The organism is Francisella frigiditurris (genome assembly GCF_001880225.1).
Classification (GTDB): Bacteria; Pseudomonadota; Gammaproteobacteria; order Francisellales; family Francisellaceae; genus Francisella; species Francisella frigiditurris.
In genome coordinates this window covers 1,440,910-1,556,252 of the sequence record NZ_CP009654.1, presented here as the reverse complement: position 1 = coordinate 1,556,252, position 115,343 = coordinate 1,440,910, and the positions used below count along the sequence as shown (strand labels likewise).

Below are 115,343 nucleotides of genomic sequence, written 5' to 3'. Positions count from 1 at the left end.
GTAATATAAAGGCTGTAAAGAAAGCTTTTCCAGATAGTTATATTGTTCAGTATATTAACTTTTTACCATGTGAGTGGAATAATGATCATGGTTATATGGAGAAAATATTTAATATGGCTTTAGAAAGTAATATTGGGGTAGGAAACCCAGATACAGTGCCATATAGAAAGGGGCAGATGAAAAATAGTTATCCATTTTTTAATAAATATAAATCAAAGCTTGATATAGTAACTATAGCTGTTCAAGAACCTGATTATACTTATACAAATCCAAAGACAAATAGAAAGTTTACAGTTAAAGAATTATATAATTTTAATAAGGATTATATAGGAGCAAATATTATTTTTTGGAATATTAAAAAGCCTCAGTTTGATGAGGTCTTGGAAATATTTTAATAGTATATTTCCGAAAAAGGATCATAACTAGAATCTTCTTTCCACTCATACTCAATATCTATACTTTTTTGTTTAGCTACTTCATAACCTAGTAGATCTGATATAAACCCTAACGTCATATCTATACCAGCACTTACTCCAGAACTTGTGTAGATATTGCCATCTTTTACCCATCTAGCTTTTTGTACCCAAGAGACATTAGGCGCTAGAGATTTTGTCCAAGTAAAAGCTTTTTTGTTTGAAGTTGCTCTTTTACCATCTAGTAAACCAGTTTTGCAGAAGAGACTAGAGCCAGTACACACAGTTATTATATATTCAGCATTTTTTGCTAATTCTGTAAGTTTATTTATTAGCTTAACATCATTAACTAGCTCACGAGTACCCATACCACCCGGTACAAATAATATATAATCCTTTGAGTTGATTTCAGAGAGTTTCTTAGTAGCTATTGAGACATTTTGACTACTAAGAATATTTCCACCCTCAAGAGAGTAGTATTCAAGTTTGAAATGTTCTTTAAAGCTTCCCAATATTTCAACTGGTCCAAATACATCTAGAGTTTCAAAGTCGTTGAATAGGATAATTATTACATCTTTCATTTATTTAATTGCTGCAAATATAAACTTTTATGATTATAACATGACAGGCTAAACGAATATCATTTATAAAAATACCAAATAGTGTAAACTCACAGAGTATATTTCGTGGGGAGATTAGAGTTTGTAAGAGGAGACTCTATATATGATGTTAATAGCTATCAAGATAATACTGTCAGTGCTAATGGTATTGGGGCTTATCTATATTTCTGAAAAAAGCCCTAGACTGGGTGGCTTGTGTTCGGGTTTGCCCTTAAGCGTTGGTGTTTTTACATATTTCTATGCTAGAGAAAATGGCTTACAGTTTTTGATTGATTCTATGCCTTATGCACTTGCTGGTTTCACTAGTACTCTTATATTTACTATGGGATTTTATCTAGGCGGCAAGTTATTTATTAATCAACGATTTTTAAACACGATTAGCGCACTTGTTGTTGGATTTGTTGTTTATTTTATTAGTGGCTATGGGATTACATCATTACACCTTAATTTACTATCAGGCTTTATTATTTTCTTATTCTCAATGATAGTGAGTATCTTTTTCTTTAGACATGTGCCAGATAACAAACGCATTACTGGGAAGACTAAGTTAAAACCAACTAATAAGATTATGATTATCTCATTTAGAGTTACTCTTGTTTCCTCATTGGTTCTATTGATAACAGGGGTGTCGCGCTCTGTTGGTCATGAGTGGGCTGGAGTATTTTCATCCTTTCCAGTTATGCTTACATCTGTAACTACAGTTTTGATATTCAGTTACAAAGACCAGCTTTACCCAGGCGTACTTAAGCATTTTTCATATGGCGTATCTATTTTAATAATATATGATTTACTAATCTATTGGCTGTATCCAATTTTGGGCATTAATTTTGGAACAGTTATCGCTTATATTATCTGTTTTTTCTATCTAGCATTATTAAATAAGTTAAATCAGTAAGCTATATTTTCTAAACCTCTTTTATATAAACACTTAACGTATATAATTTACATAATTAAATATTTATATTAAAACTAATGATTTTCTTTAAGAATGTATCTTACCAAGTAGAGGTAAAAGAGCTTTTTGATGATGTAAGCTTCTCTATATTTCCAAATCAGAAGATAGGTTTGGTTGGTAAAAATGGTACTGGCAAAACTACTTTATTTAACTTAATACAACACAATATCTCAGCGGATAAAGGTGATATTGAGATTGCTAGGAATACTCGTATAGTTACAGTCAAGCAAGAAGTTGATGATTTTGATGCTAAGGTGATTGACTATGTTGTAAATGGTATAGAGTCTTTAAAGACTTTAAAACATAATATGGTAGAGGCTTTAGCAAGTGAGGATTTCGTTGAATACTCTAGATATCATGAGGAGTATGAGTCATTAGGCGGATATTCTATAGAGTCTCAAGCAGGTAAGCTTTTATCAGGATTAGGCTTTACAACTGCGCAACAAGATCAATCTGTAAAAGAGCTTTCTGGTGGGTGGCAGATAAGATTAAATCTTGCTCAAGCACTTTTGCAAGAGTCAGATATCCTATTGCTGGATGAACCTACAAACCACTTAGATTTAGATGCAGTCTTATGGTTAGAGCAATATCTACAAGAGTATAAAGGCTCTTTATTACTTATTTCACATGATAGGATTTTTCTTGATAATGTTGTTAAGCAAATCTTTCATATTGAGAGTAAAAATATAGATACATATACAGGTAATTACTCATCGTATGAGAAACAATCTTATGAGCAAAAAGTTCTTCAGCAAAAGCATTTTGAGAAACAGCAAAAACACATAGAGCACTTAGAGAGTTTTATTAATCGTTTTAAAGCAAAAGCAACTAAAGCAAAGCAAGCTCAAAGTCGTATTAAGATGCTTGATAAAATTCAGCGAATAGAATCTGTTAAAGCTGATTCAGAATTTAGTTTTGAGTTTAAGCAAACAAAAGAGCATTTAGGTGGGACATTAGTTAGTTTACAAAATACTGAGCTAGGTTATGGCAATAAAGTCATATTAGATAATGTTGGCTTAAATATTTATAATGATATGCGAATAGGGCTTTTAGGCCTAAATGGTGCTGGTAAGTCGACATTGATTAAGTCGTTGATTGGCGAGATATCTATCCTTTCAGGCAAAATAGAAAAGCATCCTAATCTTAAAATTGGTTATTTCTCGCAGCATTCATTAGATATGTTAGATATGCAAGCTAGTCCATTATTACATATGCAAAGATTAGATACTAAAGCTACTCAAGAAAAACTAAGAACATTTTTAGGCAGTTTTAATTTTACTGGTGACAAAGCATTAGCTAAAGTAGGAACTTTTTCAGGTGGAGAAAAAGCAAGGTTAGCTTTAGCGATGATAGTTTACCAAGAGCCTAATTTCTTATTACTAGATGAACCAACAAACCACTTAGATATTGGAGTCAGAGAGGCTTTGACAGTTGCTTTACAGAGTTTCCAAGGAGCAATAATACTTGTATCGCATGATAGATTTCTATTAGAGTCTACAGTTGATGAATATATGCTTGTTGGTGAGGGCAAAGTCAGACCATTTGATGGTGATATGAAAGATTATTATAAATATATTCTAGAAGTTAAGAAGTCTGAAAATGCACCTCAACAAAATAAGAATAATGTCGAGAAAAAAGAAAGTCGTAAACTCTCAGCGAATGAGAGAAGGCAACTAAAACCAATTCAGGATAGAGTTAAAAAACTAGAAAAGAATTTAGCTAGTCTACAAAAGAGAAATTCTGAGATGGAAATTTTGCTGCAAGATGAAGAGTTATATAATAATAAAGAAAAGCTTCAAAAAACTTTATTAGAGCATTCAGATCTAAAAGCAAGGATAGAAGAAGTTGAAGTTGAATGGTTTGCTGCTTTAGAAGAGCTTGAGCAGTTTCAAAAAAATGAATAGGTGATATTTATTTTTGTATACATACTACTAAATTAGCAAAGGTTATAATTACCATCCAATTTGATGATAATCTTTTTTAGATAGGAGATGGAAATATGAATAGAAGTAAATTTTTAGTTTTTATAATATTAGCAATTGTTGTTTCTGGTTGTAGTATACAGCCTAAATTCTATCCTAATGATGTTTATAAAAATACTAGCAAAGAGCAAAGAGATAAAGATATAGCAGAATGTAAAGAATTAGCAGATCAACAAGAAGTTAGTGGTGGTCAAATAGCTTTGGGAGTTGTCAGTAGTACTGCGGCTCTTGCAACAGCTCTTAAAGGAGGAAGTTTTGCTAGTGTATATGCCTGGGAAGATTTAGGGTCAGATGATTCGGATCAAAAGTTTATAGAAATTTGCTTAAAGAAAAAAGGCTATGAAGTAACTGGCTGGGAAATTTAAATTAATCACTACTTTTTATTTTGTCATATGCTTTGTCAAATATTGACAAAAAAATTGGCAATGATATAATTTTCATAACATTAAACTATTTTTATTGAAAATATTTACAAAAATAAAAGAGAGGAGAATGGATTATGTTATATTGGACACTTGTATTTTTAGTCGTAGCAATAGTAGCTGCACTTTTTGGTTTTTCTGGAATAGCAGGGCTTGCTGCAACTCTTGCAAAAATTGTTTTTATTATATTTATCGTGCTATTTGTTGGATCTTTAATTTTTTCTTTACTTGGAAAATTAAAAAAATAGATTATTTAAAATAAATCACATCTACTTATTTTCTACTAGAAATTACTATTAAATAAAAATAACTTTGTTAATATTTGATAATATTTTAAAGTTATTTTTTTCATTATGATCAAGTCAAAAGCAGCAGTAGCATGGGAAGCAAAAGCTCCATTATCAATAGAGATAGTGAATGTTTCATTACCTAAAGACAATGAAGTTCTTATCGAGATCAAAGCAACAGGTATTTGTCATACAGATGCTTACACTCTTTCTGGTAGAGATCCTGAGGGACTCTTTCCTTCTATATTAGGGCATGAAGGAGCAGGAGTAGTTGTTGAGGTTGGCAAGAATGTCACTAGTGTTAAACCTGGTGATCATGTAATAGCTTTATATACTCCAGAATGTAGAAATTGTGAGTATTGTCTAAATCCTAAAACTAACTTATGCCAAGCTATAAGAGAGACACAAGGTAAAGGTTTAATGCCTGATGGAACAAGTAGATTTTCAAGCTCTGATGGACGAGAAATTTTTCATTATATGGGTTGCTCAACTTTTTCAAACTATACAGTATTACCAGAGATAGCTGTAGCTAAGATAAGAAAAGATGCACCATTAGATAAGGTTTGCTATATAGGTTGTGGAGTTACCACAGGTGTTGGTGCCGTAGTCAAAACGGCAAATGTTGAAGCAGGTTCTAGCGTGGTGGTATTCGGTCTAGGTGGTATTGGTCTTAATGTAATCCAAGGAGCAAAACTGGTTGGAGCTGGACAAATAATCGGAGTTGATACAAATAATGCTAAGAAAAATTTAGCAGCCAAGTTTGGTATGACAGACTTTGTAAACCCTAATGAAATAGATGAAGACTTAGTTAGCCATCTAGTGAGACTGACTGGTGGAGGAGCTGACTATAGCTTTGAGTGTATAGGAAATGTAAAAGTAATGAGGCAAGCCCTTGAGTGTGTTCATAAAGGTTGGGGTGAAAGTGTCATAATCGGAGTGGCTGGAGCAGGAGAGGAAATAAGCACAAGACCATTTCAGCTAGTTACAGGTCGAACTTGGAAAGGCTCAGCCTTTGGTGGAATGAGAGGTCGTACAGATGTGCCAGAAATAGTTGATTGGTATATGGATGGCAGAATTAATATAGATAAATTAATTACATCAAACATTAAAATAGATGATATTAATAAAGGCTTTGAAGAAATGCATAACAATATTAGAACTATAGTAACCTTTTAAATTTTTCTTATTTATTCCTATTTAAAGCGCATAATTCTTTTATAAGAGAGCTTTCCACTATAGAATGGATTATATACCTTTACTGATATAGGGATTCTCTATGCAAAATTTATTAGTTTTAGGTGCTGGTAGAGTTGGGACTTTAGCAAGTTGTCTACTAGTTGAGTCAGGCAGTTATATCATTCATTTAGCAGATAGGGTTATTCCACATAGTAAGCCTAAATTAGATAAACATAAAGATAATTTAATATATATAGAATTAGATGCTAATAACAAACAAGAAATAACTGAATATATAAAAAATAATCAGATAGGCTCGATTGTCTCTTGTCTTCCATTTTTTTGTAATACGGAAATAGCAAAATTAGCTAAAGAAATTGAAGTTAATTATTTTGATTTAACAGAGGATGTTGAAACTACTAATATAATTAGAGAGTTATCACAAAAATCTAATGCAATCTTTGCTCCACAATGTGGATTAGCTCCAGGATTTATAAGTATAGTTACAAATCACCTTATGCAAGAATTTGATTCTGTAGATACTGTTCGAATGAGAGTGGGAGCTTTACCTTTAAACGTATCAAACACTTTACAGTATGGTTTAACCTGGTCAACTGAAGGCTTAGTTAATGAATATGCAAAACCATGTAATGGTGTTGTGGATGGACAAGAGAGAGTTCTAGCACCATTAGCAGATGTAGAAGAAATAAAAATTGATGGTCTAACTTATGAAGCTTTTAATACTTCTGGTGGTATTGGCTCAATGATAGAGACATATAAAGGTAAGGTGAAAAATATAAATTATAAAAGTATTAGACATCCTGGTCATTGCGAAAAGATGAAATTCTTAATGGAGGATATGAAATTAGGAAGTGATCTAAATCTAATGGTAAAAATAATGGAAAATGCGATACCAAGAATAAACCAAGATATAGTACTTATATATGTTTCCGTAGATGGTATTCGTAAAGGAGTAAGAGCTGAAAGGCACTACGCTCAAAAATTTCCATCAAGAAAAATGTACGAAAAACATTTCTCTGCTTTACAGATGACAACAGCAACAAGCTTGTGTGTAACAATTGATCTAGTATTAAATAACTACTTTCCAAAAGGTTTTGTAAATCAAGAATCTATTACTTTGAAAGATTTCTATAATAATCGTTTTGGTAAATATTATGAGAATGAGGGCTTACTTGTTCAAGCAGTTTAAATATTAAAAAATAACTAAGGTGATCTATTATGTATGAAATAGCTAAATTAGGAATGGGTTTGGAAAAACTTAAAAACCAATTTTCTGATTCTATAGAAACTTTTAATCCAGCAAATGGAAAACTATTAGCTAAAGTTAAAAACGAAAATTTAACTGACATGGAAGCTGCTATTAATAAAGCTAAAGAAGCTTTTCTAGAGTGGCGTAAATACCCAGCTCCAAAACGTGGTGAGTTAGTTCGCTTGATTGGTGAAGAGTTACGTAAAAATAAAGACTCGTTAGGCACTTTAGTTTCTCTAGAAATGGGAAAATCTAAGCAAGAAGGTGATGGCGAAGTACAGGAAATGATTGATATGGCAGATTTTGCTGTTGGTCAATCTCGTATGTTATATGGCTCAACTATGCACTCGGAACGTCCTGAACATAGGATGTATGATCAGTGGCACCCGTTAGGAATTGTTGGAGTTATTTCTGCTTTTAACTTTCCTGTTGCTGTTTGGTCATGGAATGCTTTTGTTGCTGCAATTTGCGGTAATACAGTTATTTGGAAACCTTCTGAGAAAACGCCTTTATGTGCTATTGCAGTTCAAAATATTTGTAAAAAAGTTATTAAAGAGCATGGCTATCCAGATGTGTTTTATACTGTGATCTCAAAAGAGATAGAAGTATCTAAAGCAATGGTAAACGATAGAAGAGTAAATCTTGTGTCATTTACAGGCTCTACTAAAGTTGGAAAACAAATAGCAGAACAAGTAGCTAGTCGTTTAGGTAAATGTATATTAGAACTTGGTGGTAATAATGCTGCTATCTTAGATGAAACTGCAAATCTAAAAATAGCTATACCAGGAGCGGTTTTTGGAGCGGTTGGAACAGCTGGGCAACGTTGTACTACTCTTCGTAGATTATTAGTCCATAAGTCGATTTATGAGACAGTAAAAGAAAAAATGGTAAATGCATATAAGCAAGTTAAAGTAGGAGATCCTCTTGATCAGAAAAATCTAATGGGACCATTAATTGATCAGGATTCCGTTAAAAACTTTGCTCGTACAGTTAATGAAGCACAAAAACAGGGTGGCAAACTTCTAGTTGGTGGAAAAGTATTAGATAAAGAGGGGTTCTTTGTCGAGCCAACAATTATTGAAGCAAATAATAGTATGGATATTGTTAAAGAAGAGAACTTCTGTCCAATTCTTTATATTATGCCTTTTGAAACTATAGAGAAAGCGATAGAGATTAACAACTCTGTTGATTATGGACTTTCTAGCTCTATCTTTACAGATAATTTACAAAATGCAGAGAGATTCCTTTCAGCAGCTGGGAGTGATTGTGGTATTGCTAATGTGAATATAGGAACTTCTGGAGCTGAAATAGGAGGAGCCTTTGGTGGAGAAAAAGATACTGGTGGTGGTAGAGAGGCTGGATCAGATGCTTGGAAAGCATATATGAGAAGGCAAACTAATACTATTAACTATGGTAAAGATTTGCCACTAGCTCAAGGAATTAAATTTAATCTGGAGGATTAATTATGAGTATTAAAGTTTTAGGTAAGCTTTGGGAACAATATGTTAAGACAAACCCTCATGTTAAACAGATTCATGATTTATTTGTAGAAGAAGGCGAGAAGCCAATTAATGATCATATTGCTTTAAGAACTTTAGATGATCCTAAGATAGATATAAATGTTTTAGCAAAGCCATTTATAGATAAAGGATATAAAGTTTGTGGCCACTATGATTTTGAGGTTAAAAAATTAAAAGCAATACATTTAGAACATGAAGATCATAATGAACCTAAAGTATTTATAAGTCAGCTATTAGTTAGTAAATTTAGTCCATTTCTACAAAAGACTATGAAAGCTTGTGTTGAGGCAATACCTAGCAGTTTAATAAAAGATCCTGAAGCATTGCTAACATCTGGCGCTAGTTGGAGTTATATAAGCTATAAAACTTATCAGAAGCTTTTAGAAGAATCTGAATATGCTGCTTGGTTTTATGTGTTTGGATTTAGAGCTAATCATTTCACTGTTTTTATAAATGACCTTAAACATTTTAATGAAGTTTCTGAGGTTAATGATTTCCTTAAATCTAATGGATTTGTATTAAACTCTTCAGGAGGAGAAATAAAAGGAACTCCTGCAGACTATTTAGAACAATCAAGTACTGTCTCAGGTGAGGCAGAGGTTAAATTTATAGAAGGAAAGAAAACTATACCTTGCTGTTATTATGAGTTTGCTAAACGTTACCCTGATGAAAATGGAAAGTTATATCAAGGTTTTGTAGCTAAATCAGCAGATAAAATTTTTGAAAGCACAGATGCTAAGAATAGATAGTATTTTATTAAAGTTGTTTTCTTGCTTGGGGATCACTATTATGTCCCATTGCGTAGGTTATATTAATAGTAGTGGCACTAAATGCTAATATTGCTGTTAATATTAATGCTATTTTTCTCATATCTTTTCTCCTTTTTGTTCTTACAAGTTTAATACTATATGTTCCTTATTTATGATTAAGGCTTTTTTATGGCAGAAAAGTATCAAATTTATATATATATGAAAAATTATGAATTAAATTTAATTATGATTATCAGAAATAATTTTAGATAGTTCTTTAAATAAGGTGCTATAAGTAGAGCTTTTTCTCATAACTAAGTAAATATTTCTATGAAAGTCAGAGTTTTTAATCTTTATATATTTTACTTTAGATGTTTTTGTTTGAGCTATTTTAGGTATAAATGTTATGCCTTCATCAACTGAAACCATTTGTCTAAGCGTTTCTAAACTACTTCCTCTAAAATTATTGTTATAAGATAGGCGATTTGTTGAACAAAATTCTAAAGCTTGATCACCCATGCAATGGCCCTCATCAAGAAGCATTAAATTTTGTTCTTGAATATCTGTTACAGATAGATCTTTGCCTTTAGACAAAAGGTTGTCAGTAGAAACAGCTAAACAAAAATTATCTTTAAAAAGTTTTTTGGTAACAAAATTTCTATTTTCTATATCATCTGCTAGTATTGCAAAGTCTAGTTTTCCATGTTCCAGCATATCTATTAGAGTATCAGTTTTTTCCTCAACTATAGACATACTAATGTTTGGTATTTTAGCTTTTATAGGTGGAAGTATGTTTGGCATAAGATAAGGGCCTAGTGTTGGAATTACTCCGATAGAAACATTTATTCTTCCATTCTCTAAATGTAAGCTTACTAAATCTTTTAAGTTTTTTACCTCTTCTAAGATTTTATAAGCCTGCTTAATAACTTCTTCACCAATTTTTGTGGGAATAATACTTTTGCTATTTCTTTCAAATATCTGTATATCTAGAGAATCTTCAAACTTTTTTATCTGCATACTAAGAGCAGGCTGACTCACAAAACACTTTTCTGATGCTGTAATAAAGCTTTGAGTTTCATAGACTGCTAAAATATATTCAAGTGTTCTTGTGTTCATATAATTTAAGTTTATGGGTTTTATAAATTTAATCTATTTTACAACAAGAACATAAAGAATATAATGGTTTATGTAACCATTGTAGTTATATAACTAAAAGGAGAAATAAAATGGAAAATAAAAAAGTACCTAACGTAACTTTTAAAACAAGAGTAAGAGATGAAAGTATTGGTGGATCTAACCCGTTTAAATGGCAAGATCTTACAACAAAAGAAATTTTTGATAACAAGAAAGTAATCGTTTTTTCATTACCTGGAGCGTTTACTCCAACTTGCTCAACTTATCAATTACCAGGTTTTGAAAATAATGCTGCACGTTTCAAAGAGCTTGGAATTGACGAAATCTATGTTTTATCTGTAAATGATACGTTTGTTATGAATAAATGGATTGAGCATCAAAAAATAAAAAATATTAAGCCAATTCCAGATGGTAATGGCGAATTTACAGATGCTTTAGGAATGTTGGTTGATAAAAGTAACATTGGCTTTGGTAAAAGATCTTGGAGATATGCAATGATCGTTAATAATGGTCAGATTGAGAAGTTCTTTGTTGAGCCAGGTAAAAGAGACAATGCTAATGATGATCCATATGGAGAAAGCTCACCAGAAAACATTCTAAAATATTTAGAAGCTAAATAAGAACTTAAGGAGTCAAAAATGTCTAAGAAAATAGTTCTTATTGGCGCAAGTGGCGTTATTGGCTCTGCTACATATAAAAAATTTATTGATGCTGGTTATGAAGTAATACCAGCCACATATAGCGGTGGCAATAATTCTCATGTTATTGATATTGAAGATGTAGATTCTATAAAAAAATTCTTTGAAAAGATTGGTCAATTTGATGCTTTAGTATCAACTACTGGTAAAGTTGCTTTCAAGCCTGTTGTTAATCTTTCACAAGAAGATTGGAATTTTAGCTTTAGAAATAAACTACTTGGTCAGATTAATTTAGTCCAAATCGGAGCAAACTATATTAAAGAAGGTGGGTCATTTACGTTAACTACTGGAATTTTAAATGTTGAACCAATTGCTTTAGGGACAGTAGCAGCTACTGTAAATGGAGCGATTGAAGCATTTGTTAAAGCAGCAAGCTTAGAGTATAAAAACTTTCGTATAAATGTTGTTAGCCCAACTGTTGTTAAAGAAGCCTTAGAATCTTATGGTCCTTTCTTTGTTGGTTATGAACCAGTAGAGGCAGAAAAAGTAGCCAATGCTTATTTAAAAGCCGTTGCTGGTGTAGCTAATGGAAGTGTTCTAAAGGTTGGATACTAATTAATAAAGAGGAATATATGGAAAAGATATTAACTACTGCAAATGGTGCTCCAATACCTGATGATAATACTAGTATTAGTGCAGGTAAGCATGGTTCACTTACATTTGATAACTTCAGATTATTTGAAAAGTTAGCACACTTTAATCGTGAGAGAATCCCTGAGCGGGTTGTTCATGCTAGAGGAACTGGCGCATATGGTACTTTTACTCTGGAAAGGGACTTATCAGATTTAACTATAGCTGATTTTTTAATAGGTAAAGGGAAGCAAACAGAAGTTTTCGTGCGCTTTTCTACTGTAGGTGGTGGTCAAGACTCTAGTGATTATGCTAGAGATCCTCGTGGTACAGCCATTAAGTTTTATACTAAACAAGGTAATTTTGACTTGGTAGGTAATAATACTCCTATATTCTTCTTAAGAGATCCTAGTAAGTTTCCTGATTTTATTCACTCTCAGAAAAAGAATCCTCAAACTAACTTGCCAGATCCTGCTGCAATGTATGAGTTTTGGTCAAAGAATCCTCAATCTTTACATCAAATGACTATTTTGATGTCAGATCGTGGGATTCCAAGAAGTTATAGACATATGCATATGTTTAGTTCACATACTCTTAGTTTGTATGATTCTGAAGGTAATCGTTTTTGGGTGAAATGGCACTTTAAAACTCAGCAAGGAATTGATAATTTCACAAATGAGGAAGCAGCAAAACAACCAAGCTTTGGCGCACAAAAAGATTTGTTTGATGCGATTAAAGATGGTAATTATCCTAAGTGGGATGTGAATCTACAAGTTATGACAGAGGAAGATGCTAAAAAATATTATGTTAATCCTTTTGATTTAACAAAAGTTTGGTCACATAAAGATTTTCCATTACAGAAAATAGGTGTTTTAGAGCTAAATCGTAATGTTAATAATTACTTTGCTGAAGTAGAACAAGCTACTTTTGCACCAAATAATTTAGTTCCAGGTGTTGGTATATCTCCTGATAAAATGTTGCAAGCAAGACTTTTAGCTTATCAAGATGCTCATAGATATAGAGTAGGAGTGAATGCTAGTCATTTACCTGTGAATGCTTCAAAATGCCCAATGCATAATTATCAGCGTGATGGAGCAATGGCAGGAACAGCTCTTAATGTTTCACAGAATGAAATCCCTAATTTCTATCCTAATGCTCATTCTGATAGCCCTATTGAGATACCAGAGTATAAAGAGCCTCCTTTAGAAATTTTAGGAGATATTGATTACTATGATGCTCAAGATGAAGATAACTATTCTCAAGTAGGAGATCTTTATAGATTGATGGATGAGTCTCAGAAGAATCAGTTAGCTAATAATATTGCTGAGGGATTAATTCATGCTACAGCAGAGGTTCAGGAACTAATGTTAGAGCAATTCAATAAAGCTGATAGAGATTATAAAGTTAGAGTTGAAAAAGCATTAAGTGATTTAGCTTAATTTTCTGATTATTTCTTATTCATCTTCCACAATAGATTACTAATATATGCTCTTCTATTTTCTTTACATGCAACCATAAGTAATTTTGTTATTTTTAAACTATAAGCATCAGAGAATAGGATGATAAGCATTTCTCTAATATAGTTAGTATTTAGAGTTATATAATTATCAGTACCAATACCTAGCTTTATCCCTTTCTTTTCCCACCAACTAAAAGGGTGGTCTTTATAGTCTGGAATTGCAGTTGTTAGCTTTAGGTTTGATGATGGAAGTCCAACTACGCCTATATTTTTGCTTATTATCCTATTTAGAACATCGTGTTGATATCTTTCTATTTCTATAGAAGTATGAAATTTTATTTTTGTAAATTCTAGAATTTCTTCTTCGTTTAGTTTTATTCCATTTATTATTTTATCTCTAATAGTTGAGTTATTTTCATTCCATGGTATTTCCTCTATCTCTCTAAACTCCATAGATTTTGGATCTAGTGGTTGTAATGATTGATTAAGCTTTAATACTTTTTGCAGTAATCGTTGAAAGTAATAATTTGGATTTATCCCAATTGATAAACCATGCTCTAGAGTATCTATATTCCAGATATTTAGGGCATTATCTACTGCTTGTACACCTTTTTTTAGAGTATGAAATGTTTCACCATGGTGAGAACGGATCTTAAAACCATAATACTGTAGCTTTCTAACACCTTGTTTAAGTGTCTCAAAATGAGCTTTTTTATAGATATTTTTTTCATCACCAACAGTATCAATATCTTTCATAACATTTTGTAGAAAAGAATATTTTTCTAATATCTCAATTAGATAATTTACTTGATATTCAAAACTTTCTTTTTTTGTTTTGAATTTAATGTTGTCAAAGAAGCTTGCTTCTTTTCTAAAAGATGGTGAAAGTACATAACTAAAATCAGGATGTTCTTTTCTGAAATTTTCAAATCCTTCATAAAGTCCTAAAACAACATCTTCTTCTGTTGCTAAGTCTTCATTGAGAATACTTTCTTTTTCATCACTAGTAGAGCGTGATAGCGTGAATTTTAGCCTAATACTACCAACGTTATACTTATGATAAAGTTCATTTGCCATGTGATAGGCTGCATCAATATGGTCTTGCTTTGTATTGAGAATAATCTTCGCTAGGTATAGTAGATCTAGATATCTTGAAAATTTTTCACCATCTTTTAATACAATTAGCTTTTCAATATCTTTTACAGAGTTTATAGGTAAAGCATTTTCTCCATAGATATTTTTAATTTTTTGACTATAAACATCACCACTTTTTCCTTCTAGTAATTTTTTGAGGCGAGGATAAATAAATTCAGCTGATAATGAGCCTGTCAAATGTATGTGCTCTTCATGATACTTAAGAGGAAAATTTTTAAAGAAGTCATAAAAAGCTGTTCCAACAGGATGGTGTAATAACTCTTCTATATCTAATTCATCATTATTAAAAAGCTTTAATTTCTTAATAAAATCCTTAATACATATAGACTCTTGATTATCTAAGTCTTCATAACAAAGTAGTTCTAGAGTATTAAATACTGAAAGCCCATTTGTTTCAGTAATAATTTTATTTAGTTTTTTATTTAGAGAGTTGTCTTTAGACATTTTAGATAGAAATTTCTTTCTTAGTCGTGTAATTATAAAGCTATTTGGGTGTATGATAAAGTAAAATAAATTGATTGCTTATAACAAAAGAGTAAAAAATGAAAATAAATATAAAAGATATAGAATTAGAGACTTTTAAGGTGGGAATTTCAAAAAAACTTTTAGCAAGGGATGACCAAAGAAATTTCCAAATAGATTTTATAAGATTAGAACCTAAAGTTAAGTTAAGTAAACATATGCATCCGGATGTCGAATGGGTTTATGTTATGAAAGGATCTATGTCTGATGAGAGAGGAGAGTTTGTATCTGGAGATTTTTTCATCAATCCAATAAATTCAATACACTCTGTAATATCAGGTCCAAATGGTTGTGATATTTTATGTTGCTGGTGTGGAGAAATTAAAGACTGTTAATACTATTTAGAACTTGTTTAAAAACTTCATCTATAGATAAGTTGCTAGTATCAACTAAAATAGCATCATCAGCTGGTTTTAAAGGAGCAACTTTTCTATTTTTATCTTGATAGTCTCTTTGCTCAATATCTTTTTTTATTTTATCAAAATCAGGCTTTTCACCTTTTGTAGTTAGCTCATCATATCTTCTCTGAGCTCTTACTTCTGAACTAGCATCTAAGAAGAATTTATATTTAGCCTCTGGGAAAACTACTGTACCCATATCTCTTCCATCTGCTACAAGACCTTGTTCAGTAGCAAAAGATAACATTTTATCATGTAGCATTTGACGAACTTTTGGGTAAGCAGATGTTTTAGAAGCAAGCATCCCAGTTTGTTCAGTACGAATATCTTTAGTTACATCCTTACCATTTAAAAGGACTATTATAAAATCATCCTCTACCTTAAATGAGATATCTAGAGAGTCTAACTTGTTGCATACATCTGTTTCGCTATCTAAATTTGCTCCAGCATTGTAGCAGTGTAAAGCAGCTATTCTATATATAGAGCCACTATCAAGTAGCTTGAAATTAAAGTGTTTAGCTAATTTTTTAGATAAAGTTCCTTTACCAACGCCACTAGGACCATCTACAGTTATTATTTTAGAGTTGAGCATTCTCAAACTCCTTCATGAATGCTACTAATGCTTGGACATCTGCTAAAGAAACAGCATTATAAAGACTTGCTCTACAACCACCAACATTACGATGACCTTTTAAACCATAAAAACCTCTTTCATCTGCTTCTTTTAAGAATTTCTTAGTTAGCTCTTCTGATTTTAGCTGAAATATTACATTCATATTAGAGCGATATTTTTCATCTATATTATTTACATAAATATTAGAGTTATCGATAGCATTATAAAGTAATTCAGCTTTTTCTTGATTAAATTCAGCGACTTTTTCTAAAGTGCCAAACTTCTCTAGTAAATAATTTAATATAAGCTCAAAAGTTACCCAAGATATAACAGAAGGAGTGTTATAAACAGAATCAGATTTTTTAGTTAAATCATAATCAAAGACTATAGGAATATTTTCTTTTTTCTGAATAAGAGAATCTTTAATAATTACAATTGTAACTCCAGGAATACCAGCATTCTTTTGAGCACCAGCATAAATCAAACCATAGTTAGAAATATTGACAGGCTTTGATAAAAAACTTGATGAAACATCACAAACTAAAGGAGTGTCACAAGATTTAGCAAGTTCTTTAACTTGATAGCCATCAACAGTTTCATTATCTGTATAGTAAATATAATCACAAGGTTCTTTAAGTGATATATTGTTTTGAGTAGTTGTTTCTACATTAATAAATTTTTTAGCTTCTTTAGCTGCTTTTTCAGACCAGATCCCTGTGCAAAGGTAAAGAGCTCTATTATGTTTACCAGCTAAATTCATTGGAATAGCTGAAAACTGAGCAGTTGCTCCTCCTTGCATAAGTAAAATAGAATAATCTGAAGGAATATTCAGAAGTTTTCTTAAGTTTGTTTGTATAGAAGCATGCACCTCATCAAATACCTTATCTCTATGAGAGATAGAAAGTAAGGAAACCCCTGTATTTTTATAATCGATTAACATTTGTTGTAATTCTTTTATAACAGAAGTAGGTAAAACAGCTGGTCCAGCACAAAAATTTATTTTCATGATTAATAAAGCCGAAAATTAATAAAAAGATAGTTTATATTTTAGCATAAATATAAGAGCTGATGAATTAGACATTATAGAATTTTAAAGCTAGTTATTGTCTTGTTAAATAAATTTTAAGCTTTAGATATATCTTCTGTATAATTTCTCCATAATTCTATGTCATTTTTGATTATGGTTAAGACTAATGTTAGAAAATTTTAAGTCTAAAGTTTTAAGCTTTTTAGATAAGAAACGAGTAATAGAAGATGAAGTATTATGCTATGCATATTCTACAGATGCGAGTTTATATAGAATGGTGCCTAAGCTAGTTTTAATTGTAAATACTGAAAAAGAAGTTCAAGAAGTAATAAAGCTAGCTTCTGAATATGATATTAAACTAACGTTTAGAGCAGCTGGAACGAGTCTTTCTGGACAGGCTGTAACTGATCAAGTTTTAGTGATGCTTGCTTCAAATAGTTGGTTAAATTATGAAATTTATGATGATGGTAAAAAAATAAAATTAGAGCCAAGTATTATAGGTGCAGAAGCTAATAAATATTTAAAAATATATACTAGGAAAATTGGCCCAGATCCAGGCTCAATTAATACTGCAAAAATAGGTGGTATTGTATCAAATAACTCTAGTGGAATGTGCTGTGGTACAGCTAAAAATACATATTCAACTATAGATTCAATGCAAATAGTTTTTGCAGATGGAAGTATATTAGATACAGCTAATCAGCTAAGTATTGATAAATTTAAAAATGATAAAAAAGAGTTTATAGACAGTTTAGTTAAAATCCGTAAAGAAATCATAAATGATGAGAATATTGTTAAATTTATAAAAAAGAAGTTTTCTATCAAAAATACTAGTGGCTACAGTCTAAATGCTTTTTTAGAATTTGAAGATCCGATAAAAATTATAGAGAGATTATTAATTGGTTCAGAAGGTACTTTAGGATTTGTTAGTTCTGTTACTTTAAATACGGTTCCAGATTATAAGTATAAAGCACTAAACTTAATATATGGAAAATTAGAAGATTTAGTTAACTTAACTGTAGAGATCGAGCCATATAATATTTCTTCTATAGAACTTTTAGACTATTTATCTTTAAAATCTGTAGCTGATCAAAAAGAGTTAGAGCCATATCTGATTGAATTAAAAGATGAAAGCTATGCGGCGATCATGATTGAGTTAGCTGAAGATAGCAAAGAAAGCTTAGAGTCTAAATTAGATATAGTTAATAGCTTTATTTCTAAAGCAAATATTATTTATCAGAGTGGATTTAAGCAAAATGCTAAAGAAATGCAGATTATATGGAAAGCTAGGAGTGGGGTTTTACCAACTATAGCAGGGCAAAGACCTTTAGGTTCTAGTGTATTGATAGAAGATATAGCTGTAGAAATAGAGAAACTGCCAATGCTTATAGCTGATGTCAAAGAAATGTTTAAAAAGTATTCTTATAATAATGCTGCTATTTTTGGGCATGTGCTAGCTGGAAATATTCATTTTGTTCTTACTCCAAGCTTTAACAATAAAGAAGAAATTCTAAATTATGATAATTTTATGCATGAGTTGACAGAACTTGTTGCAAAGAAATTCAATGGTTCATTAAAAGCAGAGCATGGTAGTGGAAGAAATATTTCTCCGTTTGCTATAGTAGAATGGGGTGAGAAATGTTGGGATATCATGTGGCAAATCAAAAGATTATTTGATCCTAAGAATATATTTAACCCAGATGTTAAACTTACTAAAGATAATACTCTCCATACTAAAAATCTGAAAGAATTTGATTCTGTCCATCCTGAAATAGATAAATGTATGGAATGTGGTTTTTGTGAACCAGTTTGCCCATCAAGAAATTTAAGTTTTACACCAAGACAAAGAAATTCAGTAGCACGTAAGATAAACTCCTTAACAGGGCATGAAAAAGACAAATGGCAAAAGACATATGATTATTATGGAGTTGAAACTTGTGCTACTACGAGTTTATGTAAGACCTCTTGTCCAGTTAGTATAGATACTGGGGCATTTATATTAACTCAAAAGCCTAAGCAAGATAAGCTAGTAAATCATGAGAAAGAAATAAAAGCAGCTAAGCAGAAAGTCCAATTCGGAAATTTAGCTGGTAGTGTATTAGGGAAGAGTAATTTATATAAATTAATTAGTTCACTGCACACACATTTTAAATCTATTCCAGTATATTTAGAAAATATGCCAGATGTGCAAAAAGCTAAGTTTGTATCATCAAGTAATGGCAGCAGTAAAAAAGTCTTATTATTACCATCATGTCCAAATAGAATTTTTGCTAGTAGTAGAAACTATGATAAATATCCAAGTCAGCTTGTGTTAGAAAAATTAGGTTATGAAGTCGAATATCCTAAAGATTTAAATAAACAATGCTGTGGGCAGATGTATCATTCTAAAGGTAATAGCCTACAGCAAGAAAAGTCTAAAAATTTATTGGAATCAATTATTTCGAATAATTATGAAGCAGTAATTATTGATAATAGCTCATGCTCTAGTTTTGCTAAGATCGAAGGAATAAACATAGTAGATATAAACAGCTTTATTTTGGAAAATCTATCAAAAGATAGTATTAATAAAAAATATAATAGAATAGCTTTACATATTGATTGCTCTACAAGAAAACAAAATCTAAATGAGGAATATTTACAAATTTTAGAGCTATGTTGTAATGATGGAATAATCTCTCCTGAGAGAATCTATTGTTGTGGTTTTGCTGGAGATAAAGGTTTTTCGACACCAGAGCTAAATTCTAGTAGTTTAGAAAGCTTAAAGCCACAAATAGAAGGGTGTGATGTAGGAGTTACATTCAATAGGAGTTGTCAGATAGGGTTAAGTAAACACTCTGGAATAGAATATATTTCTTTTATTGAGTTAGTGCTTGATTGTATATAGTTACTCTACTTTTAAGCCTTTTTCTAATGCTTCGATTGCATAATAATTATAATCTTGAGGATTCGTTACTTTTTTCTGTAACTTTCCACTAGCACCTATAGTTTCTAGACCTGTTGAGAATATTTGATCTATGTTATAAGTATTCTCATTACCCTCAGCAACGATGAGTTTTCCATTATATAAATATAGAATGTTTTTATAACTTATTGTATTACTATTAAGGTCTTTTATTGTTTGCCATTGCGTAGCTGTACTGTTGGGCTCTGGAGAGTAAGGAACTGTTACGCTATTTAAAATATGTCCCATCATATATTTATAATCTTGAGGATAGCTCATTTCAGGCACATTTTTTTCTAAATATGTAGCTCTTACAAATCTTGATGGTGGTGAATAGTCACCGGGAATGCCAACCATTGAAGCAATATTATCTCTTAACGATGAAGATTCAATTGTAAGCTTAAATCCTGGAATATTTCCGAACTTGGCTTTTTGCTCATCTTTATTATAGTTAATTAAACTATTATAATTTAACAAATTTTTAAGTTGTTCTGGTAGTGTAGGGTAATTTGTTAAAACATTTCCAGCCTCTTCACCTTTATAAACATTTATTTTTCCATTTATAAATTCAATAACAGCAGAGTTTCCAAACTTATCTCTTAAACTGAAATGTAAAGGAGCATCTTTTAATGCTATATCTGGAGCGACAGCTACTGAGCTTGAAATTATTTGATATTTAGAAATATTCTCTAGAGCTTCATTAACATCTTTAGATGTTGCAAGAGTATAGTTAACTAAATCATAGAAACTTAATACTGCTTTTTTATTGCTGGGATCATATTTAGGATACTCTGTGCCTGGAAGATAAAGAAAAGAAGCAGATAAACCTTGATCATTAGCACCATCAACTAATAAACCTGTGCTAAAAATTTCTCTTCCCATGAAAGGATATTTCACATCCCATTCGGCAACTTTTAAATCTGGGTAAGCTTTATCCATATATGAAGAAACCTGATGTACTCCTTTATTGTAACCAATAGTAAATATCCCAATATTAATTGGAAAATCCATTGTTCTTCCAACAACAGAAGCATTATCTTTATGAATAAAAACTTCAGTACAAGCTTCAGAAATATTAACTATTCCTAATGCTATACTAGATATTAGAGCTATTTTTTTAATCATTTTTATTTGAAAATAAAATACCATATATTAAAAATATAGCACACAATTGATAAAAGATAGAAAGGATGAACCTACAGAATTATAAAATATATTGACTTAGATCTTTATCTTTAACTAGTTTTCCAAGCTTATCATTTACATATTCTACTGTAATGTTTAGATTCTTATCTTCGATCTCTGGAGCATCAAAAGATATCTCTTCTAATAGTTTTTCCATTACAGTATGAAGCCTTCTAGCTCCTATATTCTCTATTTCTTCATTTACCTTATAAGCGATATCAGCAATTCTATTTATAGCATTTTCCTCGAAATTTAAATTCAGACCTTCTGTTTCCATTAGAGCAACATATTGTTTTAGTATAGAGCAGTCAGGTTCTTTAAGAATTCTAACAAAATCTTCAACGACTAGAGATTTCAACTCAACTCTAATAGGCAGTCTTCCTTGAAGTTCAGGTATTAAATCTGAAGGCTTAGCAATGTGAAATGCTCCTGAAGCTATAAACAAGATATGATCAGTTTTAATCATTCCATATTTGGTAGAAACAGTAGAGCCTTCTACTAAAGGTAGTAAGTCTCGTTGTACACCTTCACGAGAAACATCTGCTCCAGAGTTACTAGATTTTTTACATACTTTATCTATCTCATCTAGAAAAACTATACCATTTTGCTCAACAGACTCTAAAGCTCTAGCTCTAATATCTTCTTCATTAATAAGCTTGGAAGCTTCCTCATCTTTTACAAGTTTTAAAGCATCTTTTATTTTAACCTTTTTATTTTTCTTTTTATCACTGCTTAAGCTTGAAAAAAGGTCTTGAAGTTGACTTGTCATATCTTCCATACCCGGAGGTCCCATAACACCAATAGTTTTAGGAGCAGCTGCAACTTCAATTTCTATCTCTTTATCATCAAGTTCACCATTTTGAATTTTTTTTCTAAAAGCTTCTCTTGTTTTACTTTCTTTTTCTTTACGAGATTCACTATCTTGAGCTGGTTCATTTGCAAAGCCAAGCTTAGATTCACTAGCTCTAGCAGGAGGTATTAAAACATCTAGTATTCTTTCTTCAGCTAATTTAGTAGCTTTTTCTACAACTTTTTGTTTAGCGTCTTCTCTTTTCATTTTGACAGCCATTTCAACTAGGTCACGTATTATAGATTCTACATCTTTACCAACATAACCAACTTCTGTAAATTTAGTAGCTTCAACTTTTATGAAAGGAGCATCAGCAAGCTTTGCTAGTCTTCTAGCTATTTCTGTTTTACCAACACCTGTTGGACCAATCATTAAAATATTCTTTGGTGTAACTTCTTGACGCATTTCATCATTAAGTTGCATACGGCGCCATCTGTTTCTAAGAGCAATTGCAACAGCTTTTTTTGCATCATTTTGACCAATAATATGTCTTTCTAATTCATTAACAATTGCTTTTGGGGTCATTATTTGTGTCATAAAAAGTTATCCTTTTTGTTTATTCTCTAGGCTTTCTATAGTGAAATTATGGTTTGTATATATACAGGTATCAGCTGCTATTGTTAAACTCTTTCTTACAATTTCTTCAGCAGTAAGATCTGTATTTTCAACTAATGCAGTTGCTGCTGATCTAGCATAAGTAGAGCCTGAGCCTATAGATATAATATTATTTTTATCTGCCGCCATAACATCTCCAGCCCCAGAAATTAGTAAAGATAGGTTTTCATCAGCAACTATTATCATTGCCTCAAGTTTACTAAGCATTCTATCAAGTCTCCATTCACGAACCATTTCAACAGCTGCTCTTTCTAGGTTTCCTTGATAAAACTCTAATTTTTGTTCAAATTTCTCAAAAAGTGTAAAAGCGTCAGCGGTAGATCCTGCAAAACCAGTAAGTACTTTACCATTATTCAACTTTCTAACTTTAACAATATTTTCTTTAGCTATTGTATGTCCAAGAGTTGCTTGTCCATCTCCACCTACAACAACTTTATCTCCTCTTCTTACACATAAGATAGTTGTACCTTTCATGTTTTCCATAATCTATGCCTTTCGTTTATTTTATTAGGTTATTAAATCCTTATTTTAATATATGTGGAGATTGTTTAGAATTTTACAAGTTTTTTAATAAAAAAATCTTTATAATATCCACAATTATTGGAGTAGCCTCATAAAAAAGTGTTAAAGAAAATATATTTTTTTGTAAAGAATAGACCATTTCCATTTTTTATCCTTTTGATAACTATTATTTATTTATCACTATTAGGATATGCCCCTTTATTTGATAGGGATGAAGGCTATTATGTTTCAGTAGCGATGAATATGCATACTTCAAGGGATTTTCTGTTACCTGTTTATAATGGCACTTATTGGTTAGAAAAACCGGTATTACTTTACTGGTTGATGAATGCTTCAATCTATTTATTTGGTACTACAATTTTTGCGATGAGATTTCATGCTGCGCTAAGTGGTATTTTCTTAATTATTTCTATGTACTTTCTATTAATAAAAATTTTAAAAGATAAGAAAATAGCATTAATAATCTCTGCTTCTGTTACTTTTATGCCTTTGACAGTTCTGTTGGCTAGAGCAAGCATGATAGACATGACATTAACTCTTTTTACTACTTTAACATTATTGACCTTTTTTATTGGTACTGAATCAAAAGTACCTAATGATAGAAAGTGGTACTATTTCTCATGGGCCTGTATGGGGATAACTTTTTTTGCAAAAGGTCCAGTTGGAATTGCATTTATTTTACCTTCTGTTGGAATATATTTACTTATTCAGAATAAACTATGGAATGTTATAAAAAGGGTTAACTTTCCAGTAGGAATATTAATTTTTTGTTTAGTTAATATCTGGTATTTTATAGTTTTCTATACTATGGGATATAAGTTTTGGAATGATTTTTTTGTTCAGCAAATCTTTAATCGAAGCTCGGAAAGTTTAGTTGGAGGAACAGCTATTTTTGCAGGCTTAGGAGGAGTGTTCTTTTATATTGGTATTATATTTTCAACTACTGGGCCGTTTATAGCTCTTGCTATTTCTGGGTTATTGATGAGTTTTAAAAAAGAGTTTATAAAAAGAAGAACTATCTTTGATAAATTGGCTTTATATTCATCTATTGTTTGTATTATAGCTACGATAGTTTTTAGCTTGGCAGCAACTAAGTTACCTTACTATATTTTCCCAATATATCCTTTTTTAGGGATTTTAGTTGGCTACTTTTGGAGTAATTTTAGTTTAGATAGAGAATTAGGAAAGAAAATAAAAAGAGTTTTTTGGACTATTTTTTCATTAAGTACTTTTATATTGGTTTTGGCTGGAGTTTTAGTGCCGACTGTAATACTTTTTTTAGATTGGAATAATATAGTTGTAGCAGGTGAACAAAATATTAATCCAGTAGAGTATGGCATTCCATATAGAATTCCAACTAATTTATGGCTAGCTTATTTAGTGGCCTTAATAAGTTTATTAACTTTTATTGGTTTTAGATACTTATATAAGAAGAATAACTTTTCTTATATGCTTAAAACAATAATCTTAGGAGGATTAGCTCTAAGCATATCTGCATCTTTTATTTTTAGCTCAATAGTAAATTGGCTACAAAAACCATCAATAAATATGTCAGAAGCGATAAAAACTAGAATATCTAAAGATGCTGAGATTGCTGAACTTGCATTAATTAAACCGTCTTTACACTATTATATAGGTAGGGAAATAATAAATGAGTATGCTTTTAAAACAGATATTTCAATACATCATAAAGAACTGGGTATAGAGCATTATGATCTAATTGAAAATCTTAATGAATTTAATAAAAAGTTTGAACAAGATGATCCTTATTATTTAATAGTTAGAAAAGGGATTGGTGATTATAAAGATATAAATAAAGTATATAGATTAGAAGAATTTGGACCATATTTATTGCTAGGTAATAAATATGCTTTAGAACAATGGCAAAGTTCTACAAATTAAAATCATTTTTATGATATATTTTTATAGGCTATAAAATATTAAACAAACTTGAGTAAATTATGAATGATTTAAATTTTAGAGAAACACTCTCAGTTGCAAATAGTATTTATAAGAAAGCATTTAAAGTAACTTTTATATTAGCATTTATGTTATCTTTCATATCTGAATATAGTACAGTTTATTTGATGAACCATGGATTATATGAGTATGTTCAAAGTGGTGGTAAAAATATAGAAAGTCTTCCACCAGGAGGAGTTTTAGTAGGAATTTTTATAATTATCATTTTCTCAACTATTTTTGTTTATGGGATGATAGCTCTTGTTCAAGGATTGTTGATGAAAGAAAATGAATTAAAAGCTTTTGATTCGGTAAAAATATCTTTACAGATTTTTTCTAAAAGAGTTTTTCCTTTTATAGGAGCTTTTTTATTGTCAATGATAGTATTAACGTTACTTTCAGCATTTCTTCAATATTTGGGGATATACATTGCGACTTTAGTATTTTTAACAGTATTACCAGCAGTTATTTTGGGTAATGAAAGTGTTTTTCAATCAATTTTGAATAATTTTAATGCAATTAGATCAAATTTATTTTATATGATTAGTCTTGCTTTTATAGTGTTTGCTTTAATTCTTGTAAAACCAATTCTTACATATGGATTTATATATTTGTTACAGAATATGGAGTTTACAAGCAATTCATTAGGAGTTAGTTTACAAAATATTTTTATAACAATAGTTGATTCATTTGTTATCCCTTATATGTTTGCAATAAGTGTTGCAACTTATTTAACTATAAAAAATAAGTCTTTATAAATCGATTGTTCTCATATCTGTAACAGTCATTCCAGCTTTTAATGCATGAATTAAGCCAGGAACCCCATCTTCAAATACATGACACTCATGATAAGGAATATCATATTTATCAGCAATTAAAGTGAATGCTTCTGTAGTATTTTTAGAAGGGTGATCATCATCCGCAGTAATTATTTCATTAAATAGGTTGGTTATCCCAAGAGCATCAAGTGTCTTGAAGACATTTTTCTTTGTACCACCAGACAAAACAACCATCTTCTTATGATTATAATATTTATTTATAATCTCAATAGCAGGTTTTATAGCTATTCCTTTGTCGATATTTTTATTAGTATAAGAAGCTATTTCATTAGCGATATGATTAATTTCTAAATCATTAAGGTGTTTATATAAATGTTTTAATATATATCTACTAGGCATTCCATGAAAGTTATCTAAGTTTTCAGTAGTTATATGTAAATTATGATTAATTAAAACAGTTTCCCAAGCATTTATGTGAATGGGCATATTATTTGCAATAGTTCCATCACAATCAAATATTAAAAGTTTAGTATTTTTATTAATTAGGAGCATTAGTAAATCTCAGTTATATAATAAGATTGATACTAAAATTATATTGTTATAATCCTAATATTTAAATCTACATTTTTGTTATCTAAGTATTTAATTTTTAGTATAAACAGCTAAAAATATGTTATTCTGTTGAAAGCTATAATTATGCCTAGCCAATTTTATATTATTTAGCTTTTCATTTTGTGAAGAGGAGAATTGATGAAATTAAATAAAATAACATTATCATTATTAAGTTTGAGCTTGGTAGGTAATGCTTTTGCAGTTGAAATAAATAATCAAAAGCCGAATGATTATGGTGATTTACCTGTAATAGAAAAGAAACTATTTAATAATGCTAGTAGCCTGCAAACAAAAACACCAATAAAACATTTGGTAATTATTTTTCAAGAAAACAATTCATTTGACAGATATTTTGGAGTATATCCAAATGCGTTAAATCCAGATGGAGAACCTCCATTTGTTGCAAAAAAAGATACTCCAGCAGTTAATGGATTAACTGAGCAGTTATTAAAGAAAAATCCTAATTCTAAAAATCCTTATAGGCTAGATAGGGACTTTCAACCATGTTCACAAAATCATGAGTACTATGCTGAAATAGCCTCCTTTAATGGTGGGCTAATGAATTTATTCGTAGAGAATAGTGGGCATGATAGTGATGATTATAAGCAAAGCTGTGAAGGGCAGGTTATGGGTTACTATGATGGTAATACTGTTACAGCTTTATGGAACTATGCTCAAAACTTTGCGCTAAATGATAATACTTATGGTACAACTTTTGGCCCATCTACTCCAGGAGCATTAAATTTAGTAGCTGGTGCTAATGGGCCGGCTAGCACTCCGACAGATAATGGCGAAGATTTAGAGAATGGTTATATTATAGATGATCCAAATCCATATTATGATGATTGTTCTTATGGTTCTAGTAAATCTGGTAGTGCATCTACTGCAGTGGCACAAATTACTGATGGTAAGAATGTTGGGCACCTATTAAATGATGTTGGAATAACTTGGGGATGGTTCCAAGGTGGTTTTGCTCCAACTGATTATGATGGAGAGATAGCTATATGTAACTCTATGAGTAAGAATAGATATGGTGTTAAATCTAGAGATTATATCCCTCATCATGAGCCATTTAACTATTGGAAAGATACATCTAATCCACATCATCTAGCTCCATCAGAAGATAGTTATATAGGAAGTAGTGATCAGGCTAATCACCAGTATGATGTTAAGGCATTTTGGAAAGCTGTTAAAGATGGTAATATGCCTGCAGTATCATATTTAAAACCACCAGGATATCAAGACGGTCACGGAGGTTATTCTAATCCTTTAGATGAACAAGAATGGTTAGTTAAAACTATAAATAAGATTCAAAAGTCAAAAGAATGGGATAGCACAGCGATAGTGATTATTTACGATGATTCAGATGGTGATTATGATCATGTTTATAGTCCTAAGTCACAATTTAGTGATATACCTGGTAGAAAAGGCTATGGTCCAAGATTACCGATGTTAGTTATATCACCATATTCAAAAGTTAATTATGTTGATCATACACAATTAAATCAAACATCAGTTCTTAAATTTATTGAATATAACTGGAATTTGGATTCGGTTGGTGAATATAGTAATGATAAATATTCAAATAATATATTGAATATGTTTGATTTTGATAAGAAAGATAAAAATTCTAAACTTATCTTAAATCCTAAGTCAGGCCTTATTAAATAGAAGAGAAATTTATAATGAAGCTATCTAAAGTTAAGTTATTTTTTTTAGGATTTTTTTTAATTAGCAGTGTTTATGCTAATGAAGGAAATCAAAAAAGTACAGATAACTTAACTGATGCTGATACAAAAGTACTTTTGGAGTTGCAAAAGCAAATCCAAGAGTTACAAGGTGAAATTAATAGTTATAAAGAAACAGATCCGAGAGCTAATTTTGGGATACCTCCAGCGACTAGCAATACAGAAGGTTTTGTAACTTATAGTTCTAAAGTTGGTCCTGAAGAGGATATAGGAATAGATAAAATATTAAAAGGTGCTCCAGATGGTAGTGTTATTGATGATGCTGCTAATGAAGACTTTTTTCAATATACTATTTCTAGCAGTATTATAAATAGTAAAGGCGGGATTGATGTTTCAGAAGCTGCGCCTATCACAACTCAAGGTCAGGTTTCTTATTTAGGTTCATTCTCTGGTAACAACTCTATTCCAATAGGACAAATTAGCTCAAACCTTTTTGCTTCAACATTATTAGGGCAAAGAGGAAAATTTGATGATTATTCTGTTTTCTTTGGTGGATTTATTGAGGCCGATGCTCAAGTATGGTTTGGATCTCAAATACCAACAAGAAAAAATAATCGTAGTGCTAATGGGCAAAATATTTATTTAAATTCAGCTAAATTATTTTTCCTATCAAATTTAGGACATTATGTTACAGCTCAGTTTGACTTCGATGCCGATGGTGCGGATAATTTCAATGTTGGTAATGCTTTTGTTATATTTGGTAACTTAGATACTTCCCCATGGTTTGTAACGGCAGGTAGAAATAAACTTTCTGTCGGATCGTTTGGTGGTGGTGGTCCATTAACAGCGGGTATTACGAAAAACTTATTCTCTCCAGGTAACGTAACAAACGTTTCATTAAATTATAAAAATGAAAGACATAACTTTAATATTGCGGTTTTTGGTGCAGAAAATACAAATACAAGTTCTACTGATGCAGATTTTTCATTAGCATATTTTTATGCTGCTCCAGTTAATGAATACTTGGCTTTAGGTTTTAATGCTGGATACATTTTTAATGGCAGGGGAGCTGGTACACGTAATTTTGATAATATAACAGATACTGCTAGAGTAGGTGTTGTAAACTCAGATATTAACTTAGCATTATCAAATATCCTTCCAGGGTTATTCCAGGTTGGTGCTGGTTGGGCTCAGACAACTAATACTAGTTCTCAATATAATGGCATAAGTAATACTTATGCAGGTGCTTGGACTATCCAGGCTAACTATGCTCAGAAGTTAGCTGGTAGAAATACTAACTTTAACGTAAGTTATGGACAAACATATAATGCTAATAATATTCCAATGAAGCTTTCATCACCAGTTATTGGAGATAATGTAACTAATGGTATAGGTATGTCAAATCAATTAATTTTCTCAGCTCAGAGGGCATATTTTGATAATAATGTACTATTTGGTCCAGAATACTCTTACCAGAAACTATATAATGGACAATCTACAAATACGATTACATTAGATATGGCTGTTTATGTTTAAATAGTTTATATAATGTTGACATACTAAAGATTTATTAGCACAATTTAAATATACTAATTTGGTATAAATAAAAATAGACAAAACATATTAATTAACAGGAGGTTTGTTATGGTATTAGTTGGTAAAAAAGCACCTATTTTTAATGCTCCAGCAGTTTTGGGTAATGGAGAAATAGTTGATAACTATGATTTTGCAGCAGAAACTAAAGGTAAATATGCAGTAATTGTATTTTATCCTCTAGATTTTACTTTTGTATGTCCTTCTGAGCTTATAGCATTAGATAAAAGAACTGCTAAATTAAAAGAGCTTGGAGTAGAGGTTATTTCTGTATCTATTGATTCTCATTTTACACATAATGCTTGGAGAAATACTCCAGTTAATGATGGTGGAATTGGACCAGTTAAATATACAATGGTAGCTGATATTGCACAAACTATAGTAAAAGATTATGATGTTCAAGCTGAAGGCGGTATGGCTTATAGAGGAACCTTCTTGATTGATAAAGAAGGTGTTGTTCGCCATCAAGTAGTTAATGATCTACCTTTAGGGAGAAACATGGATGAAGTTATAAGAATGGTAGAAGCATTACAATTTCATGAGCAGTATGGTGAAGTATGTCCTGCTGGTTGGAATAAAGGTGATGAAGGAATGAAAGCATCTCCTAAAGGCGTTGCTGAATATCTAGCAGACCATTCTAAAGATTTATAATTGTATAAATCTAATAAAATAAATTCTATTCTAGTTTATTTATCTATTCTAAAAATTGAGAAATTGATCAAGTATCTATATCATATATGTGATTTAATTTTTTAAAGCTGTATAAATGAGATTCTTCCTAAAGTTATTAACTTTATTTATCTTTTTTGGAGGGATTGTTTATGCGGAAACTAAATCTAATAAAACTACAGAAGTAGATGATATCAATACAGAAGCAGTTTTATTAAAGGATGATAAAAAAGATTCACAAAATGAAAAAGAAAATATTTCTGCTTTAGATACTGTAGAAATGTATGAAGGAGAGGCATTAGTTCCTGGAAGTACATTTGATATAGGACAAACAATTTTAAATACTCTAAATATTAACAAAGTACAAGTTCCTTTTTTTTCTGGAGGAATTGATAATAATGTTGTGTTATCTCAAGCCATGATGAACACTCAACAAGAAACTGGGGATCCGTTGTTTATATTATTATCTAGGCAAAATGGCCTGTTAAAAGATGATACATTATATCTAGGTGGAGATGCTGCTTTTTTGCCAACATGGGGCATTCAAAAAGGAAATAACGAACAAGATTTCAATTCAATAAATAACTATCTTATGGAGTACTACTTGTTAAGTACTCTAGGAGATTGGACATCTGTTTTTGCTTCGTTATCAACATATACTACTAATGGTAGTTGGACTGTTGCTCCAGGAGGAGTATATTTTATTTTAGGTAATTTAAAAGAATCTCCTTTTTATACCTATGCGGCTCTTTCAACTGTCAATTTTGGTAATTTTGATATTTCATCAAACTTTATGCAAACTTTTACAAGATTGTATTTTATGCAGTCAGGTGGGAATGTAAATTTATCATATAACAGAGATGGATTACAGGCAAACTTTGTTTTTCTTGGGCCAACTAATAGTGGGTTATTAAGTGTTGCAAATGCTTATGAAGGTTCAGCAAAACTGGGCTATTCTGTAAATCTAAAGTATACTCATGATATGGAGCAAGTTGGAGATTATTGGTATGCAGGAGCTGCCTACTCAAACGTTTCAGGCTTTGCTACACAGAATAATGGTAATGTAGGAGTTGTAGATTTTAACTTTGGAATAAACGTTGATAGATTTAACTTTATTAATGAATTTGTCTTTACTGATAGTGGAGTTTCTCAGATTACAGATAATTCGTCATCATTTCAATTGAGAGAGGGTTTTACCTCCTCAATATTTCCAGCACTTAGTCAAAGTAGCTTTTTAACAGGGGGAAGCAGAATTTATTCATGGAGTTCGCAATTGGATTATACAATAGATTTCTATGATAAGAGTTTAATTCCATATATCAGTTACTCTCAAATTCAACAAAATACTAAAAATTATGGAGCAACTGTTGACACAGGTTTTAGATATAACGCTTTTGCAGACGCATGGTTAGGTTTTGGTTATGCTTATGTAACAGCGAGGGCTAATGATGTCGTACAAAAAGATAACTTATTATCTATCTATTTTAGAATATTTATATAAATAAGGATTTATAAATAAATGCAGTTTAGAGCTTTTTTATTTTTATTTTTTTTGATTAGCTTAGTAGTTGCTTATGAAATTGATGAAAATGGAAAAGAAATTACAGTCACAGATAAAAATGCAGTTAATGCAGTAGATGATGTCGAAATGCAAGAGGGAGAGTCACTGACAAATCAACAAGTTGTTAATATAGTAAAATATGTTGAAGCAAAAGATCAAAATAAGAAAACAGATATAAATATTTCTGATGATTAAAAATATACTATCTGTATTACTATTTACATTATTTAGTTTTAAAATTCTAAATGCATATGAAATTAATGCTGTAGATGGCGTAGTAGTAAATAATACTTATCCCAAAGGATCATTAGAATATAAAGTAGCAAGGTTAAACTCAAATGCTCAAAGAAGATTGTTTATCAGAATAGCAAATAATTCTGATAATAGTGAAAAAGATAACTCTACAAAAGTAAAAGAGGATAATTCATCAACAACTGTAAATAATGATACAAAAAATATTTCTGAAAAATCTAATCAACTGACTTCTAATAAAACAATAGTAGAGGTAGATAATCAAACAGGAAATACCTCTAAAAAAATAGAGCAAATAGCCTCTAGTGACACATCGATAGCAGATAGTAGTGCAAAAGGTGTTAGTAAAGAAACAATACAAACAGCTGCTAAAGATGCTTCAACAGCAGTAGATAGTTTGGAAATGCAGGAAGGTCAATCTCTTACTGATACCGAGAGAAAAGCTCTTCAAACAACAGCTTTTCAGAGAAAAGTCAATGAAGCGTTAGATATAGATTCTTTAAAATTTAAATATTTTAATGGCTTTAAATTAAATGAGACACTATCTCACGCTATGCTAAATACTCAACAAGATACAGGAGATCCTTTATTCATGTTGGAGGCAAGGCAGCAAGGTATCTTAGAAGATGACTATATATATTTTGGTGGAAAATTAGCTGCTCTTGGCTGGATGGATGTGAGTCCAGTTCCTCCTGGAGCTACAGCAAAAAGTTTTAGTTATTTCATGAATGCTTATGTAGCTTCAACGATATCTCCATGGTTTACTGGGCTATTAGGATTTTCATTATATTCTAGTGATGAGCATAATCTAAATTTTGACCCAAACACGGTATATCTTATATTGGGTAATTTGTCAGAGTCTCCGTATTTTGGTTATGCTGCGATATCAACAATCATGTTTGGGAACTTTGATATTGTATCAAACTATGTCCCTACAGTGACTAGACAATACTTTATGCAATCTGGGGGTAATGTAAATATTTCTTACCACACAGATTCACTACATTTAAATGGAGTTATATTAAGTACTAATAGTAGCCTCCCTTATTTAGGAACGACAAATGCAGGGACAAACAGTGGTGTTGGATTTAGTTTAAACTCTAAGTATGTATATGAAATGGAAACTGTTGGGGATTATCAATTTTTTGGAGCTGCCTATACAAATGCTACTGGATTTAAAGGAAAAGGTAATAGTAATGTTGGAGCTTTTGATATTAATTATGGTCTTAGCTATTCAAAAATAAACTTTGAAACAGAAGCTTTGATTACAGATAGTGGAGTTGTAGGATTAAATGACTCATCAGCATTATCACCAAAGAATGTTGCCGGTGCTCCATTTTTTGGATCAATAAAGCCAGGGATAGGCGTTCTTTTAGATAATTATATGAGTGGTGGTGGGCCTGTTGCTACCTGGGCGCTGAATTTAAGTTATACAGCAGAAGTGTTTGGAAGAAGCTTAATTCCATTTATAGACTATTCGCATGTTTTTCAAGACACTCATAACTATGCTTACAACTATGGTGCTGGGGTTAGATATATTTTATTTCAAGGATCATGGTTAGGGCTTGATTATGCAAATTTAACAACTAGAAGTCCAAACATAAAAGAATCACAAAACTATTTAAATATAAACTTTACAGTATATATCTAGACCATACCTAAGTTAGATACTTCTTTTAAGCTTTAATACTAGTTGCTATAATTTATAACATAGAGTTATATTCTAAATTTTAATGGCAAGACAAGTTTTTATAGATACAGAAACTACAGGCTTTGATTTCAAAATTGGAAATAGGATTATTGAATTTGGAGCTGTAGAGGTTATAGATAGGCGCCTTACTGGTAGAACCTTACATTTTTATTGTAACCCTAATTATGAGGTTGAAGCAGGAGCCTTAGCTGTTCATGGATTAACTAATGAATTTTTATCTGATAAGCCATCTTTTGGTGAGAAAGTAGATGAGATGATGGAATTTCTTAAGGGCTCAGAAGTTATAATACATAATGCTGCATTTGATGTTCCTTTTATAAATTGGGAGCTTGGCTTATTAAAGAATAATAAGTGGGGAATTTTAGAAAGTCATGTAGCTAAGATAACAGATAGTTTAGATATTGCTAAAAAAAAGCATCCATTACAAAAAAATAATTTGGATGCTCTATGTAAAAGATATCATATAAGAAATGATCATAGAAAATTTCATGGAGCTTTACTTGACTCAGAGCTTTTAGCAGATGTTTATTTAGCAATGACAGGAGGACAGACCTATCTATCTTTACAAAATTCAAAGAATAATACAGAGGTTAAAGTCGATATTGATCTAGAGGCGGTAAATCTAAGATGCCTTTCATCTGAAAAACAATATAATATTGAGCACCAAAACTATTTAGAAAAAGTTCTAAAATTAGAGAAGAATTTATGGTAAAGGTAGAATTTGCTTTATATAAAGAGGCTAGATTAGAAAACCTTGTACTAGTTGGTAAAGATTTTTTTAATAGAGATCTCTATCTTGATAAAAATGCTGAAAGAGCTTGGAGAGAGATGTATCAAGCAGCTAAACAAGAGAATATAGAGCTTTTTATTGTTTCTGGGTTTAGAAGCTACGATTATCAACAAAGCATTATAGATAGGAAATTAGCAAAAGGAATCCCTTTAGAAGAAATAAAGAAAGTTAATGCATTACCAGGAATGAGTGAGCATCATACTGGTTGTGCAATAGATTTCACAACTTTAAATGAAGAGGAAGTTTTAACAGAAAAATTTGAGGAAACAGAGGCTTTTAGATGGCTTACTAAAAATGCTCATAAATATGGTTTTAAAATGAGCTTTCCTCGTAATAATGAATATGGTTTTATATATGAGCCATGGCATTGGTGTTACAATTATTAGGTTTTATATGAAAGTTTTAAAAAAGATTTTTTATGTTGGAAGTTTTATTTCTTTAGTAAGCTGTAGTACCTATGATGATACTGAAAAAGAAGTAGCTAAACCTTTTACAAATTCAACTTATCCTGAATTAATGCAACCAATTAGACAAAGTGTTGTAGATGCAGATGTTTCAGGAGCATTAGATTCATATAAGAAAAATATCTCAGATAATTCTGAAATAGCGACATTAGATGATTTGGAAATAGCTAGGTTAGAGCAGTTAAGTGATAATTTTAATAGTTCTATAGAAACTTATAATAAAGCTATAGATACAATCCCTAAAACTAATGATCAAATAGAGGATGATGCCAAAGAGGTTATTTTAAATAAAGACACTTATGATTATTATGAGAATAAGGTTAAATATAGTATTCCAGATTATTCAATAACATTTTTGTACACGTATCAGTCTTTAAATTATCTTAAAAATCATGATCTAAAGAAAGCATTAGAAACTTTAAAAGGCTTAGATTATGCTAAAAACTGGCTTGATGAACAAGATATGATAGCTGCGGGAATGAAAGAGTTAGGAAAAGACTATTTCAACAGGTATCAAATATCTACACAAACCCTGGGTTTAAAGTATTTTGATGATTTGAATAGTATGGTAACTTTTACAAAAAGAGTTCCAGATGCTTATGGTAATCCTCTTAGTTACTATTTAAAAGCAATGCTAATAGAAGCAACATCTAAAGATTATGAATCTGCTTTAGATGAAATAAATAACGCAAGAAAATATACTTTAGGAAATAAGTCTCTTGAAAGAACAGCTATGGAATATAAAAGAGCTGTATATCATCAGTTATCTCCTTTTCCTATGGGTATGGGTAGAATAGTTGTTTTGTATGAACAAAGTTTTATAAATGCACGCCAAAAGACTAAAACAAAATTAGACTTAGGAGATTTAGGTCTTATAAATTTTAGTTTTCCATTCTATTCTTCAAATTATGATTTTCTATCTCCAGTTAAAGTTGTAATCTCTGATGAAAAAGATAATAAGTTATTAGAGACTCAAACTGAAATTCTAATGGATACTACTTTATATGCTATGAAGTCTTTAGTAGAGGAATATTCTAGAATACTTACAAAAGATGTTCTTATTGAGATTGCGAAGCAGTCATATGATAAAAATGCTAAAGGATTAGGAGGACTTCTAGGTAATCATTTAAAATTTGATTTATCTAAAACAGAGCCTAAAAGGGCAGATCTTAGAAGCTGGCTTTTATTGCCTAATAGTATTCAATTATTTGAGCAAGTTGCAGATAGTGGAAAATATATAATAATAGTAAATAACGTTCGTCAGAAGATTAGAATAGAGCAGGGTAAAACTACATTAGTTTGGGTTGTTGATATTGGAAAATTCAAAAAAGTATTTTATTTTATAATTTAGTTTCTTAAAGGGTTTTCTTATGTATTGTATAAATTGTGGAAACGAGATAGAAGAATCTAGTTTTAAATGTAATGTATGTGGCGCTAAAAGGGTAGATGTGAAAACTTTTAGTTGGCTAGGTTTCTTTTTTGGCTTATTTTATTATGCTGGGAAAAATATTAAAAAAGCATGTTTGATTTATATAGCATATTTATTTATAACTTTTACATTAGATTACTTTTTTATCAATAATATTATTTATTCTTCTTTATCCGGACTGCTTTACTTTATTGTATTAGGAATCTATATTGGAATAGCTGTTACTAAAGAACCAAGTTTTAGGAAGAAAGAGTTTAACTGGCTTCATGCTAATATCTTTGCTTTAGTAATATTTATAATAAGTTTTAGTTATCAGATTTATACTTTTAAAGGAGTTCATCCTCAGGAGTATCAAACATTGATGCAGTTTATAAATTTAAAGAATTAAATAACGTGTTTAATATGCTTCATCCCAAGCGCCAGTTAACCCAGCAACTTCATATTCAGTTACTCTATTTTCAAAGAAGTTAGTATGGTCTGCTCCATTAAGGATCCATTCCAACCAACCTAAAGGGTTTTTTTCAATATTATAAATTTCTTTTAAGCCCAATTGAGTAAGTCTTCTATCTGTAATATGACGGATATATTCTTTTACTTCACCAGCTTCTAAACCCTCAATAGTGCCAAGCTCATATGCTAGATCAATAAATTTATCTTCTAGTTCTACAGCTTTACTAGCCATTAGATAAATTTCTTTTTTAAAGTTATTGTCTACAATATAAGGATTTTCTTGACAGAATATTCTAAATAAAGCAGCATTTCCTTCAACGTGCATTGATTCATCACGAATAGACCATTCTACAACTTTTCCCATACCTTTCATTTTTCCAAATCTTTGGAAATTTAATAGCATTGCAAAAGATGCAAATAAAGCAACTCCTTCATTAAATACAGTTTTTGCTAAACATAGACCTAAGCCACGAGAAGTATTTGGATCAGCATCCATCATAAATTCAATCTTATCTGTCATAGCTTTATATTCTAAGAACGCATGATATTCAGAATCTGGAAGACCTAGAGTATCATTAAGTAGAGCATAAGCTCTTTGATGAATACCTTCTCTAGCTGCAAAAGACCCAAGCATATTTCTGACTTCATTATTCTTAAATTTTGGTATGAACTGATCGTAATAGTTTTGTCCAACAGCAACATCTGATTGAGTAAATAGTCTTAGAATATTAGTTATATACTCTTTTTCAACTTTTGAAATTTTCCCATTTTTCCAGTCAGTAACATCTTCAGACAAATCTATTTCATCTTCAATCCAGTGAGCTTTTTCATGTTTGACTGTAAGATCTACAGCCCATGGATAGCTAAATGGCTTATAAGTTTTAGAAAAAGAAGTTAAAGAAGATCCTTTAACCATAGAAATTACTTCAGCAGCTCTTTCCATCAGTTTATCATAGCCACCAATATGAATATCACCAACAAATATTTGAGGGACAGTTCTTATGTGTTCTTCAATCAAAAGAATATTTTCATTAACCTTATCATAGAAAGCTTTTCTTTCTGTATCATCATCAAGTAATACTTGAGTAAAAGGAATATTATTAGCTCCAAACCAGCTTTTTGCTAAATTACAAAAAGGGCAGTTTGTTTTGGTGAAAATTTTTACATCCATAATTTAACCTATTTCTTTTTTAAGATACTGTCAGCGTTAGCTCTTAAATCGTCAAATCCACCAATATGTTCATCATTTATAAAGATTTGAGGCACTGTTCTAATCTGTTTTTTTAATTTTCCACTTTTATTCATTTCATCATAAAAGTTAATTCTTTCCTGATAATCATCTAACTTAACTTCATCAAAGCTAATATTATTATCATTAAGCCATTGTTTGGCTCCGATACAAAAGGGACAGCTAGTAGTTGTATATATTTTAACTTTCATAATTTTTTATTAGCCCTCGCATGCAACACATTCACTTTGAGACTGTTGTAACTCTGTGAATTCAACTAATCTCTCTCTCTCAACTTTCTTAGAAATATTTTCTGCTCTATTAGATGTTTCAGTTCTTAAGTAATAAAGCCCTTTACAACCATATTTCCAAGCATTAAAGTGAACTTTATGTAAATAAGCTCTAGATGCGCCTGCTGGGAAAAATATATTTAGAGATTGTCCTTGGCATAAATATCTTTGTCTTTCTCCACCTAGATGAACTAGCCAGTCTTGATCCATTTCTATAGCAGTTTTAAATACCGCTTTAATTTTATCATTTAAAAAAGTTAAATGCTGTACTGAGCCACCATTAGTAATGATAGAAGACCATACTTCTTCAATATTTTTACCAATTTTCTCTAATTCTTCTTCCAAATATTTATTTTTGGTTAGGTGAGAACCAACTCTTGTTCTTGATGTAAAAGCATTCGCTTTCCAAGGTTCTATACTAGGAGAAGTATTTAATATTAAAGAGCTATTTGCATTAGGAGCTATCGCTAATAAATGAGCATTTCTGCGACCAGATCCAATCATGTCAGGTGCTTCACCTTTTTCTTTTCCAAGAATAAAAGTTTCTTCGATAGCTTGTTCTTTTATAGTTCTGAATATTTCATCATTAATTTTTTTAGCTTCTATAGATTCAAAAGGAATTCTATGTTTTTGTAAGTATGAATGAAATCCCATAGCACCTAATCCTAGGCTTCTTTCCCTAGAGGCGCTATATCTAGCTTTTGAAATTTCATCTCCAGCATGGTCTATAAAAAACTGTAATACATTATCTAAAAATCTTATTAAATCTTTAATAAGAGTTGTATCTTTCCATTCATCATATTTTTCAAGATTTACAGAAGATAAGCAACAAACAGCTGTACGAGTTTCATCTGTAACTAAATGGATTTCATTACACAGGTTTGAACCTTTTATTGTTAGTCCTAAGTCTTTTTGAGATTGAGGTAATGCTCTATTAGCAGTATCAATAAAGTTTAAATATGGCTCACCTGTACGGTATCTGGTTTCTAAAAGTGTTTCCCATAATTTACGTGCTTTGACAACATCTCTAACTGTATGATCATCTGGGTCAACAAGTTTAAAGTCTGAATCATTAGCTACAGCTTCCATAAACTTATCTGTTAAGTTTACGGCATGATGTAAATTAAGACATTTTCTATTTACATCTCCTGTAGGAACTCTCAGACTTATAAACTCAACTATATCAGGATGTGATATATCCATGTATGCTGCATATGAACCTTTACGAGTTTTTCCTTGTCTATATGCAACCATATCAGCATCTACTGTATGCATAAATGGTATGGGACCTGGGGCTTTGTCTGATACGGATCTAATATTAGACCAGTGTCCACCAACACCACCACCTTTAACTGATAACCATCTAAGTTCAGAGGAGTGTTCAATTAGTCCCTCAAGTGAGTCTGGGACATAAGATAAAAAACAACTAATAGGTAGTGATTTTACTTTAGCTCCTGGTAGAGGGGCATTTGATAAAACAGGTGACGCGAACATAAACCAACCATTAGCAGCAGCATCATAAATTCTTTGAGCAAGATTCATATCGCCAAAAGAATAGGCTTCAGCTGCTCTAGCAAACGCATATTGTGGAGAAGGTTCGCCATTTAAGCAATAATAGTTTGTAAGTAATTGTCTAGCTTGTTCAGATAGATATTGGTCTTTTGAAATATCTATATTAACACCAAGATAATTTTCTTTAGTCATAAAAACATTACCTTAAATATATTAAGTACTTTTTATCAAGATTAATAACAATACTAAGTTAGTAAAGTTTGTCTTGAGCTATTCTAAAATTCTATCAATTTTTTTTCAATTTAAAACATTAAAAAGTTAAATATTAGACTTGACTTTATTTGCTAATATTTAAGATATAGATAGAATAAGGAATTATCGGAAAATGTAATTTCTTAGAAAGTTTTTTAAGCTAGAATTTTAGCTGCTGCTGCATTAAGTTCTTTTACAGCATCTATAGAAACTTGTAGGTTTTTTCTTTCCTCATCAGAGATTTCAACTTCAATAGCTCTTACTCCATTAGAAGATATCTCTGTTGGTACTCCAATAAATAAATCTTCTTTAAGGCCATATGAGCCAGCTCTTACTTTTGTAGCACAAGGCAGAATCATTTTTTTATCTTTTAAGTAGCTTTCAGCCATTTGTATAGCTGAAGCAGCTGGAGCATAATATGCTGACCCTGTTTTTAATAATGCAACAATTTCACCACCACCGCTTCTAGTTCTAGCAACAATAGAGTCTAAACGCTCTTGTGAAATTCTTCCTTGCTCAACTAACTTTTCTAAAGATACGCCTGCAATGTTAGACATTTTTGTTAATGGAACCATAGTGTCACCATGACCACCCATAACATAAGCTTGTACTTGCTGAACAGATACGTTTAGCTCCTCGGCTAAGAAAGTTCTAAATCTAGCAGAGTCTAATACTCCAGCCATTCCAACAATTTTATTATCTGGTAACCCTGAAAACTTTTGTAACATATTAACCATTACATCAAGAGGATTAGTTATACAAATAACAAAAGCATTTGGACAGTTGTGTTTTATACCTTCACCAACAGATTGCATAACTTTTATATTTATACTTAATAAATCATCTCTAGACATACCTGGCTTTCTTGCAACACCAGCAGTAACTATAACAACGTCAGCATCTTCAATATCTTTATAGCTATTAGTACCTTTTACTTTAAAATCTACTCCCTCAACAGGACATGATTGAGATAGGTCTAACGCCTTACCTTGAGGCATTCCTTCAACTACATCAAACAATATAACATCACCAAGCTGTTTTAATATTGTAAGATGAGCAAGCGTTCCACCAATATTCCCAGCACCAACAAGAGCTATTTTTTTTCTAGCCATTATTAAATCTCCTTATGATTATTAGATTTAAAGAAAATAATTTCTTGTTAATTATACAGAAGAAGTCTTGAAAATAATAGCATTGAAAATATGTGATTATAGTATAATAAAGTGTGTTCTTTGAAGAGTGTAATTTAAATGTTATTAAAAAGAGTTATTAATAATTTTGCCTTATTTTTAGGCATTATAGGATTGATTGGTTTTATGTTTGGCTTAGTTGAACATAATGATAATATTAAAAATATTATAATTTTATGTGCTACGGGATTATTGTTTTTGTCAGCACTTATTCAAAAGGAACCTTTTTTTATAGGGTTACAAGCTATTGCCTTTATAAGTGCTATTTTGGTTTTTTTAAATTTAGATCATAGAATAAATCTAATAGTATTTATGATTTTGTCTATTGTTTTTGCAACTTTCTTTTTTGGGAAAAATAGTATTAATTTAGCTAGAATATTTGCATTTTGTGGTTTACTAGCTTTATGTATTGGTATTGTTTTAAGTTGTAATCTTTCTATGGTTATTTGTGGTATATGCTTAAGTATATACGCTGTATTTTCTATTCAACAAGGATATTCAGTTGGATGGGTTTTTCTTACATTAAATATTATTTTTGCAATAGTTTCAGGCTATGCTTTTTTAAATGGATTCTAAAAGTTTTAAGAATTCATCAGAGTATTCTTCTTGAATTTTATTCATAGAAATATTTTTTTCAAAATCCGACATTTGACACATTTCTAAACCACTATATCCACATGGATTAATAAAACTAAAAGGACTTAAATCCATATCTATATTAATAGCAATACCATGATAAGTTTTACCTTGTTTAACTCTTAATCCAAGAGAAGCTATTTTCTTATTTTTAACATATATACCATGAGCACCATCTATAAGATGTGTATTGATATTATATTTTTTTAGAACATTGTCACATGCTTGTTCAATTAGTGATACAAGTTTTTTTGCACCTAATCCTAATCTTTTTATATCTAAAAGAAAATATATAACAGCTTGACCTGGTCCGTGATAGGTTATTTGACCACCACGATCTGTTTGTATAACAGGGATATTATGGGCGTTAATTAAATGTTCAGGCTTACCATGTTTGCCTTGAGTAAAAACAGGAGGGTGTTCAACGAGCCAAATTTCATCTTTAGTATAACTATTACGCTTGGTTGTAAAATTAACCATCTGTTCAAATGCTAATGAATAATCTTTTAAGCCAAGATTTCTTTTTATAATATTATTCATTAGCTTCTTGTTATAGAACCATATGTATTTCAGGGTGAGCAGAAATTTCTCTATAGATATTATCTAGTTGTTCTTTACTTTGAGCTTCAAACGTCGCTGTTATAGAAATATATTTTCCAGATTTGCTTTCTCTAGTTTTAAACTCAATTTTATTATGTTCAGGAACATGTTTTTCAAAAACTGAAAGAATAAAATTAACAGTTTCTTTTTGAGGGTTAGCCATTATTTTGATTGGAAATTGGCAAGGAAATTCGAAGCAAGTTTCTTGATTTTGTTGTTCAGACATTATATCTCCTTTTATTACCACCAGCCGCCTGTTGAAATATCATTTTTGGCTACTACAGGTATGCTAGCGATTTTTTCTTCACCATTATTTACAGTTATTACTAAATTACCTACTGTATCACCTTTTTTGATAGGAGCTTTAAGATTAGGTGAAAGTTCTACACCTTGTCTTAAATATGATACGTAAGTTTTAGGAACTGTTTTGTAAATATTTTGGCTAGAAGCAACAGTTAATGTTTGTCCTTTTTTAGCACCAGAAATAGCATCTGCACTAATTGATACTGGAGAGTTTGCTTTATAAAGTAAAACATTTTGGAATTTAGTTAGGGCATATCTTAATAACTTAGATGATTCTTGTTCTCTAGTTGCCTCACTTGAAGCTCCTAAAACAACAGCAATATATCTTTCGCCATCTTGTTGAGCAGATGAAACTAAACAGTAGCCAGCAGCATCAGTATGACCTGTTTTCATACCATCAGCACCATCAAAAGTATATAATAATCTATTTCTATTATTTTGCTTTATGCCTTCCCAAGTGAATGACTTTTGGGCATAAATTTTATAGATATCAGGGAAATTATATATAAATGATCTAGCTAATAAAGCCATATCATGAGCTGTAGTACTTTGTTCTCCACCAGGTAATCCATCTGGGTTAGCAAAATGAGTATTTGTCATGCCAATAGCTTGAGCAGTTTGGTTCATAATCGTTGTAAAGTTATCTGGAGTGCCGCCAATATATTCAGCTAAAGCAATAGCAGCATCATTACCAGAGTCAACAATCATACCTGTTAATAGATTGCCCACACTAATTCTATCACCTTCTCTAACAAACATTTTTGAGCCGCCAGTATTATGAGCATCTCTGCTAATAGTAACCATATCTTCCATATGTATGTTTCCAGCTTTAAGTTCACTAGCTACAATATAAGCAGTCATTATTTTAGTTAAACTCGCAGGCTCTCTTTTTACATCCATATTTTTTTCGCTAACTATTTCACCAGTACGATAGTTCATTGCTACCCAAGCTGGAACATCTAGCTCAATCCCTACAGGTTTAACAACTATATCTTTTTGCTTAATAGTACCAGCGCCGTTAAAGTAAGGATCAGGATTATTTGCAGAAATATTTGGAGCTGCAAATGCAATAGATGTTCCTAAGCCTATAGTAGCAATTAACAGTGATTTTCTAAGTTTGGTCATTTTGTACCTCAATTTTTAATGATTAATTTTAAAATTTTGTAAACTAATTAATATTATCTCAGCGATATTTTAATATTTATACCTTATAAATACAAAATTTTTTGTGATAGACTAGAATTTAATTTTTAATTACAAATAGATTAAAACATAAATAAATAATAAAAGGAGATAATCGTGTTAAAAAATATTCCTTGCGGAAAAGATATTCCAAATGATTTTAACGTTGTTATAGAAATACCAGAAGCTAGTGCTCCTGTAAAATATGAGTTTTGTAAAGATTCTAATATGATCGTTGTTGATAGATTTATGTCTACAACCATGAGATATCCTTGTAACTATGGGTTCATACCTAATACTTTATATGATGATGGTGATCCAATAGATGTTTTAGTTTTAGCTCCAGAGCCATTGGTTCATGGTTGTGTAATAAACTGCAGGGCAGTTGGAGTTTTTAAAATGGAAGACGATGGTGGCATAGATGCTAAAATTATAGCTGTCCCTAGTCCTAAACTATCTAAAGATTATGATCATATTAAAGATATAAATGATCTTCCAAAATCTTTATTACAAAAGATAGAACACTTTTTTACTCATTATAAAGATCTTGATTCAGGTAAGTGGGTGAAGGTTGAAGGCTGGGATAATGCTGAATTTGCTAAAAAAGAGATTTTAAAATCTGTAAAAAACTATAAATAATTTATTTCTATCTGATTCTTTTATTCTATTACTTTTCTCATACATACTTTTTTATGCTAAAATTTACTAGATGTATGTCTTTTTATAGTTTGTTTTTATGTGTAGTAATATTTATAGTAAAAATGTTTTCAGATCAATTAAATTATTGATTCTTGATGTTGATGGTGTACTTACCGATGGTAAAATAACGCTTTCTAACTCTGGTGATGAATACAAAAATTTTAATGTTAAAGATGGTATGGGTATAGTTCTTTTACAAAAAGTTGGAATAAGAGTAGCTATAATCACATCGAAAGAATCAAATATAGTTTTAAATAGGCTGACTAGTTTAGGGCTTAATAAAGAAGATATATATCAAGGTCAAAAAAATAAAATCAAAGCTTATCAGGAAATTAAAGAAAAGTATAATTTGAAAGATACTAATATTGCATATATGGGTGATGATCTTCCTGATATTGCTATTATGGATAAGGTTTTTCTATCAGCAGCTCCAGCAGACTGTGTTTCAGCAGTAAAAAAATTTGCAAACTACATTTGTTCAAGTAAGGGTGGATATGGAGCTGTTAGAGAGCTTTGTGATTTTATATTAAAGCAAGAAGGTCTTTATGAAGAGGTCATTAAAAGCTATATAAATAATGGTGAACTAGTTTTTTAATTATGAGATTATTTTTCTATAGTAAATATTCTTTTTTTGTAAGTTTGGGCTTTGTTATTGTTGTTTCTGCTGGAGTTATATCTCTATATCTCCAAAGTGTAAAACATATAGGTGTTACAGCGCCAAATAAAAAAGCTATAACTATGAAAGCATATGATTATAGTTTTGGAAGTTATAATGGAGAAGGTAAGTTAGATACTTACTTAGATGCTGACTATTTAGAACAATATGTTGATAAAAGCTTATCATTTAAAAATATAAGAGCAAAAACCTATGGTGAAAATGAAAAAAAGAAATGGGATGTTAAATCAAATTTTGCAACTTCAGACGACCCAGATAATAAAGCTAATATAATAAGGCTTTATGGTAATGTAAAAAGTATTATGTATATGGAAGAGGAAGATACTAAAGATGGAGCTCCTAAAAAAATACATATAGATACTGAGGAAATATTTTATAAACCACAGACATATGATTTTTACGGAGATGATAAAGTGAGAATCTATGATCCTAATACTGGCAATAATACTACTGGAGTAGGATTTAAGGGTAATACGGATACAAAAAGAGTTAAAATAGATAATGATGTTAGGAGTTATTATGCTTCTAGGTAGACAGGTTATCTTAATCACTTTATTTTTTTTGGTTTCGTTTTCATGCTCAGTAGCTGCAGCGACAGAAAAAGATATTATGGATGATTATGGTCCTATTACAATTTGTGCAGATAAGCTTGACTATAATGGTAAAAAAGGAACATTGACTTATTTAGGCAAAGTTTTTGCAATGCAGATAAAGGGTAAACAAGTTTTTTGTAATAGTTCTAACGATCAAAATAATAATATTTATTTTGATAAGCATAAAGATAAAGACTTTACAGAAACTCAAACTTTATGGTTGGATCAGGCAAAAAAGGTTTGTGAGCAAACAGAAGAGTGTAATTTTATAACGGGTCAGTCTCTTATAGTTAAGCTTGGAAAAGATAGAAAAATAGAAACTATAACAGTTACAATTACAGACGATAATAATTTTGCAAAATTTTATTCCTATCCTGTTGAAAAAAAGAGTACGGGTAATGAGAAGGGTTATCAAAAAACTTTTAAAGGTCCTATAGGTGGCCAGGGTAAAGAAATAGTTTACTCAATTGTTAATAAAAAAATGATTTTGAAGAAAAAAGCTTTTGTTACACAGGGCGGTAATGACTATAGAGGTGATGAAATAGATTATGATATGGCACATGACTTAATTTCTATACCTGGAAGTAAAAGTCAGCGACGTTCTACAATCGTTTTAGAAGGTTTATCTGAGGATTCAAAAATAGATTTAGGTAAAGATATGATTATTGATCAGCCAATAAATAAAGACTTTAAAAATGCGAACCAAGTCTATTAGATAAAGAGAGAATTATGGAAGAGAAATATACTTTAGAGGCGCGAAGATTAGGAAAAAAATATGGCTCTAGATGGGTTGTTAATAATGTTTCTATGAAAGTCTCAACTGGTGAAATAGTAGGTTTGTTAGGACCAAATGGTGCAGGTAAAACTACATCATTCTATATGATTGTTGGACTTGTAAAAGCTACTCGTGGAAAAGTTCGTATGGGTGATGAAGATGTTACCGAAATGCCAATTCACTTACGTGCAAGAAGAGGTTTAGGATATTTGCCTCAAGAGGCATCAGTATTTAGAAAGTTAAGTGTAGAGGATAATATTGTTTCTATTTTAGAAACAAGAAAAGAACTATCTAAAGAGCAGATTCAACAAGAATTAGAATTATTACTTGATGAGTTTAGTATTCAGCATATTAGAAAAAGTTTAGGAATGAGTCTTTCTGGTGGTGAGCGTAGAAGGGTTGAGATAGCAAGAGCACTTGCAATGAATCCTAAATTTATTCTTCTTGATGAGCCATTTGCTGGAGTTGACCCAATTTCTGTGATTGAAATTAAGGAAGTGGTTAGACACCTAAAAGATAGGGGAATTGGTGTTTTAATAACAGACCATAACGTTAGAGAAACTTTAGATATATGTGAAAGAGCTTATATTGTAAATGCTGGGAATATGTTAGCTTTTGGAACACCTGAAGAAGTATTAGCAGATGAAACAGTTAAAAAAGTTTATCTTGGTGAAGATTTCAAACTTTAATATTTTTATATGTATATAGATAAATCAAAATCAAAAGTTATATGTATAGGTAGAAACTATATAGAGCATATATATGAGCTAGAAAATGAAATTCCAGAAAATCCTGTGATTTTTATTAAACCAAACTCTTCAATTACAGCATCTTTAAAAATTCCAAATAATAGGGAAATACATTATGAAGTTGAAATAGTATTTGCCTTTAGCGATAAAGGCGAGATTAAGGGAGTTGGGTTAGGAATTGATTTAACAGATAGAGCTCTGCAAACAAAGCTTAAATCAAAGGGCCTGCCTTGGGAATTGGCAAAAGCTTTTGATAATAGTGCAATCCTGAGTGAATTCGTTGAGATTAAGGGTGAAGATTTAAAGTCTCTTAATTTTAGAGCATATAAAAATGGTGAAATAGTACAACAAGGTTCTTATGATTTAATGATTCATAAACCATGCCAGATAGTTCAATTTTTAAAAGAAAATAATATATCAATTCTAGAAAATGATTTTTTGATGACGGGTACTCCTAAAGGTGTAGGGGTAGTTTATCAGGGTGATATTTTTAATATAGACTTATTCTTAGATAATAAAAAGATTCTTAAAGCAGAATTTAAATAGGCAGTAAAATATATGTGGGCAATAATTGGAAGTAGTGGATTTGAATATTTTGATGGATTTAAAATCATTGAAGAGTTATCTAGAGAAACTCCTTTTGGGTTATGTTCTAATGGGTTATTTAAGATAAAGATAGGTGGTGAAGAGGCTTTGTTTTTAAATAGGACTGGGCTTGATGAAAATATTTTACCTCACCAAATTAATTATAAAGCTAATATTTATGCTTTAAAAAAATATGGTGCTACTTCAGTTATAGCTCTTTCTTCTGTTAGAAGCTTAAGAGGAGAATTAAAGCCTGGCGATATGGTTATTCCTTATCAGTTCATAGATAGAACTAAATCTTTAAGAGAGTTTACTTTTTGTGATCAAGGTTTGCTTAATTATGTGTCTTTATCAAAACCAATAACAGAAAGTATTGCTGAAGAGATAAGAGCAAATAAAGAAGCTTTTGATTTTCCTATACACTTTAAACAGTCTTATGTTTGTATTGAAGGACCGCAGTTTCCTACTATTATAGATGCTAAATGTTTTCAAAGTATGGGAGGTGGTGTTATTGGTATGACAGCATTTCCCGAGTTTGCTTTAGCTAGAGAGGCGGGATTAAATTATATATGTTGTAACTTTATAGTTGATTATGTGCCTTGGTCTTATGATGTTAGAAATGAGTATAATGTTTTAGAAATAAGGCAAACTAACAATACAAAAGCTGAGATGGTAGTTAAATGGATAGTTAAAAATCTATCCTTTTATGCTGAAAATGACTGTCATGAACTTGGGATGGCTAGGTATTTATCTACACCTTTAGAGTCTTTAGCTCCAAATAAAAAAGCTTGGCTGCAAATCATATCTAGAGATAATTCTAAACTTGATGGGGTACGTGAAGAAGATACGCTTAAAAAAGTTCCTGACTTATATGGTGGGGTTAAAACTATTCCATCTAAATTACAAGATTTACTTATGTTTATAAGTAAATATGATAGGGAAGGTACCTTACGAGATATAGATTTAACTAGAAAGGCAGCAGCATCTCTTAGCTTATATAGTTATGAAAAAGAAAGTGTTGCGAAAGTTGAAGATATAGAAATAACACATGATGATGGGCATAAAATTCCTGTAAGAGTATATAGCCCAAATCTAAACCAAAAATCAGCAGCAATAATTTTTTCTCATGGAGGCGGTTTTGTTTCAGGGACTTTAGATTCATTTGATGCTTTTTGTAGAAAGCTTTCATTAACAACAGATAGAGTAGTATTTTCTATAGATTATAGACTAGCGCCTGAGCATAAGTTCCCAGCAGGGTTAAATGATGTAGAATTTGTTTCAGAATATGTAGCTAAACATGCAAAAAAATTTGCAATCTGTAAAGAAAGCTTAACTCTAATGGGTGATAGTGCAGGAGCTAATTTATCTATATTAGCAACATATAATTTATTGAAAGATAAAAAAGTTAAAATAGCAAATAATGTTCTTTTATATCCTTCTGTTGATTTGTCACATTTACCAACTAAATCATTGAGTGATTTTTCCAGTGGATATATATTAACTACGGCAAAAACTAAATGGTATTCTGACTTGTATGTACCAAATGATTTTGATAGACAATCTCCTGAAATTTCTCCTTTTTATATAAAAAATTTGGAAGGAATGCCAAGAACCTTTGTTGTAACTGCTGGATATGATCCTTTAAAAGATGAAGGGTTATTATTTGCAGAAAAATTAATAAGACACGATGTGGATGTTCAACATTATCATTTTGATAGTTTAGTTCATGGTTTTATCAATTTTTCTAAGCTTATTCCAAAAGAGATGGAAACTTTACATAGCAGGATAGTTAAATTTCTTAAATAAGAAAATATGAAAAATTATTTATTACAAGTTGAATATTTTGGTAAAAATTATTCTGGTTGGCAAAAGCAAACTCATTCAAACAGTATACAAGAAGAACTAGAAAAAGCTTTAAGTAAAGTAGCAAATCATAATATAGAAGTGACTTGTGCAGGAAGAACAGATGCTGGAGTGCATGCGACTTCCCAAGTAGTTAACTTTTTCTCTGATAGTGATAGAACATTAGAGGCTTTTTATAGAGGAGCGAATGCTTTATTACCAGAAGATATTAAGGTAATAGATATAATAGAAGTTAATCTAGAGTTTAATGCGAGATTTTCAGCATTAACTAGAACATATAATTATGTTATTTATAACTCTAAAGTAAGCTCACCAATTTTTAAAAATCATGTCTTATGGGAAAATAGGCCATTAGACATAGATAAAATGAATGTTGCTGCCCAATACTTAGTGGGAGAATTGGATTTTACTTCTTTTAGATCTTCACAATGTCAGTCTAATACTCCATTTAGATATGTGAAAGAAGCTAAATTTTCAAAGTACAATAATTTTATAATTTTTGAAGTTGTTGGAAATGCTTTTTTACACCATATGATTAGAAATTTTATTGGGTCTCTTTTAAAAGTTGGCATAGGCCTGAAGGAGCCAGCTTGGATACTACAAGTTTTAGATGCAAAAAATAGATGTTTAGCTGCAGAAACAGCCAAGCCACAAGGGTTGTATTTTGTTGGAGTGGAATATGAAGATTTTAGTTTTAAAAGAGGAGTAAAAGATTTCTTTAGTTTGGTTTAGTCGTTTTATCAACTATTACAGCAGTTGTCATTACTCCATGAATGTTGATTGGAGTTCTAAATGTATCAACGATAGCATCTACACCTATTATTATTGCAATAAGCTCCCATGGTAATCCGAAGTATGAGAATACTACTCCAGCTGCGACAAATGCTGTTCCAGGAATTCCAGATACGCCAAGAGAAGCTAGCATACAGATAAATCCTATTATTAATATCGTAGATATTGTGATGTCTACACCACTTATTTGCATTGCCATAATAGCCAAGGCTGCAGGAAAAACACCAGCACAACCATTCATACCTAAGGTCGTACCTATAGTTGGAGCAAATGTTGAAACTGTTTCTGAAACTCCAAATTTACGTAGTCCTTCAATTGATAAAGGTAATGTACCCATACTTGATCTAGTTGTGGCTGCAACTAATAATGCATTCCAAACACTTTTGTAAAAAGTTTTTAGATTTGTTCTAAAAATAAGTAATAGAATAATATGCATTGCTAATACTATTATTAAAGCAACATATATAGTGAAGATAAAATAAATAACAGTCATTACACATTCTTTATTTTGTCCTATACCCATTTTTATCATAAGAGCAAGTACACCATAAGGAGTTAGAGCTATTATTATATTCGCTAGCTTTTTAACAACAAAAAATAGAGAATCAATGAAAGTTATAAATGGTTGAGCAAGCTCATGGTTTTCTCTATAGGCTCTTAAAATTGCAAAGCCTAAAAGAATCGAGAATATAACAACAGCCATAACATTATTATTTGTCATATCAGAACTAATATTACTAGGAAAAAAACCTAAAATAGTTTGAGCAAATGTTGATGTTTCAGGATTTGAATCTGGTGTTGCATTGTTTAAATTTATACCTAAGCCTGTATGCATAGATAATGCGATTAAAGCACCTATAATAGCACTAACCCCAGTCATTATTAGGAGAATACCTATAGTTTTATATGCTACTTTTATTATGTATGAGCCAGTATAGTTTTTAAGATTTATAATAGAATGAACAATTGATGTTAATACTAGAGGTATTATTAACATTTTCAGTAAAGAAATATAACCATCACCTATAATAGATACTAATTGAGAAAAATGATTATTATCACAATTTAATAAATTGTAGATTAAACCAATTGTTATACCTACAACAAGGGCTAGTATTGTTCTGAAGTTAAAACTATAAGCTTTAATATGTAGGTAAACAAATAATGCCAGTATTATTAAAAGAGCTATAAGCATTTGTTTTCCTTATTTTATTGTAAAGAGATTGTTCTAATTCTACATTTTTTAATGTTCTTTTCTAGCTATAATTTTAGCGAAATGAATTTTTTCATATGTAAATAATAAAAATGCTAGATATAATGAAATATAAGAAGGGATAACGTATTTAAAATAAATGAAAAAAACGATAATGCAGCATGAAGCAGAGAGCTCGTGGGAAAAGGTTGAAAATCAATTAAGTCAAAATAAAAAATTAGTTCAAAATATTGTTAGTCAAATTAAACAACGAAATATAAAAAGAGTTATAACTATCGCTAGAGGAAGTTCAGACTGTGTTGCTAATTTTGCAAAATATTTATTTAACATCGAGCTTGGCTGGAGTGTGGCTTCATTACCACCATCAATCTCAACTATCTATGATAAAGAAATCGGAGATAAAGAAACTTTAGTTATAGCTATATCTCAATCTGGTGGTAGTCCAGATTTAAAGTTGGCATTAGAAAATTGTAAGAAAGCAGGGTGTTTAACTTTAAGTATAGTTAATAAAGAAGATTCTCCTTTAGCTAATGCTTCAGATTTAGTTTTACCGGTAAGAGCAGATGAAGAAAATGCAGTAGCTGCTACAAAAAGTTTTATAACGTCGTTAGTGGCTTTATTGGATATTGTTGCGGAATATAAGCAAGATGATTATTTAATCTTCGAATTACAAAAATTACCAAGTAATTTAAAGCTAAGCTTAGAAAGTAAATGGGATGAAGCAATATCTATATTAGAGAAACATAAAAGTATGTTTGTGATAGGTAGAGGATTCGGCTATCCAATAGCACAGGAAATGGCTCTTAAGTTTAAAGAAACTTGTGGAATTCATGCAGAAGCTTTTAGTGGAGCAGAAGTGTTACATGGACCATTTGCTCTGATGAGTTCTGATTTTGCTTCTTTTATAATTTCTCAAAATGATAAAAGCTTAGAGGGCACTATTGGTGTAGCTAATAGAGTAGCCGATCTTGATGTCGATACTATATTTGTTGGCTCAGAAAATATAGAGAATGATGTAAGAAAAGATTTGTTTTTAGATATAAACATAAAAACGCATCCAATCTTAGAGCCAATCATTATAATTCAGAAATTCTATTTAATGGTTAATAATCTAGCTATTAAGCTAGGTAATAATCCTGACGCACCTATTAATCTAAAAAAAGTTACAGAAACTATCTAATAAGGATCGTAAAATGACAGAGGTAAATAAGCTAAGAATTTTCTTGATAGTCTTTTTATCAGCAATGGGAGGAATGTTGTATGGTTATGATATAGGTATAATAGGAGGTGCTTTACCTTTTATTAAATCTGAATTAGGCATGACTGCCGCACAAGAGTCGTTCTTGGGAGGTTCTGTTTTATATGGAGGAGCCTTTGCAATTCTTATTGGTGGTATTTTAGCTGATTTATTTGGGAGAAGAAATATCATTACAGCCTCTGGTTTAATATTCACAGTATCCGTTTTTATGATTTATTTTTCTGAAAGCTATAACTTCCTTCTATTTTCAAGACTAATTCAGGGTATAGCTGTTGGTTTTATATCTATAACTGTTCCATTATATCTGACAGAATCTGTTCCTAGTAAAATTAGAGGTTTAGCTGTTACATGTTTTCAGCTGTTTTTGACCGCAGGAATATTGATATCTGTAGCTATAAGCTTACTCTTTATATCAAAAGATCCTATCACAGGTTTAGAGATTGGTGATTGGAGACATATGTTTCTTACAGCTATAATTCCTGGTTTGATTGTATTTATAGGCGGTTTCTTCCTAATTAAGTCTCCTAGATGGTTGATTATGAAGAATAGAGAGGAAGAAGCAGAAAAAATACTTATCAAGACTATAGGTGCAGATGCAACAAAACTACAAATGCTAGAAGTTAAGGCTCTAATTGAAAAAACTAGAAATGAAGGAAGTTTGATATCAAGTCTTACAAAAAAACATTATTTATTACCAATGTTAATAGTATTTTCAGTAGCAATTTTAGCTCAGATGACAGGAATAAATAGTATCTTACAATATGCACCAACAATGTTAAAAGAGACAGGTTTAGGGTCTGTGTATGCTGCTGTTGTCGGTGGTGTTGCGATAACAGGCCTTAACTTTGCTACAACTATTATAGCCGTACTAATAGCTGATAAGATTGAGAGAAAGTTCGTTATAACTTTCGGAACACTTATGGTTTCTATAGTTCTACTTACATTATCTATTCTTATGTATACTATGCCAGATACTTCAGCAAAAGGTATAGTTTTACTTATAGGCTTTATATTATATATATTCTTCTTCGCTATTGGACCTGGAGCTTATATATGGGTTATTATGTCAGAGCTTCTACCTACAAATATAAGAAGTAAAGGCTTAGCTGTAGCATTGTTTTTAAATAGTATGGCTTCTGCAATTCTAGCTTCATCAGTAATGCCAATTACTAAACACTTTAATGGTAATTATGGTGTTATTCTTGGTATATGTGGCGTATGTACGCTAGTGTATAGTTTCATAGCATTTAAGTTTGTGCCGAAAACAAATGGTTTATCATTAGAAGAGATTGAGCAAGGTTTTGTTAAAAAGGATTAGCTAGTTTTAGAAGTAGCAATATTTTTATTATTTCTATTTAGAGTGTCTAGGTCACGTATTTTTAAGTATCTATTATATTCTAAGTGAGAAAAGATCACGCAAATATAAGATGTTAGTGCAGATAATAAAACTGAAAAGACGATTAACATCATGATTAAATTTTTCTGTAAAATTTTTGTATAGTTATAAGTATCACTCTGTTGTCCAGATGCTTTTGCTTCTTTAACACTATTACTCATATTTAAGAAAAAGTCTCTAATAGAGTCATTATCAAAAGCATCTCCAATAGTTTGTAAAGTTTCACTTGAGAAGTCTGTTGTACTATCAAAAGTCCCTCTTATAATAGAGCCATAGGTGCTAAGCATAGATAGTTCTGTTTTAACTTCATCAGAGTCAGTGACCACATAGTATATTCCTGGCATGCTAAGACAAACAGTAAGAATCACTGTTAATATAAGAAGTCTAAAGCTTAAGGCAAAATAGAAGGCAATAATTACTAATATAGCTAAAGCGGTAGTGCTAGTAGTAAATAATGGTGTGGAATATACATATAAGGAACCAATAGTAATAATTATAGCGGTCAGTAAAAAACAAAATCTACGCATTGCGGGAGTAGATCTTTCTCTACGAAATACTATAAATGTCAAAAAGATATTTAATAATAGTTTTAAAGAGTATTTTAAAGCTTCCATATTTTTACCTATGCAGGGTTATCAATATCAATAAAAATATTTTCTAAATTAAATTTTTGAGCTAATAAATTTCCTAAAGCTCTAACACCTTCCTTTTCTGTGGCATGATGGCCAGCGGCAATATAGTTTATGCCTAATTCTCTAGCAGAATGGGTAGTTCTTTCAGAGATTTCTCCAGAAATAAAGGTATCTGCTCCAGCTTCATAAGCATACTCTATAAAGTCTTGAGCTCCTCCTGTGCAAATAGCAATCTTGTTGCTTTTTGAATTTACTTTTATAATAGTAGGAGTTCTATTTAGTTTATTAGAAATTAACTTTTCTAATTCTTCTATATTTAAATTACAGTCGCCAATAACAGAAATATCAGGAGAGTTTCCAGTAGAAAAAAACTCTATATTCTCAAGACCTAATTTTTTAGCTATTAGTATGTTATTGCCAACTTCTTTATGTCCATCTAAAGGTAAGTGATAAGCAAATAGATGTATTCCATTATTGATGAGTTTAGATATTCGATTATATTTCATGCCTATAATAGGGTATGACTCACCTTTCCAAAAGTAGCCATGATGAACTATTATGGCATCAGCATTATTTTTTATAGCTTTATCTATAAGAGCTTCACAAGCTGTAACACCCGTTACAATCTTTTTTATATCTCGATTTCCTTGAACTTGTAAACCATTTGGACAGTAGTCTTTAAATAAATCTATTTCTAGATATTTATTTAGAAAACTTTCTAGCTCTCTAAAGTTCATCTAAAACCTCTTAAAATAATAGCTATGATGTTATAATGATTATATATATTTAGGTTTATTTTTCAAAAAAAGAAGAGGCTGGTAGTAGCTTTATGTATAAAACGAATGTCGTAAAAGTAGGCGATGTATTAATAGGTGGTGAAAACCCTGTAGTTGTCCAATCAATGACGGATACATATACTGCAGATATTGAAAAAACAGTTCAACAGATTTTAGCTTTACATAGAGCAGGAAGTGAGCTTGTAAGAATTACTGTTAATGATGAAGAGGCAGCGAGTGCTGTACCAGAAATAAAACAAAGGCTTGAGCAAGTTGGCTGTTTTGTGCCTTTAGTTGGAGATTTTCACTATAATGGACACACTTTACTTACTAAATATCCAGAATGTGCTACAGCACTTGCGAAGTATAGAATAAATCCAGGTAATGTAGGTTTTGGAAAAAAGAAAGATACTCAGTTTGCTCAAATAATAGAGATAGCAATTAAGAATGATAAGCCAGTAAGAATAGGTGTTAACTGGGGAAGCTTAGATCAAGCACTTTTAGCAAAATTAATAGATGAGAATGTCGCTAAGGAAAATCCATTACCACTCAGAGAGGTTATGCATAAGGCGCTTATAACTTCAGCTTTAGAAAGTGCTAAATATGCAGAAGATTTGGGTTTAGCAAAAGATAAGATTATTATTTCTTGTAAAGTTAGTGAGGTACAAGATCTTGTAGCAGTATACCAACAGCTTGCTAAACAGTGTGATTATGCTTTACATCTTGGCTTAACAGAAGCAGGTATGGGTACTAAAGGAATAGTAGCTAGTGCGGTAAGCTTAGGAATATTATTACAGCAGGGTATAGGAAATACTATAAGAGTTTCTTTAACTCCAGCCCCAAATGCTCCAAGAACTGAAGAAGTAAGGGTTTGTAGAGAAATATTACAGAATTTAGGCTTAAGAACTTTTACACCAAGTGTGACATCATGTCCTGGATGCGGTCGTACTACAAGCTCCTTTTTTAGAGTTTTAACTAGTGAAGTAAAAGATCATCTTGATACAAAAATGCATGAATGGAAAGATGTTTATAAAGGTGTTGAGAAGCTTAAAGTCGCTGTGATGGGCTGTGTGGTAAATGGTCCTGGCGAGTCAAAAAATGCAGATATAGGAATCAGTTTACCGGGAAGCGGTGAGTCTCCTGTAGCACCAGTATTTATAGATGGAAAAAAAGTTTATACTTTAAGAGGAGATAATATCTCTAAAGAGTTTATAGAAATTGTAGAAAACTATGTAAAAAATAAGTATGGTGGTCAATGTCAGTAATTTTTGTAAGTACTCATTTTCCTAAAATAAGATTAGGATATACAACTAATACTCAGGGCTTCAGTAGAGAAGCTTTTGCAAAATTTAACTTATCAGAGCAAGTTGGAGATGACCCTAAAGCTGTAAAAGATAATCGTCAGCTTTTTTCATCATACTTTAATAAGTTAGATATCAAATGGCTTAATCAACAGCATACAAATATAGTTTCATACTTTGATATTTATAACGCTGAGCCTAGTGATGCTATTTATACAGATAAGCCAAATCAGGTTTGTATTGCATTAACTGCGGATTGTTTACCAGTTTTATTGTTTGATAAGAAAAGATCTAAAGTTGCTGCAGTACATGCAGGCTGGCGAGGGCTAGCAAATGGAGTTTTAGAAGCGACTCTAAAAGAATTTGTCGGATATGATTTAGTTGCATGGCTTGGCCCATGTATTACTAATAAGTATTTTGAAGTTGGTCAAGATGTTTATGATATATATGTTGATAAGCATGAAGATTATAAATATGCATTTAAGGCTATTGGCAATAATAAATACTTATTTGATATGAAGCTTGTCGCTAAAGATATTTTAATGAAAAATCACTGTTTAGATGTCATAGATTCAGGATTATGTACATATAGTGATAAGAGACTTTATTCTTTCCGTAGAGATAATGTCACAGGTCGTTTAGCTAGTTTTATTTGGTTCGAAGAATAGTTTGTTTTAGTTTAATGTAAAAGGAATTTTATGTCACAGAAGTTACAAGTTCTAAGAGAACTAATGGCTGAAAAGGGATTTGATTATTATATTGTGCCATCAGTAGATGATCATAAGAATGAGTATGTTCCAAAATGTTGGCAATATAGAGCTTGGATAAGTGGTTTTGATGGATCAGCAGGTGATGTACTTGTGGGTATGGATAAAGCTTATCTTTCTACAGATGGTAGATATTTTTTGCAAGCTGAGAAACAATTAGATTCCAATGATTTTCAACTTATTAAACAAACAGGATTTGAATCTGAAATAACTAAATGGTTATGGAAAAATGCTGGGGGCAAAACTATTGGTATAGATCCAGCTAAGATTGATTATAAAAAAGCTACTCAGTTGTTAGAGCTTTTAAATGAGCATAACTATAATATTGTGTTTGATGAAGAGAATCTTATACATAAAGCTCAGGAAAAATTAAATCAGGTTATTGATGTTCCTTGTACATTGATTGAAGAACATGGCATTCAGTACTCTGGTAGAAGTGTTTCTTCTAAAATAGAAGAGTTAAGAAATACTATAAAACAGACTAATTCTGATTTTTATGTTGACTCAAAATTAGATCATATAGCGTGGTTATTAAATATTAGAGGAAGGGATGTAGCATGTACTCCTTTAGTTATTAGCTATTTACTTGTTTCTTTAGATAAAATTATTTTATATGTAAATAGTGGGAAAATAACAGAAGAGGTAAGAAGCTATTTTGATGAAAATAAAGTTGAAGTTAGAGAGTATAGCCAGTTTTATGCAGACTTAGAAAGCAAATCTGGAAAATATTTATTAGATGGAGCTAATGTTAATTACAAAATAGTTAGAAATATTAAGAGAAATGAAAATAGTAGCTGTTATGCGTTAATGGTAGATACACCTGTTGGACTTAGTAAGGCATTAAAAAATCCTGTAGAAATAAATGGCGCTAAAGATGCTCATAGAAAAGATGCAGCAGCGTTTATAAAGTGGTGGCATTGGTTAGAAAATAATTATGAAAACTTAGATGAGCTAACAGCACAAGCTAAGCTTTTCGAGTTTCGTTCTAAGCAGAAGAATTTTGTTGAAAATAGTTTTGACTATATTACTGGTTTTGCTGGCAATGGAGCTGTGATTCATTATAGATCTTCTGAGAAGACAAATAAGAAGTTTGATAATATAAGTCCTTTATTAACTGATTCAGGTGGTCAGTATAAAGATGGTACTACAGATGTAACTAGAGTTCTTCATTTTGGTCGACCAACTAAAGAACAAAGAAGATATTACACTTTAGTTTTAAAAGGACATCTTGGACTTGGTAGAGCTGTATTTCCTAAAGGGACTAAAGGCTCACAGCTTGATGTATTAGCAAGAGAGCATTTGTGGCATTTTAGTGCTAACTATGCTCATGGTACAGGTCATGGGGTTGGTAGTTTCTTAGGAGTGCATGAAGGTCCTCAGTCTATTAGTGCAGCCTCTCAGCAAGAGCTTATGCCTGGTATGATCTTAAGTAATGAGCCAGGAGCTTATTTTAAAGATGATTTTGGTATAAGAATAGAAAACTTATGCTATGTAAGAGAAAGAAATGTAGATAGTCCAACTGGTCATGGATATTTCTATTATTTTGAAGATTTAACTCTGATTCCTTATGAATTCAAGCTGATAGAAACAATAATGCTTACTTATACTGAAAAGAAAACTATAAATAACTATTACAGTAGAATTCGTAAAGAAGTGCTTCCTCTAATAGAAGAACAAGAAGTAAAAGATTTCTTACTATATAAAACAAGACATATTAAATAATGAATAAAAAATACATTAAGATTTTTCTCTTTTTATTTCTTGCTATAACTGGTGGTTTTTCAGGCGCTTTCTTTGATAAATATAACTTAAAAGAAAAGTTTGTAAATTTCAGATATGAAATTTATCAGTTTTTCACACAAGAAAACAAACCTGACTCTTTAAATCAAGATGATATAACTACACAACCAGAGCAGGAAGAAAAAACTAGCTTTTGGGCAAGGCTAGCTTCTGATAAAAAAGATGATGCAGCAGCTGCGGCTCAGTTTGATGATTTAGAACAATATGCTCCAGAAAGGACTCTACCAGCAGTTACTAATTATTGTCATGATTTTCTAATATATGGAAATCCTAGTTTTAATGTAACTTCAGGCTTAGGAAAAGTTGATCTATACTTATGCCGAGATGGCTATGTTGCAGGTTATAACTATCAGACAAAAGAGCCTACTTGGGTGGCATTTAAACTCACTAGTGCAAAAGTAGCAAATAAAAATGAAAGAGAGGATGCCTTTAGAGAAGATTCTGATGTTCCATTTGTTTATAGAGCTACATTATCAGATTATAAAAATTCGGGATATGATAGAGGGCATTTAGCATCTTATGCATCTATGGACTTTAGTAAAAAATCTGGGTATGAGTCTTTCTTATTATCTAATATTGCGCCACAAAAAGCTGGTCTAAATAGACAGGGGTGGGAGAGATTAGAAACTTATGAAAGGATTTGGGCAAATATGTATCAAAGTATATATGTTTATACTGGACCTATTTATAAGAAAAAAACTATCCATAAAACGATAGGTGACAATAAAGTTGCTGTGCCTGATTACTTCTTCAAAATAATATATGTGCCATCTACAAATAAAGCTATAGCTTTTGTAATGCCTAATTCGAGTGTTGATAAAAAAGATGTTGATAAATATAGAGTTTCTATCAAAAGCATAGAAGAAAGAACTGGGCTAAATTTCTTATCACAAGTTTCTGATAGAGATAATGTGATTGATAATGTTTCTCCTATGTGGAGAACGGCTTATGAGTAATTGTAATTTTGATAATCTACCTAGTATTTGTAAAAGTGATGTTGAATTAAGGACATTTTTTAATTTTTTCCTTTCTGAGAATAAAGGACGTACATATTATTCTATAGAAGAAGGCTCTCATGATAATAATTCTTGCCATGTTGCTCAAAATTTTTTAGAAGAAAATGTTCTTCAATTAGAATGTTTCAATAAAGGTCTGATTTTAAATCTTTTTGATTTTGACAAAGAAGCAACTAAAAAAGATATTGTAAGAACAATACTAGAAAGTATAGAAGGAGCTAATGCTGAAAAATTAAGATTAGATTTATTAAGTTATTTTAGTTGCTTGTATAGTTTAAATATTAGTAGAAGCTTTACTGAGTCTAATAATATTGATATAGTTTTATCAGAATCTGATGAAGAAAGTTTTATTAAAATTTTAAATAAAGATAGTAGTGATAAGTTGAAGCAGTTAAATGCTCTTACTTTGAGCTCTGGAGAAGGAAAGCCTGCTAAGGCTTTAGAAAAAATAGAGTTTGAGAATTTTATTGAATTAATTATAAAAGCCAAGAGTGGTATTCCTTTTAAAGGGTTTATAATCGATGGAGTTAAGTTTCTACCCTGGGCTAAAACAGATTATTTAGGTATAAAAGGTACTTTTTCTTTTTCAAAGAGAAAAATGTATATAAAACAAGAGATAGGTGATTACTATATATCTTCTTTTAGTTTGGATGGTGATATATCAACTACAGATATAAAAATAGAAAATGGTGATAATCATTGTATTTTTACTGGTTTTAAAAATATATTTTTATATTGTAATAATTTGGTTGATATTGCTGTTGAATTTCAGAATTGCTCTTTATTTCAATTAGAATGGCTTAATTGTAAATTTAAGGAAGTACCTAGTTTTGATGAAAAATCATCTATAAAGAATTCAGTAGAAATTAACCCTGAAACTTTTAAAAATCTTAATAGCTTACGTAAGACTAAAGAGATAGGTTCTTTAGAGTTTAGTAGACTAGCTGAATTTTTAAATAAAAATAATGCATATATAGAAGCTCAACAACTACATAGCTGTTATCTTAAGAAAAAAGCAGAAGAGACTACTAATAGAGGTTTTAAATTCTGGGTGTGTCTGTATGACTTAGTGAATGGTTGTGGGACAAGTTTATTTAAACCAATAATTGGAATCTTTTATTGCTGGTTTTTTGCATATTTTATGTTTTTATTTTCAAGCATAAAGAGTATAAGTATTTTATATGCTGATAAAATAGATATTTATAATATATTTTCTATAGCTTATTCAGTAAAACAGGCTTTTCTAACCACAATTCCTTTATTGGCAGCTATTAATAAACCTAATGTTACATTATTAAATGATTGGGGACAGATAACCATATATCTATTGATGATAATATCTTATTTATTATTCTTTCTGGTAGCTTTACAGATTAGAAAATTATTAAAGCTAAAAGAATAGTTTTAAACTTTAGTTTGCTCAATATACCAGTTACTTAAAGATATTACGCAGTTGCCATAACTTATTGATTGAAAAGAACCGCCTTTGTATACATCGCTTACATTTTGACATATTTTGTCCCTCAGCTCTTTAAACTCTTTAGTATTATGATTTTGTATCTTATCTATAGCTTTATTGGATTCTTCAATTTTTGCTTTTAGGCATTGATTTATTTCATAAGTATTTCCCTCATTGCATTCATTAGCGAATGAAAAAAATGGCAGGAATAGGGTAACTAGCAATAATCTTTTCATTAGTTTTATAAATATGACTTTTTATAATTATATTACTTAAATTATTTAATATTTTAAATATAAGAAAAAGTTATTAACCTAATAAAATCAATATATTTAACATTTATGTTACATAGGTATAACATAACAACTAAGAAAGATAGATACATAATTATAAAAGGTAAATAAAATGAAAAAGATAATCAGTTTGATGTTAGGAAGTAGTTTATTAGTAATGCCAGTTTATTCAATGGCTTTAGCAAGTGTGAGTTCTTACAGACCTTCAGCTGCGTTCAAACATGCTTCACAAGGTATAGATAGTTATGGTCAAGATCCTTATTTTGATCAAGTAGATAATATACAAATAAGATAGGAATTTTAGATTAGAAAATTATTTTAATTTGTCAGAAATATCTCCAACAAGAGAATGATCTTCTAGGTTTACACTTATAGGTTTTTGTCCTTTATCAAGATCTACTTTATTTAAATCAACCCATACACGATTACCTACAGCAACACTAGAGTAATATAGTTTTTTACCACTTAAATCAGATGCAGATGTCCATACTGTTGGCCATGTATCTTCTGGGTTCTGGTTGCTTTTACCTTCAATCATCGCAGCTAAGCTACATTCTAAGTTGTTGAATGGAACACTAGCCATGTTCATGATGCTATACATATCTCGGATAGCATTATTTTGAGATTCTGAAGTATCAGGTAATATAGTTGTTGAGTAGAATGTACGAGCAAATCTATTTAATGAATTAGCTCCACCTGGAAGATTATCAATACTATATTTTTTACCATTAGCAGAAAGTTTTAATAAGTTTTGAATTTGCTCATCATAGTTAGGTTCATTTGCCATAACTGTGTAACTTGGGTTATGGTATGTATAAACTTTTCCATCTGAGAACTCAATAATTGCTGAATCACCACTGCTGTCTTCTATTTTATAATGAATAGGTAGTTTAACTTTTTTACCATTAACAGAAACTGGATAGTTATGTAAATTATATTTCTTGATACTATCTAATACTTCATTTACATTACTGAAGTTCCCAAGTATATAGTGTAGCCATTTTATACTATTGATAGTTGGTTTATTTGGATCAATTTTGACAGTGGTTTCTTTACCATTATAAAGTATATGAGCAGCAAGTCCTTTTTCATTTAGTCCTTCTGAAGCAACATTTCCCCAGTTTGTTTCTTCTATAACTACATACCCATATTTATTTTTCCAGTTAACCGTGTTTTTTGTTTCTTCTGGGGTGGCGCCAGTAAATTCAAGATTTCTAGGATATACTGTAAACTGTGATTGGACAGCTAAGCAAACATCAAAATTTCTAGAAGCAAAAGTACCGTATGGTTTAAAATCATGTGTAGCAACAGTACAAGCATTAGCTATACCTGTTAAACCTAAAGCTGCTAAAGTAGTAATAGCAGTAATACTTAAAATCTTTTTCATCAATATCTCCTTTTCAAAACTTGAGCGCCATAATAAAAGAAGCACTACTAAATTTATTTTCTAAAATATTGTTTACTAAATCAAGGTAAGTACTTAGCAGTTAGTAATTAGAGTTATAAATACTATAGTTGAATTGTTAAAGCAGTATCGCTGATAAATTTATCAATTTTGTCTTTGTTTGTAGTTGTTATGAAAACTTGAGAGCTTAGTTTTCTTAAGTAATTAAATAACATTTCAGTATGGTTATAATCAAGTTCTGATGTTATGTCATCAACTAAGTAAATACATCTATTTTCATTCTCTAAATTATGTATTTCACCTTGAGCTAATTTTATGGCACAAATAAGGAGTTTCTGTTGCCCTCTAGAAAATATATCTTGAATAGGCTTATGATTAATTGTTAGGATGATATCTGCTTTATGAGGGCCGTGATTCGTGACATTATATCTATTATCATTTTCAAAATTTTCATCTAAAACTTCTATTAAGGTTTGGTCATGTTTCCAGCCCTTATAATAGTCAATATCTAAATCTAAATCGGGATTAAAGTTTTTTAGAATTTCAAAAACTTTAGGTTTTAGCTTCTCAAAATATATTTGCCTTTTGACATCAAGAAGATCCGCAAATTCTTGTAATTTTTTATCTAAACTAGTTATATAGTTTCTAGGATAATTTTGTTTTAAAGCAGAGTTTCTTTGTTTTACTAAAAACTTAGTTTGTTGCCATATTTTTAGAAAAGTTTTATCAAGATAAAAAGCGCCCCAGTCGAGTATTTTACATCTTTGTTTTGCACCAGAGTTTATTAGATTAAAAGCTTCTGGATTTATTAATTGTATAGGTAATGTCTTAGTTATTTCTGTATGGCTTTTTTGTATTTCATAATTTAGTTTACTAACACTGTTACCATTTTTTTTTCTTGAGAGAGCTATTGTTATATCATCATCATTATTTTTAGCTTTTGAAAATATAAAAAACTCATCAGATTCATGATTTATTATTCTATTTAATTGAGAGGTCCTAAAAGATCTACTGTGAGAAAGAAAATATATAGCCTCAAGTATAGAAGTTTTACCAGAGCCATTTTGCCCAATTATTAAGTTAATGTCTTTTTCAAAAATTAAATCTTGAGAGCTTATATTTCTAAAATTTTGTAACTTTATATTAGAGATATACATTTTTAGGTAAGCTCTAGACTATTTTTGTAAATTTGTTGTTCTAGTATATCAGGATCTTCCATATAAATATTCTTTAGCAAATCAAAAATCTTTATTATATTTTGTGGCTTATTTATAGACTCTTTAGAATCATAGAGATTCATATCAGGAGAGTCTGTTTCTAAAACAATATCTTTATATGATACTTTATTTAGAGTCTCTTTTAATTTAGAGGTTGTGTGAGATAGTATTCCACCAATACCTAGCTTAAAGCCAAGATTAATAAATATTTTTGCTTCCTGATAGGTTCCATTAAAAGCATGAATTATTCCACCATTTGTAAAGCTAGTATCTTTAATTATTTTAATAATCTCATTATGTGTTTTTACTGAATGGATAATCACTTTTTTATTAAGTTCTTTTGCTATATTTAGCTGTTGCGAGAAGATATCTATTTGTTTATCAAAATTGTTAAACCTCTTATCTAAACCAATTTCTCCAATAAGTTTACAATTATTTTCAATAGTATATTTTTTAAGTTGTTCTATATGCACTTGAGAGTGCTTTTCTATAAAGATAGGATGTAGTCCGAAGCAAATAGAGATATTGCTAAACTTTTCCCTTAAATGTATAAGCTCTTGCCAGTTTGAAAAACTAGTAGCTGGATTTATGAATTTGTTAATATTTAATGATTTACATTCTTCAACAATATCATCGCGAGAATCATCAAATATTTCAAAATCAAGATGGCAATGTGTATCAATAAACATAGGAAGAAATTTATTTTATTAAATTTTATCAATAGCTTTATTACTGTATAATACCTTAAGTGGATTAAATATTGAATTTTGCTATCTTTAAAAGGTTTATTATGACTATTGAAAAAAAAGATTTTTTATTTGAATTAGGTACTGAAGAGCTACCTCCTAAAGCTCTTAAAAAATTAGCTCAATCATTATTGTCAAGCGTAGAAGAACAGTTAAAAGAAGCTAAAGTAAGTTTTGGTAAAACAGTATGGTTTGCCTCTCCAAGAAGATTAGCTTTTTCTATTCTAGATTTAGCAAGTGAGCAAGAGGATGTTATTGTTGAAAAACAAGGGCCATTCTTACATTTAGCATATAAAGATGGTCAACCTACACAAGTTGGTTTAGGCTTTGCAAAATCTTGCGGAGTAGAGTTAAATGAGTTAGATAAAATAGATACTCCAAAAGGAGAAAAACTTTTCTTTAAGTCTATTCAAGAAGGTCAAAAAACAACTAAGCTTTTAGAAGAAATAATAGCTAAAGCTTTAAAGCAACTTCCAATACCAAAGATGATGAGATGGGGTGATTCATCAGTAGAGTTTGTAAGACCTGTACATTGGGTTTTAGCTATGTATGGTGATGATGTTGTTGATATGACTATACTTGACCACAAAGCTAGTAATATTACATATGGACATAGATTTCATCATCCAGAGGCTATTTCAATATCTCGAATTTCTACATATAAAGATAAATTAGCTCAAGCTATGGTTTTAGTAGATTGGGAAGAAAGAAAAGCTTTAGTGATTGAACAAGCAAAAGAGTTAGCAGCAAAACATGGTTATAATGTGGTTTTAGATACTGATCTGGTAGAGGAAGTAAATGCAATAGTTGAATTTCCAAATGCTATGTTATGTAGCTTTAATAAGGATTTTTTAAGAGTTCCTCAAGAAGCATTAATATCTTCTATGCAAGAACATCAAAAATGTTTCCCGTTATTAGATAATAATAAAAAAATGGTTGCTAATTTTATTACTATCTCAAATATTCAAAGTAAAAAGCCAGAGCTAGTAACTACAGGCAATCAAAAAGTTATGAATGCTAGATTGTCAGATGCAGCATTCTTTTATGATACAGATGTTAAAAAACCTTTAGATAGCTTCTTAGTTAAGCTTGAAAACGTAACTTTCCAAAATAAGCTTGGGAATATGCTACAAAAGGCTAAAAGGATAGCAAATACATCACAAGAGTTAGCTAAGCTATCTCAAGAAGATGGTGAAATTGCATATAGAGCAGGGCTTTTGGCAAAAGCAGATTTAATATCAGATATGGTTTTTGAATTCACTGATTTGCAAGGCATTATTGGCAAGTATTATGCAAAAGCACACGGTGAGCCTGATGTGATAGCTGATGCTATAGAGCAGCAATATTGGCCAAAATATTCTGGTGCAGAGCTACCACAAAGTAAGATAGCTAATTGTGTTGCTTTGGCAGATAAGCTAGATACTCTAGTTGGAATATTTGGAATAGGGCAGAAGCCTTCAGGTAACAAAGATCCTTTTGCACTTAGAAGATCTGCTATAGGTATATTGAGAATACTTCGTGATACAGATCTAGATATTTCTTTAGAGCAGGTTTTAGATGTAGCTTTTTCAAGTTATAGAGAAGTAAATAATCTAGTGTTTAAAACTGATATTAAAGATGAAATAGTAAGCTTTTGTATAGATAGATTTAAGAATCTATATAAAGAAGAAGGTGTGCCAAATGATGTATTTGAATCAGTAATTAATACTAATTTTTCATCTGTAAAAGATTTTGGTTTAAGAGTGCAAGCAATTACTGGATTTTTAAATTCTAGTTCAGCAGCTAGTCTTATTTCATCTAATAAGAGAGTAGCAAATATTCTAGCTAAAAATTCTCAAGAATTAAAAGGTGCTTATGATATTTCTATAAGTAATAAAGCTGGTAATCAATACGAAATAAATTTGGCTGAGAATATAGAAAAAGTAACTCAAAAAGTTCATCATGAAGTTTCTATTAGAAATTATGAAACAGCTTTAGAGCTTCTAAGTAGTCTTGATAAAAGTATTAGTGATTTTTTTGATAATGTAATGGTTATGGATGAAGATGATAGTCTTAGAAAAAACCGTATAGCATTATTAAATAATCTTCATAAGCTATTTATTTCAGTAGCAGATATTTCTAAATTAAATTAAGTTCTTTTAAAATCTAATTTTTCTTTACTTGAATGATTTTGTGTGGAATTATTCATTTGCCGTATCTGGCAAATAATTCTTAAGGAAAAATCATGAATAAATTATATAAAAGTTTAGTATTGTTAGTATTAAGTGGGTGGGGTGTAATGAGCTATGCTGCTTTTACTCCTACCAATCTTACTCAAGCAAAAGATCAAGTTAAAGAGTATTATGAGTCTGGACAACATGCTATAGAAGTTAGCGAAACGCTACAAAAGGCCAAAGATGTTTTATATAGAAGCGCTTGGTATAACAAAAAAATAAAAGAGCCTAGGAAATTGGCGATAGTTTATGATATTGATGATGCTGCATTAAATAACTATTCAATTATGAAAAAATATAATTTTGCAGATACTGAAGAAGTATGGGATGTTATACAGAAAAGTACAGATATTCCAGCTAATGAAGGAGCTTTGGAACTATATAACGAAGCTCGTGAGTTAAATGTATCTGTGTTCTTCATCACAGCTAGATTAGAGAAGTATAAAGACACTACTAAAAAGGCTATAGAAAATGCAGGCTACACTGATTATCAAGGATTATATCTAATTAGTGAGAAATATGAAAAGCTACCATTTGGTGATTTCAAAGCAGATGTTCGTAGAGAGATAACAGAAAATGGCTACCATATAGTGCTAAATATTGGCGATCAATATAGTGATTTAGTAGGTGGGTATTCTGATTATGTTTATAAACTTCCTAACTATATGTATGGAAGCTATTAATTAAAGTTTAGATTTATCAAAAAATATTTTTCTAGTTTCTTTAGAAAAACCAACTATTCCTTTATCTATAAATTCATCTATTATTTGTTCGGGAATATCTTTATCTAATTTCTTAATAATCAATCGATAAAAAGCATCTTTAGAGCTTTCTTTAAAATGTTTTTTGTATTGATGTTGTTGTACTTCCTCGGAGCATTCTAAAAATTTTTTTATTCTAACTCTAGGATCTGTATTACTTGTTCCTGTTACACACCCTTTAGGGGCAGAAGTTGCTATATTAAAACCTTTTCTAGTATAGTAAGAGGCGATTCCTTTAAAAATTCTATCATTACTAAAAATTGTAATGCTAAGGTGAGTACGAAATTCACGATATCTTTCAACATATTCACCAACTTTAGCGCAAATGTAGCCATCCATATTATCTTTATTACCTTCGCCATAAATAATGGGGACTAACTCAAAATTATTATAAATCCGAGTTTTTTCATAGTTTGCTTCTAACTCTTCATTATTTGTAAAAACTATTACACGATCAAAATTTCCTGAAGAAACTAATTCAAAATTATTATAGTTTTCAGAATCAATAATGGCTAATCTTAGATACTCCATAATTAAGACCTTTAATAGATGTAGTATATTTATATTTTACAATAAAAGGCAGATTACTAATATAGAAGTCTATTTGGACCATAGGGAGCGAATGAACAGAAAATTACGGTTTCAACCAAATTTTTAGATATTTTTGCTACTCAAACCGTAATTTCTGTGAGAAATCACACAAACCCTAGAGGGATTACTCTATTTCAATAAAATATGTACCATTTGGTAATACATGCTTGAATGGTAGCAGTGATATATGAGATAGAGTTTCTTTACTAACTTTTATATTCTGTTCTTCTAATGACTTTATTATTTCGTCTATTTTTATAGTATTCCACATCAGTATAGCATTCGAAACTAAGCTTAGACTGCTAGCTTTATTCATTATCTCTTCATAATCACCAGTAGTAAATTCTCCTTGATTAGCAAAGAATATCCAGCGAGGGAGCTTATGTCTATATTCTCCTTTATTAAGCTGAGTTTGAACCGTTTGTCTTAAATCTTTATCGGTTAGATATTGAAGTATGTATTTAGTTTTTACAATCCTACCAAGATGGACCATAGGGAGCGAATGAACAGAATGTGGCGGTTTCAACTTAATTTTTAGATAATTCTGTTACTCAAACCGCTACATCTTGTAAAAAATTCCAAAAACCTCTGAAATACTACTTATTTAAAAACGAGCTAATAGTTATTTTTTTGTTTCTATAAATGTCATCATTCCTGAATGCATATGATATAACATGTGGCAATGTATAAACCATTTACCTTTAACATCTGCTTTTAGAGCAACTGTTACACTTGATTTAGGCTCAATATATATAGTATCTCTTATTGCCCCATCTTTAATTGGCTTACCATTTATATCAACCACTTTAAAAACATGCCCATGTATATGTATTGGGTGAGACATGCCAGTATTATTTTCTATTTTGAATAAATAAGTTTTACCATACTTTAACTCTATTGGAGATATATCAGGCCAGGTTTGGCCATTGATTTTCCAAACATAGCTTTGCATATCACCACTTAATTTCAAATCTATTGTTTTTTCAATATTAGAGGTATCTATATCATCATTTTTAGCATGAAGCTTTCTTAATTGATCATAGCTAAATGCCTTAGAATCAGTCTTAGCCTGTTTCTCTATAGTTAGTTTTTTAGCACCATCTTTTATAGCAGTAGTTAAGATAATACCAGTTTGATCTTTCTCTCCCTCAACTTGACCCAATATAGGAAAAACACCTGAATCTGGAATTGTAATTTCCACATCCATTCTTTGAGCTATAGCTAATTGGAAAGTACTATTTTCATAAGGTTTAACATTAACCCCATCGACAGCGATAACTTTGCCTTTTAATTTACCTAGATTTATCCAAAAATTTGTTGATGATGAACCATTAATAAACCTTAAACGATATTTTTGACCAGGTTTGACTTGTTTCATTTCAGGATTATCAAAACTTTTATAATTTGTCAAAAATGCATCATATGAAACATCATTTAAATCTGGCTTCATATCATTATCCATTTCCATACCCATTTTATGCATAGCATGCATATGATGGTTTGTATTATTATGTTTAAGATCTTTTATGATATTTTCTGGTTTTTTAAAGCTAAAATCTTGAAACATAACTACTATATCATTTTTAGGATTATATCCCTTTGGATAAATTATAAGAGGTGCCTCCACATATGTTTGCTCTTGAAAACCATAATGCGAGTGCATCCAGAATGTACCACTTTGCTTTAGTTTAAAATTATAATTATAAGATCCACCAGGTTTTATATATGGTTGTGTAAGCTCAGTACCATCAGCTTTATTTGGTAATAATAATCCATGCCAGTGTAATACAGTAGGCTCTTTTAGGTTATTTTTAACTGTTACATTAAAGTTATCACCTTCGGTTCCATAGTAACCCCAAGTCCCATCTGGTTGAACTACTGTATTTACAGCAACATTTTTACCATCAACTTGTATAGTTTTATTGGTTACTAATAGTTCTACACTACCTTTATTTTTAGGGTAAAAAAATACAACTAATAACACTATTACCACTAATAATGAGACAAATAACAATTTTTTTTGTTTTTTCATTTTAAGACCTTAATAATTTACTATAGGTATAACATCCATATTCCCATAACTATCATCATTTTCAGTTAATGATAAAAAATCAAAGAGACTTTACTACTACTCATATTTTTTCAGTAAAGCCATAATTTCTGAAATTTTTTCTTCTCGGACATCTTGATCATTATGACATTCTTCTAAACAAGACCTCATATGTGTTTCCAAAACTGCTAGTTCTATAGCCTTTAAAGCACTTCTTGCGGCTTTTATTTGAGTCATGATATCTACACAATATCTATTCTCATTGATCATCTTTTTTATAGCCTCAACTTGACCAGCTACTCTGTTTAACTTGCTTAAATGTTTTGAATGACAAGGATGCATATTTGTAAACTTATTTAATAAATACTAGTGTCAGTATATACCCTACAGAGGTATATTGTAAATAATTTTATATTTTTGTTACTCAAACCGTAATTTCTGTGAGAAATCACACAAACCCTAGAGGGATTACTCTATTTCAATAAAATATGTACCATTTGGTAATACATGCTTGAATGGTAGCAGTGATATATGAGATAGAGTTTCTTTACTAACTTTTATATTCTGTTCTTCTAATGACTTTATTATTTCGTCTATTTTTATAGTATTCCACATCAGTATAGCATTCGAAACTAAGCTTAGACTGCTAGCTTTATTCATTATCTCTTCATAATCACCAGTAGTAAATTCTCCTTGATTAGCAAAGAATATCCAGCGAGGGAGCTTATGTCTATATTCTCCTTTATTAAGCTGAGTTTGAACCGTTTGTCTTAAATCTTTATCGGTTAGATATTGAAGTATGTATTTAGTTTTTACAATCCTACCAAGATTTATAAAAGCTCGTGTTAATCTATCAGCTGGACCACTACTGGTTAAACGTTGAACAACAATATTTGCCTGAACAGTTTTTCTTTTTAGAGATATTGCTATTCTTAATATATTGTCCCATTGTTCTTGAATTATATCTAAGTCAACTGTCTTTGTCATTAATGGTTCAAATGCTCCATATGAATGATTTCTATCAACTTTATACAGTTGTTGATCTTTTAAATCCTTAATTCTAGGCATGAAGAAAAAATCTAATATATAAAACATTGCAAAGACTATCTCTGTATATCCATGAGTATCAGTAGTGTGAGCTTTAATACCTAAAACAGTATTGTTTTCTAATAACCCATCTAAAACATATAGTGCTTCACGAGGTCCACAAGATATAGCTTTCGTATGATAAACAGAAAGTTGATCAGAGACATGTGTATATATTCCTATAGCTTTCTCATAATAACCATAGTATCTTGGGTAGTGAGAAGCCATTAAGGAGCTTGCTCTTATTTTAAACCTCTGTAAATCTGAAGATGAGATTTTCCCATCACCTTGTATAGAGCTTAAAGGATGATTGTGGTGATGCTTTACTATTTCAGCACTTGCTTGATTAATATTTTCTTCATTAATATAAGTTCCAATAACATGTCTAAGCATATCAACAGTTATTCCAGGAACACTTGCACTAGTTGCTTGAATATCTAAATTTGTAGCTTGAGATATAATGGCTGCTATTAAAGTTTTATAAAAATTATTTGGTCTAGATTTATGTCCTTGAATAGGTGTAAAGTACTTACTAAAACCTGTCACTTTATCTATCTCTATAAGTAACTGTTCTATACGAATAGGAGAAAGCCCTGATTCTATTAGCTTTTGTATTTTCTCAACCTCATCAGAGACAATTAATTTATCTTTTCTTTTAAGCTTTAGCTGGCCATTTATAATAGTTGCAAAATCATCTTTATTCCAAGCTTTCACATACTCTGCAAGTTCATTGTTAAAACTATTTACTAGCTCAGATTTTATAATTTCTTGAGATGACAAACCTAGCTCATTAGGGGCTTGTTGTCTTACACTTTCCCATGTTAGATCATCAATCATCATATTCCAAAATGGGGTATATTGTCTACTTTCAGCAAGATAGAGATCACCTGATCGTAATTTTTCACGCATCTCTATAGCTACACTAAGCTCCCAAGCATTTCTATTGATCTTATTATTATCCTTTAACCTAGAGGATAAATCTTTAGTAGCAAAATCATGCGGTGCATTTGAAGGAAGTGTTTTTATTTTACCAGTATCTAAATCTCTTATTATGTTTATGCATTCGAGTAAGTACTCACTGCCACTCTCAACTTTAAAAGGTAGATTAATAAAATTTGCAAAGTATTTTCTGAAATTTGGATATCTACGTAAAATTGTGTCACTTAACCCTTTCTCATCTAATAGTTTGTAAGCTTTTAAATTATTTTTATGTTCAAGTAATTTTGACTCTTGTATTTGATCAAATAATGACTCAATACTAATATCGTCATCCTTTTTAGCATTTAAAATAAATTCACTAAATTCAATCATATAATCTACATCTTTCCCATGAGATCTACGATTCTGTTTGAGCTTTTTTTCATAAGAATTTTTACAGCTGCGTAACATTTCCTGTATAAATTGATCATGCATTTTGATTAAGTTATCTAGCAAGTACTTTTTACTTTCAATAAGAAAACAAATCATTAACGCATATCGTTTATGTCCATTAAATCTTTTGATATCTCTAGAATTATAGTTTTTAGTTAGTTTAAAAATATAGGCTAGGAATTTTGAATTTATAAAATTGCTATTAATCCTTTCAAGATTAAAAGAACTTAGCTTTTCATATAATTCCAAATATGTGTTTATAGAAGAAGCAGTTGAATATGGGGGATATTGTTTTAGCTGACTAAAGTATGATTTAGAGTCATTGGACGAATCTAATGCTTCATCTATCTGTTCTTTAAGATCAATAGGCAAACTATTATAAATCTTTTCAAATATTTCACTATGAACTTTATTACAAATACTTGTTATAGTTCTGTCTAGTACTGATTTACCTGGAATAACTATTTTATTTTTAAGTAGAAATGCTTGAGCTTCATTATTTAACTCATTTGGCAACATACCTTGTCTAGCCTCTGACTCTATCCATGCTTCAAAGCCCGAAATAATTAGACCTTCATATTTTTCAAATTCTAAATATGATAATAACTTTTGACGATGTTCTGTAATAGTTGCTTTACGAGATGGCTCATTAACTATCAAAGTAGGTGGCAATTTTAACTGCTTACTTAAGTAGTTAGTGATATCAGCAGGAGTATCATTACAATATTGAACAAACTTACCATTGTTTCGTAAAGAGCATAGTTGTATGGATAAATATAATCTAAATTCAGCTTTTACACTTTTAACTTCGTTTTTATCAACTTCTGATAATGTCCAATTTTTAATAATAAGTTCTTGAGTTAATTTCTTTTCCATAATTTTGTCCATTTAGAGTGTAGTCTATTTTGACTGTCAGGTACTATTTTAAAAAGTGTCAAATATAAATATGTATTTTAATTTATTGACAAATATTGTACAAACTCTTAGACTCTTTCCTGACATAAATGATTTTTTTGACAAAAATGCCTGGTAAGAATATTGGTTACATTCGAGTGAGTACAACTGCTCAAAATCATGAAAGACAATTAGAAGGTTTAAATTTAGATAAAACTTTTATTGATAAGGTGTCAGGTAAAAGTATTGAACGTCCTGAATTAACTAATTTATTAGAATATGCTAGGGATGGAGATACTGTTTTCATCCATAGTATGGACAGACTAGCTAGAAATCTTGACGATCTTAGAAAAGTAGTTATTCAACTTACATCGAATGATGTAATAGTAAAGTTTGTTAAAGAAGGACTTATTTTTACAGGTGATGATTCTGCTATGTCTAATCTATTACTTTCAGTCATGGGGGCTTTTGCTGAGTTTGAAAGAGCTTTGATTAAAGAAAGACAGCTTGAAGGAATAGCTATAGCTAAAAAGAAAGGTGCTTATAAAGGAAGAAAACCTAGATTATCTGATGAGCAAATTTCTGAACTAAAAGAAAAAATAGCCAATGGTGAGAAAAAAACTACAGTTGCTAAATATTTTGGTATTAGTAGAGAAACTCTCTATCAATATTTAAGGAAATAATTATGAGTAAGCGTTTTATTGATAAGTCACGTAACATTCGTAAGAAGCTAAGACAAAATATAAAAAATGAGATAATTAAAGAGTACTATAATAAAGGTAGGTTATTTACTACAAATCACTATGTAACACCCGAATCTTGGTGGATAGATATATATTTTTTGGGTAAAGATAAAGCAACTTTCTATTCTTGTGCTCTAACAACTTGTAGAATGATTATCCAAGATAAAGCTAGTGACTTAGCCTATGCAGAAGCTGAAAATATAGTACCATATAATTCTGAATTGGAAGGTTATGATTTAATAAATAAGCATAATGGCCTTAGTCAATTAGAGTTTAGGAATCAAGCTTATAAAAAATTTGATGGATTAACTAGATTTGAATGGTGTCAAAAAAGAGAGCAAGAGCTACTTAAACATGTTGATACAACTGAGTACATTAAACTAGACTATAGCTATTCATATGCAGTAGGAATGCATGCATCTATTAATAGAATACTTAATACCGATAGCATTAACCAATTTATTATTGATTTCATAAAGAATGATGAGAAAGCATATACAGACAATAAAGTAATTTCTTTAGATAATACTTATATTCCAAATCAAATGCTTAATTTTAAAACTGAAGAAGAAAGTACAGCGTATCATATCAAAAATAGTTCTATAGCAACTAGAGAAGCACCTAAATTTATATTAGATATTTTAAAAATAAGGTAGAGCATATGAAATATCAACCACCTTATACAATAACGCCAAAGATAATATCTTTAGTAGCAGATATAAGCCAAGAGATAGGTAAGATAACCGCTACTTCACAGATAGAAAGAGATTTAAGACTTAGAAAGATAAATCAGGTAAAGACTATAAGAGGAACTTTAGCAATAGAGGGTAATACCTTAGATGAAAGCCACATTACGGCTATATTGGAAGGTAAAAGGATATTAGCCCCACAAAAAGAGATCTTAGAGATAAGAAATGCTATAAAAACTTATGATAAGTTCCAAAATTTAAACTATAAAGAAGAAAAAGACTTATTATGTACGCATTTAACTCTAATGCAGGGCTTAGTAGATGAGGTTGGAGTATATAGATCAGGTTCAGTAGGAGTAATGGAAGGTAATAATGTAATTCATTTAGCACCACCAGCAAAAAAGCTACGCGAGCTAATGAAAAATCTATTTGATTGGATAGCAAATACAGAAGAGCATCCGATAATAAGTAGTTGTGTGTTTCATTATGAATTTGAGTTTATCCATCCATTTGCAGATGGTAATGGTAGGATGGGTAGATTATGGCAATCACTAATACTAAGCCAATGGAATAAGCTATTTAGTTATATTCCAGTAGAGAGTATTGTATATGAGCATCAAAAAGCATATTACGAAGCTATACAGGAAAGTACTAATAAAACAGATTGCTATCCATTCATAGAATTTATGCTAGAGATGTTGAGTATAGCAATAAGAGAAATAAACCCTCAAGTAGAGCAACAAGTAAGCCCCCAAGTTAAGAAGCTTATAGAAGTACTCAAAGATAAAGAATTAACTAGACAAGAGTTACAAAACAAGCTTAAACTCAAGGATAGAAAATCATTTGTAGAGAGATATTTAAAGCCAGCATTAGAGCAAAAATTGATAGAAATGACGATACCAGAGAAGCCAAATAGTAAATCCCAAAAATATAGAATGGCTAGACCGTAATTTTCTGCTCATTCGCTCCCTATGGTCCTATTTATTAAGTTTTTGTTTGATAACTATATAAGCATCACGAAAAGATAGGCCTTGTTCAACTAATTTATAAACCTCTTCAGTAGCATATAAATCTGAAGTCATAGCTTGTTCTAGTTTGTCAGTATGAACTTTTAGATTTTCTATAGTGGAGTTAAATAATAGGATTGTATTCTCTATTAATTCTATTGCTTCACAGAAAGGAGCTTTTGTTAATTGATAATCACGATTATAGCCACTAGGAACGCCATCAATTATAGAAGTAATTTGTTGTAGGTAACCTTGATATAGTTTTGCATTACCTCTCATAATCTCAAATAGATCATAATTGCGTTTTTGCGGCATTATAGATGATCCTGTTGTGTATGAGTTATCAAGGCTAAAGTAGTTAAATTCAGACATTGTGAATAGCATCATATCATTAGCAAATCTTGAGTAAATATTCATAGGATTTGATAATGTTTGAAGAATTAGTTTTTCAAAATATCCTCTAGAAAAAGCACAATAAATAGGGTTCTCTTGTGTTCTATTAAAGCCAAGTTGTTCAGTTGTATAATCTTTATCATGCTTAAAATTGTCGATACCAAAACCAGATGCAGATCCTAGAGGATTTTGGCTTATAACTTTGTTGGTAGTTGAAATTAAAAGAAGGGTATCTTCTAAAGCGTCAGCAAAAGAACCCAACCAAGTTGAAACTGTAGTTGGCATAGCTTTTTGCATATGTGTATAACCAGGCATTGGGGTATTTACATATTTATTAGCTTTTGTCCGAAGGGTATAAATATTTTCCTGTATAGCTTTTTCCAATAGTTTAATTTTATCTAGCATAAAAAGACGGAGCATAACTAAAGACTGATCATTTCTGCTTCTTCCAGTATGTATTTTCTTACCTACATCTCCATAGTGTGTACAGAGATATTGCTCAATTGCTGTATGACCATCTTCTTGATCTTGAGTTATTGAGAATTTGTTTTCAGCTAAAAGCTCTTCTATCTCTTGAAGTCCTTTTTTTAATAGAGAAAGCTCATCCTTAGAAAGCACATTCATTTTATGCAACATTTTTGCATGAGCTAGACTAGCTTGTAGATCGTATTTTAATAGTTTCTGATCAAGTACATAGTCTTGACCTACGGTGTATTTTTCAACTATAGGTAAGAGTTTATCTGTTTCAGTTTGCCAAAGTTTTTTACTCATATATTTCTTTCTTATTTTTCATTATTGAATAAGCAGTACGTTGAGCTAAGCTATGAAGCTCTATAAATCCAGCAGAAGCATTATGATTGAATAAATCTCCACCAGCTTCAAAAGTTGCTAGCTCAGGTTTAAGCATAGAAAAAGGCGATTCTACAGCTACTACTTCTATATTACCTTTATATAAAGAGACAGTAATTTTCCCTGTAACCTTTTTATTTTGCTCTTCTATAAATGCAAGAATGTTATTCATAACAGGATTATACCATTCAGCAGCATAAGCAAGATAAGCCCATTTATTATCTATAAATGATTTTAGTTCATTTTCCTGACGTGTAGAAACTAATTGTTCTAGTTTTTTATGAGCAGCTATTATAATGCTAGCACCTGGGTTTTCATAAATTCCTCTAACTTTTAAGCCAATCAATCTATCTTCAATAAGATTAAATACACCAACTCCATGCTCACCACCAATTTTATTGCATTGCATAATTAGTTCAGCTAAAGGCATAGCTTTTCCATCTAGTTTGGTTGGTATACCTTCAACAAAATCTAATGTAATCGTTTGAAGCTTATCTAAGGCATTCTCTGGAGTCTTGCACCATTGTAGAATAGCCTCTTTAGGAGCAATTAGGTTTGAATGTTCTATTTCTCCACCTTCTGCAGTGTTTCCCCACATATTCTCATCATATGAGTAAGGTTTGTCTTTTTGTTGTTTAACCGGGATATTGTGTTTTTCAGCGTATTCTAATTCTTGCTCTCTACCCATTCCCCATTCTCTAACAGGAGCGATCGTTTTTATATTTTCATCGAGAGTTGTGAGATAACTCTCAAAACGAACTTGATCATTTCCTTTACCAGTACAACCATGAGCAACAACTTGACAATCATATTTTTTGGCTACTTCAACAGCTATTTCTGAAATAATAACTCTACCAAGAGGTGTTGAAAGGGCATAACCACCTTGGTAGTCAGCATTTGCTTTAATAGCCTTACTAATTACTTCATCTGCAAAACGAGTTTTTGCATCATATACAACAGCATCTATAGCACCTAAGTTAATAGCTTTCTGTTTTATTTGTTCTAAGTTATCAGCTACTTGTCCAATATCTATAGTTAAGGCAACCACTTCTACTTCATATTCTTCTTGTATCCATTTTAACATTACAGAAGTATCAAGACCTCCAGAATATAGTAGAAGGCAACGTTTAAAATCTCCTTTCTTTGCTTCATGGCTAGCAACTTTTTGATACTGTTTTGACATATAAAACTCTCCCCATATAAATTGAATTTTTATTCATTCTATCAAAAAAAAATGCAAGTACAAATACTTAGTTACAGCTAATCTATAATTATCATTTACTGATGTTATTCTGCTACTAAAAGGTTTTAATATTAAGTTATTTAAAATATACTCATGGAATAATTATTCATAAAAGTGAAAAATGAAGCTATTTATAGGTATTTTTCTGATTATTGGTTCTACTATAGGTGGTGGCATTGTAGGGTTGCCTATAGCTGCTGTTAATTTAGGTTTTTTAGGGAGCTTATTTGCTATATTTTTAGTGTGGTTAATAATGACTATTACTGGATTATGTATATTAAAAATCTCATATAATTTGCCAGTTGAACATAATACATATTTTACACTATCTACTAAATACTTAGGTTTTAAAGGAGCTAAGTTTAGTGTTTTTGGAAGCTATTTGTTAATTCTATATTTAACTTTAGCTGCTTATATATCTGGAGTTAGTTCAGCCATAAGCTTATATCTTTTAGAAAGTAGTAATTTAAGCTATTTATTATCAGGAGTGATTCTGATTTTCATATTAGGCGGAATTACAGCATATAATTCTAGACTAATAATTAAAAGTAATGTCCTATTTGTAACAGCTAAGCTTTCTCTTATTGTTGTGGCGATATTTTTAATTTTTTATACTACTAAAACAGTAGCTATAAATATTGATAGCTATCCTATTCGTTCAGTTGGAGCATTATCATTTTTATTTGTCCTATTTAATGCATTTGGATATCACTTTATAATTCCTAGTTTAGTGAAATTTTATGATCGTTATTTGTCATTTAAGACATTGGCATTTTTGCTTATTTTCAGTACTTCATTAATAGCTTTGATATATATGGCTTGGGTTTTAGCAATCTTTTTTACTATACCTATACAGGGAGATCATGGAATGTTAAGCATTTATGATAGTGAAAATCAGCTTGTAGCTTTTAACAATAGTATTAGTTTTTTTACTAAGTCTAATGCTATTAGTAATGTACTTAGTGCTTTTCAACTTGTATCAATGGTTGGCTCTTTTTGTTGTATTTCTATAGGTGTAATGGATGCTTTAAGAGATGCTTTTGGGCAAGATGCTTATATTAAAGTTCTTGTTTGTACCTATTTACCTCCACTTATTTTAATGTGTCTATCACAAAATATGTTTTTAATCGCGATGTCACTAGCTGGGGTACTAACATTCTATGTTGAAGTGTTTGTACCTATTGCAGGGGTAAGAAATTATTATAAAAGTCTAAAGGTATAAGCTTATAAAAACTTTATAAAAAAGTTAGAATGCTACTATATTAGTAAAGTATTAAGTTATATGAGCTATCCAGTTTTAGAATATTCTTATATAGAACTTCCAGAGGAGTTTTATTCTAGTCAGACTTTAGAAAATTTTCCCGATGCAAAAGTAATTATATTTAATCATAAATTAGCAAATGAATTAGGATTAGATGTAAGTAGTTTGAATGAAAAAGAATTGTTAGGTTTTCTACTTGGAAAATCTAGTAAAAATCCAATAGCACAAGCTTATGCGGGACATCAGTTTGGAAACTTCACAATGCTTGGTGATGGAAGGGCGACACTAATTGGTGAGTATAGAACAAGGTCTAACAAATTAGTCGATATACATTTAAAAGGCTCAGGGAAGACTAAATACTCTAGAGGTGGTGATGGCAAGGCTGTACTAGGTCCTATGTTGAGGGAGTATATAATTAGTGAAGCTATGAGTGGCTTTGGTGTATCAACAAGCAGGTCTCTAGCAATAATCTCTACAGGGGAGCCTATTTATAGAGATGGATTAAAGAAGGGAGCTATAGTTGTTCGTGTGGCAAGTAGCCATATTCGGGTTGGAACTTTCCAATATGCTGCGACTTTAGGAGATAAAGAGTTAAAGTCTTTGTTAGATTTTACTTTGAGAAGATACCAAATTGATCCAAAAGATAATAAAGCAAAAGCATTGCTTGAGTATACGGTAGAGAAACAAGCTAAACTGATAACAGAGTGGGAAAGAGTAGGCTTTATTCATGGCGTAATGAACACTGACAATATGACTATCTCAGGAGAAACTATAGATTTTGGGCCGTGTGCTTTTATGGATGAATATCATCCAGACACGGTCTTTAGCTCAATAGATAGAAGAGGACGATATGCTTTTGCAAATCAAGCACCAATAGCACAGTGGAACTTAGCACGATTTGCAGAAAGTCTTTTACCTTTACTTGCAGATACAACTGAAGAAGCTATAGATATTGCTCAAGAAATTATAGAAAAATTTGCTGATCTATATAAAGATAATTGGCTTAAAATGATGTCAGCAAAACTAGGACTGATAAATTCTCAATCACAAGATCAAGAGTTTATAACTAAGCTACTAGAATTAATGGCTAAATATAGATTAGATTATACAAATACTTTTTATAATTTAGGCAATGATTCTTTAGATGTATCTAATAAGCTAGATTTGGAGCAGTGGCTTAATAGTTGGCAAGAAAGAATAAAAGAGACTAGAGAAGAATCTTTAAAATTGATGAAAAAGACTAATCCAGTATTTATTCCAAGAAATCATAAAGTTGAACAAGCTCTAAGAGTAGCAGAAAATAAGAATGATTTATTACTATTTAATAAATTATTAGAAGTATTACAAGAGCCGTATGGCTTTAATCAGGATTATGATGAATATATGCTTTCACCTAGCTTAGATGAAAAGGTAGAACAGACATTTTGTGGAACATGAAACCTTAAAGTTTGATAGATTTTGCTTTCTCTTTAGCTTGGTTAAGAAGAATTTCTTCAGCTATATCTTTTTTTGCTACGCCTTCTATGCGAATAATCTCAATATCAGTAATACCAATAAAGTTTAGTATGGTCTGTAGATAGCCTTCTTGATAGTCTAAAGATTTAGCCGGCTCTTCTCTATATACTCCTCCTTTACTAAGAATAAGTATAGCTTTCTTATCTTTGACTAAGCCTTCAGGACCATTTTCTGTATAACGAAATGTTTTTCGAGCAACAAGTATATGGTCAATCCAAGCTTTTAGCATAGAAGGAATACTAAAATTATACATAGGAGACTCTATAACTATTACATCAGCAGAAAAAAGTTCATTTATTAACTTATTTGAAAGGGCTAGCCCTGCTTCATCATTAGTAAATAAAGCATTAAGAAAATTTGGATTTAAATGATTAATGGTATCTTTCACAAGATCTCTTTCTATAACTTGTGTTTCAGGAATAGTATTTTTAAAATGGCTTATCAAATTATCTCCAACATTTCTTGAAAAAGACTTTTGAAGATTGCTGCTTGTTCTTATATGTAAAACTTTTTTCATTATTCTTATCCTTTTTTATTTTTCTTAAGAATCTATAAACTATATTCTGTTAATTAAAATAAAAAAGGAAGAAGGCACAGAAATGTCAGATACTTACAAAAATGTTACTAATAAACATTCTGAGGAAAGTTGTAGACCATTTAGAGAAATTTTAAGTTTAGTGGGAGATAAGTGGAGTATTATTTTGATATCGCTATTGGAAAATAAAACTAAACGATTTAGTGAATTACAACGTGATGTCAGTGAAATTTCACAAAGAATATTATCATTAAGCCTTCGAAATCTAGAGCGTAATGGTTTAGTTTCTCGTAGAGTAGAATCAACAGTACCTCCAAGTGTATATTATTCGCTTACACCTCTTGGAGAAACATTATTAGTATATGTAAAAGAAATAATTAATTGGACAAGAATAAATTATAAAGAAATCAAAAAGTCTCAAGAACTTTTTGATCAGAAGAGATAGTATTTGTTATTGCTTTTCCCAAACACTGCTATTTGATGGAGTCTCACCTTTTGTCCACCACTTAGCTTTATAAGTGTTTCCATTATAAGTAACTGTTTGACCGCCAGTATAAGCTTGGTCTTTATCCCAAGCACCGCCAGCTACAAATGGTTTTTCCCAAACACCACCATTTGATGGGATATCACCTTGTGTCCACCATTTAGCTGTATATGTTGTACCATTATATGTTACTTTATCTCCAGTATTGTAAACCTTGCCAGAATCCCATGTTCCATTGCTAGGAGCTGGAGTCGGCGCAGGTGTTGGAGCCGGAGTAGGTGCAGGTGTCGGAGCTGGCGTTGGAGTCGGTGTTGGCGCAGGTGTCGGAGCTGGCGTTGGAGTCGGAGCTGAACCTACATTTTGCCATGCGTACTGACCATATATTCCAACGGGGTTATAAGCTGAATTCGAACACCATCCACCTTCTGTACACTTGTAATGATTACCATCAGAAGCTCTAACAATATCACCAGTAGCATATGTGTTTCCTGCAACATAGTCAGGATGATCACCACTAGGAGCCGGAGTTGGAGCCGGAGTAGGTGCAGGCGTTGGAGCCGGAGTAGGTGCAGGCGTTGGAGCCGGAGTAGGTGCAGGCGTTGGAGTCGGAGTTGGCTCTGGAGTAGGTTCTGGGATAGTATTATCAATTGTAGTAAATTGAATGCTATCTTTCTTAGATGCACCTGATGATGAGTTAGCAATAACTTCAACACTATAACTAGCACCTTCTTCTAAGTTAGTAAGAATATAATTCTGACTAGTAATGTTTGAAGCCACAGTATTTCCATCAAGAATAACTGTATAAGTTATAGAACCATCAATTTCTGGCTTATTCCAAGAAATGTTAGCAGATGTTTCAGTTATATTATCAACTGATGCATAAAGAGCATCAGACTGATAGACTTTAGCTACAGCTTCAATTAGAGATGTACTAGGATTTGTAGAGTCGCCATCAGCTTCCCAGAACATAGTTCCACCAAGATTCATACTCTTAGCATATTTAGTTTTTTCACCTACAGACCATACATCATCATAAGTAATGAAAGTTTTTGTGGAAGGACTATATGCCCAAGGTTGAAGCGCTACTTTACCATACTTATTAAATATATCTATATTTGATTTTGTATCATAGAATTTTAAATTAGATAATCCACTTACAGGTTTTGATGTACCACAACCATTTACAGGATCATTTATAGGATTAATTAAACATTTATAGTCAAATACACCATTTTCATAGTCACCGAAACCAGGAGCTGTTATAGTTTCAAATAATCCTCCATTTGTGTCGCTATCTACAGTCATAGATCTTGCATATAAAGGTAAACCAACAATTAGTTTATTAGCAGGTACGCCAGCTTTAATATAAGCATCAACGGAACCTTTAATTGACCAGCCACCTTCTTTACCTATTGCTTGATCTAAAGTAGATCCATCACCAGCATCAGTAACGTTGTCTTGAGCATCAGCTGGTGATTCTCCAGCTGTATATACTTTATTTTGATATGGAGTATCACTAGGGAAATCAAGTGATGCTTGGAAGTATGCAGGGAATCCTGTTCCCCAGGCACCTTGATAGTCATAGTTCATGATATTAATTTCATCTACAGTTTGCCCAACTTGTTTCCAGAAGTCAGGTACACTGTTTGGATTACTAGGATTTTCCATAGCCTCTATACGGCTTCTAGCGCCGTTTACAGCTATAGCAAGATAATATTTCTTACCATCAGCTTGACTAGCTTTGTCTAATTCTGTACGAAGAACTTTAAGGAAAGCTAACATATTCTTAGATGGAGCAACTTCATTGCCATAGTCAGACCACCATTCCCAGTCAATATCTATACCGTTGAAGCCAAGCTTACGCATTAATTCTACTGACTGCTTAGCAAAATTTTGCATACTTTGTTGATTTGAAGCTAGAGCTTCAAACATAGGAGCTGTAGTAACTCCATTATTTGTCCAACCACCAAATGATAAGAATGATTTTAAATAAGGATATTTTTGAGCTGCTCTAGCTGCTGCAGATAATCCCCATGTGTCTGCTGAAGCATCTAAAGTTTTAATGTTACCAGTTGATTTATCGAAGCCTATAAAAGCATAAATTATAGTATTTAATTTGTCATATTTGAAAGTATATGGGTCGTATTTACGTCCCCAAACTGCCCATTGAGCATAATATGCAGCATTAGTATATCCTGGAGCGGGATCTTTACATACGTTATCAGCACAAGGTCTTTCAATTTGTAAATCTTTACCATCAACTTTTAAATCATATATTATAGGAACTACAACACCAGGTAATACAATAGCATTACCAGAATCAGTTCCCATGATGTCACAAGATTGTGTTAAGTTTAATGATCCACCATCACTTAATGATAACTTAGTTGTAAAGTTACCATCAGTATTTTGAGTAGTATCATATTTAATAAGATCTGCTCTAGCTCCAAAACATGTTCCCCAACCAGTTTTAGGCTTGAAGTTACTAGTAAACTCAACTACTTTTGCAGAAGATACATTACTAATTTTTAGAACTATTTTATTGTTATAGTCTTTAAATGGTGCCTGAAAATCATACGTTTCAACGTTGTTTACAGGAGTAGCATTTACCATAGAAAATGAGCTTAAACCCATTAATGCGCAAACTGCTGAGACTAATTTCGTTTTGTTTCTCATAGAGCTTTCCTTTAGTTGGTTAGTTAAAATATAATATTTTTATTAATTATATGTTGTATAAAAGTTATTTCAATTAATGTATACAGCAAATATATTTATTTTTGATAACTTTTTAATTAAATATAAATTAATATTATAGCGATATCAATTAATTTAAAATAAATTGTCAAGCAATATGAAAATTTTAAGATTAAAAAGATTTATTAATTAGATTTAATTTTTTGATAAAAGTTTTAGAAAATTTTCTATAAAGCTTAATCTTTCTTCAGCTGTTTTCGTAATTTTGGTTATAAGTAAATCCTGATCTTTTGATAATTTAAAATCCATAGGTTTACTTTGAATAGCTTTTATTAGTAAAGAAGGGTCAAATTTTAATGGTGTTGAAAATGCTATTTTGCCACTAGTGTTGAACATTTTAATTTGTTTGATTCCTAGTTTTATAGCATCTAATCTAATATGAGCAACTTTTAGTAAATATTGCACTTCTAAAGGAAGTAGTCCAAAACGATCAATAAGTTCAATTTTTATATCTATTAATTGTTTATGATCTGCCTTAGATATTCTTTTGTAAATATTTAATCTAGTATTTACATCATTAACATAATCATCTGTTATAAGAGTAGGGATATTTAACTCAACTTCACAAGTATTAGCATTTATAAGCTCTTCAACATTTAATTCTTTACCAGCTTTTATATTGGCAATAGTTTTATCTAATAGCTCCATATATAGGTTTAGACCAATGCCATCAATGTTTCCACTTTGCTCTTTACCTAATATCTCACCAGCTCCACGAATTTCTAAATCATGATTAGCAAGCATAAAGCCACCTCCAAGAGAGTCTGTAGAGTCTATTGCATCTAACCTTTTCTTGGCATCTTTTGTAATGCTAGCTTCATCAGAAATTAGTAAATAGGCATATGCTTGGTGATGTGATCTTCCGACGCGGCCTCTTAGCTGATGTAATTGAGCAAGGCCAAATTTATTAGCATTTTCTATAATAAGAGTATTAGCATTTGGAATATCTATACCAGTTTCAATAATAGTTGTACAAAGCAATATATGATATTTGTTATGCTTAAAATCAAACATAACTTTTTGAATTTCTCTTTCACTCATTTGTCCATGAGCAACTGTAATCCTACACTTTGGAAACATTTCTTCTAGGATTTCTTTTTTCTTTTGAATAGTTTCAACATGATTATGAAGATAAAATATTTGTCCACCACGCATAGTCTCTCTAAGGACAGCTTCTCTAACTATATTATTATCATATTCTTTAACAAAAGTTTTTACAGATAATCTTTTAGCAGGAGGAGAGGCTATTATAGAAAGATCTCTAAGTGATGAAAAAGCCATGCTCAAACTTCTTGGGATAGGTGTGGCTGACATTGTTAAAATATCTATTTCGGCTTTTAAAGCTTTTAGTTTCTCTTTTTGATCAACTCCAAAACGATGTTCTTCATCTATTATTAGTAAACCTAAATTCTTGAATTTAATTTTAGAGGAGATAAGTTTATGTGTTCCAATAATAATATCGACATTACCCTTCTCTAAATCTTCAAATAACTCTTCTTGTTTTTTTGCTGTTTTTGAGCGAGTAATAACTTCTATATTTACAGCGGTATTAGCAAATCGATCTCTAAAATTATTATAATGCTGTTGGGCTAATATTGTAGTAGGTACAAGTATAGCTACTTGCTTCTGATTATGAGTTGCTAAGAAAGCGGCTCTCATTGCTACTTCTGTTTTACCAAAACCAACATCTCCACAGATTAATCTGTCCATTGGCTTACTTGCTATCATATCTTTAAAAACATCAGAGATAGCTTTTTGTTGATCTAAAGTTTCTTCATATGGAAAATCAGCACAAAATCTAAGATACTCTTGTTCATCAAGATGATTCGAGAAACCTTGTTTTAATTCTCTTTTTGCGTAAATTTCTAATAAATTAGCAGCAACATCAATAATTCTTTTTATAGCCTTATCTTTTTGCTTGCTCCATTTATCAGTGCCTAATTTATTTAAAGCAATATTATCTGTAATAGATGAGTTATATATACTTATTAAATTTAAAGATGTTACAGGAACATAGATTTTTGCATTATCAGCATATTTTAGTAATATAAACTCATCTTTCTTGTTATTAATCTCTAGGGTTTCTAAACCTTCATATTTTCCAATTCCATAGTTAATATGGACTATATGCATACCTTTTTTTAAATCTGTTAAGTCTTTTAAATCAACAGTAGGTAAGTCATCAAAATCTTTAGATCTAGCTATAGTCTTAGTATGTTCTGGAAAAAGCTCTGACTCTGTAATGATTACTATTTTATCAGCTATGATAATACCTTCTTGAAAAGGCGAATATATAAGAGAGTATTTACTGTCTGAATTTAGTGCATCATCTAAACTTTTAAAATTAGATAGTTTTAACCCTATTTTTTTGAGATGCTCTTGAAGAATCTCTCCTCTTCCTAAGGTATCTGTTGAAAATACTATCTTTTCAAAGGATTTATTATTTAAAAAATTTTGTAAGTTATTAAATGGTTTATTTAGTTTATAGTTTGCATTTATATTTGGTAAATTATTGATAGGCAAAACTTTTGATTTACTAATATCATTTTCTAACCATTTTATTATTTTATAATTTTTAAGGTTTTCTTGTATATTCTCTAGAGTTAAGAAAAGTTCTCTATATTCTAAAATCGGTCTATCAATATCTATACTAAGTTGTTTGTATCTATTTTTAACTTCTTCAGTAAAAGCATTAATAGAGCTATAAATATCACCAAATAAATGGATATTTAAATTTTGAGGTAAATAGTCGAATATACTTTCTAATTTTCTATAAAATAATGGAGTATAGAATTCAATACCACTAAAAAACTCTTTGTTTTTGATATATTTTACTATACTACTGTCTCTTACTGTACTTCCAAAAACCTCTTCTAATTTATTTAGAGCAAGATTGATTGAATCATTATTGTAAATAATCTCATGAGTCGGGATTAAGCAAATTTCATCTATACTATTTGAAGATCTTTGAGTTTCTATATCTAACTCTTTTATGCTATCAACTTCGTCATCAAATAGGTCAATTCTATAAGGTACTTTTGATCCAATAGGATATATATCTATAATATTTCCACGAATACTAAATTCACCTTTTTCAAATACGTTATTAACAAAACTATATCCTAGATCAATAAGTTTAGATTTTTGTTTAGTGATATTAAAGGTATCGTTAACTTTTAAGATAAAGCTATTTTGTTCTAAAAATGTCTTTGGGGCTAATTTCTTTAAAATTGTAGAAATATTAGAGACTAAAATAGTATTTTTAGGATTATTTTCTAATTTGTATAATATTTTTTGTCTAGTAGATAAGATATCATTGGAAGCCGAAAATCTATCATAAGCAAGTATTTCTAAACTAGGAAAATATAATATTTCAAATTTAGAGTTTTTTGTTAGATATTTTAGCTCTTCATAGATTTTTGATGCTTGTTGAGAGTCTTCTGTAATTATAAAATGAAAATTATTATTACTTTTTATAAATTCCTTTATGAAAATACTAAAAGAAGGACCATAAGCATTAGAAATTATAGTGTCTTTAGAATTTATGGTATTAGGAATCATGTTTAAAGAAAGTTAAAGTATAAAAAAATAAGAATAATTAGTCTCTGTCACCAGCAATAGCGCCAAAGAATTGAAGTAGAGTAACGAAGATGTTAAATAAAGAAACATATATATTAACAGTAGCTAATATGTAGTTAGTTTCTTCACCTCTAACAATAGCATTTGTCTGCCATAATATAAAACCACCAGATATAAAAGCAAAAGCTATAGAAATAACAACAGATAACATAGGGACATGTAGAAATATGTTTAAAATCATTAATACAATAGCAACTAATGCGCCAATAGCACAGAATGAGCCTAGACGATTAAAGTTTCTTGCAGGGCTCATAGCTATTGCAGATAAACCTAAGAATATTGCACCAGTTGAACCAAGAGCCATCGCTATAAGCTCTGCTCCATTTTTAAATGTAGCTATATACATACTTAAAATAGGACCTAGTGTATATCCTAGAAGACCAGTTAAAGCAAAAGTTAAAACTATTCCCATAGGAGAGTTTTTAGTTGCATTAATACCAAATAATAATCCTATATAAACTACAATCATAAGTAGAGGATTTATAAATCCAGCATCAGATTGCATTGCTATAAAAGCAGTAAAAGCACTAAAAAGTAAAGTCATAGATAGTAACCAATAAGTATTTCTAAGAACTTTATTAGCTCTAATTGCTGACTCTTGGCTTAAAGAATCTATAACTCTAGTATTATTTTCAAAATTATTCATTGTGTTTTCCTCATCTGAATTAATTCAATTTTAATATATTTAAATCGCTAATAATATAACATAAATAGCTTCTAAATTAAATAAGAGCTTTTAAGCGTATAGATATGAGATAAAGATTAAGGAAGAGAAAGTTAAAAATAAACAAGCAGTTATTGTAATTTCATTTTTACTTCCTGCAAGTAATTTACCTAAAGAGAAAAACACAGGGACGATAAATACATTAATTAATAATGATATAACTGTTGCTAGTATAAACATTATTAAGCTTATTGTTTTTCCTACAAATACTACAGCAACCGCAAGTAAGAGGATTTTAAAAACTTCTATATAAAATATTAGTTTAATAAGCTTTAAATTAGTTATGGAACTTATTTTTAGAGTTAATATCCGAGCTTTCCATGCAAAATATATTAATAAGCAGAAAATATATTCAACCGCTAGGAAAATAGATACGTTCGAGCTGGAGTTAATATGAAGATCTTTTAGATTAAGCTCATATTTTAAAAATGTTAAGTAGATAATTTTATTAATTATTATTATAAATAAACAAAAATAAATATATTTTAAAAGTTTTTTCCCATCTTCTTTATTATTTATTAATGTTAAAGTGGTGAGTATTATTAGTGCGATTGGGAAAACTGCCATATTAAACAAACTAAATATAGCTAAATTATTTAAGTAATAAAGAACTATTAATGAAAAAGCGATATATATAGTAAATACTCCATATACACTTATATTAAATCTCTCTGTTTTATTATTTAATGAAGTATTTAATTTATAGCTATATTTTAGGAAAAAAATAAGAGTAAAAAATATAACAATAAAATAGAAAACTCTAAAGTCAAATAATGTTTTTACAAAAAAATAGTGAATAACATCACCAATGATGACACCTAGTATAATGCTAGAAAAAAAACCTAAAAAGCCGTAAAGTCTCCTAGAATCTGCCTTTAGATAGAAAGAGCTTAAACTAAATAAAAGATTAGATATAACAACTGTTAAGCCAACAGCAAATACAGCCAGTCCAAAAATATGTATGTTATGTATAGTTGAAAAAAGTAAAGCGACCATTATAAACTGTAGACCATGAATAATTGATTTATTTGACCCTAGTAAGTAGTTACTTATACATCCAAAAGTAGCAGCAAAAAATATTACAAAAAAATAATCTCCACGAGTATAAAATATCCCAACTTCACTATAGATATTAAGTAAAGACATAAATGGATCTATGCCAGTTGAGACGCATAAAGTAATAATGGCAATTATATGTAGCCCTTGAGGCTGGCTAAAATATATGTTGCTATGAGCTTTATTACTTACTATTTGTCTTTCCATAGAGTTATTCTTTTAATACCTTTTCTAAATTAGCTACGTAATCTTTTTCATTTGGAATGGTGTTATATTTTTGAGACTTCCAAATTTCTTCAGCAAGATGATCCATCATAATATGATGAACTTTATGCTCATCTTTATACTTTTCTACAAGTTTATTATAAATGTTTCTAATTTCCAAAGGTCTATTAGTTTGGTATTGCTCTATTATTGCTAAATGAAGACTCATATGTAGGAAAGGATTTACTTGACCACTTTCAGGAGAATAATCTGTATCTATATTTTTTTCAGTTAGCATTGATTGATATTCAGGGTGTTTTTCTATAATTCTAACTATCTGCTCTTCTAGAGGGGTAAGAACTTTCTTATTTTGAAATTTCTGCCAACTGGATATGTATAGCATACGTAATTCATTTCTATCTTGAGAGAATATCATATGTATTTTTCCTTATCTTTATATTCGCAGTATTCAAAAATAACACAATTTATACATTTTGGTTTTTGAGCTGTGCAGATATATCTGCCATGTAGTATTAACCAATGGTGAGCATCTTTTAAATATTCTTTAGGTATTACTTTTAATAGCTTTTTTTCAACCTCAACTACATTTTTACCTTTAGCTATTGGAATTCGATTAGCTAGTCGAAAAATATGAGTATCGACAGCCATTGTTGGTTCTCCAAAAGCTGTATTTAAAATAACATTTGCGGTTTTTCTACCGACTCCAGGTAAAGATACTAAATCATCCATATTATTAGGAACTATGCTATTAAATTTATTGATTAAGATTTTACATGTATGTATAACGTTTTTTGCTTTAGTCTTATATAAACCAATTGATTTTATATATTCAGCAAGCTTCTCATATCCTAAGTTGTAAATTTGTTCTGGAGTGTTTGCTATCTTATATAATACCGCTGTAGCTTTATTAACACTAACATCTGTTGCTTGAGCAGATAATATAACAGCAATTAAAAGTTCAAAAGTAGAGGAATATTCTAACTCTGTAGTTGGACTTGGGTTATGCTCTTTTAATGTTTCGAAGATTTTGATTCTTTTTTCTTTATTCATTAGTGTTTTTTTTCTTATTTCTAAATTTAGCTAATGATGCGGCAATATATGCTTTTTTATCCATATCTTCTGCAGATGCGATGCTTTTATATGTATCTCTTTGCTTTTCTTTTGTTTGTAACTGTTTTTGTTTATGAAAAATATATCTATCTCTAAAGTGATTTTTTTGTTCAGTATATTGTTCATCTGTTAGTTTTTCTGGTTGTTTATTTTCAGCTAATTCAACTAGAGATATACAATCCATAGGGCAGGGCTCTATACATAGCTCACAACCTGTACACTCTGATTCTATGATCGTATGCATTAATTTTTTTGCTCCAACAATAGCATCAACAGGGCAAGCAAGTATACATTTAGTACAGCCTATACATAAATCTTCATCAATCTTTGCTATTGCTCTAGGTTTCTCTAAACCTAAAGATTCATCAAGAGGAATTTCTTTTTTATTAAGGAGTTTAGATAGCTCTTTTATTGTTTTTTTTCCACCAGTAATACATTTGTTATGAGTGTCGCCATTAGTTATAGCTTTTGCATAATTATAACAGTCATCATAGCCACATTTTGTACACTGTGTTTGTGGAAGGACTTTATCTATAGCTTCAATTGATATAATCATTTTTACACTTATTAATATAATTTAATGTTTGTTTTTTCTTCTATACCTTTAAGGTACTTCTCTACATTAACAGGTATTTTAACTAAGTCTTTCATTATAGTAATTAAACTTAAAAAAGGGAAAATATTAATATCATCCCAAGAAAATTTATCGCCATTAATAAAAGGATAATTTATATATTTATCTATTTTATCAAGTAAAGTCTGTACTTCTAAAATAATTTCTTTGGGAGGATTTTTGTATAGTTCATCCATATCACCAATATAAGAGCTCTTTTTGTTAATGAAATAATTTTTAGCACTTTGGGTTGGAAAGTCTTTTTTATTGTTAAGGTGGTAAGGAACTCTTGAATAAGTAATTTTTTTAGAGATATTCTGAAGTTCAGAAATTAAGTTTTTCAATTCTATATTATTTTGACTAGTAGCTATATTAAAGTTTTGTAATCTAGATATATATTCACAAATATCATTACTTTCCTTTAAAAATTCACCATCATCTTTCTCTATAAAAGGTACTTGTTTAGAGCCTATTTTATCTACATGAGCTTTTTCATCATCATTTGCTAATATTACTGTCTCATATTTTAGATTGCTTAGATCAGCAACAAGTCTAGTTTTGATACAGTAAGGGCAGTGATTATAAATATACATTTTCATGTGTTTAAAAGAAGCAGAATATTATTTATTAATTTGCCAATTATAGCATTTATAAGAAAGAAGTATAAAGTATAGATTATAAAGGATTTTGAGGCTTGAATGTTCTCTTTGCAGCTTCTTGATCTAATAAATACAAACCAGCATCTTTAACTAGTTTGATTTTGTTTATCATATCACAAACGTTAGCTTCTTCTTCAACTTGCTCATCTATAAACCATTGTAAGAAACTTTTTGTAGCATGCTCTTTTTCTTCTAAAGCAATATCCATTATTTCATAAAACTTTCTAGTAACATCTGCTTCATGCTTTAAAGTTTCTTCAAAAACGTCTAAAAGTGAAGAGAATTTATTTCTAGGAGCATCAAAGCCTCTAACTTCTATACGACCACCTTTATCATTTATGAATTTCATCATTTTTTTTGCATGAAAAAGTTCTTCTTCATATTGAGCCATAAACCAATTTGTAAAACCACTTAGTCCTAAATCAGCAGTTGCACCAGCCATAGCTAAATAAATATGAGCCGATTCAATTTCATAGTTAAACTGGGCATTTAGAACATCTTCTAATTTTTTTGATAACATTTTTATTTCCTCTTAATCTAAATTTTTCTATCACAACCTAATAATTATAAAGGTTTCTGACATATTATTCAAAAATAAAATTTTATGTATATGATGTTTATAAAAACATGTTTATTTCTTATAATGTATTAAAAATTTATAAATAAACGAGTTTTCTTAAATTTATGAAAGAAATTTCTAATATCAAAATTAAAATTGAAAGTGGTTCTAAATATACTACAGAGCAGGGGTTTTCTGCAGTTAAAGATGGAATAAGAAATAAAAAAGAAAACTCTATACATATTAGAAAACCAGATTGGTTAAAAGTAGAAAAGCAAAATTCTAAAGAGTATTTAAAAGTAAAATCTATAACAAAGAAACATAAACTTTCTACTGTATGTGAAGAAGCTAAGTGTCCAAATATAAATGAGTGCTGGTCGCATGGTACAGCAACTATAATGCTTATGGGAAGCGTATGTACAAGAGCTTGTAAGTTTTGTTCTGTAGATACGGGTAACCCAAAGGGTTGGCTTGACAGAGAAGAACCTAAAAATGCTGCAGAAAGTGTTAAACTAATGGGTCTTGAATATGTTGTTTTAACATCTGTTGATAGAGATGATTTACTAGATGGTGGAGCACAACATTATGCAGACACAATTAATGAAATAAAAAAGCTTGATCCTAGTATAAAAGTAGAAGCTTTAACTCCTGATTTTGCTGGAGTTGAAAAAAGTATAGATAAGATTTTAAATACTAAAGTTGACGTAATAGCTCAGAATGTTGAAACAGTTGAAAGATTAACAAAACAAGTTAGAGATCCTAGAGCAGGTTACTGGCAAACATTTGATTTTCTAAAATATGTAAAAGAAAAAAATCCTAATGTACTTACAAAAACTAGTATTATGGTAGGGTTAGGAGAGACTGATGAAGAGATATATCAAACGATGGATGATGCTATAAAGTCTAAAGTTGATATAATAACTCTTGGTCAATATATGCAGCCAACAAAAAGTCACCTAAGTGTACAAAGATTTGTAACACCTCAACTATTTGAAGAATATAGAAGAGTAGGATTAAGTAAGGGCTTTTTAGAAGTTGCATCTGGACCTATGGTTAGGTCAAGCTATAGGGCCGATAGAGTATTCAAAAGAAATAACTTAGATTTAACAAATTAAGGTGAGTGAAATATGGCAAAAGTAGCGGTAGTACTTTCTGGCTGTGGATATTTAGACGGGTCAGAAATTCATGAGGCTGTTTTAACATTATTATATCTAGAAAAGCAAGGAGTGGAGTGGCAGTGTCTAGCTCTTAATGAAGAGCAAAAGCATGTAGTAAATCATATTACTCAAGCTGTAGATGCAAAAGCTTCTCCACGTAATGTTTTAGAAGAATCAGCAAGAATAGCTAGAGGTAATATAGTAGATATTGCAACAGCTGATAGTGATGATTATGATGCTGTAATATTTCCTGGTGGATTTGGAGCTGCTAAAAATATTTTAGATTTTGCTTTTGTTGGAAATGAAACATATAAGATGAATGAAGATGTCCTTAAATTTGCAAGATCTTTTTATTTAGCAGATAAACCAGCTGGTTACATATGTATAGCTCCTATGATGATTCCTTTAATATATCCAGAAGGGACTAAGGCAACAATAGGTACTGATGAAAGCACAGCAGAGATATTAGAAAAGAAAGGGGCAAAGCATATACCTACTCTAGCAACTGATATTTGTGTTGATGAAACCGTTAAATTAGTTTCTACTCCAGCTTATATGTGTGCAAAAAATATTTTAGAGGCTTCTCAAGGAATAGAGAAGTTAGTTCAAAAAGTTGTTAGTTTTATATAATTTTTAGGTGAGAATATGGCTGGTCATAGTAAATGGGCAAACATTAAACATAAAAAAGCAAAAGAAGATGCTAAAAGAGGTAAGGTTTTTACTAAGCTTATTAGAGAGATCACTGTAGCATCTAGACTTGGTGGCGGTGATAAAGACTCTAATCCTAGGTTAAGAGCCGCAGTAGCAACAGCATTAGCTAATAATATGAGTAAAGATACTATTGAGCGTGCTATTAAAAAAGGTGCTGGTGGTGAAGAGGGTGGAAATTTAGAAGAAGTAAGATATGAAGGTTATGGTCCAGGCGGTGTAGCTATCTTAGTTGACTGTATGACTGATAACCGTAACCGTACTGTTGGTGAAGTTCGTCATGCCTTTACAAAACATAGTGGTAACTTAGGAACGGATGGTTCAGTATCATATATGTTTAATAAAAAAGGCATTATCTCTTTTATCGAAGGTGTTGATGAGGATACTTTGATGGAAGTGGCATTAGAGGTCGGTGCTGAAGATGTGATAGCACATGATGATGGCTCTATAGATGTGATCACAACTCCTCAAGAGTTTTCTGATGTACAAGAAGCTTTAGTTGAAAAGGGCTTTAATGCTGAATCAGCAGAAATAACTTTTGATGCTGATATTAAAGCTGACCTTGATTTAGAAACAGCAGAAAAAATCATTGCTCTTATTGATAGGCTGGAAGATCTTGATGATGTACAAAATGTTTATTCTAATGCTAATTTTTCTCAAGAAGTATTAGAGCAGCTCTCTTAGGATGTTCTAATAAAATGGTTATATTGGGTATAGACCCAGGTTCTCGAATCACTGGTTTTGGCGTAATAAAATCTTTTGAAAATAAGCTTTACTACGTTGCTAGTGGTTGTATCCGTGTTACAGAAAAAGAAACTGCTAATAGACTAAAGCAAGTTGCCGATGGTATAAATGAAGTTATAAAAATATACTCACCGACAGAGGCAGCTATAGAACAAATATTTATGTTTCAGAATCCTATGGGAGCTCTAAAGCTTGGTCAGGCTAGAGGAGTTGCTATGTGTACTTTGGCTAATAATCTTTTATCTGTTAGTGAGTATTCAGCTAAACAGGTTAAGCAAGCAGTAGTTGGTACTGGTGGAGCAGCTAAGTCACAGGTTCAGCACATGGTTCAATCATTGTTAGGGTTAAGTAAGAAGCCACAAGAGGACGCAGCAGATGCTTTAGCAGTTGCAATATGTCATTATCATAGTAGTAAAAGTTTAGCTAGATTAACAGGTGCTAGCAAAGTTACTAATAAACGAATAAAGTAGGATTAAACATGTCGATAATAATCATAGCTAATATTAAAGCTAAGAGTGATAAAATTAATTTTATAAAAGCAGAGCTTACTAAACTTATTGAACCCACGATGAGTGAGCCTGGTTGTTTGCAATATAAGCTGCATCAAGATAATGATAATATTACACATTTTCTTTTTTATGAAGAGTGGAAAACTAGAGAGTCTTGGGTAGAGCATTTAGAGAGTGAGCATATAGAAAAATTTAGATCAGCAACAGAAGGCTGTATTAAAGAATTTACTGTAAATGAAATGACATTAAAATCATAGTCTTAAGGTATATACCACATGATAGGTTTAATTAGAGGAAAACTTTTAGATAAAGATCCTACGATGCTATTAATAGATGTAAATGGGGTTGGTTATGAAGTTGCAGTACCGATGACAACTTTATACAAACTAGGCAACGTTGGGGAAGAAGTTACTCTTTATACTCATTTTGTTGTTAGAGAAGATGCTCAGCAACTTTATGGTTTTAAGTCAAAGCTTGATAAAAAAGTTTTCCAAGAGCTTATCAAAGTAAGTGGAGTAGGGGCTAGAACCGCAATAGCTATACTTTCAGGCATGGAGTGTAATACTTTACTTCATTGTATAGAAAATAAAGATTATGGACTTTTAGCAACTATTCCAGGTATTGGTAAAAAAACAGCAGAAAGATTAGTCATTGAGATATACGATAAGATGATAAAACTCTCTGGTGAAATATATGGCTCTTCACCAACAGCAGAAGGACTAACTGTGGCAACTACTTCTATAAGTGTTACAGAAATTCATATGCAAGGAAATAGTATTTTCTCAGAAGCCGTTGATGCACTATTAGTATTAGGTTATAAACAAAAAGAAGCTGAAAAAATGATTCGCTCTTCAATAAATGAATCAAAAAGTGTTGAGGAGGCTATACGTAAAGCTCTTCAAGGTTCAATAAAGTCTAGGAAATAATCTCATAATTTTTAGCTCGATTTGTTAAAGGATTTTTTGTTGCTCTATCTGCATACTTGTAATCAACAAATCTATTTAATAAATGAGGATCTCTATGCTCTGGAATACCGAGTCTAGTAGTTGAAATAATTTTATTTGGTTTGTATCCGGAGTCAGCAATAAATAGATCATTATTAAAAGTCTTCTGATCCCAATCTTTTACTTTAATATTTAATGCTTTGCAAAGTAGCGTTTGTCCTGAGAGGAGTTTTCCTATATCTCTTACTTTATTATTTACACGAGGATTTAGTTCTAACATTGTATTAATCATTTCTTTATTATTTATAGCCTCTGGAAAAATAATTGCTGATTTTATAAGAACAGCCGCACCATCGCCTTTTGCAGAAATGTTAAGAGAGTCATAACCTCTAGAGTAGTACATATAGATTGTGCCAGCTGGCATAAACATAGCTTTGCGCTTTTCTGTATATCCTAAAGAGCTATGGCTTGCTTTATCATCGATATTATAAGCTTCAGTCTCAATGATTTGAGCTTGTAAAAGCAAGTTATTGTATTTTCTACAGATTACTTTACCTATTAAATCTATAGATAAAGCTTTGGCATCTTTATTAAAAAAATCTGTATCTAATTTAAGCATCTATGATTTTATAAAATATCTATTGCATATGAATACTACAATTATGGTAATAAACAATCAATAAATTAACCTTTATATGGCGTTGGCTAAGTATATAAATCCATAAGTATGTTAATATTGAGCATAGATGACTTTTCTATTAAATTTTAGAGGCTATTATTTTGATTTCGATAGGTAAATACCACAATTTAAAAGTTTTGGATAAAAAAGCTAACTATATAATTCTTGATGCTTTAGAGCTGGGTGAAGCAATATTACCAGTGTCTGAAGGACAGAACTTAGAAACAGGGGATAATGTACAAGTTTTTTTATATCATAATTCTAATTCTGGACTAGTAGCTACTATGAAAAGTGGTATATCAGCAGTCGGAGAAGTCGCTTACTTAACAGTTAAAAGTATTGGTAAAATAGGTGCTTTTTTAGACTGGGGATTAGATAAAGATCTTTTTGTACCATTAGCTGAACAGCATAGACCATTTGAAGAAGGAAAATCTTATTTAGTATATTTGTATTTAGATAAGATTAGTGGACGAATCACAGCGTCATCTAAGATAAATAAATTTATAAAGGATTATGCAGAGGGTGATCTAGAAGCTAATCAAGAGGTAAATCTTATTATTGCCAACTCAACAACTATTGGTTATAAAGCAATTATAAATAATACTTACTGGGGAGTGCTTTACAGCTCTGAAGTTTTCACAAGATTAAGCTTTGGGCAATCTATAAAGGGTTATATCAAAAACGTTCGTGATGATGGTCGTATAGATTTATCTTTACAGCTAGTACATAAAGACTTGGATAAAAATGCTAGCTTGATTGAAGATTATCTAGAGACTCATAGAGGATTTGCACCATTTAATGATAAATCTGATCCAGAAGCAATAAAAAGACAGTTTGGTATAAGTAAACTAGCCTTTAAAAGAGCTATAGGAACTCTTTTGAAACAGCAGAAAATTTCAATAAAAGAAGATGGTATTTATTTAAATAATTGATTAATAATTCTATTTCTTATTTTTCTCACGAGCAGCTTCTCTAGCCTCTAGCTTCTTAGCTTTGTTTAATTTAGCTAGCTCTTTAGCTTCATCACCAACGTGTAGAAAACCTTTTTCTGCTGCTATTTGAGATTGCTTTTCACGTTCAGCAAAGCGAGCTTTTTGCTTTTCACTAGCTTTATCATAACAATGATGACAGCTTATACCCTTAACATATTCAGGACGTTTTTTATCTTCTTCTGTAATTGGCATACGACAAGCAAAACATTGGTCATAGCTACCTTTCTCAAGATCGTGGTTTACGGCAACTCTTGAGTCGAATACAAAACATTCACCTTTCCACATAGTTTCTTCTTTTGGTACTTCTTCTAAGTATTTTAAGATTCCTCCTTGTAGATGATAAACCTCATCAAAGCCTTTAGCTTTTAGTAGGGCGGTAGACTTTTCACATCTGATACCACCAGTACAAAACATAGCCACTTTTTTATGTTTTTTAGGATCTAAATTCTCGTCGACATACTCAGGAAAGTCACGAAAGTTTTCTGTGTGAGGATTTACAGCATTTTTAAATGTGCCAATCTCTATCTCATATTCATTACGAGTATCTATAAGTAGAGTTTCAGGGTCAGAGATTAAAGCATTCCAGTCTTTTGGCTTTACATATTTGCCACAAACTTTATTTGGATCAATCTCATCAACACCTAAAGTTACAATCTCTTTTTTTAGTTTAACTTTTGAGCGATAAAAAGGCATTTGCTCATGAAACGATTCTTTGTGATCAATATCTGCTAAACGAGAGTCTGACTTTAAATATTCTAATAAACTATTTATACCATCACGAGTTCCCGCAACAGTACCATTGATTCCTTCATTTGCTAAAAGTAGAGTCCCTTTAACATTATTCTTTATCATCACATCTAAAAGAGGCTGACGCATTGCCTCAAAGTCTTCTAATGTAACAAACTTATACATCGCACATACAACTATTTGTGACATATGTTTATCCAAGAAAATTATTTAATATTTTGAAAGTTGATATTATACATCATGTTGAAAATATTAAAATGGTTTTGAGAAATCTCTAAATTACAAAAGTTCTAATTTTCTATAGCTTTTTGAGAGTTACTGTTCTACTTTAAAGCCAGATGTTTTATTATTGTCAGATACTTTATCTTATATGAGTAAAACTAATGTTTTTTAAAAATCTTACAGCTTTTAAAATCACAGATGTAAATATTGACTATCTTGAAGAGTCATTAAATAAATTAGCATTTAAACCGTGTAGTAATTTGCAGAAATCTTCTAGAGGTTTCATAAATCCTTTTGTCAAAGATGATGAGAAGTGTCTATTTAGGTTTAATCACCTAGCAGCTTTTTGTTTGCTAAATGAAGATAAGCTTCTACCAGCTCAAGTAATAAATGAGCAAGCACAAGAACATATCGAAGAGCTTGAACTAACTAGATACGTTAGTAAAAAGGAAAAAACTCAAATCAAAGAAGATGTTGAACAAAGACTTCTCCCTCAAGCATTTAGTAAATTTAAAAAGACCTTTGGCTATTTGGATTTGACTAATAATTATCTAGTTATAAATAGTGTATCTGATAAACAGGTTACAGAAGTTTTAGAGCTGTTACAAAGATGTGAACTTAAGTTTGAACCAGTTATAAAAGAAGAAACAGATATATTAACAACATGGCTTGTAGATAATGCCTATCCTGTAGATGTTGAGCTAGCAGATAAATGTAAGCTAACTAGTGCAGTAGGTGATAGTATCGCAAATATATCATGTCAGGGTAGTGGTATGCTGAATGATAATATTAAAGCTTTTATTGATAATGGTGGTTATATCACAGAGCTTGCTATAGTTTGGCGTGAGCAGTTAGCAATGGTTACAAATACAAAGTTTCAGTTTAAATCTATTAAATTCTTAGATGGAATCAAAGATTTAAATAAAGAAGATAATCATAGTCATGAAGCTGATCTGCTTTTAATGGCAGATGTTTTTACAGACCTAATAAATACTATGCAGAATTGGGTTGATGATTGATTTTATTTTTTTAGTATAAATTAAGTGGTGTTAAAAACACATCATTTATACTTCTCAAAGTATTTAAGAACTTCTATATTTTTAATAAGTTTTGGATTACATATATATTCAAATTCTCTTAACCATTTTGAACTATGGTTATTAGGTTCACACAATATTGCATTTTTACTTACATTTGCTTTTAATAATACTCCCCGTGACTCAATCGCATTTAATCCTCTAGCAAACATTTTCGCAACCTCTATCTTAGGTGTCCAGCTAAATCCAATTTTATTATCCTTATATAGAAACTCACATTCACCACGATATAAAGTCATATTCCCACCATTATATTTTGGGAGCGTTCTTTTAAGAAATTCTAATACTAGATTATCATCTGCAACTTTTTTTCTAATATGTCCCCCATTTTCTGTCCACATTAAGTGAATAGCATCTCTATCAAACTTAAAAAGTTGAAGGTTACTTATTATATATTTAAATGCTGAGTTCCAAGTCTTATCTGATATATCACAAATATATTTACCAGCTATAATACTATTAGCTAAATCATGGTATGTCATTTATAAAATTTTAAAATAGGAATAATCGTTTGAGCAAAATATGCTACTGCAAAGCCTATAAAAGCTAAGCTAGGATATATTATAATTTTCCACAAAGAACTGATTTTAAAATACTTTTTAATTTTATCAATATCTGTAATAGCTATATTAACCATAGACTTATTGCTACTGCTTATAAGATTTTCATCTATCTTTATAAACTCATTTCTAAGATAATTAAATTGCCTTATTATACTTTCACCATATTTATCTATTAATAGAATCATAATATGGCAATTGTTTTTATTTGGTTGTGTACCTGAATATGTAGATCCCTTTTTGTAGATGTTATATATGTTTTGATCTAAATAAAAAAATATTTTATTTTTATGACTTTTTTTAAATTCTTTTAGGATAGTTTCTACCATATCTTTATATGTCACTTTTTTCATAACAATTAGGCTCTCCAGTTTTAACTTCTTGGATTCTTTGGTATCGGAGTTAATGATGTTATTAGTTCACCTTCACCTGAAAAGTTAAATCTAAAGCGGTGAGGAGGTGAATTATAACATGCAACAGCATATTTATAACCTTCTTGATTTGCTACAACAGTTGTAAAGTGCATTGCATAATTGCACCCTTGTATAGGGCAGATTCCTTTGACTTCATATCTAATAATATAGTTTGAATCATAGTCTAAAAAATAAAGCTTATTGCTACAAGTACAACAGAATCCATTAGATCTTAAGCTATCATATTCATTGGATCTTATAATATATAAAAGTAAAGATGGAATGAATAGAATAAAACTAATAATAGATATAGTAACTATCTTAAAAAAAATTATGTTAATTAAGAAAATACTAAAAAATATTAAAGGTACCATGATCCAGTACTTTAAATAGCTATATAAATGACAAACACCTCCAAGATTTACAAAATCATATTTGGCTGAAAGGTAAGCGTGACAAGTATTATTAATAGTATCAATTTTATACAAAGAAGTATTTATATCTCTACCAGCTACATTACTATTATTACCAGCACTTTGATGAGTGTTACTATTTTTATTATCCATGAATATCCCTGCCAGCTATATTACTGTTGTTACCAGCACTTTGTTTAATATTATAAGAATTTTTTGTTATCTGTTTTGTAACTTTATTGACATTATATAAAGCTTTACCACCAATAAATAAAGAAATAATACTTGCTATGCCTGTAAATAAAATAAACCAGTCGCTACTTACAATAATATGTATAATATGTGCCATTTATTTTTCCTTTTATTAAACAAAATTCAAATTAATACCTAACCTACTTGTTATATAATTTAATAAAGTTATTATTATATTTTATATTAATCTGATTTGATTTAAAATTTATAGATATTGGATAGTAAAATGTCGTTTATAAAGCTAATGTTTCAGGTATCGCAGTGATATAAATACCGGCGACTCCTTCTGAATCTATCCACATCTTTTCAAATTTACTTGGATTTAATATAGTTAATCCATAAGGAGATTTAATATTTGTATGATGCGATGCAGGATCTATTAAAAATATAAGATCTTTATCTTCCGCCATCGTTTCTCCTAATTTTTGGTACCCAACAGCTAGTGCCCAGTGACCACCCCAGTCAAACCAATTTACTAATGTAGGTATACCTTTTTCTATATTTTCTCTTATCTGTTTTATATTTCCATTTATACCAGAGTGAATTTTGAGATTATATTTGCTTAGTATTTCAGCTAGCTTTTGAGCTCTTGTACCGTATATGTTTCCAGTATCTGCATCATTTGCAAATTCAAGTTCTGTTTGCTTATTTACTTCTGAATCATCTAATAGCTCATAATAGTTAAGTAAGCTAATAGTCGCAGCTGGGCCACAGGTTATTTCTGTAGATTGTTTATAGTGATTAATATCAAGTAGAATAATATTTTCATCAGATATTAGATTATATAGTTCAGCAATTTCTTTAATTTTACTAATGCTGGAAAATTTAGGTTGTTTAATCATATTTTAAAACCATAAAAGAGGTTGGCTAATTATACAACTGTTTGGTAAAAAGCCAAGCTTTGACTATGGTATATAATATGAACGTTTAAGGATAATGTCGTTTTATATCTAGCTGATTTTGTAGCATTTAGACATAAAAAAAGCCCTTATTTCTAAGAGCTTTCATTATATGGCGGAGAAAGAGGGATTCGAACCCCCGGACCTGTTACAGTCAACGGTTTTCAAGACCGCCGCTTTCGACCACTCAGCCATTTCTCCGGAGTGATAGGGTAAATTATACAAATATTTTAAGGCTTTTCAATAACTTTTATCTAAAAAAGAAAACTTTATTAAATCTTTGATTAATTGGCTTTTTAAAGGTGTTAAAAAAGTTTAGAATATAGCTTGTGGTCTGTATAGCTTGTTATTAGGAAAATTTTAAAATGTCTCATTTTCATACTCATTCCCATTCGGATGATTTAATGATATTTAGTGGTAATGCATCTAAAAACTTGGCAAATAAGGTTGCTGATGCTTTAGGTGTAACGTTAGGTAATGCTGTCGTAGATAAGTTTAAAGATGGCGAAATCCAAGTAGTTGTTAATGAGAATGTTCGTGGTAAAGATATTTTTATAATTCAGTCCACTTTTCCACCAAGTGATAACCTAATGGAATTAGTACTTCTTATAGATGCTTTAAAAAGATCTTCAGCTGATAGAATTACAGCGGTACTTCCTTATTTCGGTTATGCTAGACAGGATAGAAGATCAAAATCAGCTAGGGTTCCTATCTCTGCTAAAGTTGTTGCAAATATGCTGCAAGCTGTTGGTTTGGATAGAATACTTTCTGTAGATATCCATGCAGAGCAGATTCAAGGTTTCTTTGATATTCCTTTTGATAATGCTTTTGCGACAAAGATATTCCTTGAGTATGTTAGAAATAATCCAGAAAAATACGATAACATAAAGATTGTATCACCAGATATGGGTGGTGTTGTTAGGGCTAGATCTGTTGCTAAAAACTTAGGTGTAGAAATCGCTGTAGTTGATAAGAGACGCCCTAAGCCAAACGTCGCAGAAGTTATGAACATAATTGGTGAAGTTGACGGTAAGCACTGTATTCTAGTTGATGATATTATGGATACAGGTGGGACTATGTGTCAAGCAGCTACAGCATTAGTAGAGAAGGGTGGAGCATCAAAAGTTTCAGCTTTCTGTGTGCATCCTCTATTGTCTGGAAATGCTATAGAGAATATTAACAACTCTGCAATAGATGAAGTTATCGTTACAGATACTATCCCTCTTAATGAAGCTGCAAGAAATTGCCCTAAAATAAAAGTTATTTCTCTAGCGCCATTGTTAGCTCAAATCATCAAAAAGACAAATGAAGAAGAGTCAGTTAGTGATATCTTTAGAATGGATGGTCTTGTCGATTAATTTCTTGTAGTACTTTATTGAAGTTTCTATATTATTCTATTATAATTCACAGGTTAATCTAGGGTCGCATAGATTAATTATATATGTTCAAAATTAATAAAAGGAATTATGAAATGGCAAGTTTTGTTTTAGAAGCTCAGAAAAGAACAGACTTAGGAACTGGTGCGAGCCGCCGTCTAAGAAAAGATGGAAAAATCCCTGCTGTTGTATACGGTGCGGGTCAAGAGGCATTATCAGTTACTTTAGATCACGATAAAGTGTTACACTCTACAGAAGATAAAGCATTCTTCTCTAGCGAAATCACTCTTAAAATTGATGGAAAAGAAGAAAAAGTAATAATAAAAGCATTACAAAGACATCCATACAAAGTAAAATTAGTTCACGCTGATTTCATGAGAGTTTAATTTTATATATTAATATCCTTCTTATTTTTTTCAAAGAATTAAAATTTTTCTATAATAAATAAAGAAATTAGTTTTTTCTGATTTTTATATTTATTAACAGATTCTATATTTGTACATTTATGATGTAATATTTCAAAACCTGCTTTTTCAATATCTTTAATATCACTATCATTACAACCTTCTAAGGCAATGAGAATTTGTGTATCTTTAGGAGCAAGAGTATAGTCTCTTAAGAAAATAGGCTTACTCTTGGAGAATGCAGCTAAGTAAATATATCCAGGATCATAGCCAGCAATATAACTCATAGGTTGATTATTATACTGTTCCCAAAAGTTATCAGCTTCTATTGATAAACTATTACCAATATTCTCTTGAATAAGGATGCTATTGAAATATTTCGCGCCATTATAAATAGAGAATATAGTTATTTGTAAAGTTAGTAATATTATTACTAATTTTTTGAAATTTATATGTTTTAGCTTAAAGTTAAATAGCTTATAAAAGGCAGGTAAAAATAAAGACATAATAACCATAAGCCATCCAGCTGGAAATTCACCAATTATTGTTTGCGCAATCCAGAAAAAAAATAATGGATAAAGACCAGTAATAATTAGAGGATGATTAAAATATCTGAAAGAAATTCTCTGATATAAAAATAATCTCTTTATTTTAAGTAATGTAAATAGTATTAGTATTGGAGCTAAAACATATACTATAGGTATTAGATTATATAATTGCCCTAATAAAAATTTAACTATTAAGTTAAAATGGTTTTTAGCTGTCGAAACACTGTTAAATATATAAACTATAGTTATATAGTCATTTTTAACCAACCATATTACTTCAGGTAATATAGCTGTAAAAAATATAAATCCAGATACTATTAGTTTTTTTGCATAATCCTTATTGATATTAAATAAAAAGTAAAAAAACATGATTGCAGATAATAGCAGTATCTCAAATTTTGCATAAAATCCTAAAGAAGTTATTACTGATAATAAAATCCAGTTTTTATAATTATTATTTCTTTCTATGAGTAAAAAATAATATATTGATGCTACCCAAAAAGGTAATAACATTGTATTTTGGTTATACATTATAAAAAAACGTAAAATATAAAACATGCTAAATGTTGTCAGCATAGTTAATAATATTGCTTCTTCTTTTGTAAAAAAAAGCTTACTTATTTTATAAATATAAATTAGAGCTATTAAAATACATATGCCACTAGCAGTAACAGCTGCTAAAAGAGCATTTCCAAAAGTGATGTAGGAAATAAGTTTTAAGAAAAGCTGACCTAAACCAGGGTGTTTATCATATGAAATAGCTAGATGATTTGCCCAAGCCATATTCTCTGCTACATCAACATCAACAGCAGAACTATTATAAAAAAAAGCTGTTAAACCAACCCAAATAAATAGATATCCGAACAAGTAAATTGTTAGATATTTGTTTTTAAACATAGTTAAATTTATAAAATAATTATTACATCTTATTATAACTATTTTTTAATAGAGGTTTTTACATTTTTCAAGTTATAGATTATTTTGTGAATCATAGCTAAAATATAGCTACCAATTTTTTTATTAGTGAATAGATGGATATTTATACCATTATATTAATTTTAACGATATTAGTTTTATGTTCTGCTTTTTTCTCAAGCTCTGAAACAAGCATGATGGCTCTAAATAAATATAAATTAAAACATTTAGCAAAGAAAAATAATAAACAAGCAAAAAGAAGCTTAGAACTCATCTCAAGACCAGATAACCTTTTAGTCAGTATTCTAATTGGAAATACATTTGCAAATATCTTAGCATCAGCATTGCTAGCACGTTATTCTGAAAGCCACTTTGGCGAGCTTGGTTTAATGGTATCAACAATAGTGTTAACTATAATTATATTGATTTTTGGGGAAATTATTCCAAAGTCATTTGCTGCTGTTTATCCTCAGAAATTGGCATTCCCATTTTCATTACCTCTAAAAATAATAATAATTGTCTCTTATCCATTAGTAATAGCTCTCAATGTAATTTCAAAGATTATCTTAAGACCTTTTGGAATAAAGCTAGAGAATAGTAATGCAGAAGCTTTGAACAAAGAAGAAATCCATACTGTAGTGCATGAGTCTAATACAAAGCTTGGTGCTAAAAATAAGAATATGTTACTAGGTGTCTTAGAGTTAGATAAAATCTTTGTACAAGATGTTATGGTTCATCATAACAAGATTGAATATATAGATATAAATCAATCAATAGATAAAATAAAAGCTAGGCTAATCAAAAGCAAAAGTTCAAATCTAATCTTATGCCAAGATAATATAAATGATGTAATAGGTGTTGTTAAAATGAGTGATATAATACAAATTTTGATGTCAAAATCTAGCATATCAGTAGCGAGATTAAGAAAGATAGCTATACAGCCATACTTTATCCCAGAAACAGTATCTCTACAATCTCAGTTAATCAACTTTCAAAAGAAAAGTTTACGTTTTGCAATAGTTGTTGATGAGTATGGAGATGTAACAGGAACAATAACTGTAGAGGATATTATGGAAGAAATAGTCGGAGAATTCTCTGATAGATTTGATGTACATAATAATATCCGCAAAATAAGTAATAATTCCTATATAGTTGGTGGTAGTGCGACTTTAAGAGAAATAAATAGGCATATAGAAGTTCATTTAGAAAGCGAAGATGCAAAAACACTTTCAGGTTTTATTATTGAAGAAATAGAGAATTTACCTTGTGGAGAATGCTGTATTAAGCAGGGTAATATTGTTTTAGAGATTCTAGATATTAAGGATAATAAAATTAACTCTATAAAATTAACGATATTGAATCAGACAATAATTAAACATTAAATCTGAAGTGAATTACATCACCGTCTTTTACAATATATTCTTTACCTTCTAATCTAGCTTTTCCAGCTTCTTTAGCTCCTTTTTCTCCATTAAATTTTATGTAGTCATCGTATGATATAACTTCTGCGCGAATAAAACCTCTCTCAAAATCTGTATGGATAACTCCGGCTGCTTGTGGTGCTGTTGCTCCAATAGGTATTGTCCAAGCTCTTACTTCTTTTACACCAGCAGTTAAATATGTATGTAAATTAAGTAAATCATAACCAGCTTTTATAACTCTATCTAACCCTGTTTCAGTAAGACCCATATCGGCTAAAAATTCTAGTTTTTCATCTTTCTCTAGTTGAGTTATTTCTTGCTCCATAGCAGCACAAACAGGAACGACATTAGAGTTTTCACTTTTTGCATATTCAACAACTTTATCTAGTAAAGGATTATTTTCAAAACCATCATCATTAACATTAGCAATATATAGTACTGGTTTACTTGTAAGTAGGGGAGTTTGCTTTAACCATTTAGCTTGATCGTCATTTAGTTCAAAAGTTCTGGCAGGTTTCTCAGCTTCAAGATGTTCTTTTAGTTTTGTATAAAAATCAGCTTTAGCTAAAGCTTCTTTATCTCCACCTTTTTTCATCTTAGCAAAACGTTGGATTGATTTATCTACAGATTCAATATCAGCTAGAAGAAGCTCCATATTTATAGTATTAATATCATCTATAGGATCTACTTTTCCATTTACATGAATAACATTGTCATCATCAAAACATCTAACAACATGAGCTATCGCATCAGTCTCCCTAATATTAGCTAAGAATTTATTACCTAAACCTTCTCCTTTGCTAGCTCCAGCAACTAATCCAGCGATATCAACGAACTCCATAGTTGTTGGTAGTATTCTCTCAGGGTTTACTATTTTTGCTAACTCATCTAGTCTTTTATCTGGTACAGAAACGATACCGACGTTAGGGTCAATTGTACAAAAAGGGTAGTTCTCAGCTTGTATACCTGCTTCAGTAAGAGCATTAAATAGAGTTGATTTACCAACGTTTGGTAAACCTACGATACCACATTTAAATCCCATAATAATTCCTTATTAATATTTATTTTGAATGTAGCCTGTTCATTACGGGCTCAAAATTGCATTTTATTATATCATCTAAAAAACATATCGCATTATCGATAGCTTCATTAATCTGTTTTTCTTGTTCTATTGATGGATTTGATAGAACATAGTTAGCAACTTTATTTTTATGACCTGGATGACCTATACCAATTCTAAGTCTTATATAATCATCAGTTCCAAGATGTTGGTGTATACTCCGTAGACCATTATGTCCACCATGTCCACCACCTTTTTTTAATCTAATTTCTCCTGGATTTATATCTAACTCATCATGAGCAACTAATATTTCATCAGGACTAATTTTATAAAAATTAGCTACCTTAATAACAGCTAAGCCACTATTATTCATATATGTATTTGGAAATGCTAAGATTACATTTTTTCCATGTATATTAACTTTAGAAATATAAGCATTTAATTTGCTATTTAGACTAAATGATTCATTGTTTTGTTGAGCTATTTTACTAATAAACCATTCACCAACATTATGACGAGTATCTTCATATTCTTTGCCTATGTTACCTAGGCCTACAATCATTTTTATGCTTTTATTCATATTCTTGAGAAGTTATATAATCTAAAACTATTTTTGAGGTTGCTTGAATGATTTCATCTTTAGGTTTGGCATTCTTGTCAGCTTGAGTATAAAGGATACTCATAATAATAGCCTTTTTACCTTTAGGCCATAAGATAGCAACATCATTCGTACTGCCATACTCACATGTTCCTGTTTTATCACCAATTTGCCAACCCTCAGGAAGACTATAAGCTATCCTATTTTTTCCAGTATCATTTTCTTTTAACCATTTTCTGAAAAGCTTTTGGTGTCTTTTGTCTAATACATCATCGCTAAAAGCAATTTTGTTAATGTCTCTAGCTATCGATTTAGGAGAGGTTTTATTGAAATTATCATGGAGATTAATATTATTCACGTTAGGCTCGTTAGCTGTAATAATAGTATCTTTATCATTTAAGCTTATAATAAATTCATTTAGTTTTTTTAAACCACCAAGCTCATTTATTAATAAATTAGTTGCTGTATTATCACTTAAAATTGCTGCTTTACTTAAATCTTTTACACTTAAAGATTTATTTATATTTTTAGAAGTTACAGGTGTATATCCTACAATATCTCCTTCATTGATTTTTATTTTTTTATCTAATAAACCTGGATTTTCCATACTTTCTTTAAGTATAGCTCCAACAACAAGAAATTTAAAAACACTACAAATTGGAAATTGAAAATTTTCATTATATTTAAAATTTTTCCAATTATTTCTATCTATAGTATATATACCAATTTTGCCACCAAACTTACCTTGAACTTTTGATATTTTATTTTGAACTTGAATATCGCTAGCAAATGAAAAGCTTGATATTAATATAAGGAGTATGCTGGTTAAATATTTCATTAGAACTTATTAGATGTTAATAGTAAAAATTCATTTACTTTTTTAATATTATCTTTTTCAGCAACTTTTCCTGGAGTTAGAGGAAGTTTGCCACCACCTGAGATTCTTAAATAATCTTCATTATTTTTATATACGATAGTAGGGAAGCCAGTTATATATTTTATTAATCCATCATTATTTTCAACTTTCTCATTTGTTTCTTTAGATAGTTGTTTGTCATATACTTTTGAGTTTTCATAGCTCAAAAGAGCATTTAATAGATTTTCTGAGTTATAGATGCTATTTGCTACATTTTTGCTATTATCTAAAGCTCCAACAACAATCCATCTAACAGCTAATTGTTTTTGTTTTATTGCTTCTTGAGATGCATTAAAAAGAGCATGACAAAACTCACAGCCTGGATCAATTATTGCATAAAATTTATGAGGAGCATTATTATCTCCTTGCTGAATATAGGCAGCTTTTTGCTTTATCGCTACATATAATTGATTAGCTCTATCATCAGTTATAAAGTATTTAGTATATAGTTTATTTAGATTAGTAACTTTATCCTGATTAATGTCCCAAGCTAATAACTCACCGTTAACTATTACAAAACCATCTTCACTAGTGAAAGTAACAGTTTTTTTATTAGGATCTTTTTTATCTTCTAATATGAAGCCTTGTAAATGAATACCTGTGTCAAATTGTTTTACTATAGAGTATTGAGGAAATGCTTTTTCAACTAATGTTTTAGCTCTAGTAGTATCATTTCCAGATACACTTTTAATGCTAAAAACATATATTATAACTACTAAGGAAACTATAAAAGTCATTAGTGCAATAAGGGCTTTTTTATTCATAGTATTCACTTTAGTTTTGTATTAACATCAGATGATTATAACATATATACAAGCTATCTTTAGTTAATAAATAGAAGATTACTGCTAAGATGATTGCTGGACCAAATGGTAAAACATTTGTTTTTTCTTTTTTAAACAAACTTAGAACGATTGCTAATATAATTCCTATAATACAGCTGATAAATACTGTGTATAAAAGCATCTGTACACCAAACCATGCACCAACCCCTGCTAGTAGTTTAAAGTCACCATATCCAAAACCTTCTTTTCCAGTAAGAATTTTATATAACCAAAAAATACACCACAAAGACAGGTAGCCTACTATGACTCCCCACACAGCGCTATTTAAGTCAGTAAACATTCCATAACTATTAAAAATTAATCCAATCCAGATAAGAGGAAGGGTTAGGCTATCAGGTAATATTTGATGTTTTGCATCAATAAAGAACAAGGGAATGAAAAATGTTATAAGTAGAATAAGAGCATAAGCTTGATTAGTTAAACCATAGAAGTAAATAATCAAAGTAAAGCTAACAGCAGTTAAAAGTTCTATTAAAGGATATTGTATAGATATAGTATTTTTACAAAAATAACATTTGCCTTTCAATAATAGCCAACCTAATATAGGTATATTATGTCTATATTTTAATTTATTTAAACATTTAGGACATTTTGATGGTCTTGAAATACTTTCTTTTTCATCATTATCATTAGGTATATTTAATATCTCTTTAGCTATACTCTTTTCTTCTAAATCTATCTTTCTCGGAAGTCTATAGATAAGAACATTCAAAAAGCTTCCTATGGATGCTCCAATAATGAAAACAAAAAATAAAATTAAGTAAAATTCAGACATTAACTAAAATGATAATTTAAATAAAAGAGCATTATATAGATAACTATTTTGAAAATACAGAATTAACTATTTATTATTTTTTGCTGTTTTTCTTCAGCAAGTTTTCTCATTTTTACTTTATTAACACCATCAATAGCTGCGATACGATAAGCTTCTGCCATTGTAGGATAGTTGAATGTAGTATTTAAGAAGTATCTTATAGTGTTATATTTACCAGGCATAGCTTTTATAGCCTGTCCAATATGAATAATCTCAGATGCTCTATGCCCGAAGCAGTGAACACCTAAGATCGTTCCATTTTCTGGGTCAAATAAAATTTTAAGCATACCAGTTTTATTTCTAGAAATTTGAGCTCTCGCTAATTCTTTAAAGTATGATCTACCAACTTCATATGGAATTCCCTCAGCTATTAAAGCTTGCTCAGTTTTACCAATAGAACTAATTTCAGGTCTAGTATAAATCCCTGTTGGTATATCATCAACAAGTTGATCATTACATGAACCATCTATAATATGAGTTGCAGCAAAACGTCCTTGGTTAAAGGCTGCTGAAGCTAATGATGGCGAACCAATAACATCACCAACAGCATAAATGTTAGGTACAGAAGTTTTATAGCTTTCATCAATTAATATTAAGCCCCTACTAGGATCAGTTTTTACTCCAATTTTTTCTAAATTTAAGCCTTCTATGTTACCAGATCTACCAAGAGCAAATAGGATATAATCAGATTCAATAATCCTTCCTGACTTTAAAGTGATAGTAACACCTTTGTCATTAGCTCTTATCGATTTGTAAGTTTCATTATTTATTAGATGAATATGCTGGTTTATACTGAAGTGATTTGTTAAGTTTTCAACGATTTCATCATCTAAGAAAGACAT

The 115,343-nt window shown here is 30.5% G+C and carries 116 protein-coding genes and 1 tRNA gene (2 of these 117 only partly in view); 62 read left to right on the top strand and 55 right to left on the bottom strand.

The features are described 5' to 3' along the window. Window positions 1-395, top strand: the 3' portion of a protein-coding gene (locus KX01_RS07765) for a hypothetical protein (protein ID WP_083578918.1). Its footprint begins 562 nt before the window's first position; only the last 395 of its 957 coding nucleotides appear in the window; its start codon lies beyond the left edge, outside the window; its stop codon occupies window positions 393-395. Here KX01_RS07765 and KX01_RS07760 read toward each other — a convergent pair. Continuing rightward, window positions 392-994, bottom strand: a complete 603-nt coding sequence (locus KX01_RS07760; RefSeq protein WP_071664445.1) for a DJ-1/PfpI family protein — start codon at window positions 992-994, stop codon at window positions 392-394. The two genes, KX01_RS07765 and KX01_RS07760, sit on opposite strands and share 4 nt — an antisense overlap. Before the next feature lie 142 nt (window positions 995-1,136). On the opposite strand from KX01_RS07760, the gene KX01_RS07755 reads away from it, so the two are divergent. From KX01_RS07755 to KX01_RS07720, 8 genes are all read left to right on the top strand, one after another. Then, window positions 1,137-1,928 carry an MFS transporter gene (locus tag KX01_RS07755; protein ID WP_071664444.1) on the top strand — a complete coding sequence of 264 codons (792 nt, stop codon included), beginning with the start codon at window positions 1,137-1,139 and terminating at the stop codon, window positions 1,926-1,928. Between the two features lie 77 nt (window positions 1,929-2,005). Next, a complete protein-coding gene (locus KX01_RS07750) occupies window positions 2,006-3,892 on the top strand; it encodes an ABC-F family ATP-binding cassette domain-containing protein (RefSeq protein WP_071664443.1) in 1,887 nt (628 codons plus the stop codon). Window positions 3,893-3,987: 95 nt separating this feature from the next. Next, a complete protein-coding gene (locus tag KX01_RS07745) occupies window positions 3,988-4,335 on the top strand; it encodes a hypothetical protein (RefSeq protein ID WP_071664442.1) in 348 nt (115 codons plus the stop codon). 134 nt (window positions 4,336-4,469) lie between these two features. After that, window positions 4,470-4,640 (top strand): DUF1328 domain-containing protein, encoded by a 171-nt coding sequence (locus KX01_RS07740; RefSeq protein WP_071664441.1) that lies wholly within the window; start codon window positions 4,470-4,472, stop codon window positions 4,638-4,640. A 102-nt stretch (window positions 4,641-4,742) separates the two neighbouring features. Beyond that, entirely contained in the window at window positions 4,743-5,855 is a 1,113-nt protein-coding gene (locus KX01_RS07735) for an S-(hydroxymethyl)glutathione dehydrogenase/class III alcohol dehydrogenase (RefSeq protein WP_456297737.1), read from the top strand. A gap of 100 nt (window positions 5,856-5,955) precedes the next feature. Further along, window positions 5,956-7,065, top strand: a complete 1,110-nt coding sequence (locus tag KX01_RS07730) for a saccharopine dehydrogenase family protein (protein ID WP_071664439.1) — start codon at window positions 5,956-5,958, stop codon at window positions 7,063-7,065. A 29-nt stretch (window positions 7,066-7,094) separates the two neighbouring features. After that, window positions 7,095-8,588 (top strand): L-piperidine-6-carboxylate dehydrogenase, encoded by a 1,494-nt coding sequence (gene amaB, locus KX01_RS07725; protein ID WP_071664438.1) that lies wholly within the window; start codon window positions 7,095-7,097, stop codon window positions 8,586-8,588. A gap of 2 nt (window positions 8,589-8,590) precedes the next feature. Next, on the top strand, window positions 8,591-9,394 hold the full coding sequence (locus tag KX01_RS07720) for a DUF1338 domain-containing protein (protein WP_071664437.1): 804 nt from the start codon (window positions 8,591-8,593) through the stop codon (window positions 9,392-9,394). A 240-nt stretch (window positions 9,395-9,634) separates the two neighbouring features. Here KX01_RS07720 and oxyR read toward each other — a convergent pair whose 3' ends face one another. Further along, window positions 9,635-10,510: an oxidative stress transcriptional regulator OxyR gene (gene oxyR / locus KX01_RS07715; protein ID WP_071664436.1), complete on the bottom strand. Its 876-nt coding sequence runs from the start codon at window positions 10,508-10,510 to the stop codon at window positions 9,635-9,637. Window positions 10,511-10,620: 110 nt separating this feature from the next. Between oxyR and KX01_RS07710 the strand changes: the two genes are divergently transcribed. The 3 genes from KX01_RS07710 to KX01_RS07700 are packed head-to-tail and all read left to right on the top strand — an operon-like array spanning window position 10,621 to window position 13,235. Next, window positions 10,621-11,148 carry a peroxiredoxin gene (locus KX01_RS07710; RefSeq protein WP_071664435.1) on the top strand — a complete coding sequence of 176 codons (528 nt, stop codon included), beginning with the start codon at window positions 10,621-10,623 and terminating at the stop codon, window positions 11,146-11,148. 18 nt (window positions 11,149-11,166) lie between these two features. After that, window positions 11,167-11,781, top strand: a complete 615-nt coding sequence (locus tag KX01_RS07705) for a short chain dehydrogenase (RefSeq protein WP_071664434.1) — start codon at window positions 11,167-11,169, stop codon at window positions 11,779-11,781. A 17-nt stretch (window positions 11,782-11,798) separates the two neighbouring features. Continuing rightward, window positions 11,799-13,235: a catalase gene (locus tag KX01_RS07700; protein ID WP_071664433.1), complete on the top strand. Its 1,437-nt coding sequence runs from the start codon at window positions 11,799-11,801 to the stop codon at window positions 13,233-13,235. 8 nt (window positions 13,236-13,243) lie between these two features. Here KX01_RS07700 and KX01_RS07695 read toward each other — a convergent pair whose 3' ends face one another. After that, window positions 13,244-14,854 (bottom strand): amidohydrolase family protein, encoded by a 1,611-nt coding sequence (locus KX01_RS07695; protein WP_071664432.1) that lies wholly within the window; start codon window positions 14,852-14,854, stop codon window positions 13,244-13,246. 98 nt (window positions 14,855-14,952) lie between these two features. Between KX01_RS07695 and KX01_RS07690 the strand changes: the two genes are divergently transcribed. Beyond that, window positions 14,953-15,267, top strand: coding sequence for a cupin domain-containing protein (locus tag KX01_RS07690; RefSeq protein WP_071664431.1), 315 nt, complete (start codon window positions 14,953-14,955; stop codon window positions 15,265-15,267). On the opposite strand, the gene cmk is transcribed toward KX01_RS07690, so the two are convergent. Next, a complete protein-coding gene (gene cmk / locus KX01_RS07685; protein ID WP_071664430.1) occupies window positions 15,254-15,922 on the bottom strand; it encodes a (d)CMP kinase in 669 nt (222 codons plus the stop codon). The genes KX01_RS07690 and cmk overlap by 14 nt on opposite strands. Continuing rightward, window positions 15,909-16,949: a 3-phosphoserine/phosphohydroxythreonine transaminase gene (serC, locus tag KX01_RS07680; protein WP_071664429.1), complete on the bottom strand. Its 1,041-nt coding sequence runs from the start codon at window positions 16,947-16,949 to the stop codon at window positions 15,909-15,911. The genes cmk and serC overlap by 14 nt, the downstream gene beginning before the upstream one ends. Before the next feature lie 187 nt (window positions 16,950-17,136). On the opposite strand from serC, the gene KX01_RS07675 reads away from it, so the two are divergent. After that, entirely contained in the window at window positions 17,137-19,854 is a 2,718-nt protein-coding gene (locus KX01_RS07675; RefSeq protein WP_071664428.1) for an FAD-binding and (Fe-S)-binding domain-containing protein, read from the top strand. Here the strand turns inward: KX01_RS07675 and KX01_RS07670 are convergent, their stop codons facing one another. From KX01_RS07670 to hslV, 3 genes are all read right to left on the bottom strand, one after another. Beyond that, complete coding sequence (locus tag KX01_RS07670; protein ID WP_071664427.1) at window positions 19,855-21,036, bottom strand: linear amide C-N hydrolase; 1,182 nt, start codon at window positions 21,034-21,036, stop codon at window positions 19,855-19,857. 79 nt (window positions 21,037-21,115) lie between these two features. After that, entirely contained in the window at window positions 21,116-22,483 is a 1,368-nt protein-coding gene (gene hslU, locus KX01_RS07665) for an ATP-dependent protease ATPase subunit HslU (RefSeq protein WP_071664426.1), read from the bottom strand. A gap of 6 nt (window positions 22,484-22,489) precedes the next feature. Further along, window positions 22,490-23,044: an ATP-dependent protease subunit HslV gene (gene hslV, locus KX01_RS07660; RefSeq protein ID WP_071664425.1), complete on the bottom strand. Its 555-nt coding sequence runs from the start codon at window positions 23,042-23,044 to the stop codon at window positions 22,490-22,492. 138 nt (window positions 23,045-23,182) lie between these two features. On the opposite strand from hslV, the gene KX01_RS07655 reads away from it, so the two are divergent. Further along, window positions 23,183-24,985: an ArnT family glycosyltransferase gene (locus KX01_RS07655; RefSeq protein ID WP_071664424.1), complete on the top strand. Its 1,803-nt coding sequence runs from the start codon at window positions 23,183-23,185 to the stop codon at window positions 24,983-24,985. A 59-nt stretch (window positions 24,986-25,044) separates the two neighbouring features. After that, the gene (locus tag KX01_RS07650; protein WP_071664423.1) at window positions 25,045-25,800 is read left to right on the top strand and encodes a hypothetical protein; all 756 of its coding nucleotides are present in this window, start codon (window positions 25,045-25,047) and stop codon (window positions 25,798-25,800) included. Here KX01_RS07650 and KX01_RS07645 read toward each other — a convergent pair. Beyond that, window positions 25,795-26,373 (bottom strand): HAD family hydrolase, encoded by a 579-nt coding sequence (locus tag KX01_RS07645; RefSeq protein ID WP_071664422.1) that lies wholly within the window; start codon window positions 26,371-26,373, stop codon window positions 25,795-25,797. The two genes, KX01_RS07650 and KX01_RS07645, sit on opposite strands and share 6 nt — an antisense overlap. A gap of 198 nt (window positions 26,374-26,571) precedes the next feature. Here KX01_RS07645 and KX01_RS07640 point away from each other — a divergent pair, with 198 nt between their 5' ends. From KX01_RS07640 to KX01_RS07595, 10 genes are all read left to right on the top strand, one after another. After that, window positions 26,572-28,104 (top strand): alkaline phosphatase family protein, encoded by a 1,533-nt coding sequence (locus KX01_RS07640; RefSeq protein ID WP_071664421.1) that lies wholly within the window; start codon window positions 26,572-26,574, stop codon window positions 28,102-28,104. Between the two features lie 14 nt (window positions 28,105-28,118). After that, entirely contained in the window at window positions 28,119-29,657 is a 1,539-nt protein-coding gene (locus KX01_RS07635) for a DUF3573 domain-containing protein (RefSeq protein WP_071664420.1), read from the top strand. Window positions 29,658-29,765: 108 nt separating this feature from the next. Continuing rightward, entirely contained in the window at window positions 29,766-30,365 is a 600-nt protein-coding gene (locus tag KX01_RS07630) for a peroxiredoxin (RefSeq protein WP_071664419.1), read from the top strand. Window positions 30,366-30,480: 115 nt separating this feature from the next. Next, window positions 30,481-31,884: a hypothetical protein gene (locus KX01_RS07625; RefSeq protein WP_232223325.1), complete on the top strand. Its 1,404-nt coding sequence runs from the start codon at window positions 30,481-30,483 to the stop codon at window positions 31,882-31,884. 18 nt (window positions 31,885-31,902) lie between these two features. After that, complete coding sequence (locus KX01_RS07620; RefSeq protein ID WP_071664418.1) at window positions 31,903-32,139, top strand: hypothetical protein; 237 nt, start codon at window positions 31,903-31,905, stop codon at window positions 32,137-32,139. Further along, window positions 32,132-33,847 carry a hypothetical protein gene (locus KX01_RS09555; protein ID WP_232223324.1) on the top strand — a complete coding sequence of 572 codons (1,716 nt, stop codon included), beginning with the start codon at window positions 32,132-32,134 and terminating at the stop codon, window positions 33,845-33,847. Before KX01_RS07620 ends, KX01_RS09555 begins: the two co-directional genes overlap by 8 nt. 82 nt (window positions 33,848-33,929) lie before the next feature. Next, window positions 33,930-34,619: a DNA polymerase III subunit epsilon gene (gene dnaQ, locus KX01_RS07610; protein WP_071664417.1), complete on the top strand. Its 690-nt coding sequence runs from the start codon at window positions 33,930-33,932 to the stop codon at window positions 34,617-34,619. After that, a complete protein-coding gene (locus tag KX01_RS07605; RefSeq protein WP_071664416.1) occupies window positions 34,613-35,083 on the top strand; it encodes a M15 family metallopeptidase in 471 nt (156 codons plus the stop codon). The genes dnaQ and KX01_RS07605 overlap by 7 nt, the downstream gene beginning before the upstream one ends. A 7-nt stretch (window positions 35,084-35,090) precedes the next feature. Beyond that, the gene (locus KX01_RS07600) at window positions 35,091-36,512 is read left to right on the top strand and encodes a hypothetical protein (RefSeq protein ID WP_071664415.1); all 1,422 of its coding nucleotides are present in this window, start codon (window positions 35,091-35,093) and stop codon (window positions 36,510-36,512) included. Window positions 36,513-36,531: 19 nt separating this feature from the next. Continuing rightward, on the top strand, window positions 36,532-36,978 hold the full coding sequence (locus KX01_RS07595) for a hypothetical protein (protein WP_071664414.1): 447 nt from the start codon (window positions 36,532-36,534) through the stop codon (window positions 36,976-36,978). A gap of 9 nt (window positions 36,979-36,987) precedes the next feature. Here KX01_RS07595 and KX01_RS07590 read toward each other — a convergent pair whose 3' ends face one another. The 4 genes from KX01_RS07590 to mdh all read right to left on the bottom strand — a co-directional run bounded on the left by KX01_RS07590 (window position 36,988) and on the right by mdh (window position 41,434). Continuing rightward, the gene (locus tag KX01_RS07590) at window positions 36,988-38,211 is read right to left on the bottom strand and encodes a ribonucleotide-diphosphate reductase subunit beta (protein ID WP_408606601.1); all 1,224 of its coding nucleotides are present in this window, start codon (window positions 38,209-38,211) and stop codon (window positions 36,988-36,990) included. 8 nt (window positions 38,212-38,219) lie between these two features. Continuing rightward, on the bottom strand, window positions 38,220-38,480 hold the full coding sequence (locus KX01_RS07585; RefSeq protein ID WP_071664412.1) for a glutaredoxin: 261 nt from the start codon (window positions 38,478-38,480) through the stop codon (window positions 38,220-38,222). Window positions 38,481-38,489: 9 nt separating this feature from the next. Continuing rightward, a complete protein-coding gene (locus KX01_RS07580) occupies window positions 38,490-40,262 on the bottom strand; it encodes a ribonucleoside-diphosphate reductase subunit alpha (RefSeq protein WP_071664411.1) in 1,773 nt (590 codons plus the stop codon). Between the two features lie 215 nt (window positions 40,263-40,477). Then, window positions 40,478-41,434 carry a malate dehydrogenase gene (gene mdh, locus KX01_RS07575; RefSeq protein ID WP_071664410.1) on the bottom strand — a complete coding sequence of 319 codons (957 nt, stop codon included), beginning with the start codon at window positions 41,432-41,434 and terminating at the stop codon, window positions 40,478-40,480. A 138-nt stretch (window positions 41,435-41,572) separates the two neighbouring features. On the opposite strand from mdh, the gene KX01_RS07570 reads away from it, so the two are divergent. Further along, window positions 41,573-42,088: an MFS transporter gene (locus tag KX01_RS07570; protein ID WP_071664409.1), complete on the top strand. Its 516-nt coding sequence runs from the start codon at window positions 41,573-41,575 to the stop codon at window positions 42,086-42,088. Here the strand turns inward: KX01_RS07570 and lipB are convergent. Genes lipB through KX01_RS07555 form a run of 3 tightly spaced genes read right to left on the bottom strand, consistent with a single transcriptional unit; the run spans window position 42,074 to window position 44,176 of the window. Further along, the gene (gene lipB, locus KX01_RS07565; RefSeq protein ID WP_071664408.1) at window positions 42,074-42,688 is read right to left on the bottom strand and encodes a lipoyl(octanoyl) transferase LipB; all 615 of its coding nucleotides are present in this window, start codon (window positions 42,686-42,688) and stop codon (window positions 42,074-42,076) included. The genes KX01_RS07570 and lipB overlap by 15 nt on opposite strands. Before the next feature lie 10 nt (window positions 42,689-42,698). Then, complete coding sequence (locus tag KX01_RS07560; protein WP_071664407.1) at window positions 42,699-42,974, bottom strand: HP0495 family protein; 276 nt, start codon at window positions 42,972-42,974, stop codon at window positions 42,699-42,701. 14 nt (window positions 42,975-42,988) lie between these two features. After that, entirely contained in the window at window positions 42,989-44,176 is a 1,188-nt protein-coding gene (locus tag KX01_RS07555; RefSeq protein ID WP_071664406.1) for a D-alanyl-D-alanine carboxypeptidase family protein, read from the bottom strand. A 174-nt stretch (window positions 44,177-44,350) separates the two neighbouring features. Between KX01_RS07555 and ppa the strand changes: the two genes are divergently transcribed. The 8 genes from ppa to truA all read left to right on the top strand — a co-directional run bounded on the left by ppa (window position 44,351) and on the right by truA (window position 50,905). After that, window positions 44,351-44,872: an inorganic diphosphatase gene (ppa, locus tag KX01_RS07550; RefSeq protein ID WP_083578916.1), complete on the top strand. Its 522-nt coding sequence runs from the start codon at window positions 44,351-44,353 to the stop codon at window positions 44,870-44,872. 97 nt (window positions 44,873-44,969) lie between these two features. After that, window positions 44,970-45,527, top strand: coding sequence for a KdsC family phosphatase (locus KX01_RS07545; protein ID WP_071664404.1), 558 nt, complete (start codon window positions 44,970-44,972; stop codon window positions 45,525-45,527). Window positions 45,528-45,529: 2 nt separating this feature from the next. Further along, on the top strand, window positions 45,530-46,141 hold the full coding sequence (lptC, locus tag KX01_RS07540) for an LPS export ABC transporter periplasmic protein LptC (protein WP_071664403.1): 612 nt from the start codon (window positions 45,530-45,532) through the stop codon (window positions 46,139-46,141). Next, window positions 46,128-46,916, top strand: coding sequence for an LptA/OstA family protein (locus KX01_RS07535; RefSeq protein WP_071664402.1), 789 nt, complete (start codon window positions 46,128-46,130; stop codon window positions 46,914-46,916). Before lptC ends, KX01_RS07535 begins: the two co-directional genes overlap by 14 nt. Window positions 46,917-46,930: 14 nt before the next feature. Beyond that, on the top strand, window positions 46,931-47,665 hold the full coding sequence (lptB, locus tag KX01_RS07530; protein WP_071664401.1) for an LPS export ABC transporter ATP-binding protein: 735 nt from the start codon (window positions 46,931-46,933) through the stop codon (window positions 47,663-47,665). A gap of 9 nt (window positions 47,666-47,674) precedes the next feature. After that, window positions 47,675-48,271 (top strand): fumarylacetoacetate hydrolase family protein, encoded by a 597-nt coding sequence (locus tag KX01_RS07525; RefSeq protein ID WP_071664400.1) that lies wholly within the window; start codon window positions 47,675-47,677, stop codon window positions 48,269-48,271. A gap of 12 nt (window positions 48,272-48,283) precedes the next feature. Beyond that, window positions 48,284-50,116: an alpha/beta hydrolase fold domain-containing protein gene (locus KX01_RS07520; protein WP_071664399.1), complete on the top strand. Its 1,833-nt coding sequence runs from the start codon at window positions 48,284-48,286 to the stop codon at window positions 50,114-50,116. Window positions 50,117-50,122: 6 nt separating this feature from the next. Next, the gene (truA, locus tag KX01_RS07515; protein WP_071664398.1) at window positions 50,123-50,905 is read left to right on the top strand and encodes a tRNA pseudouridine(38-40) synthase TruA; all 783 of its coding nucleotides are present in this window, start codon (window positions 50,123-50,125) and stop codon (window positions 50,903-50,905) included. Here truA and KX01_RS07510 read toward each other — a convergent pair. Next, window positions 50,892-52,160, bottom strand: a complete 1,269-nt coding sequence (locus tag KX01_RS07510; protein WP_071664397.1) for a dicarboxylate/amino acid:cation symporter — start codon at window positions 52,158-52,160, stop codon at window positions 50,892-50,894. The genes truA and KX01_RS07510 overlap by 14 nt on opposite strands. 157 nt (window positions 52,161-52,317) lie before the next feature. Here KX01_RS07510 and KX01_RS07505 point away from each other — a divergent pair, with 157 nt between their 5' ends. Then, window positions 52,318-53,358: an SIS domain-containing protein gene (locus tag KX01_RS07505; protein ID WP_071664396.1), complete on the top strand. Its 1,041-nt coding sequence runs from the start codon at window positions 52,318-52,320 to the stop codon at window positions 53,356-53,358. A 13-nt stretch (window positions 53,359-53,371) separates the two neighbouring features. Then, window positions 53,372-54,754: a sugar porter family MFS transporter gene (locus tag KX01_RS07500; protein WP_071664395.1), complete on the top strand. Its 1,383-nt coding sequence runs from the start codon at window positions 53,372-53,374 to the stop codon at window positions 54,752-54,754. Here the strand turns inward: KX01_RS07500 and KX01_RS07495 are convergent. Together KX01_RS07495 and KX01_RS07490 are read right to left on the bottom strand one after the other, a co-directional pair. Further along, a complete protein-coding gene (locus tag KX01_RS07495) occupies window positions 54,751-55,446 on the bottom strand; it encodes a hypothetical protein (RefSeq protein WP_071664394.1) in 696 nt (231 codons plus the stop codon). The two genes, KX01_RS07500 and KX01_RS07495, sit on opposite strands and share 4 nt — an antisense overlap. A gap of 8 nt (window positions 55,447-55,454) precedes the next feature. Next, window positions 55,455-56,201: a Nif3-like dinuclear metal center hexameric protein gene (locus tag KX01_RS07490; RefSeq protein ID WP_071664393.1), complete on the bottom strand. Its 747-nt coding sequence runs from the start codon at window positions 56,199-56,201 to the stop codon at window positions 55,455-55,457. 92 nt (window positions 56,202-56,293) lie between these two features. Between KX01_RS07490 and ispG the strand changes: the two genes are divergently transcribed. The 5 genes from ispG to KX01_RS07465 are packed head-to-tail and all read left to right on the top strand — an operon-like array spanning window position 56,294 to window position 62,526. Then, on the top strand, window positions 56,294-57,505 hold the full coding sequence (gene ispG / locus KX01_RS07485) for a flavodoxin-dependent (E)-4-hydroxy-3-methylbut-2-enyl-diphosphate synthase (protein ID WP_071664392.1): 1,212 nt from the start codon (window positions 56,294-56,296) through the stop codon (window positions 57,503-57,505). Beyond that, window positions 57,496-58,209: a peptidoglycan editing factor PgeF gene (pgeF, locus tag KX01_RS07480; RefSeq protein ID WP_071664391.1), complete on the top strand. Its 714-nt coding sequence runs from the start codon at window positions 57,496-57,498 to the stop codon at window positions 58,207-58,209. The genes ispG and pgeF overlap by 10 nt, the downstream gene beginning before the upstream one ends. 30 nt (window positions 58,210-58,239) lie before the next feature. Further along, the gene (locus KX01_RS07475; RefSeq protein WP_071664390.1) at window positions 58,240-60,030 is read left to right on the top strand and encodes an aminopeptidase P family protein; all 1,791 of its coding nucleotides are present in this window, start codon (window positions 58,240-58,242) and stop codon (window positions 60,028-60,030) included. Then, window positions 60,030-61,064 carry a DNA/RNA non-specific endonuclease gene (locus tag KX01_RS07470; protein WP_071664389.1) on the top strand — a complete coding sequence of 345 codons (1,035 nt, stop codon included), beginning with the start codon at window positions 60,030-60,032 and terminating at the stop codon, window positions 61,062-61,064. The genes KX01_RS07475 and KX01_RS07470 overlap by 1 nt, the downstream gene beginning before the upstream one ends. Beyond that, window positions 61,057-62,526, top strand: a complete 1,470-nt coding sequence (locus KX01_RS07465) for a hypothetical protein (protein WP_071664388.1) — start codon at window positions 61,057-61,059, stop codon at window positions 62,524-62,526. Before KX01_RS07470 ends, KX01_RS07465 begins: the two co-directional genes overlap by 8 nt. Window positions 62,527-62,528: 2 nt before the next feature. Here the strand turns inward: KX01_RS07465 and KX01_RS07460 are convergent, their stop codons facing one another. Further along, the gene (locus KX01_RS07460) at window positions 62,529-62,819 is read right to left on the bottom strand and encodes a lysozyme inhibitor LprI family protein (protein WP_071664387.1); all 291 of its coding nucleotides are present in this window, start codon (window positions 62,817-62,819) and stop codon (window positions 62,529-62,531) included. 169 nt (window positions 62,820-62,988) lie between these two features. Between KX01_RS07460 and KX01_RS09390 the strand changes: the two genes are divergently transcribed. Further along, window positions 62,989-63,171: a hypothetical protein gene (locus tag KX01_RS09390; protein ID WP_156860390.1), complete on the top strand. Its 183-nt coding sequence runs from the start codon at window positions 62,989-62,991 to the stop codon at window positions 63,169-63,171. A gap of 18 nt (window positions 63,172-63,189) precedes the next feature. On the opposite strand, the gene KX01_RS07455 is transcribed toward KX01_RS09390, so the two are convergent. The 3 genes from KX01_RS07455 to KX01_RS07445 all read right to left on the bottom strand — a co-directional run bounded on the left by KX01_RS07455 (window position 63,190) and on the right by KX01_RS07445 (window position 66,187). Then, entirely contained in the window at window positions 63,190-64,263 is a 1,074-nt protein-coding gene (locus KX01_RS07455; protein WP_071664386.1) for a linear amide C-N hydrolase, read from the bottom strand. A 122-nt stretch (window positions 64,264-64,385) separates the two neighbouring features. Then, window positions 64,386-65,438: a DNA replication/repair protein RecF gene (gene recF / locus KX01_RS07450; protein ID WP_071664385.1), complete on the bottom strand. Its 1,053-nt coding sequence runs from the start codon at window positions 65,436-65,438 to the stop codon at window positions 64,386-64,388. A gap of 2 nt (window positions 65,439-65,440) precedes the next feature. Beyond that, a complete protein-coding gene (locus KX01_RS07445; protein WP_071664384.1) occupies window positions 65,441-66,187 on the bottom strand; it encodes a TatD family hydrolase in 747 nt (248 codons plus the stop codon). A gap of 101 nt (window positions 66,188-66,288) precedes the next feature. On the opposite strand from KX01_RS07445, the gene glyS reads away from it, so the two are divergent. Then, window positions 66,289-68,376 carry a glycine--tRNA ligase subunit beta gene (glyS, locus tag KX01_RS07440; RefSeq protein WP_071664383.1) on the top strand — a complete coding sequence of 696 codons (2,088 nt, stop codon included), beginning with the start codon at window positions 66,289-66,291 and terminating at the stop codon, window positions 68,374-68,376. Window positions 68,377-68,468: 92 nt separating this feature from the next. Then, window positions 68,469-69,140: an HAD family acid phosphatase gene (locus tag KX01_RS07435; protein ID WP_071664382.1), complete on the top strand. Its 672-nt coding sequence runs from the start codon at window positions 68,469-68,471 to the stop codon at window positions 69,138-69,140. Here the strand turns inward: KX01_RS07435 and KX01_RS07430 are convergent, their stop codons facing one another. From KX01_RS07430 to KX01_RS07410, 5 genes are all read right to left on the bottom strand, one after another. Next, complete coding sequence (locus KX01_RS07430; RefSeq protein WP_071664381.1) at window positions 69,141-69,749, bottom strand: PIN domain-containing protein; 609 nt, start codon at window positions 69,747-69,749, stop codon at window positions 69,141-69,143. A 184-nt stretch (window positions 69,750-69,933) separates the two neighbouring features. After that, complete coding sequence (locus KX01_RS07425; protein WP_071664380.1) at window positions 69,934-70,302, bottom strand: Tn3 family transposase; 369 nt, start codon at window positions 70,300-70,302, stop codon at window positions 69,934-69,936. Between the two features lie 129 nt (window positions 70,303-70,431). Continuing rightward, window positions 70,432-71,841: a multicopper oxidase family protein gene (locus tag KX01_RS07420; protein ID WP_071664379.1), complete on the bottom strand. Its 1,410-nt coding sequence runs from the start codon at window positions 71,839-71,841 to the stop codon at window positions 70,432-70,434. A 96-nt stretch (window positions 71,842-71,937) separates the two neighbouring features. Next, window positions 71,938-72,201 carry a metal-sensitive transcriptional regulator gene (locus tag KX01_RS07415; protein WP_071664378.1) on the bottom strand — a complete coding sequence of 88 codons (264 nt, stop codon included), beginning with the start codon at window positions 72,199-72,201 and terminating at the stop codon, window positions 71,938-71,940. Window positions 72,202-72,327: 126 nt separating this feature from the next. Beyond that, the gene (locus KX01_RS07410; RefSeq protein ID WP_198021092.1) at window positions 72,328-75,192 is read right to left on the bottom strand and encodes a Tn3 family transposase; all 2,865 of its coding nucleotides are present in this window, start codon (window positions 75,190-75,192) and stop codon (window positions 72,328-72,330) included. Between the two features lie 128 nt (window positions 75,193-75,320). Between KX01_RS07410 and KX01_RS07405 the strand changes: the two genes are divergently transcribed. From KX01_RS07405 to KX01_RS07395, 3 genes are read left to right on the top strand one after another with little or no spacing between them, the layout of a single operon-like run. Beyond that, entirely contained in the window at window positions 75,321-75,893 is a 573-nt protein-coding gene (locus KX01_RS07405) for a recombinase family protein (protein ID WP_456297736.1), read from the top strand. 2 nt (window positions 75,894-75,895) lie between these two features. After that, window positions 75,896-76,609: a hypothetical protein gene (locus KX01_RS07400; RefSeq protein WP_071664376.1), complete on the top strand. Its 714-nt coding sequence runs from the start codon at window positions 75,896-75,898 to the stop codon at window positions 76,607-76,609. Between the two features lie 5 nt (window positions 76,610-76,614). Then, entirely contained in the window at window positions 76,615-77,592 is a 978-nt protein-coding gene (locus KX01_RS07395) for a Fic family protein (RefSeq protein WP_071664375.1), read from the top strand. A gap of 27 nt (window positions 77,593-77,619) precedes the next feature. On the opposite strand, the gene argH is transcribed toward KX01_RS07395, so the two are convergent. Together argH and KX01_RS07385 are read right to left on the bottom strand one after the other, a co-directional pair. Next, complete coding sequence (gene argH, locus KX01_RS07390; protein WP_071664374.1) at window positions 77,620-78,813, bottom strand: argininosuccinate lyase; 1,194 nt, start codon at window positions 78,811-78,813, stop codon at window positions 77,620-77,622. Continuing rightward, window positions 78,806-80,074: an argininosuccinate synthase gene (locus KX01_RS07385; protein ID WP_071664373.1), complete on the bottom strand. Its 1,269-nt coding sequence runs from the start codon at window positions 80,072-80,074 to the stop codon at window positions 78,806-78,808. Before KX01_RS07385 ends, argH begins: the two co-directional genes overlap by 8 nt. A gap of 181 nt (window positions 80,075-80,255) precedes the next feature. Here KX01_RS07385 and KX01_RS07380 point away from each other — a divergent pair, with 181 nt between their 5' ends. Both KX01_RS07380 and KX01_RS07375 read left to right on the top strand, forming a co-directional pair. Next, window positions 80,256-81,356, top strand: a complete 1,101-nt coding sequence (locus KX01_RS07380; protein WP_071664372.1) for an aromatic amino acid transport family protein — start codon at window positions 80,256-80,258, stop codon at window positions 81,354-81,356. Window positions 81,357-81,416: 60 nt separating this feature from the next. Further along, on the top strand, window positions 81,417-82,832 hold the full coding sequence (locus KX01_RS07375) for a protein adenylyltransferase SelO (RefSeq protein WP_071664371.1): 1,416 nt from the start codon (window positions 81,417-81,419) through the stop codon (window positions 82,830-82,832). Between the two features lie 4 nt (window positions 82,833-82,836). Here the strand turns inward: KX01_RS07375 and KX01_RS07370 are convergent, their stop codons facing one another. Further along, window positions 82,837-83,427 carry an FMN-dependent NADH-azoreductase gene (locus KX01_RS07370; protein WP_071664370.1) on the bottom strand — a complete coding sequence of 197 codons (591 nt, stop codon included), beginning with the start codon at window positions 83,425-83,427 and terminating at the stop codon, window positions 82,837-82,839. A gap of 82 nt (window positions 83,428-83,509) precedes the next feature. Between KX01_RS07370 and KX01_RS07365 the strand changes: the two genes are divergently transcribed. Further along, a complete protein-coding gene (locus KX01_RS07365; RefSeq protein ID WP_071664369.1) occupies window positions 83,510-83,890 on the top strand; it encodes a winged helix-turn-helix transcriptional regulator in 381 nt (126 codons plus the stop codon). A gap of 6 nt (window positions 83,891-83,896) precedes the next feature. Here KX01_RS07365 and KX01_RS07350 read toward each other — a convergent pair whose 3' ends face one another. From KX01_RS07350 to KX01_RS07310, 9 genes are all read right to left on the bottom strand, one after another. Beyond that, window positions 83,897-86,605 carry a glycosyl hydrolase family 18 protein gene (locus KX01_RS07350; protein ID WP_232223323.1) on the bottom strand — a complete coding sequence of 903 codons (2,709 nt, stop codon included), beginning with the start codon at window positions 86,603-86,605 and terminating at the stop codon, window positions 83,897-83,899. Window positions 86,606-86,818: 213 nt separating this feature from the next. Next, window positions 86,819-90,244: a transcription-repair coupling factor gene (gene mfd / locus KX01_RS07345; protein ID WP_071664368.1), complete on the bottom strand. Its 3,426-nt coding sequence runs from the start codon at window positions 90,242-90,244 to the stop codon at window positions 86,819-86,821. A gap of 37 nt (window positions 90,245-90,281) precedes the next feature. Further along, window positions 90,282-90,968 carry a Bax inhibitor-1/YccA family protein gene (locus tag KX01_RS07340; protein ID WP_071664367.1) on the bottom strand — a complete coding sequence of 229 codons (687 nt, stop codon included), beginning with the start codon at window positions 90,966-90,968 and terminating at the stop codon, window positions 90,282-90,284. 90 nt (window positions 90,969-91,058) lie between these two features. Further along, complete coding sequence (locus KX01_RS07335) at window positions 91,059-92,309, bottom strand: hypothetical protein (protein ID WP_071664366.1); 1,251 nt, start codon at window positions 92,307-92,309, stop codon at window positions 91,059-91,061. Between the two features lie 4 nt (window positions 92,310-92,313). After that, complete coding sequence (locus tag KX01_RS07330) at window positions 92,314-92,742, bottom strand: DUF1841 family protein (protein ID WP_071664365.1); 429 nt, start codon at window positions 92,740-92,742, stop codon at window positions 92,314-92,316. Next, window positions 92,739-93,377 carry an endonuclease III gene (gene nth, locus KX01_RS07325; RefSeq protein WP_071664364.1) on the bottom strand — a complete coding sequence of 213 codons (639 nt, stop codon included), beginning with the start codon at window positions 93,375-93,377 and terminating at the stop codon, window positions 92,739-92,741. The genes KX01_RS07330 and nth overlap by 4 nt, the downstream gene beginning before the upstream one ends. Next, window positions 93,370-93,993 carry an RnfABCDGE type electron transport complex subunit B gene (locus tag KX01_RS07320; protein WP_071664363.1) on the bottom strand — a complete coding sequence of 208 codons (624 nt, stop codon included), beginning with the start codon at window positions 93,991-93,993 and terminating at the stop codon, window positions 93,370-93,372. The genes nth and KX01_RS07320 overlap by 8 nt, the downstream gene beginning before the upstream one ends. 11 nt (window positions 93,994-94,004) lie before the next feature. Further along, a complete protein-coding gene (grxB, locus tag KX01_RS07315) occupies window positions 94,005-94,643 on the bottom strand; it encodes a glutaredoxin 2 (protein ID WP_232223322.1) in 639 nt (212 codons plus the stop codon). Between the two features lie 82 nt (window positions 94,644-94,725). Then, window positions 94,726-95,229: a ferritin gene (locus KX01_RS07310; RefSeq protein ID WP_071664361.1), complete on the bottom strand. Its 504-nt coding sequence runs from the start codon at window positions 95,227-95,229 to the stop codon at window positions 94,726-94,728. Window positions 95,230-95,393: 164 nt separating this feature from the next. Here KX01_RS07310 and lipA point away from each other — a divergent pair, with 164 nt between their 5' ends. The 6 genes from lipA to ruvA are packed head-to-tail and all read left to right on the top strand — an operon-like array spanning window position 95,394 to window position 99,312. After that, entirely contained in the window at window positions 95,394-96,383 is a 990-nt protein-coding gene (lipA, locus tag KX01_RS07305; protein ID WP_071664360.1) for a lipoyl synthase, read from the top strand. A gap of 12 nt (window positions 96,384-96,395) precedes the next feature. After that, entirely contained in the window at window positions 96,396-97,055 is a 660-nt protein-coding gene (gene elbB, locus KX01_RS07300) for an isoprenoid biosynthesis glyoxalase ElbB (RefSeq protein WP_071664359.1), read from the top strand. A 15-nt stretch (window positions 97,056-97,070) separates the two neighbouring features. Next, complete coding sequence (locus KX01_RS07295) at window positions 97,071-97,817, top strand: YebC/PmpR family DNA-binding transcriptional regulator (RefSeq protein ID WP_071664358.1); 747 nt, start codon at window positions 97,071-97,073, stop codon at window positions 97,815-97,817. 14 nt (window positions 97,818-97,831) lie between these two features. Beyond that, a complete protein-coding gene (gene ruvC / locus KX01_RS07290; protein ID WP_071664357.1) occupies window positions 97,832-98,347 on the top strand; it encodes a crossover junction endodeoxyribonuclease RuvC in 516 nt (171 codons plus the stop codon). An 8-nt stretch (window positions 98,348-98,355) separates the two neighbouring features. Continuing rightward, window positions 98,356-98,643: a putative quinol monooxygenase gene (locus KX01_RS07285; RefSeq protein WP_071664356.1), complete on the top strand. Its 288-nt coding sequence runs from the start codon at window positions 98,356-98,358 to the stop codon at window positions 98,641-98,643. 18 nt (window positions 98,644-98,661) lie between these two features. Then, window positions 98,662-99,312 (top strand): Holliday junction branch migration protein RuvA, encoded by a 651-nt coding sequence (gene ruvA, locus KX01_RS07280; RefSeq protein ID WP_071664355.1) that lies wholly within the window; start codon window positions 98,662-98,664, stop codon window positions 99,310-99,312. Here ruvA and KX01_RS07275 read toward each other — a convergent pair. Then, the gene (locus KX01_RS07275) at window positions 99,302-99,949 is read right to left on the bottom strand and encodes a DNA-3-methyladenine glycosylase (RefSeq protein WP_071664354.1); all 648 of its coding nucleotides are present in this window, start codon (window positions 99,947-99,949) and stop codon (window positions 99,302-99,304) included. The two genes, ruvA and KX01_RS07275, sit on opposite strands and share 11 nt — an antisense overlap. 161 nt (window positions 99,950-100,110) lie before the next feature. On the opposite strand from KX01_RS07275, the gene KX01_RS07270 reads away from it, so the two are divergent. After that, window positions 100,111-100,941, top strand: coding sequence for a CvfB family protein (locus tag KX01_RS07270; protein ID WP_071664353.1), 831 nt, complete (start codon window positions 100,111-100,113; stop codon window positions 100,939-100,941). Between the two features lie 9 nt (window positions 100,942-100,950). Here the strand turns inward: KX01_RS07270 and trhO are convergent, their stop codons facing one another. Then, complete coding sequence (gene trhO, locus KX01_RS07265) at window positions 100,951-101,937, bottom strand: oxygen-dependent tRNA uridine(34) hydroxylase TrhO (protein ID WP_071664352.1); 987 nt, start codon at window positions 101,935-101,937, stop codon at window positions 100,951-100,953. Window positions 101,938-102,131: 194 nt separating this feature from the next. On the opposite strand from trhO, the gene rdgC reads away from it, so the two are divergent. Further along, entirely contained in the window at window positions 102,132-102,989 is an 858-nt protein-coding gene (gene rdgC, locus KX01_RS07260) for a recombination-associated protein RdgC (RefSeq protein WP_071664351.1), read from the top strand. A 41-nt stretch (window positions 102,990-103,030) separates the two neighbouring features. Here the strand turns inward: rdgC and KX01_RS07255 are convergent, their stop codons facing one another. The 6 genes from KX01_RS07255 to KX01_RS07230 form a co-directional block, all read right to left on the bottom strand. After that, the gene (locus KX01_RS07255) at window positions 103,031-103,549 is read right to left on the bottom strand and encodes a hypothetical protein (protein ID WP_198021091.1); all 519 of its coding nucleotides are present in this window, start codon (window positions 103,547-103,549) and stop codon (window positions 103,031-103,033) included. Further along, window positions 103,546-103,980, bottom strand: coding sequence for a hypothetical protein (locus KX01_RS07250; protein WP_071664350.1), 435 nt, complete (start codon window positions 103,978-103,980; stop codon window positions 103,546-103,548). The genes KX01_RS07255 and KX01_RS07250 overlap by 4 nt, the downstream gene beginning before the upstream one ends. A 20-nt stretch (window positions 103,981-104,000) precedes the next feature. Then, complete coding sequence (locus KX01_RS07245; RefSeq protein ID WP_071664349.1) at window positions 104,001-104,606, bottom strand: hypothetical protein; 606 nt, start codon at window positions 104,604-104,606, stop codon at window positions 104,001-104,003. Then, window positions 104,599-104,802, bottom strand: coding sequence for a hypothetical protein (locus tag KX01_RS07240; protein WP_071664348.1), 204 nt, complete (start codon window positions 104,800-104,802; stop codon window positions 104,599-104,601). The genes KX01_RS07245 and KX01_RS07240 overlap by 8 nt, the downstream gene beginning before the upstream one ends. Before the next feature lie 136 nt (window positions 104,803-104,938). Next, entirely contained in the window at window positions 104,939-105,547 is a 609-nt protein-coding gene (locus KX01_RS07235) for a C39 family peptidase (protein ID WP_071664347.1), read from the bottom strand. 170 nt (window positions 105,548-105,717) lie between these two features. Beyond that, a tRNA-Ser gene (locus KX01_RS07230) sits at window positions 105,718-105,805 on the bottom strand. A 164-nt stretch (window positions 105,806-105,969) separates the two neighbouring features. On the opposite strand from KX01_RS07230, the gene KX01_RS07225 reads away from it, so the two are divergent. Continuing rightward, window positions 105,970-106,962, top strand: coding sequence for a ribose-phosphate pyrophosphokinase (locus KX01_RS07225; RefSeq protein ID WP_071664346.1), 993 nt, complete (start codon window positions 105,970-105,972; stop codon window positions 106,960-106,962). Between the two features lie 113 nt (window positions 106,963-107,075). Then, entirely contained in the window at window positions 107,076-107,366 is a 291-nt protein-coding gene (gene rplY, locus KX01_RS07220) for a 50S ribosomal protein L25 (RefSeq protein ID WP_071664345.1), read from the top strand. 38 nt (window positions 107,367-107,404) lie between these two features. Here rplY and KX01_RS07215 read toward each other — a convergent pair whose 3' ends face one another. Further along, window positions 107,405-108,829 (bottom strand): glycosyltransferase family 39 protein, encoded by a 1,425-nt coding sequence (locus tag KX01_RS07215; RefSeq protein WP_071664344.1) that lies wholly within the window; start codon window positions 108,827-108,829, stop codon window positions 107,405-107,407. A 134-nt stretch (window positions 108,830-108,963) separates the two neighbouring features. Between KX01_RS07215 and KX01_RS07210 the strand changes: the two genes are divergently transcribed. After that, window positions 108,964-110,229, top strand: a complete 1,266-nt coding sequence (locus KX01_RS07210) for an HlyC/CorC family transporter (RefSeq protein WP_071664343.1) — start codon at window positions 108,964-108,966, stop codon at window positions 110,227-110,229. Here KX01_RS07210 and ychF read toward each other — a convergent pair. From ychF to sthA, 6 genes are all read right to left on the bottom strand, one after another. Further along, a complete protein-coding gene (gene ychF, locus KX01_RS07205; protein WP_071664342.1) occupies window positions 110,219-111,310 on the bottom strand; it encodes a redox-regulated ATPase YchF in 1,092 nt (363 codons plus the stop codon). The two genes, KX01_RS07210 and ychF, sit on opposite strands and share 11 nt — an antisense overlap. A gap of 19 nt (window positions 111,311-111,329) precedes the next feature. Next, the gene (gene pth, locus KX01_RS07200; RefSeq protein ID WP_071664341.1) at window positions 111,330-111,908 is read right to left on the bottom strand and encodes an aminoacyl-tRNA hydrolase; all 579 of its coding nucleotides are present in this window, start codon (window positions 111,906-111,908) and stop codon (window positions 111,330-111,332) included. After that, window positions 111,901-112,764, bottom strand: coding sequence for a class A beta-lactamase (gene bla / locus KX01_RS07195; protein ID WP_071664340.1), 864 nt, complete (start codon window positions 112,762-112,764; stop codon window positions 111,901-111,903). The genes pth and bla overlap by 8 nt, the downstream gene beginning before the upstream one ends. Beyond that, the gene (locus KX01_RS07190) at window positions 112,764-113,606 is read right to left on the bottom strand and encodes a thioredoxin domain-containing protein (protein WP_071664339.1); all 843 of its coding nucleotides are present in this window, start codon (window positions 113,604-113,606) and stop codon (window positions 112,764-112,766) included. Before KX01_RS07190 ends, bla begins: the two co-directional genes overlap by 1 nt. A 10-nt stretch (window positions 113,607-113,616) precedes the next feature. After that, on the bottom strand, window positions 113,617-114,462 hold the full coding sequence (locus KX01_RS07185; RefSeq protein ID WP_071664338.1) for a prepilin peptidase: 846 nt from the start codon (window positions 114,460-114,462) through the stop codon (window positions 113,617-113,619). Window positions 114,463-114,524: 62 nt separating this feature from the next. Further along, window positions 114,525-115,343, bottom strand: the 3' portion of a protein-coding gene (sthA, locus tag KX01_RS07180) for a Si-specific NAD(P)(+) transhydrogenase (protein ID WP_071664337.1). It continues 600 nt past the right edge of the window; only the last 819 of its 1,419 coding nucleotides appear in the window; its start codon lies beyond the right edge, outside the window; the stop codon is at window positions 114,525-114,527.

What these genes read in the sequence shown, in the direction of transcription:
- cmk (WP_071664430.1), bottom strand. Translation starts at nt 15,922, where the DNA reads ATGCTCAACTCTAAAATAATAACTGTAGATGGTCCTAGTGGCGTTGGT.
- mdh (WP_071664410.1), bottom strand. Translation starts at nt 41,434, where the DNA reads ATGGCTAGAAAAAAAATAGCTCTTGTTGGTGCTGGGAATATTGGTGGA.
- KX01_RS07535 (WP_071664402.1), top strand. Translation starts at nt 46,128, where the DNA reads ATGCTTCTAGGTAGACAGGTTATCTTAATCACTTTATTTTTTTTGGTT.
- KX01_RS07225 (WP_071664346.1), top strand. Translation starts at nt 105,970, where the DNA reads ATGTCTCATTTTCATACTCATTCCCATTCGGATGATTTAATGATATTT.
- KX01_RS07545 (WP_071664404.1), top strand. Translation starts at nt 44,970, where the DNA reads ATGTGTAGTAATATTTATAGTAAAAATGTTTTCAGATCAATTAAATTA.
- KX01_RS07320 (WP_071664363.1), bottom strand. Translation starts at nt 93,993, where the DNA reads ATGATTATATCAATTGAAGCTATAGATAAAGTCCTTCCACAAACACAG.
- KX01_RS07405 (WP_456297736.1), top strand. Translation starts at nt 75,321, where the DNA reads ATGATTTTTTTGACAAAAATGCCTGGTAAGAATATTGGTTACATTCGA.
- ispG (WP_071664392.1), top strand. Translation starts at nt 56,294, where the DNA reads ATGTATAAAACGAATGTCGTAAAAGTAGGCGATGTATTAATAGGTGGT.
- KX01_RS07700 (WP_071664433.1), top strand. Translation starts at nt 11,799, where the DNA reads ATGGAAAAGATATTAACTACTGCAAATGGTGCTCCAATACCTGATGAT.
- ychF (WP_071664342.1), bottom strand. Translation starts at nt 111,310, where the DNA reads ATGGGATTTAAATGTGGTATCGTAGGTTTACCAAACGTTGGTAAATCA.
- KX01_RS07705 (WP_071664434.1), top strand. Translation starts at nt 11,167, where the DNA reads ATGTCTAAGAAAATAGTTCTTATTGGCGCAAGTGGCGTTATTGGCTCT.
- hslU (WP_071664426.1), bottom strand. Translation starts at nt 22,483, where the DNA reads ATGACACAAATAATGACCCCAAAAGCAATTGTTAATGAATTAGAAAGA.
- pth (WP_071664341.1), bottom strand. Translation starts at nt 111,908, where the DNA reads ATGAATAAAAGCATAAAAATGATTGTAGGCCTAGGTAACATAGGCAAA.
- KX01_RS07675 (WP_071664428.1), top strand. Translation starts at nt 17,137, where the DNA reads ATGTTAGAAAATTTTAAGTCTAAAGTTTTAAGCTTTTTAGATAAGAAA.
- KX01_RS07630 (WP_071664419.1), top strand. Translation starts at nt 29,766, where the DNA reads ATGGTATTAGTTGGTAAAAAAGCACCTATTTTTAATGCTCCAGCAGTT.
- KX01_RS07250 (WP_071664350.1), bottom strand. Translation starts at nt 103,980, where the DNA reads ATGAAAAAAGTGACATATAAAGATATGGTAGAAACTATCCTAAAAGAA.
- KX01_RS07645 (WP_071664422.1), bottom strand. Translation starts at nt 26,373, where the DNA reads ATGCTCCTAATTAATAAAAATACTAAACTTTTAATATTTGATTGTGAT.
- KX01_RS07275 (WP_071664354.1), bottom strand. Translation starts at nt 99,949, where the DNA reads ATGCTTAAATTAGATACAGATTTTTTTAATAAAGATGCCAAAGCTTTA.
- KX01_RS09390 (WP_156860390.1), top strand. Translation starts at nt 62,989, where the DNA reads ATGAAAAAGATAATCAGTTTGATGTTAGGAAGTAGTTTATTAGTAATG.
- rplY (WP_071664345.1), top strand. Translation starts at nt 107,076, where the DNA reads ATGGCAAGTTTTGTTTTAGAAGCTCAGAAAAGAACAGACTTAGGAACT.
- KX01_RS07640 (WP_071664421.1), top strand. Translation starts at nt 26,572, where the DNA reads ATGAAATTAAATAAAATAACATTATCATTATTAAGTTTGAGCTTGGTA.
- KX01_RS07235 (WP_071664347.1), bottom strand. Translation starts at nt 105,547, where the DNA reads ATGATTAAACAACCTAAATTTTCCAGCATTAGTAAAATTAAAGAAATT.
- ruvA (WP_071664355.1), top strand. Translation starts at nt 98,662, where the DNA reads ATGATAGGTTTAATTAGAGGAAAACTTTTAGATAAAGATCCTACGATG.
- KX01_RS07595 (WP_071664414.1), top strand. Translation starts at nt 36,532, where the DNA reads ATGTATTGTATAAATTGTGGAAACGAGATAGAAGAATCTAGTTTTAAA.
- serC (WP_071664429.1), bottom strand. Translation starts at nt 16,949, where the DNA reads ATGAAAATAAATTTTTGTGCTGGACCAGCTGTTTTACCTACTTCTGTT.
- KX01_RS07185 (WP_071664338.1), bottom strand. Translation starts at nt 114,462, where the DNA reads ATGTCTGAATTTTACTTAATTTTATTTTTTGTTTTCATTATTGGAGCA.
- argH (WP_071664374.1), bottom strand. Translation starts at nt 78,813, where the DNA reads ATGAGTAAAAAACTTTGGCAAACTGAAACAGATAAACTCTTACCTATA.
- KX01_RS07755 (WP_071664444.1), top strand. Translation starts at nt 1,137, where the DNA reads ATGATGTTAATAGCTATCAAGATAATACTGTCAGTGCTAATGGTATTG.
- KX01_RS07520 (WP_071664399.1), top strand. Translation starts at nt 48,284, where the DNA reads ATGTGGGCAATAATTGGAAGTAGTGGATTTGAATATTTTGATGGATTT.
- mfd (WP_071664368.1), bottom strand. Translation starts at nt 90,244, where the DNA reads ATGATTCCTAATACCATAAATTCTAAAGACACTATAATTTCTAATGCT.
- KX01_RS07760 (WP_071664445.1), bottom strand. Translation starts at nt 994, where the DNA reads ATGAAAGATGTAATAATTATCCTATTCAACGACTTTGAAACTCTAGAT.
- oxyR (WP_071664436.1), bottom strand. Translation starts at nt 10,510, where the DNA reads ATGAACACAAGAACACTTGAATATATTTTAGCAGTCTATGAAACTCAA.
- KX01_RS07285 (WP_071664356.1), top strand. Translation starts at nt 98,356, where the DNA reads ATGTCGATAATAATCATAGCTAATATTAAAGCTAAGAGTGATAAAATT.
- KX01_RS07510 (WP_071664397.1), bottom strand. Translation starts at nt 52,160, where the DNA reads ATGCTTATAGCTCTTTTAATAATACTGGCATTATTTGTTTACCTACAT.
- KX01_RS07430 (WP_071664381.1), bottom strand. Translation starts at nt 69,749, where the DNA reads ATGGAGTATCTAAGATTAGCCATTATTGATTCTGAAAACTATAATAAT.
- KX01_RS07500 (WP_071664395.1), top strand. Translation starts at nt 53,372, where the DNA reads ATGACAGAGGTAAATAAGCTAAGAATTTTCTTGATAGTCTTTTTATCA.
- trhO (WP_071664352.1), bottom strand. Translation starts at nt 101,937, where the DNA reads ATGTCACAAATAGTTGTATGTGCGATGTATAAGTTTGTTACATTAGAA.
- KX01_RS07350 (WP_232223323.1), bottom strand. Translation starts at nt 86,605, where the DNA reads ATGAGAAACAAAACGAAATTAGTCTCAGCAGTTTGCGCATTAATGGGT.
- KX01_RS07210 (WP_071664343.1), top strand. Translation starts at nt 108,964, where the DNA reads ATGGATATTTATACCATTATATTAATTTTAACGATATTAGTTTTATGT.
- KX01_RS07555 (WP_071664406.1), bottom strand. Translation starts at nt 44,176, where the DNA reads ATGACCAAACTTAGAAAATCACTGTTAATTGCTACTATAGGCTTAGGA.
- KX01_RS07620 (WP_071664418.1), top strand. Translation starts at nt 31,903, where the DNA reads ATGCAGTTTAGAGCTTTTTTATTTTTATTTTTTTTGATTAGCTTAGTA.
- lptB (WP_071664401.1), top strand. Translation starts at nt 46,931, where the DNA reads ATGGAAGAGAAATATACTTTAGAGGCGCGAAGATTAGGAAAAAAATAT.
- nth (WP_071664364.1), bottom strand. Translation starts at nt 93,377, where the DNA reads ATGAATAAAGAAAAAAGAATCAAAATCTTCGAAACATTAAAAGAGCAT.
- KX01_RS07670 (WP_071664427.1), bottom strand. Translation starts at nt 21,036, where the DNA reads ATGATTAAAAAAATAGCTCTAATATCTAGTATAGCATTAGGAATAGTT.
- KX01_RS07395 (WP_071664375.1), top strand. Translation starts at nt 76,615, where the DNA reads ATGAAATATCAACCACCTTATACAATAACGCCAAAGATAATATCTTTA.
- KX01_RS07730 (WP_071664439.1), top strand. Translation starts at nt 5,956, where the DNA reads ATGCAAAATTTATTAGTTTTAGGTGCTGGTAGAGTTGGGACTTTAGCA.
- KX01_RS07375 (WP_071664371.1), top strand. Translation starts at nt 81,417, where the DNA reads ATGAGCTATCCAGTTTTAGAATATTCTTATATAGAACTTCCAGAGGAG.
- KX01_RS07215 (WP_071664344.1), bottom strand. Translation starts at nt 108,829, where the DNA reads ATGTTTAAAAACAAATATCTAACAATTTACTTGTTCGGATATCTATTT.
- recF (WP_071664385.1), bottom strand. Translation starts at nt 65,438, where the DNA reads ATGTATATCTCTAATATAAAGTTACAAAATTTTAGAAATATAAGCTCT.
- truA (WP_071664398.1), top strand. Translation starts at nt 50,123, where the DNA reads ATGAAAAATTATTTATTACAAGTTGAATATTTTGGTAAAAATTATTCT.
- bla (WP_071664340.1), bottom strand. Translation starts at nt 112,764, where the DNA reads ATGAAATATTTAACCAGCATACTCCTTATATTAATATCAAGCTTTTCA.
- lptC (WP_071664403.1), top strand. Translation starts at nt 45,530, where the DNA reads ATGAGATTATTTTTCTATAGTAAATATTCTTTTTTTGTAAGTTTGGGC.
- KX01_RS07590 (WP_408606601.1), bottom strand. Translation starts at nt 38,211, where the DNA reads ATGGATGTAAAAATTTTCACCAAAACAAACTGCCCTTTTTGTAATTTA.
- rdgC (WP_071664351.1), top strand. Translation starts at nt 102,132, where the DNA reads ATGTTTTTTAAAAATCTTACAGCTTTTAAAATCACAGATGTAAATATT.
- KX01_RS07240 (WP_071664348.1), bottom strand. Translation starts at nt 104,802, where the DNA reads ATGGCACATATTATACATATTATTGTAAGTAGCGACTGGTTTATTTTA.
- KX01_RS07465 (WP_071664388.1), top strand. Translation starts at nt 61,057, where the DNA reads ATGAGTAATTGTAATTTTGATAATCTACCTAGTATTTGTAAAAGTGAT.
- KX01_RS07710 (WP_071664435.1), top strand. Translation starts at nt 10,621, where the DNA reads ATGGAAAATAAAAAAGTACCTAACGTAACTTTTAAAACAAGAGTAAGA.
- KX01_RS07295 (WP_071664358.1), top strand. Translation starts at nt 97,071, where the DNA reads ATGGCTGGTCATAGTAAATGGGCAAACATTAAACATAAAAAAGCAAAA.
- KX01_RS07410 (WP_198021092.1), bottom strand. Translation starts at nt 75,192, where the DNA reads ATGGAAAAGAAATTAACTCAAGAACTTATTATTAAAAATTGGACATTA.
- KX01_RS07365 (WP_071664369.1), top strand. Translation starts at nt 83,510, where the DNA reads ATGTCAGATACTTACAAAAATGTTACTAATAAACATTCTGAGGAAAGT.
- KX01_RS09555 (WP_232223324.1), top strand. Translation starts at nt 32,132, where the DNA reads ATGATTAAAAATATACTATCTGTATTACTATTTACATTATTTAGTTTT.
- KX01_RS07720 (WP_071664437.1), top strand. Translation starts at nt 8,591, where the DNA reads ATGAGTATTAAAGTTTTAGGTAAGCTTTGGGAACAATATGTTAAGACA.
- KX01_RS07415 (WP_071664378.1), bottom strand. Translation starts at nt 72,201, where the DNA reads ATGCATCCTTGTCATTCAAAACATTTAAGCAAGTTAAACAGAGTAGCT.
- KX01_RS07695 (WP_071664432.1), bottom strand. Translation starts at nt 14,854, where the DNA reads ATGTCTAAAGACAACTCTCTAAATAAAAAACTAAATAAAATTATTACT.
- KX01_RS07580 (WP_071664411.1), bottom strand. Translation starts at nt 40,262, where the DNA reads ATGACTAAAGAAAATTATCTTGGTGTTAATATAGATATTTCAAAAGAC.
- KX01_RS07650 (WP_071664423.1), top strand. Translation starts at nt 25,045, where the DNA reads ATGAATGATTTAAATTTTAGAGAAACACTCTCAGTTGCAAATAGTATT.
- ruvC (WP_071664357.1), top strand. Translation starts at nt 97,832, where the DNA reads ATGGTTATATTGGGTATAGACCCAGGTTCTCGAATCACTGGTTTTGGC.
- lipA (WP_071664360.1), top strand. Translation starts at nt 95,394, where the DNA reads ATGAAAGAAATTTCTAATATCAAAATTAAAATTGAAAGTGGTTCTAAA.
- KX01_RS07470 (WP_071664389.1), top strand. Translation starts at nt 60,030, where the DNA reads ATGAATAAAAAATACATTAAGATTTTTCTCTTTTTATTTCTTGCTATA.
- KX01_RS07625 (WP_232223325.1), top strand. Translation starts at nt 30,481, where the DNA reads ATGAGATTCTTCCTAAAGTTATTAACTTTATTTATCTTTTTTGGAGGG.
- KX01_RS07420 (WP_071664379.1), bottom strand. Translation starts at nt 71,841, where the DNA reads ATGAAAAAACAAAAAAAATTGTTATTTGTCTCATTATTAGTGGTAATA.
- KX01_RS07380 (WP_071664372.1), top strand. Translation starts at nt 80,256, where the DNA reads ATGAAGCTATTTATAGGTATTTTTCTGATTATTGGTTCTACTATAGGT.
- KX01_RS07245 (WP_071664349.1), bottom strand. Translation starts at nt 104,606, where the DNA reads ATGGATAATAAAAATAGTAACACTCATCAAAGTGCTGGTAATAATAGT.
- KX01_RS07570 (WP_071664409.1), top strand. Translation starts at nt 41,573, where the DNA reads ATGTTATTAAAAAGAGTTATTAATAATTTTGCCTTATTTTTAGGCATT.
- KX01_RS07435 (WP_071664382.1), top strand. Translation starts at nt 68,469, where the DNA reads ATGAATAAATTATATAAAAGTTTAGTATTGTTAGTATTAAGTGGGTGG.
- KX01_RS07255 (WP_198021091.1), bottom strand. Translation starts at nt 103,549, where the DNA reads ATGACATACCATGATTTAGCTAATAGTATTATAGCTGGTAAATATATT.
- elbB (WP_071664359.1), top strand. Translation starts at nt 96,396, where the DNA reads ATGGCAAAAGTAGCGGTAGTACTTTCTGGCTGTGGATATTTAGACGGG.
- KX01_RS07490 (WP_071664393.1), bottom strand. Translation starts at nt 56,201, where the DNA reads ATGAACTTTAGAGAGCTAGAAAGTTTTCTAAATAAATATCTAGAAATA.
- pgeF (WP_071664391.1), top strand. Translation starts at nt 57,496, where the DNA reads ATGTCAGTAATTTTTGTAAGTACTCATTTTCCTAAAATAAGATTAGGA.
- KX01_RS07330 (WP_071664365.1), bottom strand. Translation starts at nt 92,742, where the DNA reads ATGATATTCTCTCAAGATAGAAATGAATTACGTATGCTATACATATCC.
- glyS (WP_071664383.1), top strand. Translation starts at nt 66,289, where the DNA reads ATGACTATTGAAAAAAAAGATTTTTTATTTGAATTAGGTACTGAAGAG.
- lipB (WP_071664408.1), bottom strand. Translation starts at nt 42,688, where the DNA reads ATGAATAATATTATAAAAAGAAATCTTGGCTTAAAAGATTATTCATTA.
- hslV (WP_071664425.1), bottom strand. Translation starts at nt 23,044, where the DNA reads ATGGAAAACATGAAAGGTACAACTATCTTATGTGTAAGAAGAGGAGAT.
- KX01_RS07585 (WP_071664412.1), bottom strand. Translation starts at nt 38,480, where the DNA reads ATGAAAGTTAAAATATATACAACTACTAGCTGTCCCTTTTGTATCGGA.
- KX01_RS07505 (WP_071664396.1), top strand. Translation starts at nt 52,318, where the DNA reads ATGAAAAAAACGATAATGCAGCATGAAGCAGAGAGCTCGTGGGAAAAG.
- KX01_RS07690 (WP_071664431.1), top strand. Translation starts at nt 14,953, where the DNA reads ATGAAAATAAATATAAAAGATATAGAATTAGAGACTTTTAAGGTGGGA.
- KX01_RS07370 (WP_071664370.1), bottom strand. Translation starts at nt 83,427, where the DNA reads ATGAAAAAAGTTTTACATATAAGAACAAGCAGCAATCTTCAAAAGTCT.
- KX01_RS07425 (WP_071664380.1), bottom strand. Translation starts at nt 70,302, where the DNA reads ATGGTCCATCTTGGTAGGATTGTAAAAACTAAATACATACTTCAATAT.
- KX01_RS07460 (WP_071664387.1), bottom strand. Translation starts at nt 62,819, where the DNA reads ATGAAAAGATTATTGCTAGTTACCCTATTCCTGCCATTTTTTTCATTC.
- KX01_RS07605 (WP_071664416.1), top strand. Translation starts at nt 34,613, where the DNA reads ATGGTAAAGGTAGAATTTGCTTTATATAAAGAGGCTAGATTAGAAAAC.
- KX01_RS07740 (WP_071664441.1), top strand. Translation starts at nt 4,470, where the DNA reads ATGTTATATTGGACACTTGTATTTTTAGTCGTAGCAATAGTAGCTGCA.
- grxB (WP_232223322.1), bottom strand. Translation starts at nt 94,643, where the DNA reads ATGTATATTTATAATCACTGCCCTTACTGTATCAAAACTAGACTTGTT.
- KX01_RS07400 (WP_071664376.1), top strand. Translation starts at nt 75,896, where the DNA reads ATGAGTAAGCGTTTTATTGATAAGTCACGTAACATTCGTAAGAAGCTA.
- KX01_RS07475 (WP_071664390.1), top strand. Translation starts at nt 58,240, where the DNA reads ATGTCACAGAAGTTACAAGTTCTAAGAGAACTAATGGCTGAAAAGGGA.
- KX01_RS07750 (WP_071664443.1), top strand. Translation starts at nt 2,006, where the DNA reads ATGATTTTCTTTAAGAATGTATCTTACCAAGTAGAGGTAAAAGAGCTT.
- KX01_RS07495 (WP_071664394.1), bottom strand. Translation starts at nt 55,446, where the DNA reads ATGGAAGCTTTAAAATACTCTTTAAAACTATTATTAAATATCTTTTTG.
- KX01_RS07190 (WP_071664339.1), bottom strand. Translation starts at nt 113,606, where the DNA reads ATGAATAAAAAAGCCCTTATTGCACTAATGACTTTTATAGTTTCCTTA.
- KX01_RS07525 (WP_071664400.1), top strand. Translation starts at nt 47,675, where the DNA reads ATGTATATAGATAAATCAAAATCAAAAGTTATATGTATAGGTAGAAAC.
- KX01_RS07385 (WP_071664373.1), bottom strand. Translation starts at nt 80,074, where the DNA reads ATGTCAAAACAGTATCAAAAAGTTGCTAGCCATGAAGCAAAGAAAGGA.
- amaB (WP_071664438.1), top strand. Translation starts at nt 7,095, where the DNA reads ATGTATGAAATAGCTAAATTAGGAATGGGTTTGGAAAAACTTAAAAAC.
- KX01_RS07340 (WP_071664367.1), bottom strand. Translation starts at nt 90,968, where the DNA reads ATGAATAATTTTGAAAATAATACTAGAGTTATAGATTCTTTAAGCCAA.
- KX01_RS07455 (WP_071664386.1), bottom strand. Translation starts at nt 64,263, where the DNA reads ATGAAAAAGATTTTAAGTATTACTGCTATTACTACTTTAGCAGCTTTA.
- KX01_RS07635 (WP_071664420.1), top strand. Translation starts at nt 28,119, where the DNA reads ATGAAGCTATCTAAAGTTAAGTTATTTTTTTTAGGATTTTTTTTAATT.
- KX01_RS07445 (WP_071664384.1), bottom strand. Translation starts at nt 66,187, where the DNA reads ATGTTTATTGATACACATTGCCATCTTGATTTTGAAATATTTGATGAT.
- KX01_RS07600 (WP_071664415.1), top strand. Translation starts at nt 35,091, where the DNA reads ATGAAAGTTTTAAAAAAGATTTTTTATGTTGGAAGTTTTATTTCTTTA.
- KX01_RS07335 (WP_071664366.1), bottom strand. Translation starts at nt 92,309, where the DNA reads ATGGAAAGACAAATAGTAAGTAATAAAGCTCATAGCAACATATATTTT.
- KX01_RS07745 (WP_071664442.1), top strand. Translation starts at nt 3,988, where the DNA reads ATGAATAGAAGTAAATTTTTAGTTTTTATAATATTAGCAATTGTTGTT.
- KX01_RS07310 (WP_071664361.1), bottom strand. Translation starts at nt 95,229, where the DNA reads ATGTTATCAAAAAAATTAGAAGATGTTCTAAATGCCCAGTTTAACTAT.
- KX01_RS07560 (WP_071664407.1), bottom strand. Translation starts at nt 42,974, where the DNA reads ATGTCTGAACAACAAAATCAAGAAACTTGCTTCGAATTTCCTTGCCAA.
- dnaQ (WP_071664417.1), top strand. Translation starts at nt 33,930, where the DNA reads ATGGCAAGACAAGTTTTTATAGATACAGAAACTACAGGCTTTGATTTC.